The organism is Micromonospora sp. CNZ303, assembly GCF_004345505.1.
Genome location: NZ_SLVT01000001.1, coordinates 168551 through 280183 on the forward strand (window position 1 = coordinate 168551; position 111633 = coordinate 280183).

The 111633-nt window shown below is 72.3% G+C and carries 120 protein-coding genes, 4 tRNA genes, 3 pseudogenes and 1 riboswitch (2 of these 128 only partly in view); of the genes and pseudogenes, 105 read left to right on the forward strand and 22 right to left on the reverse strand.

The genetic code is table 11. The annotated features are described in order from the left end of the window. From EV374_RS00815 to EV374_RS00845, 7 genes are all read left to right on the forward strand, one after another. Nucleotides 1-35: the final stretch of an NADH-quinone oxidoreductase subunit J gene (locus EV374_RS00815; protein ID WP_132230873.1), read on the forward strand. 577 nt of this gene lie to the left of the window's left edge; the window shows 35 of its 612 coding nt (coding positions 578-612); its start codon lies off the left edge, out of view; its stop codon occupies nt 33-35. Continuing rightward, nucleotides 32-355, forward strand: coding sequence for an NADH-quinone oxidoreductase subunit NuoK (gene nuoK / locus EV374_RS00820; RefSeq protein ID WP_132230874.1), 324 nt, complete (start codon nt 32-34; stop codon nt 353-355). The genes EV374_RS00815 and nuoK overlap by 4 nt, the downstream gene beginning before the upstream one ends. After that, entirely contained in the window at nt 352-2289 is a 1938-nt protein-coding gene (locus EV374_RS00825) for an NADH-quinone oxidoreductase subunit L (RefSeq protein WP_132230875.1), read from the forward strand. The genes nuoK and EV374_RS00825 overlap by 4 nt, the downstream gene beginning before the upstream one ends. Continuing rightward, nucleotides 2286-3791, forward strand: a complete 1506-nt coding sequence (locus EV374_RS00830) for an NADH-quinone oxidoreductase subunit M (RefSeq protein WP_132230876.1) — start codon at nt 2286-2288, stop codon at nt 3789-3791. The genes EV374_RS00825 and EV374_RS00830 overlap by 4 nt, the downstream gene beginning before the upstream one ends. A gap of 67 nt (nt 3792-3858) precedes the next feature. Continuing rightward, nucleotides 3859-5367, forward strand: a complete 1509-nt coding sequence (locus EV374_RS00835) for a proton-conducting transporter transmembrane domain-containing protein (RefSeq protein WP_132230877.1) — start codon at nt 3859-3861, stop codon at nt 5365-5367. Between the two features lie 166 nt (nt 5368-5533). Continuing rightward, entirely contained in the window at nt 5534-6409 is an 876-nt protein-coding gene (gene htpX, locus EV374_RS00840) for a zinc metalloprotease HtpX (RefSeq protein ID WP_132230878.1), read from the forward strand. A gap of 142 nt (nt 6410-6551) precedes the next feature. Then, nucleotides 6552-7811, forward strand: coding sequence for an MFS transporter (locus EV374_RS00845; protein WP_132230879.1), 1260 nt, complete (start codon nt 6552-6554; stop codon nt 7809-7811). A gap of 55 nt (nt 7812-7866) precedes the next feature. Here the strand turns inward: EV374_RS00845 and EV374_RS00850 are convergent, their stop codons facing one another. Further along, nucleotides 7867-8361, reverse strand: a complete 495-nt coding sequence (locus EV374_RS00850; RefSeq protein ID WP_132230880.1) for a YajQ family cyclic di-GMP-binding protein — start codon at nt 8359-8361, stop codon at nt 7867-7869. 148 nt (nt 8362-8509) lie between these two features. Between EV374_RS00850 and EV374_RS00855 the strand changes: the two genes are divergently transcribed. The 6 genes from EV374_RS00855 (at nt 8510) to EV374_RS32855 (ending at nt 11757) form a co-directional block, all read left to right on the forward strand. After that, nucleotides 8510-8593 (forward strand) — tRNA-Tyr (locus tag EV374_RS00855). 394 nt (nt 8594-8987) lie between these two features. Further along, entirely contained in the window at nt 8988-9620 is a 633-nt protein-coding gene (locus EV374_RS00860) for a hypothetical protein (protein WP_132230881.1), read from the forward strand. Then, nucleotides 9580-10380: a replication initiator gene (locus EV374_RS00865; RefSeq protein ID WP_207913778.1), complete on the forward strand. Its 801-nt coding sequence runs from the start codon at nt 9580-9582 to the stop codon at nt 10378-10380. The genes EV374_RS00860 and EV374_RS00865 overlap by 41 nt, the downstream gene beginning before the upstream one ends. Further along, nucleotides 10365-10580: an excisionase family DNA-binding protein gene (locus EV374_RS00870; RefSeq protein WP_132230882.1), complete on the forward strand. Its 216-nt coding sequence runs from the start codon at nt 10365-10367 to the stop codon at nt 10578-10580. Before EV374_RS00865 ends, EV374_RS00870 begins: the two co-directional genes overlap by 16 nt. Continuing rightward, on the forward strand, nt 10580-11047 hold the full coding sequence (locus EV374_RS32850; protein WP_486485519.1) for a tyrosine-type recombinase/integrase: 468 nt from the start codon (nt 10580-10582) through the stop codon (nt 11045-11047). Before EV374_RS00870 ends, EV374_RS32850 begins: the two co-directional genes overlap by 1 nt. A 29-nt stretch (nt 11048-11076) precedes the next feature. Continuing rightward, nucleotides 11077-11757, forward strand: a complete 681-nt coding sequence (locus EV374_RS32855) for a site-specific integrase (RefSeq protein WP_207913782.1) — start codon at nt 11077-11079, stop codon at nt 11755-11757. Nucleotides 11758-11801: 44 nt separating this feature from the next. Here EV374_RS32855 and EV374_RS00880 read toward each other — a convergent pair whose 3' ends face one another. The 3 genes from EV374_RS00880 to EV374_RS32360 all read right to left on the reverse strand — a co-directional run bounded on the left by EV374_RS00880 (nt 11802) and on the right by EV374_RS32360 (nt 13174). Next, nucleotides 11802-12053 (reverse strand): hypothetical protein, encoded by a 252-nt coding sequence (locus tag EV374_RS00880; protein WP_132230883.1) that lies wholly within the window; start codon nt 12051-12053, stop codon nt 11802-11804. A 490-nt stretch (nt 12054-12543) separates the two neighbouring features. Next, nucleotides 12544-13002, reverse strand: coding sequence for an ArsI/CadI family heavy metal resistance metalloenzyme (locus EV374_RS00885; RefSeq protein ID WP_132230884.1), 459 nt, complete (start codon nt 13000-13002; stop codon nt 12544-12546). A 19-nt stretch (nt 13003-13021) separates the two neighbouring features. Continuing rightward, nucleotides 13022-13174 (reverse strand): hypothetical protein, encoded by a 153-nt coding sequence (locus tag EV374_RS32360; RefSeq protein WP_165947695.1) that lies wholly within the window; start codon nt 13172-13174, stop codon nt 13022-13024. Nucleotides 13175-13251: 77 nt separating this feature from the next. Here EV374_RS32360 and EV374_RS00890 point away from each other — a divergent pair, with 77 nt between their 5' ends. The 63 genes and pseudogenes from EV374_RS00890 to EV374_RS01195 all read left to right on the forward strand — a co-directional run bounded on the left by EV374_RS00890 (nt 13252) and on the right by EV374_RS01195 (nt 61465). Then, the gene (locus tag EV374_RS00890) at nt 13252-13623 is read left to right on the forward strand and encodes a metalloregulator ArsR/SmtB family transcription factor (protein ID WP_132230885.1); all 372 of its coding nucleotides are present in this window, start codon (nt 13252-13254) and stop codon (nt 13621-13623) included. Beyond that, nucleotides 13620-14327 (forward strand): annotated as a pseudogene (locus EV374_RS00895) (aquaporin); the annotation flags it as partial. The gene EV374_RS00890 and the pseudogene EV374_RS00895, both read left to right, overlap by 4 nt. Before the next feature lie 20 nt (nt 14328-14347). Further along, nucleotides 14348-14851: a GNAT family N-acetyltransferase gene (locus EV374_RS00900; RefSeq protein ID WP_132230887.1), complete on the forward strand. Its 504-nt coding sequence runs from the start codon at nt 14348-14350 to the stop codon at nt 14849-14851. A gap of 17 nt (nt 14852-14868) precedes the next feature. Then, the gene (locus EV374_RS00905) at nt 14869-15276 is read left to right on the forward strand and encodes an arsenate reductase ArsC (protein ID WP_132230888.1); all 408 of its coding nucleotides are present in this window, start codon (nt 14869-14871) and stop codon (nt 15274-15276) included. Between the two features lie 228 nt (nt 15277-15504). Next, nucleotides 15505-16500, forward strand: coding sequence for a hypothetical protein (locus EV374_RS00910; RefSeq protein ID WP_132230889.1), 996 nt, complete (start codon nt 15505-15507; stop codon nt 16498-16500). A 405-nt stretch (nt 16501-16905) separates the two neighbouring features. Continuing rightward, nucleotides 16906-17049 (forward strand): hypothetical protein, encoded by a 144-nt coding sequence (locus tag EV374_RS32365; protein ID WP_165947696.1) that lies wholly within the window; start codon nt 16906-16908, stop codon nt 17047-17049. Nucleotides 17050-17100: 51 nt separating this feature from the next. Next, entirely contained in the window at nt 17101-19629 is a 2529-nt protein-coding gene (locus EV374_RS00915; RefSeq protein WP_132230890.1) for a bifunctional diguanylate cyclase/phosphodiesterase, read from the forward strand. Nucleotides 19630-19725: 96 nt separating this feature from the next. Then, nucleotides 19726-19798 (forward strand) — tRNA-Thr (locus EV374_RS00920). A 25-nt stretch (nt 19799-19823) separates the two neighbouring features. Further along, nucleotides 19824-19896: transfer RNA gene (locus EV374_RS00925), tRNA-Met, on the forward strand. A gap of 132 nt (nt 19897-20028) precedes the next feature. After that, nucleotides 20029-20196, forward strand: a complete 168-nt coding sequence (rpmG, locus tag EV374_RS00930; RefSeq protein WP_013288652.1) for a 50S ribosomal protein L33 — start codon at nt 20029-20031, stop codon at nt 20194-20196. A gap of 129 nt (nt 20197-20325) precedes the next feature. Continuing rightward, nucleotides 20326-20772: a MaoC family dehydratase N-terminal domain-containing protein gene (locus EV374_RS00935; RefSeq protein ID WP_121399901.1), complete on the forward strand. Its 447-nt coding sequence runs from the start codon at nt 20326-20328 to the stop codon at nt 20770-20772. 1 nt (nt 20773) lies between these two features. Then, on the forward strand, nt 20774-21166 hold the full coding sequence (locus EV374_RS00940) for a MaoC family dehydratase (protein ID WP_132230891.1): 393 nt from the start codon (nt 20774-20776) through the stop codon (nt 21164-21166). Between the two features lie 128 nt (nt 21167-21294). After that, nucleotides 21295-21367, forward strand: a tRNA-Trp gene (locus tag EV374_RS00945). Between the two features lie 213 nt (nt 21368-21580). Further along, the gene (gene secE / locus EV374_RS00950; protein ID WP_088998337.1) at nt 21581-21973 is read left to right on the forward strand and encodes a preprotein translocase subunit SecE; all 393 of its coding nucleotides are present in this window, start codon (nt 21581-21583) and stop codon (nt 21971-21973) included. Between the two features lie 38 nt (nt 21974-22011). After that, complete coding sequence (gene nusG / locus EV374_RS00955) at nt 22012-22734, forward strand: transcription termination/antitermination protein NusG (RefSeq protein WP_088998338.1); 723 nt, start codon at nt 22012-22014, stop codon at nt 22732-22734. A 186-nt stretch (nt 22735-22920) separates the two neighbouring features. After that, the gene (rplK, locus tag EV374_RS00960; RefSeq protein ID WP_132230892.1) at nt 22921-23352 is read left to right on the forward strand and encodes a 50S ribosomal protein L11; all 432 of its coding nucleotides are present in this window, start codon (nt 22921-22923) and stop codon (nt 23350-23352) included. Between the two features lie 81 nt (nt 23353-23433). Continuing rightward, nucleotides 23434-24150, forward strand: coding sequence for a 50S ribosomal protein L1 (gene rplA, locus EV374_RS00965; RefSeq protein ID WP_132230893.1), 717 nt, complete (start codon nt 23434-23436; stop codon nt 24148-24150). 76 nt (nt 24151-24226) lie between these two features. Next, entirely contained in the window at nt 24227-25081 is an 855-nt protein-coding gene (locus tag EV374_RS00970) for an ABC transporter ATP-binding protein (protein WP_132230894.1), read from the forward strand. After that, nucleotides 25078-25767: a hypothetical protein gene (locus tag EV374_RS00975; RefSeq protein ID WP_132230895.1), complete on the forward strand. Its 690-nt coding sequence runs from the start codon at nt 25078-25080 to the stop codon at nt 25765-25767. Before EV374_RS00970 ends, EV374_RS00975 begins: the two co-directional genes overlap by 4 nt. Nucleotides 25768-26101: 334 nt before the next feature. Next, nucleotides 26102-26647, forward strand: coding sequence for a 50S ribosomal protein L10 (rplJ, locus tag EV374_RS00980; protein WP_132230896.1), 546 nt, complete (start codon nt 26102-26104; stop codon nt 26645-26647). A gap of 54 nt (nt 26648-26701) precedes the next feature. Continuing rightward, complete coding sequence (gene rplL, locus EV374_RS00985; RefSeq protein WP_132230897.1) at nt 26702-27085, forward strand: 50S ribosomal protein L7/L12; 384 nt, start codon at nt 26702-26704, stop codon at nt 27083-27085. 572 nt (nt 27086-27657) lie between these two features. After that, nucleotides 27658-31089 (forward strand): DNA-directed RNA polymerase subunit beta, encoded by a 3432-nt coding sequence (gene rpoB / locus EV374_RS00990; RefSeq protein WP_132230898.1) that lies wholly within the window; start codon nt 27658-27660, stop codon nt 31087-31089. Nucleotides 31090-31169: 80 nt separating this feature from the next. Then, nucleotides 31170-35057: a DNA-directed RNA polymerase subunit beta' gene (locus EV374_RS00995; protein ID WP_132230899.1), complete on the forward strand. Its 3888-nt coding sequence runs from the start codon at nt 31170-31172 to the stop codon at nt 35055-35057. Nucleotides 35058-35168: 111 nt separating this feature from the next. Continuing rightward, nucleotides 35169-35540 carry a hypothetical protein gene (locus EV374_RS01000; RefSeq protein WP_132230900.1) on the forward strand — a complete coding sequence of 124 codons (372 nt, stop codon included), beginning with the start codon at nt 35169-35171 and terminating at the stop codon, nt 35538-35540. A gap of 504 nt (nt 35541-36044) precedes the next feature. Further along, nucleotides 36045-36392: a hypothetical protein gene (locus EV374_RS01005; RefSeq protein ID WP_132231317.1), complete on the forward strand. Its 348-nt coding sequence runs from the start codon at nt 36045-36047 to the stop codon at nt 36390-36392. Nucleotides 36393-36885: 493 nt separating this feature from the next. Continuing rightward, on the forward strand, nt 36886-37260 hold the full coding sequence (gene rpsL / locus EV374_RS01010) for a 30S ribosomal protein S12 (RefSeq protein WP_014440718.1): 375 nt from the start codon (nt 36886-36888) through the stop codon (nt 37258-37260). A gap of 1 nt (nt 37261) precedes the next feature. Next, nucleotides 37262-37732: a 30S ribosomal protein S7 gene (gene rpsG / locus EV374_RS01015; RefSeq protein ID WP_077938296.1), complete on the forward strand. Its 471-nt coding sequence runs from the start codon at nt 37262-37264 to the stop codon at nt 37730-37732. 76 nt (nt 37733-37808) lie between these two features. Further along, entirely contained in the window at nt 37809-39905 is a 2097-nt protein-coding gene (gene fusA / locus EV374_RS01020; RefSeq protein WP_132230901.1) for an elongation factor G, read from the forward strand. A 217-nt stretch (nt 39906-40122) separates the two neighbouring features. Beyond that, a complete protein-coding gene (tuf, locus tag EV374_RS01025) occupies nt 40123-41316 on the forward strand; it encodes an elongation factor Tu (RefSeq protein WP_088998349.1) in 1194 nt (397 codons plus the stop codon). A gap of 350 nt (nt 41317-41666) precedes the next feature. Continuing rightward, the gene (rpsJ, locus tag EV374_RS01030) at nt 41667-41975 is read left to right on the forward strand and encodes a 30S ribosomal protein S10 (RefSeq protein ID WP_007073037.1); all 309 of its coding nucleotides are present in this window, start codon (nt 41667-41669) and stop codon (nt 41973-41975) included. An 11-nt stretch (nt 41976-41986) separates the two neighbouring features. Further along, nucleotides 41987-42652 (forward strand): 50S ribosomal protein L3, encoded by a 666-nt coding sequence (rplC, locus tag EV374_RS01035; RefSeq protein ID WP_132230902.1) that lies wholly within the window; start codon nt 41987-41989, stop codon nt 42650-42652. Beyond that, nucleotides 42649-43299, forward strand: a complete 651-nt coding sequence (rplD, locus tag EV374_RS01040) for a 50S ribosomal protein L4 (RefSeq protein WP_101412800.1) — start codon at nt 42649-42651, stop codon at nt 43297-43299. Before rplC ends, rplD begins: the two co-directional genes overlap by 4 nt. After that, nucleotides 43296-43598, forward strand: coding sequence for a 50S ribosomal protein L23 (gene rplW / locus EV374_RS01045; protein WP_088998352.1), 303 nt, complete (start codon nt 43296-43298; stop codon nt 43596-43598). The genes rplD and rplW overlap by 4 nt, the downstream gene beginning before the upstream one ends. Nucleotides 43599-43610: 12 nt before the next feature. Then, nucleotides 43611-44450: a 50S ribosomal protein L2 gene (gene rplB, locus EV374_RS01050; protein ID WP_091627702.1), complete on the forward strand. Its 840-nt coding sequence runs from the start codon at nt 43611-43613 to the stop codon at nt 44448-44450. Nucleotides 44451-44462: 12 nt separating this feature from the next. Further along, nucleotides 44463-44744, forward strand: a complete 282-nt coding sequence (gene rpsS, locus EV374_RS01055) for a 30S ribosomal protein S19 (protein ID WP_088647003.1) — start codon at nt 44463-44465, stop codon at nt 44742-44744. Between the two features lie 40 nt (nt 44745-44784). Then, complete coding sequence (rplV, locus tag EV374_RS01060; protein ID WP_132230903.1) at nt 44785-45243, forward strand: 50S ribosomal protein L22; 459 nt, start codon at nt 44785-44787, stop codon at nt 45241-45243. Continuing rightward, the gene (gene rpsC / locus EV374_RS01065; RefSeq protein WP_088998355.1) at nt 45243-46100 is read left to right on the forward strand and encodes a 30S ribosomal protein S3; all 858 of its coding nucleotides are present in this window, start codon (nt 45243-45245) and stop codon (nt 46098-46100) included. The genes rplV and rpsC overlap by 1 nt, the downstream gene beginning before the upstream one ends. A gap of 3 nt (nt 46101-46103) precedes the next feature. Further along, entirely contained in the window at nt 46104-46529 is a 426-nt protein-coding gene (rplP, locus tag EV374_RS01070; protein ID WP_007465292.1) for a 50S ribosomal protein L16, read from the forward strand. Then, complete coding sequence (rpmC, locus tag EV374_RS01075) at nt 46529-46765, forward strand: 50S ribosomal protein L29 (RefSeq protein WP_007073028.1); 237 nt, start codon at nt 46529-46531, stop codon at nt 46763-46765. The genes rplP and rpmC overlap by 1 nt, the downstream gene beginning before the upstream one ends. Then, complete coding sequence (gene rpsQ, locus EV374_RS01080; RefSeq protein ID WP_132230904.1) at nt 46762-47040, forward strand: 30S ribosomal protein S17; 279 nt, start codon at nt 46762-46764, stop codon at nt 47038-47040. Before rpmC ends, rpsQ begins: the two co-directional genes overlap by 4 nt. 97 nt (nt 47041-47137) lie before the next feature. Continuing rightward, nucleotides 47138-47506 carry a 50S ribosomal protein L14 gene (rplN, locus tag EV374_RS01085; protein ID WP_007465279.1) on the forward strand — a complete coding sequence of 123 codons (369 nt, stop codon included), beginning with the start codon at nt 47138-47140 and terminating at the stop codon, nt 47504-47506. Beyond that, nucleotides 47503-47823, forward strand: a complete 321-nt coding sequence (gene rplX / locus EV374_RS01090) for a 50S ribosomal protein L24 (RefSeq protein WP_007465276.1) — start codon at nt 47503-47505, stop codon at nt 47821-47823. Before rplN ends, rplX begins: the two co-directional genes overlap by 4 nt. Next, nucleotides 47823-48392 carry a 50S ribosomal protein L5 gene (gene rplE / locus EV374_RS01095; RefSeq protein ID WP_132230905.1) on the forward strand — a complete coding sequence of 190 codons (570 nt, stop codon included), beginning with the start codon at nt 47823-47825 and terminating at the stop codon, nt 48390-48392. The genes rplX and rplE overlap by 1 nt, the downstream gene beginning before the upstream one ends. Nucleotide 48393: 1 nt before the next feature. After that, on the forward strand, nt 48394-48579 hold the full coding sequence (locus EV374_RS01100; RefSeq protein ID WP_007465272.1) for a type Z 30S ribosomal protein S14: 186 nt from the start codon (nt 48394-48396) through the stop codon (nt 48577-48579). 118 nt (nt 48580-48697) lie between these two features. Beyond that, complete coding sequence (rpsH, locus tag EV374_RS01105) at nt 48698-49105, forward strand: 30S ribosomal protein S8 (protein WP_073828943.1); 408 nt, start codon at nt 48698-48700, stop codon at nt 49103-49105. Between the two features lie 16 nt (nt 49106-49121). Next, nucleotides 49122-49664, forward strand: coding sequence for a 50S ribosomal protein L6 (rplF, locus tag EV374_RS01110; protein WP_132230906.1), 543 nt, complete (start codon nt 49122-49124; stop codon nt 49662-49664). Next, on the forward strand, nt 49661-50050 hold the full coding sequence (rplR, locus tag EV374_RS01115) for a 50S ribosomal protein L18 (RefSeq protein WP_088998360.1): 390 nt from the start codon (nt 49661-49663) through the stop codon (nt 50048-50050). The genes rplF and rplR overlap by 4 nt, the downstream gene beginning before the upstream one ends. A 33-nt stretch (nt 50051-50083) precedes the next feature. Beyond that, nucleotides 50084-50698 (forward strand): 30S ribosomal protein S5, encoded by a 615-nt coding sequence (gene rpsE / locus EV374_RS01120; RefSeq protein ID WP_132230907.1) that lies wholly within the window; start codon nt 50084-50086, stop codon nt 50696-50698. Beyond that, entirely contained in the window at nt 50698-50880 is a 183-nt protein-coding gene (gene rpmD / locus EV374_RS01125) for a 50S ribosomal protein L30 (protein WP_074314584.1), read from the forward strand. The genes rpsE and rpmD overlap by 1 nt, the downstream gene beginning before the upstream one ends. After that, complete coding sequence (gene rplO / locus EV374_RS01130) at nt 50880-51323, forward strand: 50S ribosomal protein L15 (protein WP_121399885.1); 444 nt, start codon at nt 50880-50882, stop codon at nt 51321-51323. Before rpmD ends, rplO begins: the two co-directional genes overlap by 1 nt. Before the next feature lie 235 nt (nt 51324-51558). Further along, a complete protein-coding gene (secY, locus tag EV374_RS01135; protein WP_132230908.1) occupies nt 51559-52887 on the forward strand; it encodes a preprotein translocase subunit SecY in 1329 nt (442 codons plus the stop codon). After that, the gene (locus EV374_RS01140) at nt 52888-53541 is read left to right on the forward strand and encodes an adenylate kinase (protein ID WP_091627746.1); all 654 of its coding nucleotides are present in this window, start codon (nt 52888-52890) and stop codon (nt 53539-53541) included. It begins immediately after the preceding gene. A 93-nt stretch (nt 53542-53634) separates the two neighbouring features. Then, the gene (gene map, locus EV374_RS01145) at nt 53635-54486 is read left to right on the forward strand and encodes a type I methionyl aminopeptidase (RefSeq protein ID WP_132230909.1); all 852 of its coding nucleotides are present in this window, start codon (nt 53635-53637) and stop codon (nt 54484-54486) included. A 256-nt stretch (nt 54487-54742) separates the two neighbouring features. Further along, on the forward strand, nt 54743-55366 hold the full coding sequence (locus tag EV374_RS01150) for a DUF1707 SHOCT-like domain-containing protein (RefSeq protein ID WP_165947697.1): 624 nt from the start codon (nt 54743-54745) through the stop codon (nt 55364-55366). 228 nt (nt 55367-55594) lie between these two features. Further along, complete coding sequence (gene infA, locus EV374_RS01155) at nt 55595-55816, forward strand: translation initiation factor IF-1 (protein WP_007073013.1); 222 nt, start codon at nt 55595-55597, stop codon at nt 55814-55816. A gap of 93 nt (nt 55817-55909) precedes the next feature. After that, entirely contained in the window at nt 55910-56023 is a 114-nt protein-coding gene (gene rpmJ, locus EV374_RS01160; protein WP_012184307.1) for a 50S ribosomal protein L36, read from the forward strand. Nucleotides 56024-56285: 262 nt separating this feature from the next. After that, a complete protein-coding gene (rpsM, locus tag EV374_RS01165) occupies nt 56286-56666 on the forward strand; it encodes a 30S ribosomal protein S13 (RefSeq protein WP_088998365.1) in 381 nt (126 codons plus the stop codon). 18 nt (nt 56667-56684) lie between these two features. Further along, nucleotides 56685-57092, forward strand: a complete 408-nt coding sequence (gene rpsK, locus EV374_RS01170) for a 30S ribosomal protein S11 (RefSeq protein ID WP_014440747.1) — start codon at nt 56685-56687, stop codon at nt 57090-57092. Nucleotides 57093-57106: 14 nt separating this feature from the next. Next, nucleotides 57107-57733, forward strand: coding sequence for a 30S ribosomal protein S4 (rpsD, locus tag EV374_RS01175; RefSeq protein ID WP_132230910.1), 627 nt, complete (start codon nt 57107-57109; stop codon nt 57731-57733). 98 nt (nt 57734-57831) lie between these two features. Beyond that, the gene (locus tag EV374_RS01180; RefSeq protein ID WP_013735931.1) at nt 57832-58854 is read left to right on the forward strand and encodes a DNA-directed RNA polymerase subunit alpha; all 1023 of its coding nucleotides are present in this window, start codon (nt 57832-57834) and stop codon (nt 58852-58854) included. Between the two features lie 34 nt (nt 58855-58888). Then, on the forward strand, nt 58889-59449 hold the full coding sequence (gene rplQ, locus EV374_RS01185; RefSeq protein WP_132230911.1) for a 50S ribosomal protein L17: 561 nt from the start codon (nt 58889-58891) through the stop codon (nt 59447-59449). 70 nt (nt 59450-59519) lie between these two features. Continuing rightward, on the forward strand, nt 59520-60350 hold the full coding sequence (gene truA, locus EV374_RS01190) for a tRNA pseudouridine(38-40) synthase TruA (RefSeq protein WP_132230912.1): 831 nt from the start codon (nt 59520-59522) through the stop codon (nt 60348-60350). Between the two features lie 62 nt (nt 60351-60412). Then, nucleotides 60413-61465, forward strand: a complete 1053-nt coding sequence (locus tag EV374_RS01195; RefSeq protein WP_207913785.1) for a P1 family peptidase — start codon at nt 60413-60415, stop codon at nt 61463-61465. Between the two features lie 72 nt (nt 61466-61537). Here EV374_RS01195 and EV374_RS01200 read toward each other — a convergent pair whose 3' ends face one another. Beyond that, a complete protein-coding gene (locus tag EV374_RS01200; protein ID WP_207913788.1) occupies nt 61538-62701 on the reverse strand; it encodes a hypothetical protein in 1164 nt (387 codons plus the stop codon). Nucleotides 62702-62887: 186 nt separating this feature from the next. Here EV374_RS01200 and EV374_RS01205 point away from each other — a divergent pair, with 186 nt between their 5' ends. Genes EV374_RS01205 through EV374_RS01220 form a run of 4 tightly spaced genes read left to right on the forward strand, consistent with a single transcriptional unit; the run spans nt 62888 to nt 67004 of the window. Beyond that, entirely contained in the window at nt 62888-63493 is a 606-nt protein-coding gene (locus EV374_RS01205; RefSeq protein ID WP_132230914.1) for a methyltransferase, read from the forward strand. A gap of 40 nt (nt 63494-63533) precedes the next feature. Further along, nucleotides 63534-65213, forward strand: a complete 1680-nt coding sequence (locus tag EV374_RS01210) for an ATP-binding cassette domain-containing protein (protein ID WP_132230915.1) — start codon at nt 63534-63536, stop codon at nt 65211-65213. Beyond that, on the forward strand, nt 65210-66007 hold the full coding sequence (locus EV374_RS01215) for a nucleotidyltransferase domain-containing protein (RefSeq protein WP_132230916.1): 798 nt from the start codon (nt 65210-65212) through the stop codon (nt 66005-66007). Before EV374_RS01210 ends, EV374_RS01215 begins: the two co-directional genes overlap by 4 nt. Before the next feature lie 34 nt (nt 66008-66041). Beyond that, nucleotides 66042-67004, forward strand: coding sequence for an aldo/keto reductase (locus tag EV374_RS01220; protein WP_207913790.1), 963 nt, complete (start codon nt 66042-66044; stop codon nt 67002-67004). 137 nt (nt 67005-67141) lie between these two features. On the opposite strand, the gene EV374_RS32370 is transcribed toward EV374_RS01220, so the two are convergent. Continuing rightward, a complete protein-coding gene (locus tag EV374_RS32370; protein WP_165947694.1) occupies nt 67142-67279 on the reverse strand; it encodes a hypothetical protein in 138 nt (45 codons plus the stop codon). Between the two features lie 122 nt (nt 67280-67401). After that, nucleotides 67402-67510, forward strand: a riboswitch (TPP riboswitch). Here EV374_RS32370 and thiE point away from each other — a divergent pair. From thiE to thiC, 7 genes are all read left to right on the forward strand, one after another. Further along, on the forward strand, nt 67505-68131 hold the full coding sequence (gene thiE / locus EV374_RS01225) for a thiamine phosphate synthase (RefSeq protein ID WP_132230917.1): 627 nt from the start codon (nt 67505-67507) through the stop codon (nt 68129-68131). It overlaps the preceding riboswitch by 6 nt. After that, nucleotides 68125-69288, forward strand: coding sequence for a glycine oxidase ThiO (gene thiO / locus EV374_RS01230; protein WP_132230918.1), 1164 nt, complete (start codon nt 68125-68127; stop codon nt 69286-69288). Before thiE ends, thiO begins: the two co-directional genes overlap by 7 nt. After that, nucleotides 69279-69479 carry a sulfur carrier protein ThiS gene (thiS, locus tag EV374_RS01235; RefSeq protein WP_132230919.1) on the forward strand — a complete coding sequence of 67 codons (201 nt, stop codon included), beginning with the start codon at nt 69279-69281 and terminating at the stop codon, nt 69477-69479. The genes thiO and thiS overlap by 10 nt, the downstream gene beginning before the upstream one ends. A gap of 4 nt (nt 69480-69483) precedes the next feature. Then, a complete protein-coding gene (locus EV374_RS01240; RefSeq protein ID WP_088998377.1) occupies nt 69484-70254 on the forward strand; it encodes a thiazole synthase in 771 nt (256 codons plus the stop codon). A 98-nt stretch (nt 70255-70352) separates the two neighbouring features. Next, a complete protein-coding gene (locus EV374_RS01245; RefSeq protein WP_132231325.1) occupies nt 70353-71039 on the forward strand; it encodes a thiamine phosphate synthase in 687 nt (228 codons plus the stop codon). Continuing rightward, complete coding sequence (gene thiD / locus EV374_RS01250; RefSeq protein ID WP_132230920.1) at nt 71036-71824, forward strand: bifunctional hydroxymethylpyrimidine kinase/phosphomethylpyrimidine kinase; 789 nt, start codon at nt 71036-71038, stop codon at nt 71822-71824. Before EV374_RS01245 ends, thiD begins: the two co-directional genes overlap by 4 nt. A 17-nt stretch (nt 71825-71841) precedes the next feature. Further along, a complete protein-coding gene (thiC, locus tag EV374_RS01255) occupies nt 71842-73434 on the forward strand; it encodes a phosphomethylpyrimidine synthase ThiC (RefSeq protein WP_132230921.1) in 1593 nt (530 codons plus the stop codon). A 108-nt stretch (nt 73435-73542) separates the two neighbouring features. Here thiC and EV374_RS01260 read toward each other — a convergent pair whose 3' ends face one another. From EV374_RS01260 to EV374_RS01275, 4 genes are all read right to left on the reverse strand, one after another. After that, nucleotides 73543-76080 carry a DNA polymerase III subunit gamma/tau domain-containing protein gene (locus EV374_RS01260; RefSeq protein WP_486485520.1) on the reverse strand — a complete coding sequence of 846 codons (2538 nt, stop codon included), beginning with the start codon at nt 76078-76080 and terminating at the stop codon, nt 73543-73545. Between the two features lie 76 nt (nt 76081-76156). After that, the gene (locus tag EV374_RS01265; RefSeq protein ID WP_088998381.1) at nt 76157-76459 is read right to left on the reverse strand and encodes a cupin domain-containing protein; all 303 of its coding nucleotides are present in this window, start codon (nt 76457-76459) and stop codon (nt 76157-76159) included. After that, nucleotides 76456-77406, reverse strand: coding sequence for an LLM class F420-dependent oxidoreductase (locus EV374_RS01270; RefSeq protein WP_132231327.1), 951 nt, complete (start codon nt 77404-77406; stop codon nt 76456-76458). Before EV374_RS01270 ends, EV374_RS01265 begins: the two co-directional genes overlap by 4 nt. A gap of 2 nt (nt 77407-77408) precedes the next feature. After that, nucleotides 77409-78194 (reverse strand): ABC transporter ATP-binding protein, encoded by a 786-nt coding sequence (locus tag EV374_RS01275; protein WP_132230922.1) that lies wholly within the window; start codon nt 78192-78194, stop codon nt 77409-77411. Between the two features lie 267 nt (nt 78195-78461). Between EV374_RS01275 and EV374_RS01280 the strand changes: the two genes are divergently transcribed. Together EV374_RS01280 and EV374_RS01285 are read left to right on the forward strand one after the other, a co-directional pair. Further along, nucleotides 78462-79493: an ABC transporter substrate-binding protein gene (locus EV374_RS01280; RefSeq protein WP_132230923.1), complete on the forward strand. Its 1032-nt coding sequence runs from the start codon at nt 78462-78464 to the stop codon at nt 79491-79493. Between the two features lie 99 nt (nt 79494-79592). Further along, on the forward strand, nt 79593-80438 hold the full coding sequence (locus EV374_RS01285; RefSeq protein ID WP_132230924.1) for an ABC transporter permease: 846 nt from the start codon (nt 79593-79595) through the stop codon (nt 80436-80438). Between the two features lie 109 nt (nt 80439-80547). On the opposite strand, the gene EV374_RS01290 is transcribed toward EV374_RS01285, so the two are convergent. Further along, a complete protein-coding gene (locus EV374_RS01290; protein WP_132230925.1) occupies nt 80548-81729 on the reverse strand; it encodes an ABC transporter substrate-binding protein in 1182 nt (393 codons plus the stop codon). Between the two features lie 445 nt (nt 81730-82174). Between EV374_RS01290 and EV374_RS01295 the strand changes: the two genes are divergently transcribed. The 4 genes from EV374_RS01295 to EV374_RS01310 all read left to right on the forward strand — a co-directional run bounded on the left by EV374_RS01295 (nt 82175) and on the right by EV374_RS01310 (nt 86828). Next, entirely contained in the window at nt 82175-85366 is a 3192-nt protein-coding gene (locus EV374_RS01295; protein WP_132230926.1) for a sensor histidine kinase, read from the forward strand. Beyond that, a complete protein-coding gene (locus EV374_RS01300) occupies nt 85363-85770 on the forward strand; it encodes a roadblock/LC7 domain-containing protein (protein WP_067359650.1) in 408 nt (135 codons plus the stop codon). Before EV374_RS01295 ends, EV374_RS01300 begins: the two co-directional genes overlap by 4 nt. Before the next feature lie 88 nt (nt 85771-85858). Then, nucleotides 85859-86224 (forward strand): DUF742 domain-containing protein, encoded by a 366-nt coding sequence (locus tag EV374_RS01305; protein ID WP_088998388.1) that lies wholly within the window; start codon nt 85859-85861, stop codon nt 86222-86224. After that, nucleotides 86205-86828, forward strand: coding sequence for a GTP-binding protein (locus EV374_RS01310; RefSeq protein WP_088998389.1), 624 nt, complete (start codon nt 86205-86207; stop codon nt 86826-86828). The genes EV374_RS01305 and EV374_RS01310 overlap by 20 nt, the downstream gene beginning before the upstream one ends. 28 nt (nt 86829-86856) lie before the next feature. On the opposite strand, the gene EV374_RS01315 is transcribed toward EV374_RS01310, so the two are convergent. From EV374_RS01315 to EV374_RS01335, 6 genes and pseudogenes are all read right to left on the reverse strand, one after another. Further along, nucleotides 86857-87945 (reverse strand): uroporphyrinogen-III synthase, encoded by a 1089-nt coding sequence (locus EV374_RS01315; protein ID WP_132230927.1) that lies wholly within the window; start codon nt 87943-87945, stop codon nt 86857-86859. Next, nucleotides 87946-88290 carry a nitrite reductase small subunit NirD gene (gene nirD / locus EV374_RS01320; RefSeq protein ID WP_132231329.1) on the reverse strand — a complete coding sequence of 115 codons (345 nt, stop codon included), beginning with the start codon at nt 88288-88290 and terminating at the stop codon, nt 87946-87948. Between the two features lie 46 nt (nt 88291-88336). After that, entirely contained in the window at nt 88337-90862 is a 2526-nt protein-coding gene (gene nirB / locus EV374_RS01325) for a nitrite reductase large subunit NirB (RefSeq protein ID WP_132230928.1), read from the reverse strand. A gap of 76 nt (nt 90863-90938) precedes the next feature. Continuing rightward, a complete protein-coding gene (locus EV374_RS01330; RefSeq protein WP_132230929.1) occupies nt 90939-92378 on the reverse strand; it encodes an FAD-dependent oxidoreductase in 1440 nt (479 codons plus the stop codon). After that, nucleotides 92375-92974: pseudogene (locus EV374_RS33160) on the reverse strand (molybdopterin oxidoreductase family protein); the annotation flags it as partial. The gene EV374_RS01330 and the pseudogene EV374_RS33160, both read right to left, overlap by 4 nt. 83 nt (nt 92975-93057) lie before the next feature. Further along, nucleotides 93058-94555 (reverse strand): annotated as a pseudogene (locus EV374_RS01335) (molybdopterin oxidoreductase family protein); the annotation flags it as partial. A 145-nt stretch (nt 94556-94700) separates the two neighbouring features. On the opposite strand from EV374_RS01335, the gene EV374_RS01340 reads away from it, so the two are divergent. The 7 genes from EV374_RS01340 to glmM all read left to right on the forward strand — a co-directional run bounded on the left by EV374_RS01340 (nt 94701) and on the right by glmM (nt 100155). Continuing rightward, entirely contained in the window at nt 94701-95417 is a 717-nt protein-coding gene (locus EV374_RS01340) for a class I SAM-dependent methyltransferase (protein WP_132230931.1), read from the forward strand. 96 nt (nt 95418-95513) lie between these two features. Further along, nucleotides 95514-95771, forward strand: a complete 258-nt coding sequence (locus tag EV374_RS01345) for a DUF6364 family protein (protein ID WP_132230932.1) — start codon at nt 95514-95516, stop codon at nt 95769-95771. Next, nucleotides 95749-96054 carry a hypothetical protein gene (locus EV374_RS01350; protein WP_207913792.1) on the forward strand — a complete coding sequence of 102 codons (306 nt, stop codon included), beginning with the start codon at nt 95749-95751 and terminating at the stop codon, nt 96052-96054. The genes EV374_RS01345 and EV374_RS01350 overlap by 23 nt, the downstream gene beginning before the upstream one ends. Nucleotides 96055-96179: 125 nt before the next feature. Further along, nucleotides 96180-97565, forward strand: a complete 1386-nt coding sequence (locus EV374_RS01355; RefSeq protein WP_132230934.1) for an MFS transporter — start codon at nt 96180-96182, stop codon at nt 97563-97565. 192 nt (nt 97566-97757) lie between these two features. After that, entirely contained in the window at nt 97758-98201 is a 444-nt protein-coding gene (gene rplM, locus EV374_RS01360) for a 50S ribosomal protein L13 (RefSeq protein WP_088998398.1), read from the forward strand. A gap of 20 nt (nt 98202-98221) precedes the next feature. After that, nucleotides 98222-98689, forward strand: coding sequence for a 30S ribosomal protein S9 (gene rpsI / locus EV374_RS01365; RefSeq protein WP_121399850.1), 468 nt, complete (start codon nt 98222-98224; stop codon nt 98687-98689). Nucleotides 98690-98799: 110 nt separating this feature from the next. Continuing rightward, on the forward strand, nt 98800-100155 hold the full coding sequence (gene glmM, locus EV374_RS01370; RefSeq protein WP_132230935.1) for a phosphoglucosamine mutase: 1356 nt from the start codon (nt 98800-98802) through the stop codon (nt 100153-100155). A gap of 30 nt (nt 100156-100185) precedes the next feature. Here the strand turns inward: glmM and EV374_RS01375 are convergent, their stop codons facing one another. Then, the gene (locus EV374_RS01375) at nt 100186-100932 is read right to left on the reverse strand and encodes an ABC transporter ATP-binding protein (protein WP_132230936.1); all 747 of its coding nucleotides are present in this window, start codon (nt 100930-100932) and stop codon (nt 100186-100188) included. 2 nt (nt 100933-100934) lie between these two features. Next, a complete protein-coding gene (locus tag EV374_RS01380) occupies nt 100935-103766 on the reverse strand; it encodes an FtsX-like permease family protein (protein ID WP_132230937.1) in 2832 nt (943 codons plus the stop codon). A gap of 96 nt (nt 103767-103862) precedes the next feature. On the opposite strand from EV374_RS01380, the gene EV374_RS01385 reads away from it, so the two are divergent. Then, nucleotides 103863-104468: a helix-turn-helix transcriptional regulator gene (locus EV374_RS01385; RefSeq protein WP_132230938.1), complete on the forward strand. Its 606-nt coding sequence runs from the start codon at nt 103863-103865 to the stop codon at nt 104466-104468. A gap of 90 nt (nt 104469-104558) precedes the next feature. Here EV374_RS01385 and EV374_RS01390 read toward each other — a convergent pair whose 3' ends face one another. Continuing rightward, a complete protein-coding gene (locus tag EV374_RS01390) occupies nt 104559-105749 on the reverse strand; it encodes a pyridoxal phosphate-dependent aminotransferase (RefSeq protein WP_132230939.1) in 1191 nt (396 codons plus the stop codon). Between the two features lie 204 nt (nt 105750-105953). Between EV374_RS01390 and glmS the strand changes: the two genes are divergently transcribed. Then, on the forward strand, nt 105954-107867 hold the full coding sequence (gene glmS / locus EV374_RS01395) for a glutamine--fructose-6-phosphate transaminase (isomerizing) (RefSeq protein WP_132230940.1): 1914 nt from the start codon (nt 105954-105956) through the stop codon (nt 107865-107867). 62 nt (nt 107868-107929) lie between these two features. Here glmS and EV374_RS33165 read toward each other — a convergent pair whose 3' ends face one another. Continuing rightward, nucleotides 107930-108967 (reverse strand): alpha/beta hydrolase family protein, encoded by a 1038-nt coding sequence (locus tag EV374_RS33165; protein ID WP_486485521.1) that lies wholly within the window; start codon nt 108965-108967, stop codon nt 107930-107932. Between the two features lie 318 nt (nt 108968-109285). Here EV374_RS33165 and EV374_RS33170 point away from each other — a divergent pair, with 318 nt between their 5' ends. Then, entirely contained in the window at nt 109286-109621 is a 336-nt protein-coding gene (locus tag EV374_RS33170; RefSeq protein ID WP_486485522.1) for a hypothetical protein, read from the forward strand. A 136-nt stretch (nt 109622-109757) separates the two neighbouring features. Here EV374_RS33170 and EV374_RS01405 read toward each other — a convergent pair whose 3' ends face one another. Continuing rightward, nucleotides 109758-110054 carry a type VII secretion target gene (locus EV374_RS01405; RefSeq protein WP_132230941.1) on the reverse strand — a complete coding sequence of 99 codons (297 nt, stop codon included), beginning with the start codon at nt 110052-110054 and terminating at the stop codon, nt 109758-109760. A gap of 176 nt (nt 110055-110230) precedes the next feature. Here EV374_RS01405 and EV374_RS01410 point away from each other — a divergent pair, with 176 nt between their 5' ends. Then, a complete protein-coding gene (locus EV374_RS01410) occupies nt 110231-110599 on the forward strand; it encodes a holo-ACP synthase (RefSeq protein WP_132230942.1) in 369 nt (122 codons plus the stop codon). Nucleotides 110600-110651: 52 nt separating this feature from the next. Then, nucleotides 110652-111633 carry the 5' portion of an NAD(P)H-hydrate dehydratase gene (locus EV374_RS01415; RefSeq protein ID WP_132230943.1) on the forward strand. The gene runs 488 nt beyond the window's last position, so only the first 982 of its 1470 coding nucleotides appear in the window; it begins with the start codon at nt 110652-110654; the stop codon falls past the right edge of the window.

A 111633-nucleotide genomic window follows, 5' to 3' on the forward strand; every position in this document is an offset into this window, starting at 1 on the left:
CGGAGCCGCACGACGACGGCGGGCGGTCGCGGTGAGACCCGTCATCCCGTACGTCACCGCCGCGCTGCTGTTCGGCCTCGGCGTCTACGGCGTGCTGCGCCGGCGCAACGCGGTGCTGGTGCTGATGGCCGTCGAGCTGATGCTCAACGCGGTCAACCTGATCCTGGTCACCGCCGACACCACCGTGCGGGCCCAGCTGCCGCACGGCGGGCAGGTCTTCGCGCTCTTCGTGATCGTGCTGGCCGCCGCCGAGATCGGGGTGGGCCTGGCGATCGTGCTCCAGCTCTACCGGCTGCGGGCCACCGTCGCCGTCGACGAGGTGCCGCTGACCGAGCGCCCGGAGGGGGAACGGTGAGCACGACCACCCTGCTCGGCGCGCTGCTGCCGGCCGTACCGCTGGTCGCGGGTCTGCTCGGTCTGCTGCTGCCACCCGCGCCGCGCGACGCCGGGACCGACGGGGGCCGCGCCCAGCGGGTGGCGATCGCGCTCGGCGTGGCCGGGGCGGCCGGGGCACTGGTGCTCGCCGTCGCCCTGCTGGTCACCCTCGACCGGCCCGCCGAGGCGTCCACCACCTGGGTAGACCTGGGCGGGCTGACCGTGAGCCTCGGGGTGCGGCTGGACTCCGCCGCCGCGCTGGTCGCCGTCGCGGTCGCCGCGGTGGCCCTGGCCGTGCAGGTCTACTCGGTCGGCTACCTGCGCCGGGGTCCGCACGACGACGTCGACACCGACCACCGCTACCCGCCGTACGCGGCGCAGATCAGCCTCTTCACCGCCGCCATGCTGCTGGTGGTGGTCGCCGGCGACCTGATCCTGCTGCTGGTCGGCTGGGAGGTGATGGGCATCTGCTCCTACCTGCTCATCGCCCACGACCGCCGGCTGCCGGAGGCGCCGGCCGCCGCGATGAAGGCGTTCCTGGTGACCCGGGTCGGCGACGTCGGCTTCCTGCTCGGCATCGCGCTGCTCGGTGTCTCGGCCGGCAGCTTCCGGATCGCCGACGTGCTCGCCCACGACCACGCCACCGGTACGCTGACCGCCGCCTGCCTGCTGCTGCTCGCCGGGGTGGCCGGCAAGAGCGCCCAGTTCCCGTTGCACACCTGGCTGCCGGACGCGATGGCCGGCCCGACGCCGATCTCGGCGTTGATCCACGCCGCCACCATGGTCGCCGCCGGCGTGTACGCGGTGACCCGGCTCTACCCGTTGTTCGAGGTGACCCCGGCCGCGCTGGCGGTGCTCGGCGTCATGGCCTCGGTCACCCTGCTGCTCGGCGCGTTCGCCGCCACCGCCCAGGACGACCTCAAGCGGGTGCTGGCCTGGTCGACGGTCTCCCAGATCGGCTACATGACGGGCGCGCTGGCGGTCGGCTCCACCCCGGCCGCACTGTTCCACCTGCTCACCCACGCCGCCTTCAAGGCGCTGCTCTTCCTCGCCGCCGGCGCGGTGATCCACGCCGTCGGCACCACGCTGATGTCCCGCATGGGCGGGCTGCGCCGCGACATGCCGGTCACCTTCTGGTGCACGGTGATCGGGCTCGGGGCGCTGGCCGGGGTGCCCCCGCTGTCGGGCTTCTGGAGCAAGGACGGCGTGCTCACCGTCGCCCAGGACGCCGCGCTGCACGGCACGGGCCCGGCCCCGGCCTGGGTCGGCTGGCTGGTCTGGCTGGCCGGGCTGGTCGGCGTCGCGGTCACCGCCTGGTACGCCACCCGCCTGCTGCTGCGCACCTTCTTCGGCGAGGCGCGGATGCCGCTGGCCCACCCGCACGACCCGCCCGCGGTCATGCGCTGGCCGCTGCTGCTGCTGGCCGTGCCGGCCGCCCTGCTCGGCCTCGCCGGCTTCAACTGGGCCTTCGCCCGCCGGCTGCTGCTCACGCCGACCGTCAGCGCGCCGGCCGGCGAGCATCTGCTGATCCACGTCGGCCCGGAGTTGCTGCTGCCACTGGCGCTGCTGGTCGTCGGGGCCGGGCTCGCCTGGCTGCGCTGGCGGCGGGACCCGGCCGCCGATCCGGCGACCGCGCTGGGTCCGCTGCGGCCGGTCTTCGCCGCCGCGTTCCGGCTCGACGACGTCCAGCGCGCCCTGGTCGTACGCCCGGCGAAGGCGCTGGCCCGCGCCACGCGTACGGCCGACGAGGTGGTGGTCGACGGCGCGGTCGAGGGCAGCGGCCGGGCCGCGCTCGGCCTCGGCGGCGGCCTGGCGTCGCTGCACCGCGCGGCGCTGCCGCGCGCGGCGGCCGGCGTGCTCGCCGGGGCGCTGCTGATCGGCCTGGCGGCCGTCGTGATCGGAGTCTCCGCATGAGGTTGGGGGAGTTCCTGCTGGTGGCGGTGCTGGCGCTGCCGGCGCTCGGCGCGCTCGTGGTGGCGGCGACGCCCCGGGACCGGGCGGCCCGGGTGGTCGGCACGGTCGTCGCCGCGCTGACCCTGGTGGCCGCCGCGCTGCTCTTCCTCGGCGACCGCGGCTGGACCGGCTACGCGGCGGACGCCCCCGCCGTGCGCCCCTGGCACCGGCTCGACCTGCCCTGGGTGCCGGGCCTCGACCTGCGCTTCCACCTCGGCGTGGACGGCATCTCCTGGCCGCTGGTCGTGCTGACCGCCCTGCTCACCCTGCTCTGCTGCGCCTACAACCTGTGGAAGGTGCCCGACGGCGGCAGCGGGCGGGCCCTGGTGGCCCTGCTGCTGGTCGTCGAGGTCGGCATCCTCGGCACCTTCCTCGCTCTCGACCTCGTGCTCTTCTTCGTCTTCTTCGAGGTCGTCCTGCTCCCCATGTACGCGATCATCGCCGGCTGGGGCGGCGCGGACCGGCGGCGGGCGGCCCGCAAGTTCGCCCTCTACACGCTGTTCGGCTCGGTGCTGCTGCTGGTCGGCGTGTTCGTGGTGGTGGCCGCCGCCGGGACGGCCGACGTGGTGGCGCTCACCGGCGGCACGGGCCTGTCCCGGGGCACCCAGCTCGCGGCGTTCACGCTGCTGGCGCTGGCCTTCGCGGTGAAGAGCCCGCTCTGGCCGCTGCACTCCTGGCTGCCCGACGCGCACACGCAGGCGCCCACCGTCGGCAGCGTCGTCCTCGCCGGGGTGCTGCTCAAGATGGGCACGTACGGGCTGGTCCGGATCGCGGTCGGGGTGGCCCCGGAGGGCGCCCGCTGGGCCGCCCCGGTGCTCGGCGTGCTGGCGGTGGCGGCGATCCTCGTCGGGTCGCTGGTCTGCCTCGCGCAGCGGGAACTGAAGCGGCTGATCGCGTACTCGAGCGTCGGGCACATGGGCTTCGTGCTGCTCGGGGTCGCCACGCTCACCGCCACCGGCATCCAGGCGGCCCTGATCGGCAACGTCGCGCACGGGGTGATCACCGGCCTGCTCTTCTTCCTCGCCGGTGCGGTCAAGGACCGTACGCACACCGGGTCGCTGGACGAACTGGCCGGGCTGCGGGAGACCGCCCCCCGACTCGCAGGGCTGCTCGGCTTCGCCGCCGTCGCCTCGCTCGGCCTGCCCGGGCTGGCCGGCTTCTGGGGCGAGGCGTTCGCCGTGGTCGCCGCCGTCGAGGTCGGCGGGGCGCTCTGGACCACCCTGGGCGTGCTGGCGGCGGTCGGCGGGGCGCTCACCGCCGCGTACCTGCTGCGGCTGCTGTGGCGGGTGACGCACGGGCGACCCAGCCCGGCGGTCGGGCGGCTGACCCCCGGCCTGGCCGGCGCGGAACTGCTCGCGTGGACGCCGCTGGTGCTGCTCGCCCTCGCGGTCGGCCTGGCCCCGACCCTGGTGCTCGGCGTCGCCGAGGCCCCCGTCGACGCCCTCGTGGAGGTGCTGCGGTGAGCGAGCGGATCATCGGGCGCAGTGCTTTGGCGGCTCGTGACGGCGCGCAGCGGAGCGGAGTGCCGGCATGAGCGTGGTGCAGAGCGTCGACAACGTGGCGCTGCTCCCGGCGTACCTGGCCGCCGGGACGGCCGTGCTGGTGCTGCTCGCCGACCTGCTGGTGGCCCGCGCCCGGGTCACGCTGGCCACGGCCACCGTCGGCGCGGCGGCCACGGCGCTCGGCGCGGTCCTGGTCGGCGCCGGGGGCGAGCGCCGGACGTTCTGCGTCGGCCCCGACTGCTCGTACGTCTTCGGCGGCCGGGCCGCCCTGGTCGCCGGGGTGGTCGCCCTGCTGACCCTCGGCGTGCTCGCGCTGTCCGGCCCGCTGCTGCGGGCGGGGCAGTCGCCGACGGGCGAGTACTGCTTCCTGCTCGCCTGCTCGATGACGGGCGGCGTGGTGCTCGGCGCCGCCGGCGACCTGATCACCCTGATCGTGGCGCTGGAGACGCTGACCCTCCCGCTCTACGTCCTCGTCGGGCTGCGCCGGGACAGCCTGGCCAGCGCCGAGGCGGCCGTCACCTTCTTCGTGGTCAGCGTGGTCGCCACCACGCTGACGCTGCTCGGGGCGGCGTTGCTCTACGCGGCCACCGGCGGGCTGCACCTGGGCCGGATCGGCGCGATCCTCGCCGACCGCGCGGACCTGCTCGACCTGCCCCTGACGACCGCCGCCGTGGCGCTTGTGGTGTTGGGGCTGGCGTTCAAGGTGGCGGCGGTGCCGTTCCACGCCTGGGCGCCGGCCGCCTACGACGGCGCACCGCTGCCGGTGGCGGCGTACCTGTCCACCGCCTCCAAGCTGGGCGGCGTGGTGGCGCTGCTCGCCGTGGTGCAGCACGCGCTGCCCGCCGACGTGACCGGTCCGGTGCTCGCCCTGCTCGCGGTGCTGACGATGACCGTCGGCAACCTGGTGGCGCTGCGCCAGCGGCGTACGGTCCGGCTGCTCGCCTGGTCCTCGGTCGCCCAGGCCGGCTACATCCTCGCCCCGCTCGGCGCGCTGGCGCTGACCGCCGGGCGCACCGCCGACGCCCGCACCGCCGCGTACGCGGCCGCCGTGGCGTACGCCGTCTTCTTCGTGGTGCTGGAACTGGCGGCCTTCGCGGCCGTGGTGGCGTTGCGCCCGGCGGGCGCGGACGGTGGCACGGTCGACGACCTGCGCGGGGCGGCCCGGCGCCACCCGTGGCGGGCGGCGGCGCTCGGGCTGGCGCTGATCGGGCTCGCCGGCCTGCCGCCGGGCCTGGCCGGCCTCTTCGCGAAGGTGACCGTGGTCCGTTCGCTGCTGGACGGCGGCGCGGGCTGGCTGGCCGTGGTGGTGGCCGTGAACGCGGTGATCGGCCTGGCCTACTACCTGCGTCTCACCGCCGCCCTGTGGGCCGCGCCGGCCGAGGGGCCGGCCGTTCCGGTGGGCGCCGCCGCCGGCGGCATCTCGACCGTGGCCCCCGTGCGGGCCCGGACGGTCGGCGTGGTGCTGGCCGTGGCGACGGCGGCGGCGCTGGTGCTCGGCTTCGCCCCGCAGCTAGTGCTCGACGTCGCCGCCCGCTGACGCGGTTCGCGTCGGACGGTCTTCCCGTCTTCGGGGGCTTCAGTCCCGACGGGCACTTCGGACATCCCAGGCAACTCACAGCCATGAGACGGATGGTTGACGGGTACCGGGTTGTTGGACCGGTCAGCGGATCCCGAGCGATCCGTGCTGCACCGAAGGAGTGATCGTGCACCACAACCGTCTGAAGACCGCCGCGCTGCTCGGCCTGCTCACGTCACTGATCCTGGCGGTGGGCTACTGGTTCGGCGGCAGTGGCGGCCTGGTCATCGCCGTCGTCGTGTCGCTGGTCATGAACGGCGTCACCTACTTCTACTCCGACAAGCTCGCGCTGCGCTCGATGCGGGCGCAACCGGTCAGCGAGGCACAGTTCCCCGAGCTGTACCGGATGGTCCGCGAACTGGCCACCGAGGCCGGGCAGCCGATGCCGCGCCTCTACGTGAGCCCGACGTCGCAGCCCAACGCGTTCGCCACCGGGCGGAACCCGCAGCACGCGGCCGTCTGCGTGACCCAGGGGATCACCGAGATCCTCGACTACCGGGAGCTGCGGGGCGTGATCGGGCACGAGCTGTCGCACGTCTACAACCGGGACATCCTCATCTCCAGCGTGGCGGCCGGTCTGGCCGGCATCATCACCATGCTGGCGAACATCGCCTGGTTCATCCCGCTGGGCGGGGGCGACGACGAGGACTCCCCGAACCCGGCCGTGCTGCTGCTCACCATCATCCTGGGGCCGATCGCGGCCACCGTCATCCAGCTGGCGATCAGCCGCAGCCGGGAGTTCCAGGCGGATGCCTCCGGGGCCAAGCTCACGAAGGACCCGCTGGCCCTGGCCAGCGCCCTGCGGAAGATCCACATGGGGGCCCAGCGTCGGCCGCTGCCGGCCCAGGGGCAGCTCACCAGCACCGCCCACCTGATGATCGCCAACCCGTTCAAGGGCGGCGGCGTGGCGGCGCTCTTCTCCACCCACCCCAAGATGGAGGAGCGGGTCGCCCGGCTGGAGCGGATGGCCGCGAACAGCGGCCCCGTGCAGTTCCAGCGCTGAGGCGCTGATCACCTTTCCGCCCGTGTCCGGTCCGCCGGACACGGGCGGACCTGCGTGTGAGCGCGTTAACCGTTTCTTTCGCCCGCCGCGCGGCGTTAGGGTCGAAAGGTTTCCCGCTCGTTACATCCCCTGGAGGTCGACCGTGGCCGCACTGCGCCAGTACCTGGGCGTCTGGCGGATCCCCGGAGCGCCGATGCTGCTGCTCACGGGCATCGTCGGCCGGCTCGGGATCGGCATGACGCCGCTGGCGCTGCTGCTGGTCGTCGAGCAGGTCACCGGCCGCTACTCGCTGGCGGCCGTCGCCGGGGGCATCTACGCCCTCTCCGGCGCCGCGCTCAGCCCCGTGGCCGGCCGGATCGCCGACCGGATCGGCCCCACCCCGGTGCTCGTCGGCACCGCGATCGCCCACCCGTTCGCCCTGCTCGGCCTGCTCTGGTCCGCCCGCTCCGACGCCGGCAGCCTGACGCTGGTCTTCGTGGCCTCCGGGGTCGCCGGGGCCACCTACCCGCCGCTGACCGCCGCGATCCGGGGTGCCTGGAACGAGCTGACCTCGCCGTCGTCCGGCCGGTGGCACCTGCGCAACACCGCCCTCGCCGCCGAGACCACGCTCTTCGAGATCGTCTTCGTGCTCGGTCCGCTGCTGGTCGCCGGCTTCATCCTGTTCGCCGACGCCGGGGCGGCCCTGGTCGGTTCGGCCGTGGTGACCCTGGTCGGCACCATGGCGGTGGCCCTCGGCCGGGTCATGCGCGGCTGGCGGCCGCATCCGCGCGAACACCAGACCAGAGGGCTCGGCCCGCTGCGCGTGCCCGGCTTCCCGGCACTGCTGCTCTGCGTCGCCAGCCTGGGCATCGCCTTCGGCGCGGCCGGCGTGACCGTGCCGGCGTTCGCCACCGCCTACACCTCCGACGACCCCGACAGCCTCGCCGGGGTGCTGCTGGCCGTCTGGGGCGTCGGCAGCGCCGTGGGCGGTTTCTGGTTCGGCGTCCGCAAGCCGGCCCGGAACATGACCCGGCAGTTCTCCCTGCTGCTCGGCGGCGTGGCCGCCAGCTTCGCCGTCTTCGCGGTGATGCCCACGCCGGTGGCGCTGGGCACCGCCCTGGTGATCGGGGGCGCCATGATCGCGCCCGCGCTCACCCTGGAGAACACCCTGGTCGGCCGGATCTCCCCGACCAGCATGCTGAACGAGGCGTACACCTGGGTGGTGACCATGTCGGTGGGGGCCAGCGCCGCCGGCGGCGCGGTGGCCGGCCTGATCGTCGACCACGCCGGCGGGGTGCCCTGGGCGTTCGTCTTCGCCGGGGCCGCGGTCGCCGTCGGGGCCGGGGTCGCGGCCCTGCCCGCCGGGCCCATCTCCCGCGCGGAGGCCACGGCGGTACGCACCGAAGAGCTGCTGCCGGCCTGACGCCCACGGGTCCTGACCCGGTCGGCCCCACCGGGGCGGGGCCGACCGGACACCGTCAGCGGTAGTTGGTGAACTGGAGGGCGACGCCGAAGTCCTCGCCCTTGAGCAGCGCGATGACGGCCTGGAGGTCGTCCCTCTTCTTGCCGGTGACGCGGAGCTGGTCGCCCTGGATCTGGGCCTGGACGCCCTTCGGGCCCTCGTCGCGGATCTTCTTGCTGATCGCCTTGGCCTTGTCCGAGTCGATGCCCTGGATCACCTTGCAGTCGATCTTGAAGATCTTGCCCGACGCGCGCGGGTCACCGGCGTCCAGCGACTTCAGCGAGATGTTCCGCTTGATCACCTTCTCCTTGAAGACCTCCAGCGCCGCCCGCACCCGCTCCTCGGTCTCCGCCTGGAGGCTGATCGCCTCCTCGCCCGACCAGGAGATCTCGGCGCCGGTGCCCCGGAAGTCGAACCGCGTCGCGAGCTCCTTCTCCGCCTGACGGAGAGCGTTGTCGACCTCCTGGCGGTCGACCTTGCTCACGATGTCGAACGACGGGTTCGCTGCCATGCTCATGCTCCTGCTGTCCGGCGGTCTGTGGTCCTTCGTCCCCCGCTGACCAGCGGTACGACCCCCTGACGGTACCCGGTTGCGCCGAGGCCGGGGTGAGCCGCTATCCTTGCTTCCGCTGCCGCGTTACGACGCGGTGGGGTGCCCTGGCGGGTTGCCCGAGCGGCCAATGGGAGCGGACTGTAAATCCGTCGCGAAAGCTACAGAGGTTCGAATCCTCTACCCGCCACCAGGGAGCAACAGGCCCCCGACCTGCGAAAACGCAAGTCGGGGGCCTTTGTCGTCTCTTGCTTCTGATGCCGTCGTTGTCCGTGATGATCCCTCGGATCGGGCACGTAACGGGCACGGGTGCGGGTGCTAACCCAGGGTGGGGGGAAGAAGTGACTGAGTGGCGCCGCCTGTCCGTTCGACGCGGCCTGGTTGAGGACGATGGCCCGTATGCCGGGGTGCCGGCTCACATGTGGGCTCCGATACATAAGTGGCTGAGTTCGGCGTTCATGACGCGGGTCCGACGGTCCAACCCTCTAAGCAGGGGGAGTGCCTACTACGAGACGGTAGTGGATCGAGACTTCGTTACTCACGTCGCAACGGCTGTTCGCATTCCGATCACGCCTGACCCGAGGTTCTTGTCTGAGCTCATCAGCGACGTTATCGCCGCCTGCCAGCAAGATGCTGATGTAGCGCTTGAGGTGATCGATGCGGTGCTGATGCTGTCTGACGGCAAGGGCAAAGCGGAGTTGCAGAGGATCCTCGACGGTGCCAACTCGATGTGGACCGTCGACGCGGACGGGACCGGAATTCAGGAGCGAGTTGATCCAACAGCTGTGGCCGCCTTCCAGGAGGCGGCAGATCCGGATGACGTGGCTAGCAGTGAGCTGAAGCAGGCGTGGGCGAAGGCATACGGGCGTGATCAGGACCCCTCGGATGCCTGGGATCACGCCATCAAAGCCGTGGAGGCACTGGTTGTGCCTCTCGTAGTGCCGTCGCAAGCCAATCCTCAGTTCGGGCATGCGCTGGGGCAACTCAGGAGCCAGGGCGAGCGTTGGAGGTTCGTGCTTCCTGGTCCTGATGGCGCTCATGATGTCGGCAGCCTGGTCTCTATGCTGCGTCTGCTCTGGCCCAATCCCGACCGGCATGTGTCAGGTGCTCAGCGCCAGCCGGAAGTTGAGGAGGCGCGTGCCGCGGTGCACCTGAGCATCTTGATCGTGCAGTGGCTCCGTGCTGGTGGGCTCGCACGTGTGGAGACGTCGTCTTCGTAGCGAGGTAAGGATCTCCTCGTCGGGCAGTCGCCAGACCTTCCAGCATGAACTGCTTCCGTCGTGGGACGACGCCCTGGACCTGCTCGACGCCGACCCCGACGCCGAACCCGTGCACGTTGTGCGGTTCGGTACGCAGGTCGACGCCAAGGGCGTCCTCGCTGGCACCAAGGACGCGGACCGGTGCGTCGGCTACATCACCAAATACCTGACCAAGCAAGCCGCCGACTGCCACGACGTGACCACCGGCCGGCAGCGGGCGCACCTCGAACGGCTCTGGCAGGAACTGCGGCACACGCCGTGCTCCGAGCGGTGCGCGAACTGGCTGCTGTACTGCGTCCAACCGAAGAAAGCCAAGCAAGGGCTGCGGCCGGGCAACTGCAAGAACAAGGTCCACAAACGCGACACCCTCGGCATCGGCGGCCGGCGCGTCCTCATCAGCCGGCAGTGGTCCGGGAAGACTCTCGCCGACCACCGCGCCGACCGGAAGGACTGGGTCAAGGCCCTCCTCGGGGTCACCACCGACGCCGACACCGCCCCGCCCGGCAGCGAACAACGCCACGCCTGGGAACTCGCCCGACCAACCGACCCGGACGTCGCGCCTCTCGGCCACCGGGTCCTGCGGGCAATCTCCGAACGCATCCAATGGCGCGCCCAGCTCGACGCCGCAAGACGCGCCGCTGCTGCCGTCCCGCCCGATGCTTCGGCAACCACGGCTGATGAGGCGACCAGGAAGGAGGCCACCGAGTGGAGCAACTGCTGACCGTCAAGGAAGCCGCAGCCCGCCTCGGCACCACCGAGCGATTCCCCCGCCGACTCATCGCTGAGCGGCGCATCCGCTACGTCAAACTCGGCGGCCACCACGTCCGCATTCCCGAAACCGCCCTCACCGAGTTCATCACCGCCGGCACCGTCGAGCCGATGCGGGAACTGACCTGGCGCGACGGTTGGGTGGTGGCCTGATGGCGCCCGCGAAGCAGCGTCGCTTCGGAAGGGTTCGGCAACTGCCTTCGGGGCGCTGGCAGGTGAGGTACCGGGGACCGGACGGCAGGGACCACCCTGCCCCGACCACCTTCGAGACCAAGCGGCTCGCTGAACGGTTCCTCGCCTTGGCTGAGGCCGACATCGCCCAGGGCCGGTGGATCGCGCCGCAGGCAAGCCGGACGACGGTGGGGGAGTGGGCCGAGGAGTGGTTCGCCGCTTCCACCCCGACGCTCAAGGCGAAGACCCGGCACACCTACCGGTCGCTGCTGACCCGGATGATCCTCCCGAGTTTCGGCAACGTGGTGATCGCCGCCGTCCTGCCGATGACCGTGGCCCGGTGGGTGGCTGACCTGACCACCCGGGTCGGTGCCTCCCAGGTCCGGCAGGCGTACCGGCTGCTCTCGCAGATCATGTCCTCGGCGGTCGACAACGGGCTAATCCCGTGACTCCGTGCCGGGGAGTCAAGCTGCCCCGGTTGCCTGAGCCGAACCCGACCATCCTTACCGCCGAGCACGTCGACCAGCTCGTGTCTGAGCTGTCTCCGCCGGATGACCTCCTGGTCCTGGTCCTCGCCTACGGCGGGCTGCGGATCGGGGAAGCGCTTTGCCTGCGGCGCCGGCATGTCGACGTGGCAGACGGCCGCATGACCGTCGCTGAGTCGGTCGCCCAGCTCCCCGGCGGGCCGGTGATCGACACTCCGAAGAGTCACCAGCGCCGGGAACTCGCCCTGCCGGCCTTCGTGGTCGACCGGCTCCGACAGCACCTCGCCGAGCTGCCTGAGAACACGAACGCCTTCCTCTTCCCCGGCCGACAGCAGCGGACCGCCGGCCGGCCGCAGAGCTACAACGGCTGGAAGTACCGATTTGACCGGGCCGTCGAGCGGGCCGGCCTGACCGACCTGATCCCGCACGACCTTCGGGCGACGCACGGCAGTTGGGTAGCTGACTCACACGGCGTCCTGGTCGCAGCCCGCCGGCTGGGTCACTCCAACGCCAGCGTCACGACTCGGCACTACGCCCGCGCGGTCGACGGCCGGGATGCCGAGGTGGCGGCCTTCCTCGACCGGGCGCGAAAGGGCGAGGACCCTTCCAGTCTGGCCCGCAACGGCCACAGGGGTAAGACCAAGCCCTCTGGTGAGTCGCCGCAGGGATCCTGACCGGGGCTCGGATTGAGGTGCGGTGCGCCGGAACTAGTCCTGGCCTATTCCTCCTCGCCTTGGCGTCCCTCGCGCCAGAGTTCGTGTTCTCTCAGCACCCATGCCAGCCAGTAGAGGCCGAACGAGATGACAAAGATGGCGAAGAACAGCGCTGCCAGCAGTGTGACGCCGTTCAGGAAGCTCCTGTTCGAGACTCCCTGCGCAGCGCACACGAACACCACGCCGAGGAAGAGGGAGGTCAGCATCAGCGACCGGAACACCGGCTGTTCGACTGGATGCTTGGGCGGGTCCGCCATGGGTGCTCCTTTGCGTGGTCGGCTCATCTTCACAATCTGCGGCGACCCCAGCAAGGGGTTGATCATGCAATCGGGCGCGCCGAGCGGCCGGCACCTCCCAAGGGGCACGCAACGGGCACGCGGGGGAGTCCGCCCGGACAGAGGAGAGCGGCCCTGACCTGGGCGAGCTTTCATCGACAATCTTGAGGACGGGCTAAACTGTAAATCCGTCGCGAAGGCTACCGAGGTTCGAATCCTCTGCCCGCCACCAGGGGCATGGACGGCCCCGGGGAACTGCGGAAACGCACGCCGGGGTCGTTCTCGTTCAGACCAGCGGAGTCCAACCTGATCAGGCTCTCCACAGGAACAGCGGGACCAGGTGTTCTTGGCAGAGGGCTGCGATCGACGGTCTCTTGCCCGTGACCATCGGCCGATGCTGTCCGTAGGGTTACGCCCGCCAAAGAAATCGCGCCCACCCTCTGAATCGAGAGCGGGCGCGGATTCGCAGCGGTCAGCAGCAGTTCCCCTGGACCCCGGCGGTGGCCGTTTCCCTGTCGGTGGCGGGGGTGCAGCACGCGCTCTCGGTGACCTTGTCCAGTTGGTCGGAGTCGGCCTTGACGGTGTAGACCTCCCAGGGCTCGTTGCCGGGGCCGCGTACCCAGACCTTGTCCTGGAGGGCGTAGCAGCATTCGGTGCTGTTCTCCTCCAGGGTGATCAGACCGGAGTCGGTCAGGCGCCTGGTGGCGGCGTTGACCTCGTCGGTGCTGAACACCTCGACGCCCAGGTGGTCCATCACGGTGGGCTGGTCGGCCTCGCCCTCCAAAAGCACGAGCTTCAGCGGCGGGTTCTCGATGGCGAAGTTGGCGTAGCCGGGGCGACGTTTGGCCGGCTCGGTGTCGAACAGCTTCGAGTAGAAGGCGATGGAGCCTTCGAGGTCGGACACACGCAGGGCGAGCTGGACGCGGGACATGGTTCCCCTCCTGGCGGATTCAGCGGATGTGGTGGCTGGTGAGAGTGGTGGTGCGGGTGCGCTCGTAACGGGCGTCGGCGCGGCAGTCCGCGGTGCAGACCTGCCCGCACGGCTCGCAGAGCGTCACGTCTCGAACGTGGGTGTGGCGACGACGGGTGAACAGCTTGAGCATCACTTCGCCCCTGCCTAGATGTTTTTCGAAGCAGGGCCTACGTTGCACCCTGTTTCGAGATCTGTCAACCTAGAGGCATGTCGAAACAAGCGCTGCCGGTGGTGGATCTCCAAGCCGTGGCCTGCTGCTCCCCGATCGCGGTCCGTCCGCTGGAGGCCGAGCAGGCGGCGGTGGTCGCGCCGATGTTCAAGGCGCTGGGCGACCCGATCCGACTGCGGCTGATGTCGATGATCGCCTCCGTGCCGGAGATCTGCGTCTGCGACCTGACCCCGGCGTTCGACCTGTCCGGGCCGACCATCTCCCACCACCTCAAGGTGCTGCGCGAGGCCGGCCTGGTCGACTCCGACCGACGCGGCACCTGGGTGTGGTACCGGGCCCGCCCGGAAGTATTTCGGCAGCTCGGCGCGCTGCTGGACCTCCCCGCCGGGTCCGCGCAGGCCACCGCGTGACCCTCACCCTGGCCCGGCGGGCATCGGCTGAGTTCACGGGTACGGCCCTGCTGGTCGCCGCCGTCGTCGGCTCCGGGATCGCTGCCTCCCGGCTCTCTCCCGACGACGTCGGGCTCCAACTCCTGGAGAACGCGATCGCCACCGCCCTCGCCCTGGGCGCGCTGATCCTCATGTTCGGGCCGGTGTCCGGGGCGCACTTCAACCCGGTCGTCTCCGCCGTCGACTGGTGGCTCGGCCGCCGCGCCGGCACCGGCCTGACCGCCCGGGACCTCGCCGCCTACACCGCCGCCCAGACCGGCGGAGCCATCACCGGGGCGGTGCTGGCCGGCCTGATGTTCGACCTGCCGGCCGTGGCCTGGTCGCGTACCGAGCGGACCGGCGGGAACCTGTGGCTGGCCGAGGTGGTCGCCACCGCGGGCCTCGTCGTCCTGGTCTTCGCCCTCGCCCACACCGGCCGTACGTCCGCCGCCCCCGCCGCCGTGGGCGCCTACATCGGCGCGGCCTACTGGTTCACCTCGTCGACCTCGTTCGCCAACCCCGCTGTCACCATCGGTCGCGCGTTCACCGACACCTTCGCCGGCATCGCCCCGGCGTCGGTGCCCGGCTTCGTCGCCGCCCAGCTCGTCGGCGGCCTGGTCGCCGTCGCGGCCCTCGCCGCCTGGTATCCCCACGCCGCAGACTCCGCCGACGCCGTCGTCGTGCCGCACCTCGCCCGGGAGAACCGATGACCGCCACCGGCATCACCATCGCCGCCATGGGCGATCAGCACGCCGACGCCGTGCTGGACATCTACCGGCTCGGCATCGCCACCGGCAACGCCACCTTCGAGACCGAGCCGCCCACCTGGGAGCAGTTCACCGCCAGCCGGCTGCCCGGTCACCGCTGGGTGGCCATCGATCACAACGGCCGGGTCCTCGGCTGGGTCGCCTGCTCCGCCGTCTCCGACCGGTGCGTCTACGCCGGGGTCGTCGAGCACTCCGTCTACGTCCACCCCGACGCCCGCGGCCAGGGAGTCGGCCGCCTCCTGCTCGACGCCCTGATCGCCTCCACCGAGCAGGCCGGCATCTGGACCATCCAATCCGGCGTCTTTCCCGAGAACACCGCCAGCCTCGCCCTGCACACCGCCTGCGGCTTCCGCATCGTCGGCACCCGCGAACGCGTCGGCCGCCACCACGGAACCTGGCGCGACGTAACCCTCATCGAGCGCCGCAGTCCGATCTTCGTCTGACAGGAAGAACATCACCGATGAGCGACAAGCCCAGCGTCCTGTTCGTCTGCGTCCACAACGCCGGCCGCTCCCAGATGGCCGCCGCCTGGCTGCGCCACCTCGCCGGAGACACCATCGAGGTCCGCTCCGCCGGCAGCGCACCCGCCGACCAGATCAACCCCGTCGCCGTCGACGCCATGCGGGAGGTCGGCATCGACATCGTCGACCAGACCCCGGCCCAGCTCACCTGGGACACGGCCGAAGCCAGCGACGTCATCATCACCATGGGCTGCGGCGACGCCTGCCCCGTCTTCCCCGGCAAGCGCTACGAGGACTGGAAGCTCACCGACCCCGCCGGCCAACCCCTCGACATCGTCCGCCAGGTCCGCGACGACATCAGGACCCGGGTTGTGCAGCTGCTGGTCAGCATCGAGCAACACGGCTGAGCACGCCGGGACCATGGCGGGAGCAGGTGACCCCTGCGGTCCCTGTCGCCCGGCGCCGGTCTGAGGCGTGCAGGCCGCATGCCCCCGATGCGTGGCTGTGGCGGTTCCGCCGCCAAATGCCTTCGTAGCCGATACATTCCGAGTCGTGGACACGCCACCGGTGGAACCGACCTTCTGGGCCCGTACCGCCGCCTGGCCCGTCACCCCGCCTGCCCCGGGAGGACCGGCGTGAGGGACCTGGAACGCCGTTACCGGCAACTGCTGCGGGCGTATCCCGCCGGGTACCGCCAGGCGCGGGGCGGCGAGATCGTCGGCACGTATCTCGACCTGGCCGGACCCGGCCGCCGCTGGCCGTCGATCCTCGACGTGAGGGACGTGCTGGTCGGGGGCGGGCGTGAGCGCCTGCGCGCCGCCGGCGCTGCCGACCTCATACCCGGCGTACGCCTCGCCGCTGTTCTGAGCCACCTCACCGCGACCGCCCTCGCTGGCTTCTGGGCCGCCGCCGAAGTGGTCACCACGCCGGGTCTGTGGGGCTCGCCGGCCTTCGGTCCGTTCGCCACCACGGGCATCGTCGTCTGGGTCTGCTGGCTGCTGGCCGCCGTCGTTCATGTTCTCGGACCGGTCCGGTGGGCCCGCGCCGCGATCGGGCTGGCGCTGGTGTCCACTGTCGCCGTGGTGCCCGTCGCCGCCCTGTTCGGGCTGCCCCGCCCGTACCTGTTCGTTCTGCTTCCTCAGGCGGCCCTGGGCGTGCTGGCACTGGCACTTCCCTCCCACACGGTGCTACGCCACCGCCTCGCACCCTTGCCGGTCGCACTGGGGGCGGCTCTCGTCGCAGTCGGGGTCCTGGCCGGGAAGGGCGCGTGGTTCTACCGGTTCAGCTACGGGGGCGCGTTCCTCCCGGAAACCGGCGCGGTCCTTCTGCTGGCCGCCATGCTCGCCGCGGCCGTGCTGTCCCTGCGCGGCGACGCCCGGGGCATCTGGGCTCTTCTCGTCCTGCTCACCCCCGTCGGGTTGCTCGCCCTGGGGCCCCTGACCGAGAACGTCGCGCCCGTGGTCGGCGCCGGCCATGCAGACTTCCGCGTCGGTGCCGGGACCGCCGTCGCCGTCCTTCTCGCGGGCGTGGCGTCTCTGACCGGGGCGCTCGCAGTCCGGGCGCGTTCCGGCGCGACGGCCGACACTCCGGCGGTACCGGTGCGCGAGCGGTGCCCAGCCTGCCGCAGGTAGCAGCCACGGACTCACCTGCCGCCATCCGATGCTTCCGCCCAGGTTCGTGGCGAAGCTTTGTCGGTCCGTCGTCTCAGCCCTGGCGCGCTGGCGCAGAACGAGTATGGTGGTCGATGTCCGGCCGGGCTTCCCGGGCAGGAGGTCACCCACGGTGAAGGTGGGTACGCCCGGACTCCCGGACCTTCCCCGAATTGCGTGGAAGGTCGCAATCCGCAATGTGCGAAGTGCATGATGCCCACTCAGCCCCCGTGATCAGGGCTCGGTCTGGGCGGCCCGTGGGCCGAACGGCGGAACGTCGCCGACGCTCGGTCCGGCGGTACGCGCACCGCTTTTCTGGGTACCTGCCTTGTGGCACGATCGTGGAACCTCCACCATCCCCGTGACACTTCCCCTGCAGGAGCAACCATGTCTCGTCGAAAGCTCGGCCAGCTGCTTGGCTCGCTTTTCGCGCTCGCCGTTCTCGCGAGCGGCGTCCTGGTCGGTGACCTCCAGGGATTCGGAGATCTCCAGACCGCCGACATCATCTGGAACATGCCCGCGCCTCGTTGAGTGACCACCGCTTGATGACGTGACACCGGCGGGCCGGTAAGGGGGCACGGGATGGCGGGTCGTGGCCCCACCGGCCCCCGCTCGACTGAATACGCGTGGCTGATCACCGGGCCGTTGGCCCTGATCGCCATCGTCTGCACGACGGCGGTCGGCTTGGTCGCGCCGCAGCCGTTCGGCGGGTGGTCGCTGGCGCTGCCACTCCTCGTGGCCATGGTGGCCGCCGGGCTCCCGGTGTTGAACTTCACCGTCCGGCGGCAGTCCCTCGGCGTGACGCTGACCGAGATCCCACTGGTCCTGGCGTTCTATCTCGTCGAACCGCTGACGGTTGTCATGATCTACACGGTCGCGTCGGCCGTGTCGCACCTCAGGCACCGGTTCGGCCCGACGAAGTTCTGGTTCAACGTGGGTCGCGCGGCCGCGGGTTCGTCCCTGGCCGTCCTCGTGCTCCAGGCCCTGCCGCCCGTCGAGGATGTCGGCCCGGCCACCTGGCTCAAGCTGTTCTTCGCGGCCAGCATGGTGAACCTGTTGAGCATGGCCTCGGTCGCCGGCGTGCACACGCTGTTGCAGGGCTGGCAGGCGGGCCGGGGCGCGTTCCGCCAGTCGATGCCGGGGCTCCTGGCAGCGATGATCAATATTGCCATCGGCATCATCGTCCTCATCCTCATCGCAGCCACCTGGTGGTCGTTGCTGCTGTTGGGGGCGCTCCTCGTCGCGCTGGCCTTCGTCTACCGGGCGTACGCGCAGTTCTTCCGGCAGCACCGCACCCTCACCGACATGTACGAGCTGAGCCGCGCGGTCAGCGAGAGCGGTGAGTACGGCACGCTGCCCGACGCCCTCCTCGGCCGCGTACGGGCGCTCATGCAGGCGGAGTACGCGACGCTCTGGCTGCCCGCCCAGGGTCGGCATCCCGAGGTGCTCCTGACCGCGCGCAACGACGCCCCCGGTCTGCTCGACTTCGCCAAGACCCCGGCCGCCCTGCGGGAACGGGCCCGGGACGAGGGCCGCACCGTGGCCGTCGGTCGGGGACTGACGACCGACGGCGACCTGCGCGCTCCCCTCTCGACGCACCGGGTCAAGGACGTGATCGTCCTTCCACTGCGGTCCGGCCAGGCGGTCATCGGGACGCTGGAGGTGGCCAACCGGCTGGGGGACAGCAACTACTTCGTCCGCACCGACGTGCCGCTCTTCGAGACGGTGGCGGCGCACGCGGCGGTGGCGTTGGAGAATTCGCGACTGGTCGACCGGCTCCGGCACGACGCCAGCCACGACACGCTGACCAGGCTGCCGAACCGGCGACGGATCACGGGCGCGCTGGAGGAGGCCGTCAAGATCCGGGCGCCCGGCGAGGTGGTGGCCCTGCTGCTGTTCGACGTCGACCGGCTGCGCCAGGTCAACGAGTCGCTCGGGCACGCCGCCGGCGACAAGGTCCTGGTGGAGGTCGCCAACCGGCTGCGCTCCTGCGTACCCTCGTCGGCCCTCGTCGGGCGGGCCGGCGGGGACGAGTTCCTGGTGACGCTGCGCCTGGAGAGTGCTGAGGCGGCGATGGAGCTGGCCGCGCAGCTGCGTGAGCAGATCCGCGACGAGATGGTCTTCGACGCGCTCACCCTCGACGTGGACACGGCGGTCGGTGTCGCCGTGTACCCCGACCACGGCAGCGACGCCGTCGCCCTGCTGCAACGGGTGGATCTGGCGGCGACGGCGGCCAAGTCCGTGCCGGGCAGCGTGCAGCTGTTCAGTCCGACGCTGGAGTCGCGGTCGCTGCGACGGCTCGGCCTCGCCGGCGATCTGCGGCGCGCGCTGGACGCCGACGAGCTGGAGGTCTACTTCCAGCCCAAGGTGACGCTGCGCGACCGCCGGCTGGTCGGCGTGGAGTGCCTGGCCCGCTGGGAGCACCCGGCACACGGCACGGTCGCCCCGGAGGACTTCGTCGCCGTGGCCGAGCACACCGGCCAGCTCGGCCGGTTCACCGAGTTCGTGCTCCGCGAGGGGCTGCGGCGCAGCCGGGACTGGACGCACGCCGGCCAGCCGCTCGCCGTCGCGGTCAACCTCTCCGCGCGTACGCTCACCGACCAGCACTTCCCGGCCCGCGTCAGGGAGTTGCTCGACGAGTACGGTGTGCCGCCGCAGCTGCTCACGCTGGAGATCAAGGAGGCCGGGGTGCTGGACGGCACCGACCGGCCCATCCCGACCCTGCGGCGACTGCGCGACCTCGGCGTACGGCTGTCGGTGGACGACTTCGGCACGGGCGACTCGTCCCTGGCCCACCTGCGCCGCCTGCCGGTGCACGAGGTGAAGGTCGACCGCTCCTTCGTACAGGGCATGGCGACGGACCCGGGCGACCTGGCGATCGTCAACGCGGTGGTCACGCTCTCCCAGCAGTTCGGCCTGGCCGTGGTCGCCGAGGGCGTGGAGAGCGAGCTGACCCTGGAGCTGCTCCAGGACATCGGCTGCGAGATCGGCCAGGGCTTCCTGTTCAGCCGCCCGTTGCCGTACGAGCGGCTGGAGGCCTGGTTCGGCGCCCAGGTGGACCCGGAGACGATCTCCCCGGGGGAGCTGCCCCGGCTGCGGGCCGTGCCCTGAACTGCGGAGACGCGCCTGTTGGGGATCCGATTTCATCTCCGCCGCACGGCCGTGTAATGTATCCCCTGCGCGTCACCCCCCGGGGAGATCGCGCAGGCCCCCTTAGCTCAGTCGGCAGAGCGTCTCCATGGTAAGGAGAAGGTCTACGGTTCGATTCCGTAAGGGGGCTCAGAGGGTCCGGCTGGACCCGCCACGGCGGTGTAGCTCAGATGGTAGAGCAAGCGGCTCATAATCGCTGTGTCGCCGGTTCAAGTCCGGCCACCGCTACTCTCGTCCACCGGGCCAGCTCCCGGCGGTCGGTGGGATGGGCGCCACTGGCGCCCACTTTGCATGTCCGCGCCGTCAGCGCGTAGGCTGATGCGCCGTAGTTGTTACCCGTAGCGAGGAAGGCACTCCGCCGTGGCGAAGGCGACCGATGTCCGGCCGAAGATCACTTTGGCGTGTGTGGAGTGCAAGGAGCGCAACTACATCACGCGCAAGAACCGTCGTAACGACCCCGACCGCATCGAGCTGAAGAAGTTCTGCCCGCGGGACGGCAAGCACACGGTCCACCGCGAGACCCGCTGACCCACGGCCGGCACCGCCGGCCCGGTCCTCAGGCACTACTTCCCGATCGCCGGTCCGTAGGGACGGCGCGGCTCCGGCCGCCGCCGACCGTACGGATCGGCGATCGGCGTTTGCGTGTAGGTTCGCGGCATGTCCCTGGACCCGTCCTTCGTCGGCCGGACGTATCCGCCGACCGCCCCCTACCAGGTGGGCCGAGAAAAGATCCGCGAGTTCGCCACGGCGATCGGCGCCGCCGATCCGGCCCACCACGACCCGGAGGCCGCCCGCGCGCTCGGCCACCCGGACGTGGTCGCCCCGCCGACCTTCCCCATCGTGCTCACGATGGCGGCCAACCAGCAGATCATCGACGACCCGGCCCTCGGCGTCGACTACAGCCGCGTCGTCCACGGCGACCAGCGCTTCGCCTACACCCGGCCGGTGGTGGCGGGGGACGAGCTGGTCTGCGTCAGCGTCATCGACGACGTCAGCAGCCGTGGCGGGCACGGCTTCCTGACCACCCGCACCGAGGTCGCCACCCCGGCCGGCGAACCGGTCGTGACCGTCTGGTCGAAGCTCGTCGTACGCGGGGAGGGCTGAGATGGAGCTGCCAGCCAGGACGTTCCGGGTGACGCGCGCGGACCTGGTCCGCTACGCCGGCGCCTCGGGGGACTTCAACCCGATCCACTGGAACGACCGGACCGCCACGAAGGTGGGTCTGCCCGGCGTGATCGCCCACGGCATGTTCACCATGGCGCTGGTCGGCCGCGCGGTGGCGGAGTGGGCCGGGGCGCCCGACGCGATCGTCGACTACAACGTCCGCTTCACCCGGCCGGTGGTCGTACCGGACGACGACGAGGGCACCGAGATCGAGGTCACGGCCGTGGTCCGGGAGGTCACCGAGGACGGCCTGACCAGGCTCGACGTGACCGCCGTCTGCCGGGGGGAGAAGGTGCTCTCGCAGGCTCGCGCGACCGTCCGGACGGCCCGCTGACCAGGCTTGCGACGCGCGAGGGGCAGACCGGTTGGGAAAGTGGTGCCGCTACCCGTACACTGGTCCGCCGTGGGGCAAGTAACCCCTGCACGGTCGTGCATGACCGGGCAGGGTGAGCATTGCCGCACAGGGGTGTAGCTCAATTGGCAGAGCAGCGGTCTCCAAAACCGCAGGCTGCAGGTTCAAGTCCTGTCACCCCTGCGCCTCAGGCCTGACCGTTCCCGTGGGTCGCGCCGCCGTATGGCGGCGTCCGGCCCGTGGTGGTGGCATTGGTGGGGTGGCCCCGAGGCATTCGGGCCCGCCCGGCTGATCCGCCGGCCGCGGCCCGTCGCGGGACGGTTGGCCCGGCCGGCGTGACCAAACGCCGCGCACGCCCGACAGCGTGCGACCCGACATCCCGCGACGGAGGGCGAAGTGGCCGACAAGAAGCGGCGCGGCGAGGACGCCGGCGACGACCGTCTGCACGACGAGGTCGTCGACGACGTGGCCGACGACGACGCCACCGACGCCGAGGAGCCGGTATCCCGGGGCGGCACCGCGACGCGCTCGCGGGCGAAGGCGGATTCGGCGGACAGCAAGCCGAAGACCAAGGCGGAAACCGACCGGGTCGGTCTGTTCGGCCGCATCGCCCGATTCATCCGCGAGGTCGTGGCGGAACTGCGTAAGGTCATCTGGCCGACCCGCAAGGAGCTGCTGACCTACACGGCTGTGGTGGTCGCCTTCGTCGCGGTGATGCTGACGATCGTGGCCGGCCTTGACTTCGCCTTCGCGAAGGGCGTGCTGTGGGTCTTCGGCAACCCCAGCTGACCGGCCGACTGAGCCGATAGTGACGGAAGTGAGCGAGCGTGCCTGAGTACGACGAGACCGCCGAGACCACGGACGAGCAGTCCACGGTGGCGACGGCGGCTGGTGACGAGTCGGTCGAGGCCGCCAGCGAGCCGGAGTTCCCCACCACCGAGCCCGCGCCGGACGAGGACTACGACCCGGTAGCCGAGCTGCGGCAGAAGCTGCGCTACGCGCCGGGCGACTGGTACGTGGTGCACTCGTACGCCGGCTACGAGAACAAGGTCAAGACCAACCTCGAGACCCGGATCACGAGCCTCGACATGGAGGACTACATCTACCAGGTCGAGGTGCCGACCCGGGAAGAGGTGGAGGTCAAGAACGGGAAGCGGTCGCAGATCCAGGCCAAGGTCTTCCCGGGCTACATCCTGGTCCGGATGGAGCTGACCGCCGAGTCCTACTCCTGCGTGCGCAACACGCCGGGTGTCACCGGCTTCGTGGGCGCGACGGACCGGGCCGACCGCCCGGCCCCGCTCTCCCTCGACGAGGTGCTGAAGTGGCTGGCACCTGCCGTCGAGACCGAGCAGAAGAAGGCCAAGCCCGAGATCAAGGTCCTCGACTTCGAGGTCGGCGACTCGGTCACCGTCACCGACGGCGCCTTCGCCTCGCTGCCGGCGACGATCAGTGAGATCAACGCCGACCAGCAGAAGCTCAAGGTGCTGGTGTCGATCTTCGGTCGCGAGACGCCGGTGGAGCTGAACTTCAACCAGGTCGCCAAGATCTGACGTCGGGAGCGCCGGCGGTGGGCAGCGGCCCGCCGCCGGCGTACCTGTTCCGCCCCCCTCCGCCCGACCTCGGCGGAGGCGGCGGCGGGACGCTGCGCTACTCTAGAACGTCGCCGCTGTCGCATCGCGCTGACCGTGCGCGCCTGCGGCCGGCACCTTTCCCAGTTCCAAGCCCCAGGAAGAGACATGCCTCCGAAGAAGAAGCTCGTCAAGACTTTCACGCTTCAGCTGAAGGCGGGCCAGGCAACGCCGGCGCCGCCGGTCGGCCCCGCGCTCGGCCAGCACGGCGTGAACATCATGGAGTTCTGCAAGTCCTACAACGCGCAGACCGAGTCCCAGCGGGGCGACATCGTCCCCGCCGAGATCAGCGTCTACGAGGACCGCAGCTTCACCTTCGTCCTGAAGACCCCGCCCGCCGCCCGGCTGCTGCTCAAGGCCGCCGGGGTGGAGAAGGGCTCGGGCGTCCCGCAGAAGGACAAGGTCGGCTCGGTGTCGCAGGCCCAGGTGCGTGAGATCGCCGAGAAGAAGATGGTCGACCTCAACGCCAACGACATTGACCAGGCTGCGAAGATCATCGCCGGCACCGCCCGGTCGATGGGCATCGTCGTCAACGACTGACCTCGGTCACCGCCAGATCCAGTTCGTGGGAGGGCGCGCGGGAAGTCGCGGCCCGCCATAGACCACAGGAGTACGTAGAAAATGCAGCGCAGCAAGAGCTACCGCAAGGCCGCCGAGGTCATCGACCGGTCGAAGCTCTACACCCCCGCCGAGGCCGTGAAGCTGGCCAAGGACACCACCTCCGCCAAGTTCGACGCCACGGTCGAGGTCGCCATGCGCCTCGGCGTCGACCCCCGCAAGGCGGACCAGATGGTCCGTGGCGTGGTCAACCTGCCGCACGGCACCGGTAAGACCGCCCGCGTGATCGTCTTCGCCGCCGGTGCGAAGGCCGAGGAGGCCGTCGCCGCCGGTGCGGACGAGGTGGGCACCGACGAGCTGGTCGCCCGGATCCAGGGCGGTTGGCTCGACTTCGACGCGGCGATCGCCACGCCGGACCAGATGGCCAAGATCGGCCGGATCGCGCGGATCCTGGGCCCGCGCGGTCTCATGCCGAACCCGAAGACCGGCACGGTGACCATGGACGTCACCAAGGCCGTCTCGGACATCAAGGGCGGTAAGATCACCTTCCGGGTGGACAAGCACTCCAACCTGCACCTGATCATCGGCAAGGCCTCGTTCTCCGAGACCCAGCTGATCGACAACTACGCGGCGGTCCTCGACGAGGTCCTGCGGGCCAAGCCGTCCGCCGCGAAGGGCAAGTACCTCAAGAAGGTCACCCTCACCACCACCATGGGCCCGGGCGTCCCGGTCGACCCCAACGTGGTGAAGAACCTGCAGGAGGCTCCGGCCGAGGCCTGAGCATCCGTACCCGTGACGGGGCGTCGCCACCTTGTGGCGGCGCCCCGTTCCGTGTCGGTTGTGGCATGCTCGGCCGGTGCGCCTGGAGAACGTCTGGCTGCGCTACCGGCGGCGGGGCCCGTGGGTGCTGCGGGAAGCCGCGGTGCGGGTCGGCCCCGGTGAGGTCGTGGTCGTCCTCGGCCGCAACGGCGTGGGCAAGTCGACCCTGCTCCAGGTGGCGGCCGGGGTGCTGCGGCCGAGCCGGGGGCGGGTCACCGGTCGACCCCGGCACGTCGGGTGGGTCCCGGAGCGCTTCCCGGCCGACCAACCCTTCACCGTCGAGCACTACCTGACCGCCATGGGCCGTGTCGCCGGCCTCGACCCGGCGGCCGCCGGCCACGCGGTCGACCACTGGACCTCCCGGCTGGGCCTGTCCGGGTTCCGCCGGGTCCGCCTGCCGGAACTGTCCAAGGGCACCGCCCAGAAGGTCGGCCTGGCCCAGGCGATGCTGCGTCCGCCCGGCCTGCTGGTGCTCGACGAGCCGTGGGAGGGCCTCGACGCCGCGACCCGGGACCTCGTACCCGAGGTGATCGACGAGGTGGCGGCGGCGGGCGGTTCGGTGCTGGTCAGCGACCACCGGGGCGAGATCGCCCGGCTGCCGGGTGCCCGCCGGTGGACGGTGGCGGACGGCACGGTCACCGAGGCTGCCCCGTCGGCGGAGGCGGCGCTGGCGGTGGTCGAGGTCGCGGTCCCGGCGGCGCGGGTCGACGGCACCGTCGCCCGGCTGCGCGCCGAGGGGCACCGGATCCTTCGCGTACGCCGGCCCGCCGGAGCCGGCGTGGTCGCCCCGGACGACGCCGAGGGGCCGCTGACGGGGACCGTGGACCCCGCCGCGCCGCCCGCCGCCCGGGCGCCGGAGGCCACGGGCGGGACCACCGGAGGGCCGCCGTGACCGCACTGCTCCGGCTGCGGCTGGCGGGCTTCCTGCGTACGGGACGGGCGCTGGCCCCGCTGCTGGCCGGCCTGGTGGCTCTCGGCGTCCTCTACGGCGGCGGCCGGGCACAGCCGGGGGAGGCGTACGGCGTCTCGGCGGTGGTGCTCTTCCCGGTGCTCGCCTGGCAGACCAAGGTGCTGCTGGACGTCGAGCCGGACGTGCAGCGCCGGCTGGCGCAGGCGCTCGTCGGGGTGCGCCGGGAGCGCCTGGCCGGGCTGCTGGCGGCCGGCGTGGCCGGGCTCGGCATGGTGGCCGTCGCGCTGGTCTTCCCGTGGCTGGTGGGCGGGGTCGCCGGCCCGGAGGGGCCGGGCGACCGGTCGGTGCCGGTGGGGATCGCCGTCGGGCTGTGGGTGCACCTGCTGGCCGTACCCGCAGCGGTGGCGCTCGGGGCGCTGGCCAGCCGCGCCTGCACGGGTAGTGCCGGCTACGGCGTCGCGGTGCTTGCGCTCGGCGGGGTCGGCACGGTCGCCCTCGGCCTGAGTGGCTCGGTGGCGCCGTGGCTGGCGCCGCCGGTGATGGCCACCGCGCGGGCCGCCGCCGACGGCCTGGCCGCGTCCACGGTGGGCCTGCTCACCGCCTGGGCCGTGGCCTGGAGCGCGGTGGCCGCAGCGGCGTACCTGTGGCGGCGGCGCCACCGGCCCTGACCGTCGGCCCCTCGGTGCGGGGGAGTGACCCGGCCCACCGGGGGGCGATTTGGTGGTCACGGGATGCCTCGCGTAACCTTGGCCGCGAAGTTCCACCCAGAGACCGCTGGTCACCGTGCCCCGGCACGGTCGAAGGTCCCGCGACTACGGGCGACCCGCGCAGGGCGGTAAGCGAAAATCGGTGCTGAACATGGTCCGCCGACCGTGTCCGTGCGCCGGCCCTCGCCCCGTGCGCCCTGCGCCGGGGCCTTTCTCGTTGTCGTGGCACCTGCGCCCCCGTCGAAAGCTCCGGCCGACGACGGTGACCGGCCTCGAGTAACGAGAGAGGAGGGACATGGCGGACAAGCCGATCCGGGCCGACAAGGCCACGGCCGTCGCTGAGCTGACCGAGAGCTTCCGCAACGCGGGTGCCACGGTGCTGACCGAGTACCGCGGTCTGACGGTTTCCCAGCTCACCCAGCTGCGGCGCTCGCTCGGCAAGGAGACCAGCTACACCGTCGCGAAGAACACGCTCGCGAAGCGTGCCGCGACCGACGCTGGTATCTCCGGCCTCGACGAGATGTTCTCCGGTCCTACCGCGCTGACTTTCGTTTCGGGCGACGTCGTCGAGGCGGCGAAGGGGCTTCGCGACTTCGCGAAGGCCAACCCGAAGCTCGTCATCAAGGGCGGTGTCTTCGAGGGCAAGGCCATTACCGCGGCCGAGGTCACGAAGCTCGCCGACCTGGAGTCCCGTGAGGTGCTGCTGGCCAAGCTGGCCGGCGCGATGAAGGGCAACCTGAGCAAGGCCGCGGCCCTGTTCCAGGCCCCGCTGTCGAAGACCGCCCGTCTGGCGGCTGCCCTGCAGGACAAGCGCGAGAAGGAGGGCGCCGAGGCGGCCTGAGGCCCCGCGGCGCACCCAGTTCTTACCTAACAGATTCAGGAAAGGACGCCAGACATGGCGAAGCTCAGCACCGACGAGCTGCTCGACGCGTTCAAGGAGATGACGCTGATCGAGCTCTCCGAGTTCGTGAAGCAGTTCGAGGAGACCTTCGAGGTCACCGCGGCCGCTCCGGTCGCCGTCGCCGGCCCGGCCGGCCCGGCCGCCGCCGCTCCGGTCGAGGAGGAGAAGGACGAGTTCGACGTCATCCTCGAGGCTGACGGCGGCAAGAAGATCCAGGTCATCAAGGTCGTGCGCGAGCTGACCGGCCTGGGCCTCAAGGAGGCCAAGGACCTGGTCGAGGCCGCTCCGAAGGCCGTCCTGGAGAAGGCCAACAAGGAGACCGCCGAGAAGGCGAAGACCAAGCTCGAGGGCGAGGGCGCCAAGGTCACCCTCAAGTGACCTGACGTACCACCAGGCGCGTGCCCCGGCTCGGTGAGCCGGGGCACACCGCGTCGCGGCGGGCGGTGATCCGACACTGGATCGCCGCCCGCCTTCGTGGTGGATCCGGCGACAGGTGCGGTGAGCAGGGCGTCGACGCGTCGCGACGGTCGGCGACCGCGGCCCGGGGGTAGCCCGTCGGTGGGAAAGAAGCGGCGACCCGGATGCCGGGCCTTGACGCGGCCCCGGGCTGACAGGCACGCTGACACAGCAAGACCTTCCGCGCTTGCAACGGCCACCACTTGGGTAATGGCAGCGGCGACACCATCGGCCGCGGCACCCGAGCGGCCCGGCAGGAACGTCGCGTTCCGAGCGGCCCGGTTCGACCCCGGTTCAGGGGTCCCGAGGCACGTTCCGCGACGACCTGCGGGTTGGGCTGGACAGCGGTTAGCCTCTCGGCTACACTGCTAGTTTGCGCTGCCTTCCGACTTGACCCCTGCTCGGAAATGTCCGTTTACGGATATTTCTGGTGGGGTCATTGGAGTGCACGCGTACCAGCCGTTCTGCAGCACCGGTCCTCGGAAGGACGCATCTTGGCAGCTTCCCGCCCTGCGAAGACCAGTCGTACGTCGAGCGCATTCGCTCCCCGCCGAGTTTCATTCGGCAGGATCACCGAACACCTCGAGGTCCCCAACCTCCTCGCCATCCAGAACGAGTCCTTCGACTGGCTCGTCGGCAACGAGGCTTGGCAGGGCCGGTCGGCGGACGACCCGCACGCACGCTCGGGTCTCGCGGAGATCCTCGACGAGATCAGTCCCATTGAGGACTTCTCCGGCACCATGTCGCTCTCCTTCTCGGCTCCGCGCTTCGACGAGGTCAAGGCCTCGATCGAGGAGTGCAAGGAGAAGGACCTGACCTACTGCGCCCCGCTCTTCGTGACCGCGGAGTTCACCAACAACACCACCGGCGAGATCAAGAGCCAGACGGTGTTCATGGGTGACTTCCCGATGATGACGCCGAAGGGCACCTTCATCATCAACGGCACCGAGCGCGTCGTGGTCAGCCAGCTCGTCCGGTCCCCGGGCGTCTACTTCGACAAGCAGCCGGACAAGACCTCCGACCGCGACCTCACCAGCGTCAAGGTCATTCCCAGCCGGGGCGCCTGGCTGGAGTTCGACATCGACAAGCGCGACACGGTCGGCGTCCGCATCGACCGCAAGCGCCGGCAGGCCGTCACCGTCCTGCTCAAGGCCGTCGGTTGGTCGGCCGAGCGCATCCGCGAGCGGTTCGGCTGGTCCGAGCTGATGATGACCACGCTCGAGAAGGACCACATCGCCGGCGCGGACGAGGCGTTGCTCGACATCTACCGGAAGCTCCGCCCTGGCGAGCCGCCGACCCGCGAGAACGCCCAGACCCTGCTCGACAACCTCTTCTTCAACCCGAAGCGGTACGACGTCGCCAAGGTCGGTCGTTACAAGTTCAACAAGAAGCTCGAGCTGGAGGTGCCGATCACGACCGGCACCCTGACCGAGGACGACATCGTCGCCACCGTGGAGTACCTCTGCCGGCTGCACGCCGGTGAGGACGGCTACGAGGCCGACGACATCGACCACTTCGGCAACCGGCGCCTGCGTACCGTGGGTGAGCTGATCCAGAACCAGGTCCGGGTCGGTCTGTCCCGGATGGAGCGGGTCGTCCGTGAGCGGATGACCACCCAGGACGTCGAGGCGATCACGCCGCAGACCCTGATCAACATCCGTCCCGTGGTGGCGGCGATCAAGGAGTTCTTCGGCACGTCGCAGCTGTCCCAGTTCATGGACCAGACCAACCCGCTGGCGGGCCTGACCCACCGGCGCCGGCTGAGCGCGCTCGGCCCGGGTGGTCTGTCCCGGGAGCGGGCCGGCTTCGAGGTCCGCGACGTGCACCCGTCCCACTACGGCCGGATGTGCCCGATCGAGACGCCGGAAGGCCCGAACATCGGTCTGATCGGCGCGCTGTCCACCTTCGCCCGGGTCAACCCGTTCGGCTTCATCGAGACGCCGTACCGGAAGGTCGTCGACGGTCGGGTCACCGACCAGATCGACTACCTGACCGCGGACGAGGAGGACCGGTTCGTCAAGGCGCAGGCCAACGCGCCGCTGAAGGCCGACGGCACGTTCGCCGAGGACCGGGTCCTGTGCCGCCGTAAGGGCGGCGAGACCGAGGACGTGGTGCCGAGCGCCGTCGACTACATGGACGTGTCGCCGCGGCAGATGACCTCGGTCGCCACCGCGATGATCCCGTTCCTCGAGCACGACGACGCCAACCGGGCGCTGATGGGCGCGAACATGCAGCGCCAGGCGGTGCCGCTGGTCAAGGCCGAGTCCCCGCTCGTCGGCACCGGCATGGAATACCGTGCCGCGGTCGACGCCGGTGACGTGGTCGTCGCCGAGGTCGGCGGCGTCATCGAGGACCTCTGCGCCGACTACATCACGATCCACCAGGACGACGGCCACCGCCGCACGTACCTGCTGCACAAGTTCCGCCGCTCCAACGCCGGCTCCTGCGTCAACCAGAAGCCGGTCGTCTTCGAGGGCGACCGCGTCGAGGCCGGCCAGGTCATCGCCGACGGTCCGTGCACCGACGAGGGCGAGATGGCGCTCGGGCGCAACCTGCTCGTGGCGTTCATGTGCTGGGAGGGCCACAACTACGAGGACGCGATCATCCTGTCGCAGCGCCTCGTGCAGCAGGACGTGCTCACCTCGATCCACATCGAGGAGCACGAGGTCGACGCCCGGGACACCAAGCTGGGCCCGGAGGAGATCACCCGCGACATCCCGAACGTCAGCGAGGAGATGCTCGCCGACCTCGACGAGCGCGGCATCATCCGGATCGGCGCCGAGGTCGTCCCCGGCGACATCCTGGTCGGCAAGGTCACGCCCAAGGGCGAGACCGAGCTGACCCCGGAGGAGCGGCTGCTCCGCGCGATCTTCGGTGAGAAGGCGCGCGAGGTCCGTGACACCTCGCTGAAGGTGCCGCACGGCGAGACCGGCACGGTCATCGGCGTGCGTACCTTCTCCCGCGAGGACGGCGACGAGCTGCCGCCGGGCGTCAACGAGCTGGTCCGGGTCTACGTCGCCCAGAAGCGGAAGATCCAGGACGGCGACAAGCTCGCCGGCCGGCACGGCAACAAGGGCGTCATCTCCAAGATCCTGCCGATCGAGGACATGCCGTTCCTGGAGGACGGCACGCCCGTCGACATCGTGCTCAACCCGCTGGGTGTGCCGTCCCGGATGAACATCGGCCAGGTGCTGGAGACGCACCTCGGCTGGGTGGCGAAGACGGGCTGGAGCGTCGACGGCGATGACGCCGAGTGGAAGCGCCAGCTGCGCTCCATCGAGGCGCACGAGTCGGAGCCGGACACCAACGTGGCCACGCCGGTCTTCGACGGTGCCCGCGAGGAGGAGATCTCCGGCCTGCTGGCGTCGACCCTGCCCAACCGGGACGGCAAGCAGCTGATCGGTTCCACCGGCAAGGCGCAGCTGTTCGACGGCCGCTCCGGCGAGCCGCTGCCGGACCCGATCGCGGTCGGCTACATCTACATCCTGAAGCTCAACCACCTGGTCGACGACAAGATCCACGCCCGGTCGACGGGTCCGTACTCGATGATCACGCAGCAGCCGCTGGGTGGTAAGGCGCAGTTCGGTGGCCAGCGCTTCGGCGAGATGGAGTGCTGGGCGATGCAGGCGTACGGCGCCGCGTACGCCCTGCAGGAGCTGTTGACGATCAAGTCCGACGACGTCCTCGGCCGGGTCAAGGTCTACGAGGCCATCGTCAAGGGCGAGAACATCCCGGAGCCGGGCATCCCCGAGTCGTTCAAGGTGCTGCTCAAGGAGCTGCAGTCGCTGTGCCTCAACGTCGAGGTGCTGTCCAGCGACGGCGTGGCCCTGGAGATGCGCGAGACCGACGACGAGGTGTTCCGCGCCGCGGAGGAGCTGGGCATCGACCTGTCCCGGCGCGAGCCGAGCTCGGTCGAAGAGGTCTGAGGTGAGCGGTCGGGGGCCGGCTCGCCGGCTCCCGACCCCACCCACTAGCTAGCAGTACAGACGACGACATAGGGGACATAGTGCTCGACGTCAACTTCTTCGACGAGCTGCGCATCGGCCTCGCCACCGCCGACGACATCCGTCAGTGGTCGCACGGTGAGGTCAAGAAGCCTGAGACGATCAACTACCGCACCCTGAAGCCGGAAAAGGACGGGCTCTTCTGCGAGAAGATCTTCGGTCCGCAGCGGGACTGGGAGTGCTACTGCGGTAAGTACAAGCGGGTCCGGTTCAAGGGCATCATCTGCGAGCGCTGCGGCGTCGAGGTGACGCGGTCGAAGGTCCGCCGCGAGCGGATGGGCCACATCGAGCTCGCCGCGCCGGTGACCCACATCTGGTACTTCAAGGGCGTGCCGAGCCGGCTGGGCTACCTGCTGGACCTCGCCCCCAAGGACCTCGAAAAGATCATCTACTTCGCCTCGTACGTCGTGACGAGCGTGGACGCCGAGTCGCGTCACCGTGACCTCTCGACGATCGAGAACGAGATCCTGGCCGAGAAGCGGCAGGCCGAGAACAGCCGCGACTCGGAGATCGAGAAGCGGGCCACCAAGCTCGAGGCCGACCTGGCCGAGCTGGAGGCCGAGGGTGCCAAGGCGGACGTCCGGCGCAAGGTCAAGGAGGGCGGAGAGCGCGAGATGCGCCAGATCCGCGACCGGGCCCAGCGCGAGATCGACCGCCTGGACGAGGTGCTGGACACCTTCCGCAAGCTGGAGCCGAAGCAGCTCGTCACCGACGAACTGCTCTACCGCGAGCTGCGGGACCGGTTCGGCGAGTACTTCACCGGCGGCATGGGCGCCGAGGCCATCAAGGCGCTGGTCCAGAACATGGACCTCGACGCCGAGGCCGAGAACCTGCGCGAGACCATCCGCTCCGGCAAGGGCCAGCGGAAGATCCGGGCGCTCAAGCGGCTCAAGGTCGTCGCGGCGTTCCTGAACACCCGCAACTCGCCGCTCGGCATGGTGCTGGACTGCGTGCCGGTCATCCCGCCGGACCTGCGCCCGATGGTGCAGCTCGACGGTGGCCGCTTCGCGACCTCCGACCTGAACGACCTGTACCGCCGCGTGATCAACCGGAACAACCGCCTCAAGCGGCTGATCGACCTCGGCGCGCCCGAGATCATCGTCAACAACGAGAAGCGGATGCTCCAGGAGGCCGTCGACGCGCTGTTCGACAACGGCCGCCGCGGCCGGCCGGTCACCGGGCCGGGCAACCGCCCGCTGAAGTCGCTCTCCGACATGCTCAAGGGCAAGCAGGGCCGGTTCCGGCAGAACCTGCTGGGCAAGCGCGTCGACTACTCCGGCCGTTCGGTCATCGTCGTCGGCCCGAAGCTGAAGCTGCACCAGTGCGGCCTGCCCAAGCAGATGGCGCTGGAGCTGTTCAAGCCGTTCGTGATGAAGCGGCTGGTCGACCTCAACCACGCGCAGAACATCAAGTCCGCCAAGCGGATGGTCGAGCGGCAGCGCCCGGTCGTCTGGGACGTGCTCGAAGAGGTCATCGGCGAGCACCCGGTCCTGCTGAACCGGGCGCCGACCCTGCACCGCCTGGGCATCCAGGCCTTCGAGCCGCAGCTCGTCGAGGGCAAGGCCATCCAGATCCACCCGCTGGTCTGCACCGCGTTCAACGCCGACTTCGACGGTGACCAGATGGCGGTGCACGTGCCGCTGTCCGCCGAGGCCCAGGCCGAGGCGCGGATCCTGATGCTGTCGTCGAACAACATTCTCAAGCCGGCCGACGGCAAGCCCGTCACCATGCCCACCCAGGACATGGTCATCGGCCTCTACCACCTCACCCACCGCACGGCGGGCGAGAAGGGCGAGGGCCGGGCGTTCAGCTCGGACGCCGAGGCGCGGATGGCGTACGACAACGGCGACCTGCACCTGCAGGCCCCGGTGAAGATCCGCCTGCGGGGCGTGGTCGGGGTCGACAACGGTGCCGGCGCCGAGGCGTGGACCGCCCCGGAGGGCTGGGTCGAGGGCGAGCCGCTGACCGTCGAGACGACCCTCGGTCGGGTGCTGTTCAACGAGACGCTGCCGCAGGGCTACCGCTTCGTGAACTACGAGATCCGCAAGGGTCAGCTCTCCGCGATCGTCAACGACCTCGCCGAGCGCTTCCCCAAGGTGGCGCTGGCCGCCACCCTGGACGGGCTCAAGGAGGCCGGCTTCCACTGGGCCACCTGGTCCGGCGTGACGATCGGCATGGAGGACGTCATCGCCCCGCCGCGCAAGCGGGAGATCCTGGAGCGGTACGAGAAGGAAGCCGACCAGATCGACAAGCAGTACCAGCGCGGTCTGATGACCCCGGAGGAGCGTCGCGGCGAGCTCATCCAGATCTGGACCAAGGCGACCAACGAGGTCGCCAAGGAGATGGACACCGCTCTGCCGCAGGAGAACCCGCTGTGGAAGATGATCAATTCGGGTGCTCGCGGTAACCTCCTCCAGCTCCGGCAGATCGCGGCGATCCGTGGTCTGGTAGCCAACCCGAAGGGCGAGATCATCCCGCGGCCGATCAAGGCCAGCTACCGGGAGGGTCTGTCCGTGCTGGAGTACTTCATCTCCACGCACGGTGCCCGTAAGGGTCTCGCGGACACCGCCCTGCGTACCGCCGACTCGGGTTACCTGACCCGTCGTCTGGTGGACGTCTCGCAGGACGTCATCATCCGCGAGGAGGACTGCGGCACCGACCGCGCCATCCCGATGCAGATCGGCGAGCGGATCGACGGCAAGCTGGTCGTGCACGAGCACGCCGAGACCAGCGTGCACGCGCGGACGCTGGCCGACGACATCAAGGGGCCGGACGGCGTCGTCGTCGCCGAGCGGGGTCAGGACATCAACTCGATCCTGGTCGACAAGATCGTCGCCGCCGGGACGGAGACGGTCCGGGTGCGCAGCGTGCTCACCTGCGAGTCGAAGCTGGGCGTCTGCGGTGCGTGCTACGGCCGCTCGCTGCCGACCGGCAAGACCGTGGACGTCGGCGAGGCGGTCGGCATCATCGCCGCCCAGTCGATCGGTGAGCCGGGTACGCAGCTGACGATGCGTACCTTCCACACCGGTGGCGTCGCGGGTGAGGACATCACCCAGGGTCTGCCCCGTGTCCAGGAGATCTTCGAGGCCCGGGTCCCGAAGGGCAAGGCGCCCATCGCCGACACCCCGGGTCGGATCCGGATCGAGGACGGCGAGCGCTCGCGGAAGATCATCGTGGTGCCGGACGACGGCAGCGACGAGATCGTCTACGACAAGATCTCCAAGCGGGTCCGGCTGCGGACCCACGACGGCGGTCACGTCGCGGTCGGCGAGAAGCTGACCGAGGGCACCATCGACCCGCACGAGCTGCTGCGGATCATGGGTCCGCGGGCGGTCCAGGTCCACCTGACCAGTGAGGTCCAGGAGGTCTACCGCTCGCAGGGTGTGCTCATCCACGACAAGCACATCGAGATCATCATCCGCCAGATGCTCAAGCGGGTGACGGTCATCGACTCCGGCTCGACCGAGTTCCTGCCGGGCGTGCTGGTCGACCGGGCGCTGTTCGAGTCGGAGAACCGCCGGCTCGTCTCCGAGGGCGGCGAGCCCGCCGCCGGCCGTCCGGTGCTGATGGGTATCACCAAGGCCTCGCTGGCCACCGACTCCTGGCTCTCGGCGGCCTCCTTCCAGGAGACCACCCGGGTGCTGACCGACGCGGCGATCAACTCGCGCAGCGACTCGCTCGTCGGCCTCAAGGAGAACGTGATCATCGGTAAGCTCATCCCGGCCGGTACGGGCATCAGCAAGTACCGCAACGTCCGGGTCGAGCCGACCGAGGAGGCGAAGGCCAAGGTCTACTCGATGACCGGCTACCCGGAGACCGACTACGGCTTCGGGCCGGCCAGCGGCCAGGCGGTTCCGCTGGACGACTTCGACTTCGGGTCGTACCGCTAAGCAGCACGATCGACGAGGCCCCCGGCACGCGCCGGGGGCCTCGCCGTGTCCCGGGGCCGGGGTGGCCCGTGCGGGCGCCGCGGCGGAGCGGACCGGGGCATGATGGGGAGCATGACGACCGCACCCGGGCAGGCGCCCGTCGCCCAGCCGGGGCTGCCCCGCCATCCGCTCGACCCGGACCCGGCCCGGGCCACAAAGGCGCGGGCGGTCTTCGCGCTCGGCCTGATCGGCGCGCTGACCGGCCTGTTCATCGGCGGCGTGGTGCCGGCCACGGTGGCGCTCCAGCTGGCCCGCCAGGCGCGCCGGGAGGCGTACGCCTCGGGGGGTTTCCTGACCGGCTCCGCCTGGCTGCGGCGGGGGGAGCGGCTGGCCTGGACGGGCCTGGTGCTCGTCGCCGTCAGCGTGGTGGCCGCGGTGGTGCTCGGGGTGGTCCGGCTCGCCGACACGCCCTACGGGCAGGACTTCGCACCGAACATGGACTGACCGCCCGCCCGAGGGGAACGGGTCTCGCGCCGGACGCGGGCCGTCGGGCCGGCGGCGGTAGCCTGGCCCGGTGTCCGTCGCGCGGCGGTGGACGCCGAGACGTCGACAGGAGGACCCGTGACGGAACCGGCGCGCTACCCGGGCGGCGAGCCCGTGGCGCACCCCGCCGCGAATCCGGACGCCCCGCCCGGCGGGACGCAGTGGGCGCGACCCGACGCGGGCACGCCGTCCGGCGCGCCGGGGTACCCGCCGCCGATGGCGCCCATGAACGTCCCGTCCGGGGGAGGGGACGCGGGCCCGCCGCCGGCGTCGCCCTGGGGCGCCCCGCCCGGGGCGGGGGTCCCGGGCCCGTCGTGGGCGTCCCCGGGGGGCGCCTCGCCCGCGGCAGCGGGCCCGTCGCCGGCGCCGGGCTGGGGTCCGGGCCCGGTCGCCCCGCCCCCGCCGCCGCGCGAGGCCGCCCGGCCGCCGAAGCGGGTCGACCCGGTCGCGGGCACGTCCTTCGGCGTGGTGCACCTCGACGTGCCGCCGGTCACCTCCGGCCTGGCCGTGGGTTCGCTGGTGGCCGGGATCGTCTCGACGCTGGTCGCGCTGCTCGTGATCTGTGTCGGCGCGGTCGGCGGCGTGGGCGGCGCCTGGGCGGCCGGCGCCTTCACGGTGCTGGGCGTCCTGGCCGGCGCGGGCGCCGTCGTGGCCGGCCTGCTGGGGATGCGGCAGATCCGGCGCCCGGCCGCCCCGCCGGCGGTCCGGTTCACCGGGCGGGGCCTGGCGGTGGCCGGCGTCAGCTGTGGCGGGGCGGGGCTGCTGCTCAGCCTGCTCGGCATGGGGCTGGCGTTGCTTTTGACGCTCGGGTGACGCCCGTGCCCGCCCGTGGGGCGTGACGGCGGCCGTGACGGGGTCGACGGGCCGGTCCGCGCGGAAGCCGGTACACTTGGGTCCGTAGGTGCCCACCACGGGCGGGTAGGCGCGACGGGTTCGATCGGCAGGCGGTGGACGCTCCGCAGGCCGCTCCGTTTTGACCTGTGCGGTTGTGGTAGGTACTCTTTCCCCTTGTGCCCGGGCCAGCCCGGGCAACTCGTGCGTGCGCTGGATCCGGTGAGCCGGAGATCGCGTGGGAGCACGACAAAGCCAAAGATCCGGCGCGCGGCCTGCCGTGCGCCGGTGCAAGACCCCGTCGACCACGTGCGAGCGTCGGCGGCGGGGCCGTGAGCTGGGCGACACGCCCGACCGCGGGTGCCGGGACCATCGCGAGGTGGCCCTGGTCGGAATGTAGGAGAGTCGACCATCTGGTCGGCTACGGCAGACGGTGCGGCCGCCACCAGGCGGTCGAAGGGAGCGGAGAAACCCGGTGCCCACGATCCAGCAGCTGGTCCGAAAGGGCCGCCAGGCTAAGACGAGTAAGACCAAGACCCCGGCGCTGAAGGGTTCCCCTCAGCGGCGCGGCGTGTGCACCCGCGTGTACACCACCACCCCGAAGAAGCCGAACTCGGCGCTGCGCAAGGTCGCTCGTGTCAAGCTCAGCAGCCAGATCGAGGTGACCGCCTACATCCCGGGCGTCGGCCACAACCTGCAGGAGCACTCGATCGTGCTCGTCCGCGGCGGCCGGGTGAAGGACCTCCCCGGCGTGCGTTACAAGATCGTCCGCGGCTCGCTGGACACCCAGGGTGTCCGCAACCGCAAGCAGGCGCGCAGCCGTTACGGCGCGAAGAAGGAGAAGAGCTGACATGCCGCGTAAGGGACCCGCTCCGCGGAAGCCGCTGGTCGCTGACCCGGTGTACAACTCGCCGCTGGTCACCCAGTTGGTGAACAAGATCCTCCTGCGCGGTAAGCGTCAGCTCGCCGAGCGCATCGTCTACGCCGCCCTCGAGGGCTGCCGTGAGAAGTCCGGCACCGACCCGGTCGTCACCCTCAAGCGGGCGATGGACAACGTCAAGCCGACCCTCGAGGTGCGTAGCCGCCGCGTCGGTGGCGCCACCTACCAGGTCCCGGTCGAGGTCCGCCCCGCCCGGGCGACCACCCTGGGCCTGCGCTGGCTGGTGACCTACTCCCGCGCCCGTCGCGAGAAGACCATGATCGAGCGGCTGATGAACGAGCTGCTGGACGCGAGCAACGGCCTCGGTGCCGCCGTCAAGCGGCGCGAGGACACGCACAAGATGGCCGAGTCCAACAAGGCCTTCGCGCACTACCGCTGGTAACACCCTGGTTCCGGCGCCCGCGAGGGCGCCGGAACCGCCACCAGTTGTGTCGAGACGACGATAAGTAGGGATTGAAGTGGCCGCCGCAGACGCGCTCGCCAACGTACGCAACATCGGCATCATGGCCCACATCGATGCCGGTAAGACCACCACCACCGAGCGGATCCTGTTCTACACCGGCATCACGTACAAGATCGGTGAGGTCCACGAGGGCGGTGCCGTCATGGACTGGATGGAGCAGGAGCAGGAGCGTGGTATCACCATCACCTCCGCTGCTACCAAGTGTGAGTGGAAGGGCCACACGATCCAGATCATCGACACGCCCGGCCACGTCGACTTCACGGTCGAGGTCGAGCGGTCGCTGCGGGTGCTGGACGGCGCGGTCGCGGTCTACGACGGTGTCGCCGGCGTGGAGCCGCAGACGGAGAACGTCTGGCGGCAGGCGGACAAGTACAACGTCCCCCGGATGTGCTTCGTCAACAAGCTCGACCGGACCGGTGCCGACTTCTTCCGCTGCGTGCAGATGATGATCGACCGGCTCAACGCCACCCCGCTGGTCCTCCAGATCCCGATCGGCGCCGAGTCCGACTTCATCGGCGTGGTCGACCTGGTCGAGATGCGGGCCCTCACCTGGCGCGGCGAGACGCAGAAGGGTGAGGACTACGCGATCGAGGAGATCCCGGCCGACCTCGCCGACTCCGCCGCGGAGTGGCGCGAGAAGCTGGTGGAGACCCTGGCCGACGTCGACGACGCGGTGATGGAGAAGTACCTGGAGGGCGAGGAGATCTCCGTCGAGGAGATGAAGGACGCCATCCGTCGGGCCACCATCGCCGGCAAGGCCAACCCGGTCCTCACCGGCACCGCCTTCAAGAACAAGGGCATCCAGCCGATGCTGGACGCGGTCATCGCGTACCTGCCGTCGCCGCTGGACATCCCGGCGATCGAGGGTACGGCCACCGACGGCGAGACCCCGCTGCTGCGCAAGCCGTCGAAGTCGGAGCCCTTCTCGGGCCTCGCCTTCAAGATCCAGACGGACAAGCACCTCGGCAAGCTCACCTACGTGCGGATCTACTCCGGCACGCTCGAGTCCGGCTCCCAGGTGGTCAACTCCACCAAGGACCGCAAGGAGCGGATTGGCAAGATCTACCAGATGCACGCCAACAAGCGGGAAGAGCGCAGCTCGGCCCAGGCTGGCGACATCATCGCGGTGCAGGGTCTCAAGCAGACCACCACCGGTGACACGCTGTGCGACCCGGCGAACCCGGTCATCCTGGAGTCGATGACCTTCCCGGAGCCGGTCATCGAGGTCGCCATCGAGCCGAAGACCAAGGCCGACCAGGAGAAGCTCAGCACCGCCATCCAGCGGCTGGCCGAGGAGGACCCGACCTTCCGCGTCAAGCTGGACGACCAGACCGGTCAGACGGTCATCTCCGGCATGGGCGAGCTGCACCTGGACATCCTGGTCGACCGGATGCGCCGCGAGTTCAACGTCGAGGCCAACATCGGCAAGCCGCAGGTGGCGTACCGCGAGACCATCCGCCGCAAGGTGGACAAGGTCGAGTACACCCACAAGAAGCAGACCGGTGGTTCCGGCCAGTACGCCCGGGTGATCATCAGCCTGGAGCCGCTGCCGCTGGGCAACGACGCCCCGACCTACGAGTTCGCCAACGCCGTCACCGGTGGCCGCATCCCCCGGGAGTTCATCCCGTCGGTGGACGCGGGCGCGCAGGACGCCATGCAGTACGGCATCCTCGCCGGCTTCCCGCTGGTGGGTGTCAAGCTCACCCTGCTGGACGGCCAGTACCACGAGGTCGACTCGTCGGAAATGGCATTCAAGATCGCCGGCTCGATGGTGATGAAGGAGGCGGCCCGCAAGGCCGACCCCGCGCTCCTCGAGCCGATGATGGCCGTTGAGGTCACCACTCCTGAGGAGAACATGGGTGACGTCATCGGCGACCTCAACTCCCGCCGCGGCATCATCCAGGCGATGGAGGAGCGCAGCGGCGCCCGCGTCGTCAAGGCTCTGGTGCCGTTGTCGGAGATGTTCGGCTACGTCGGCGACCTGCGGTCGAAGACCCAGGGCCGGGCTAGCTACAGCATGCAGTTCGACTCCTACGCCGAGGTTCCGTCCTCGGTCGCGAAGGAGATCATCGCCAAGGCGACGGGTGAGTGACCCTCACCTGACGTGATCGATGATCCGGGGCGGTCGCGGGAGGGTGCTCCCGCCCGCGACCACCTCGGTCGGAACGCGTGAGACCGGGCCTGTAGGCTTCATCGCCGCAGAACCCACCAAAGCTCTCCGGCCGTCAGGCCGGAAAGGCTGTCGACAGAGTCCTAAGCGCCGACCGGCGCGCCGGGCGTACGAACCAAGAAGTCCACAGGAGGACCCAGTGGCGAAGGCGAAGTTCGAGCGGACTAAGCCGCACGTCAACATCGGCACCATTGGTCACATCGACCACGGTAAGACGACGCTGACGGCGGCCATCACCAAGGTCCTGCACGACCAGTACCCGGACCTGAACCCGTACACGCCGTTCGACGAGATCGACAAGGCGCCGGAGGAGAAGGCCCGCGGCATCACGATCTCCATCGCGCACGTCGAGTACCAGACCGAGGCGCGGCACTACGCGCACGTCGACTGCCCCGGTCACGCCGACTACATCAAGAACATGATCACCGGTGCCGCCCAGATGGACGGCGCGATCCTGGTGGTCGCGGCGACCGACGGCCCGATGCCGCAGACCCGCGAGCACGTGCTGCTGGCCCGCCAGGTCGGTGTGCCGTACATCGTCGTGGCGCTCAACAAGAGCGACATGGTCGACGACGAGGAGCTCCTGGAGCTCGTCGAGCTCGAGGTCCGTGAGCTGCTGTCGAACCAGGACTACCCGGGCGACGACCTGCCGGTCGTGCGGGTCTCCGCGCTGAAGGCCCTCGAGGGTGACCCCGAGTGGACCGGCAAGCTGCTGGACCTGATGACCGCGGTCGACACCGCGATCCCGCAGCCGGAGCGCGAGACCGAGAAGCCGTTCCTCATGCCCATCGAGGACGTCTTCACGATCACCGGTCGTGGCACGGTCGTCACCGGCCGCGCCGAGCGTGGCGTGCTCAAGCCGAACGAGGAGGTGGAGATCGTCGGCATCCGCGAGAAGTCGATGAAGACCACCTGCACCGGCATCGAGATGTTCCGCAAGCTGCTCGACGAGGCCCGCGCGGGCGAGAACGTCGGTCTGCTGCTGCGTGGCATCAAGCGCGAGGACGTCGAGCGCGGCATGGTCGTCATCAAGCCGGGCACGACCACCCCGCACACGGAGTTCGAGGCGACGGTCTACATCCTCTCCAAGGAGGAGGGTGGCCGCCACACCCCGTTCTTCCAGAACTACCGTCCGCAGTTCTACTTCCGGACCACGGACGTCACCGGTGTCGTCACCCTCCCCGAGGGCACCGAGATGGTCATGCCGGGTGACAACACCACCATGACGGTGAAGCTGATCCAGCCCATCGCCATGGAGGAGAACCTCAAGTTCGCGATCCGCGAGGGTGGCCGCACCGTCGGCGCCGGGTTCGTCACCAAGATCATCAAGTGAGCTAGGTAACCCCGATTAGACCCGCCGCCGGTCGTGCGGCATACTAGTCAGGTTGCGTAACGACAGTTCGCTGCCTGTGTTCGGCTTTCGCTGAACCTCCGGGTGGCAGAGCAGTCGAGCGTAGGGTGGTTGGCGGCCCGTCCGCCAACCACCCTCGCACGGCGTTCAGGTCGCGGTAGTGCGATCGACGCCTTGACCCACCGCGCGGTCAGAGTCGCTCCGGAGTCCCGGGGCGGAGCCTGGCCCGAGGGCGCGACACGCCCGACCGCGGGGGTCGGCGAAGTGGGCCTGTGCCAGCCGGTACAGGCGCCCGCAACACAGCGGCATCGAGAGAAGGAACAGAAGCCACCATGGCGGGACAGAAGATCCGCATCCGGCTCAAGGCCTATGACCACGAGGTCGTCGACTCCTCGGCTCGGAAGATCGTCGAGACGGTGACGCGTACCGGGGCGCAGGTCGCGGGCCCGGTGCCGCTGCCCACGGAGATCAACCGTTTCTGCGTTATCCGCTCGCCGCACAAGTACAAGGACTCGCGCGAGCACTTCGAGATGCGCACGCACAAGCGGCTGATCGACATCATCGACCCGACCCCGAAGACGGTCGACTCGCTCATGCGCCTCGACCTGCCGGCTGGCGTCGACATCGAGATCAAGCTGTAGGGACCGGACAAATGGACAGGCAAGTCAAGGGGATCCTGGGCGCAAAGCTCGGCATGACCCAGGTCTGGGACAACAACCGTGTTGTCCCGGTGACCGTGGTCGAGGCCGGCCCGTGCGTCATCAGCCAGGTTCGTAGCGCCGACAAGGACGGTTACTCCGCGGTCCAGCTGGCGTACGGCACGATCGACCCGCGCAAGGTCAAGAAGCCGATCAGCGGGCACTACGCGAAGGCCGACGTCGCGCCGCGGCGCCACATCGTCGAGCTGCGCACCAGCGACGCCGCCGACTACTCGCTCGGCCAGGAGATCACGGTCGAGGAGTTCCCGGCCGGCGTCTCCATCGACGTGACCGGCAAGACCAAGGGCAAGGGCTACGCCGGCCCGATGAAGCGGCACGGCTTCCACGGTCTGCGCGCCAGCCACGGTGTCGAGCGCAAGCACCGCTCGCCCGGTTCCATCGGCGCCTGCGCCACCCCGGGTCGTGTCTTCAAGGGCACCCGGATGGCCGGCCGGATGGGTGGCGTGCGCTACACCGTCCAGAACCTGACCGTCCAGGCGGTCGACACCGAGAACAACCTCCTGCTCGTCCGTGGCGCCATTCCCGGCCCCAAGGGCGCGCTGGTCCTGGTCCGTACCGCGGCCAAGACCAAGGCGAAGAAGGGCGGTGCGGCCAAGTGACCACCGTTGACGTCCTCACCGTCGAAGGCTCCAAGAGCGGCTCCGTCGAGCTGCCCGCCGACATCTTCGACGTCCAGGCCAACGTCGCGCTGATGCACCAGGTCGTGGTGGCCCAGCTCGCGGCGGCCCGGCAGGGCACGCACAAGGTCAAGACCCGCGGCGAGGTCGCCGGTGGCGGCAAGAAGCCGTACAAGCAGAAGGGCACCGGTCGCGCCCGGCAGGGCTCGATCCGCGCGCCGCAGTTCGCCGGCGGTGGCGTCGTGCACGGCCCCGTGCCGCGCGACTACAGCCAGCGGACCCCGAAGAAGATGAAGGCCGCCGCCCTGCGTGGCGCCCTCTCCGACCGGGCCCGCGCCGGGCAGGTGCACGTCGTCGAGGCGTTCGTCTCGGGTGAGAAGCCGTCGACCAAGGCCGCCCTGGCCACGCTGGCGAAGCTGACCGAGGCCCGTCGGGTCCTGGTCGTGCTGAGCAGCACCGACGAGCTGAACTGGGTGTCGCTGCGCAACGAGCCGCGGGTGCACCTGATCGAGGCCGGCCAGCTCAACACGTACGACGTGCTGGTGGCCGACGACGTGGTCTTCACCAAGGACGCCCTGGACGAGTTCCTGGGTGTTCCCGCCGAGACCACCGAGGAGGGTGGCAAGTGAGCACGATCGCCGACCCGCGCGACATCATCGTGGCGCCGGTCGTCTCGGAGAAGAGCTACAGCGAGCTGAACCGCAACTGGTACACCTTCCTGGTGCACCCGGACGCGAACAAGACCGAGATCAAGATCGCGATCCAGCAGATCTTCGACGTCCGCGTCCTGACGGTCAACACGCTCAACCGCCAGGGCAAGCGCAAGCGGACCAAGACCGGTTTCGGGCAGCGTAAGGCCACCAAGCGGGCGATCGTGAAGCTGGCTGACGGTGACCGTATCGAGGCCTTCGGCGGCCCGGTCAGCTGAGGGGTGTAGACAATGGCTATCCGTAAGTACAAGCCGACGACGCCGGGCCGGCGTGGCTCCAGCGTCGCCGACTTCGCTGAGATCACCCGGTCGACGCCCGAGAAGTCGCTGCTGGCTCCGCTGCCGAAGAAGGGCGGGCGTAACGCCCACGGCCGGATCACCGCGCGGCACCACGGTGGCGGTCACAAGCGCCAGTACCGTCTGATCGACTTCAAGCGGGTCGACAAGGACGGCGTGCCGGCGAAGGTCGCCCACATCGAGTACGACCCGAACCGCACCGCGCGCATCGCGCTGCTGCACTACGCCGACGGCGAGAAGCGCTACATCCTCGCGCCGAAGGACATGAAGCAGGGCGACCGCGTCGAGTCGGGTCCGGGCGCCGACATCAAGCCGGGTAACAACCTGCCGCTGCGCAACATCCCGGTCGGTACCACGATCCACAACGTGGAGCTGCGTCCGGGCGGCGGCGCCAAGCTGGCCCGCTCGGCCGGCGTCGGCATCCAGCTGCTCGGCCGTGAGGGCGTCTACGCGACCCTGCGCATGCCGTCCGGCGAGATCCGGCGGGTCGACGTCCGCTGCCGCGCCAGCATCGGCGAGATCGGCAACGCCGACCAGTCGAACATCAACTGGGGCAAGGCCGGCCGTATGCGGTGGAAGGGCAAGCGCCCGACCGTCCGTGGTGTCGCCATGAACCCGGTCGACCACCCGCACGGTGGTGGTGAGGGTAAGACCTCCGGTGGTCGCCACCCGGTCAACCCGCAGGGTAAGCCCGAGGGCCGCACCCGTCGTAAGGGCCAGCCGAGTGACCGGCTGATCGTCCGCCGCCGCTACGCCACGCGTAAGCGCGGCTGAGGGAGATAAGACATGCCTCGCAGCCTGAAGAAGGGCCCGTTCATCGACGACCACCTGCTCAAGAAGGTGGAGACGCAGAACGACAAGGGCTCGAAGAACGTCATCAAGACCTGGTCGCGGCGCTCGACGATCATCCCCGAGATGCTGGGCCACACGATCGCCGTGCACGACGGACGCAAGCACGTCCCGGTGTTCGTGACTGAGGCGATGGTCGGGCACAAGCTCGGCGAGTTCGCGCTGACCCGCACGTTCAAGGGTCACGAGAAGGACGACCGGAAGAGCCGTCGGCGCTGACGCCGCGGGCATACGGATAGAGGAACAAGGGGTTACAGCGATGCCAGGAAAGGGCGACGCTCCGGTGCTTCCGGGCGCGCGGGCGGTTGCGCGGCACGTGCGCATCTCGCCGATGAAGGCGCGCCGGGTGGTCAACCTCGTCCGCGGCCTGCCCGCGAAGGAGGCGCTCACGGTGCTGCAGTTCGCGCCGCAGGCTGCGAGCGAGCAGGTGTACAAGGTGCTCGCGAGCGCGATCGCCAACGCGGAGAACAACGAGCGGCTGGACCCCGACGCGCTGCTCGTCAGCGAGGCGTTCGTGGACGAGGGCCCGACCATGAAGCGGTTCCAGCCGCGGGCGCAGGGCCGGGCGTACCGGATCCGCAAGCGCACCTGCCACATCACCGTCGCGGTGGAGGCGGTGGCGCCGGCCGCGCCGAAGAAGGCGGCCGCGAAGAAGGCGGCCCCCGCGAAGCAGGCGGAGCCGGCCGAGACGCAGAGCAAGACGGAGGGCGCCGAGTAATGGGTCAGAAGGTTCACCCGCACGGGTTCCGGCTCGGCATCTCGACCGACTGGAAGTCCCGCTGGTTCGCGGACAAGCTCTACAAGGACTACATCGGCGAGGACGTCAAGATCCGCCGCATGATGTCCAAGGGCCTCGAGCGCGCCGGCATCTCCAAGGTCGACATCGAGCGCACCCGGGACCGGGTCCGCGTCGACATCCACACCGCCCGGCCGGGCATCGTCATCGGCCGTAAGGGTGCGGAGGCCGACCGGATCCGCGGCGAGCTCGAGAAGCTGACCGGCAAGCAGGTCCAGCTGAACATCATCGAGGTGAAGAACCCCGAGTCGGACGCGCAGCTCGTCGCACAGGGTGTGGCCGAGCAGCTCTCCAGCCGGGTCAGCTTCCGTCGGGCGATGCGCAAGGCCATGCAGTCCGCGATGAAGAACCCGGTCTGCAAGGGCATCCGGGTCCAGGTCTCGGGTCGTCTCGGCGGCGCCGAGATGAGCCGGACCGAGTTCTACCGCGAGGGCCGGGTTCCGCTGCACACGCTGCGGGCCAACATCGAGTACGGCTTCTTCGAGGCCCGTACGAGCTTCGGCCGGATCGGCGTGAAGGTCTGGATCTACAAGGGCGACGCGGTGCCGGGTCGGGAGACTCCGGCCGAGGCGCCGTCGCGTCCGCGCCGTGACCGTGGCGACCGCCCCGAGCGGCCGCGCCGTGGCCGGTCCGGCTCGTCGGGCACGACCGCCGGCGGTACCGAGGCCGGCCGGGCCGCCGCCGCGACGACCATCGCGCAGCAGGCCGAGACGCCGAGTGGGGACGCGGTGGATCCCGCCGCCGTCGCCGCCGCGGCAGAAACGCAGCAGGAGGGCTGACAGATGCTGATGCCGCGCAAGCCCCCGAAGGGCTTCCGCAAGCCGCACCACCCGGACCGCAGTGGCGCGTCCAAGGGTGGTAACCGGGTGGTGTTCGGCGAGTTCGGGATCCAGGCTCTCGAGCCGGCGTACGTGACGAACCGCCAGATCGAGTCGGCGCGTATCGCGATGACCCGCCACATCAAGCGTGGTGGCAAGGTCTGGATCACGATCTTCCCGGACCAGGCTCTCACCAAGAAGCCGGCCGAGACCCGGATGGGTTCCGGTAAGGGCTCGCCCGAGTGGTGGGTCGCCAACGTCAAGCCGGGGCGGGTTCTCTTCGAGATGTCCTTCCCCAACGAGCAGATCGCGCGAGAGGCGATGCGTCGCGCGATCCACAAGCTCCCGATGAAGTGCCGCATTGTTACGCGCGAAGTGGGTGAATCCTGATGGCAGCGGGCGTTAAGGCCTCCGAGCTGCGTGAGCTCTCCGAGGAGGAGCTGGTCACGAAGCTGCGCGAGGCCAAGGCGGAGCTGTTCAACCTCCGCGTGCAGGCCGCGACCGGCCAGCTGGACAACAACCGGCGGTTGCAGGTCATCCGTCGGGAGATCGCCCGGATCTACACGATCATGCGTGAGCGCGAGCTGGGTCTCTCGGCCGCGCCGACTGAGGTGACTGCATCATGAGCGAGAACACCACCACCGCCGCCGCGCGGGCCCGCCGCAAGGTGCGTGAGGGCCTCGTGGTCAGCGACAAGATGGAAAAGACCGTCGTCGTCGAGGTCGAGGACCGGGTCAAGCACGCGCTGTACGGCAAGATCATGCGCCGTACCAGCAAGTTGAAGGTGCACGACGAGCAGAACACCGCTGGCATCGGCGACCGGGTCCTGATCATGGAGACCCGGCCGCTGTCCGCCACGAAGCGGTGGCGGCTCGTGGAGATCCTGGAAAAGGCCAAGTAGCGAAGGCTCGAGCTCGCCCGGCGTCAGTCGGGCGCGGGTTCCGCCAGGCTCCGGCCGCCGTGCGCGGCCGGAGAACCGGCAGACATAGGAGATAGACGTGATTCAGCAGGAGTCGCGACTGCGCGTCGCCGACAACACGGGTGCCCGGGAGATCCTGTGCATCCGGGTTCTCGGTGGCTCCGGTCGGCGCTACGCGAGTATCGGCGACGTCATCGTGGCCACCGTCAAGGACGCGATCCCGGGTGCCGGTGTGAAGAAGGGCGACGTCGTCAAGGCCGTCGTCGTTCGCACCGCCAAGGAGAGGCGGCGGCCGGACGGTTCGTACATCCGCTTCGACGAGAACGCCGCCGTCATCATCAAGGACGGCGGGGACCCGCGCGGTACCCGCATCTTCGGCCCGGTGGGCCGGGAGCTGCGGGACAAGCGGTTCATGAAGATCATCTCTCTCGCGCCGGAGGTGTTGTGACCGTGAAGGTCAAGAAGGGCGACACGGTCGTCGTCATCGCCGGCAAGGACAAGGGTGCCAAGGGTAAGGTCATCGCGGCCTACCCGCGGCAGGACAAGGTCCTGGTCGAGGGCGTGAACCGGGTCAAGAAGCACACCCGCATCAGCACCACCCAGCGTGGCGCCAAGACCGGTGGCATCGTCACCCAGGAGGCCCCGATCCACGTCTCGAACGTGCAGGTCCTGGACTCCGACGGCAAGCCGACCCGCGTCGGTTACCGGATCGACGACAACGGCCAGAAGGTCCGCATCGCGCGTAGCACCGGTAAGGACCTGTGATGACCACGGCTACCGAAACCAAGACCATGCCGCGCCTCAAGGAGCGGTACCGCAACGAGATCGTGGCGCAGCTGCAGGAGCAGCACCAGTTCGGCAACCCGATGCAGGTGCCGCGGCTCGTCAAGATCGTCGTCAACATGGGTGTCGGCGAGGCCGCCCGGGACGCCAAGCTGATCGACGGCGCTGTCCGGGACCTGGCCACCATCACCGGCCAGAAGCCGCAGGTGCGGCGGGCGACCAAGTCCATCGCGCAGTTCAAGCTCCGCGAGGGCATGCCGATCGGCGCGAAGGTGACCCTCCGCGGCGACCGGATGTGGGAGTTCCTGGACCGGCTGCTGTCGATCGCGCTGCCGCGTATCCGTGACTTCCGCGGTCTGGACGGACGCAAGCTCGACGGGCACGGCAACTACACGTTCGGTCTGACCGAGCAGTCGGTGTTCCACGAGATCGACCAGGACAAGATCGATCGGCAGCGGGGCATGGACATCACGGTGGTCACGACCGCCACGACCGACGACGAGGGCCGGGCGCTGCTCAAGCTCCTGGGCTTCCCGTTCAAGGAGAACTGAGATGGCCAAGAAGGCGCTGATCATCAAGGCGGCCGCGAAGCCGAAGTTCTCGGTTCGCGCGTACACCCGCTGCCAGCGGTGCGGGCGTCCCAAGGCGGTCTACCGCAAGTTCGGTCTCTGCCGGGTCTGCATCCGGGAGATGGCCCACCGCGGTGAGCTGCCGGGCGTGTCCAAGGCTTCCTGGTAAGGGCGACCGCGTCCCGGCCTTCGGGCCGGGACCCCTTGCACCGATCACGTATTGCTCTTCGCCGTAGGCCCGGCGTGCATCGCCTCGGGAACCCCGGCGAGAAAGGCTGACGAAATCCATGACGATGACCGACCCGATCGCAGACATGCTCACGCGTCTGCGTAACGCCAACCAGGCGTACCACGACCAGGTGACGATGCCCTACTCGAAGATCAAGGCGAACATCGCCGAGGTCCTCAAGGCCGAGGGCTACATCGCCACCTGGTCGGTCGAGGAGCCCGAGGAGGGCGCCGTCGGCAAGCGACTGGTCGTCGAGCTGAAGTACGGCCAGAACCGGGAGCGGAGCCTGGCCGGCATCAAGCGAGTGTCCAAGCCCGGTCTGCGGGTTTACGCCAAGTCGGACGGGCTCCCGCGGGTGCTCGGCGGGCTGGGCGTGGCGATCATTTCGACGTCCCAGGGGCTGCTCACCGACCGGCAGGCCCGCAAGCGGAGCGTTGGCGGGGAAGTCCTCGCCTTCGTCTGGTAACGGGAGACAGGTAGAAATGTCGCGTATTGGACGTAAGTCGATCCCGGTGCCGACCGGCGTCGACATCACGATCGACGGGCAGACCGTCAAGGTCAAGGGCCCGAAGGGCGAGCTCTCGCACACCCTGGCCGAGCCGATCACGATCGACCGGGCCGAGGACGGGCAGCTGAACGTCAACCGCCCGAACGACGAGCGCAAGGCCAAGGAACTGCACGGCCTCAGCCGTACCCTGGTCGCCAACATGATCGTCGGCGTCACCGAGGGCTACCGCAAGAGCCTGGAGATCGCCGGCACCGGTTACCGCGTGACCGCCAAGGGCAAGGACCTGGAGTTCGCGCTCGGGTTCTCGCACCCGGTACACGTGCCGGCGCCGGACGGCATCACCTTCACGGTGGAGAGGCCGACGCTGTTCCACGTGGCCGGCATCGACAAGCAGCTCGTCGGTGAGGTTGCCGCCAACATCCGGAAGATCCGCCCGCCGGAGCCCTACAAGGGCAAGGGCGTGAAGTACCAGGGCGAGGTCATCCGCCGCAAGGCTGGAAAGGCAGGTAAGAAGTGAGCGCCACGCTGCTCAAGCGCCGCCGCGGCGTCGCCGCCAAGCGTGCCGTCGGGCGTGCGCGCCGGCACTTCCGGGTCCGCAAGAACGTCAGCGGCACCGCCGAGCGTCCCCGCCTCGTGGTCACCCGCTCCCTGCGGCACATCGTCGCCCAGATCGTGGACGACACCAAGGGTCACACCCTGGCGTCGGCCTCGACCCTGGACGCCTCGCTGCGCGGCACGGAGGGCGACAAGAGCGCCCTGGCCGGCAAGGTCGGCGCCCTGCTCGCCGAGCGCGCCAAGGCCGCCGGCGTCTCCAAGGTCGTCTTCGACCGCGGTGGCAACCGGTACGCGGGGCGGGTCGCCGCGCTTGCCGACGCCGCCCGCGAAGCCGGGCTCGAGTTCTAGAAACCCCGTCACGAGAGAGAAGGAAGGCTGCTGATGCCAGGTCAACAGCGCCGTGGCGGCGGGTCCGGTGGCAACGAGGGTGGTCGCCGCGACAACCGCCGTGAGGGCGGCCGCGGAAACGCGCCCGTCGAGAAGACCCCGCACCTCGAGCGGGTCGTCGCGATCAACCGCGTCGCCAAGGTCGTGAAGGGCGGTCGTCGCTTCAGCTTCACCGCCCTGGTGATCGTGGGCGACGGCGACGGCACCGTCGGTGTGGGCTACGGAAAGGCCAAGGAGGTGCCCGCGGCGATCGCCAAGGGCGTCGAGGAGGCCAAGAAGCACTTCTTCAAGGTGCCGCGGATCGCCGCGTCGATCCCGCACCCGGTGACGGGTGAGGCCGCGGCCGGTGTGGTGCTGCTCAAGCCGGCGTCCGCCGGTACGGGTGTCATCGCCGGTGGCCCGGTGCGTGCCGTGCTGGAGTGCGCGGGTATCCACGACGTGCTCTCCAAGAGCCTCGGTTCGTCGAACCCGATCAACATCGTGCACGCCACCGTGGCGGCGCTGAAGGGGCTCGAGTCCCCCGAGGCCGTCGCCGCCCGTCGTGGCCTGCCGGTCGAGGACGTCGCGCCGGCCGCCATGCTGGCGTCGCGGGCGGGGGTGGCTTCCTGATGGCTCGCCTGAAGGTCACCCAGGTCCGGTCCGGGATCGGGACCAAGCAGAACCAGCGTGACTCGCTGCGTTCGCTCGGTCTCAAGCGGATCAACGACGTGGTGGTCAAGGAGGACCGTCCGGAGATCCGCGGCATGATCTTCACGGTCAACCACCTCGTGAAGGTCGAGGAGGTCGAGTAATGACGATCAAGGTCCACCACCTGCGCCCGGCGCCCGGTGCCAAGACCGCGAAGACCCGCGTGGGTCGCGGTGAGGGCTCCAAGGGCAAGACCGCCGGTCGCGGTACCAAGGGTTCCAAGGCCCGTAAGAACATCTCGGCGGCGTTCGAGGGTGGGCAGATGCCCATCCACATGCGCCTGCCGAAGATGAAGGGCTTCAAGAACAAGTTCAAGGTGGTCTTCCAGGTGGTCAACCTGGACCGGCTCGCCGAGCTGTTCCCGAACGGCGGCCAGGTCGGCCCGCTCGAGCTGGTCGAAGCCGGCGCGGTCCGCAAGGGCCACCCGGTCAAGGTCCTCGGCACCGGGGACCTGGGCGGGGTCGCTCTCCAGGTGTCGGCGCACGCGTTCAGCGCGTCGGCCAAGGAGAAGATCACCGCCGCCGGTGGCTCCGTCACCGAGCTGTAAGGGCTGCACGATCCATGGCGCCCGCTCAGTTGTCGCAACTGGGCGGGCGTCATGGTCTGCCTGGCACGTGTGCGCCGGGTAACATCGGATTCGGTTTATGTAGCCGGGCACATCTGCCCGGACGGGGATCGGACTGTTAGAGTCCCTTCCCAGCCATGGATATCGGGCACTCGCCCGGCACCCAACCCGCCCCGCCAGGGATCACCGGCGGCCCGCCTCGCGCAGGAGGAAGAAGTTGCTGTCCGCCTTTCTCAGTGCGTTCCGTACGCCTGACCTGCGCAAGAAGCTGCTGTTCACAGTAGGCATCATCGCGGTCTACCGGCTCGGGGCGACGCTGCCCAGCCCGGGCGTCTCGTACGGCAACGTCCAGAAGTGCATCGACGCCATGGAGAACGGCTCCACGGGCGTGATGAACCTGCTCAACCTCTTCTCCGGCGGAGCGCTGCTGCAGCTCTCGGTCTTCGCGCTGGGCATCATGCCGTACATCACAGCGTCGATCATCCTGCAGCTGCTGACGGTGGTGATCCCCCGGCTGGAGCAGCTCCGCAAGGAGGGCCAGTCCGGCCAGGCGAAGATCACCCAGTACACCCGCTACCTGACCCTGGGCCTGGGCGTCCTCCAGGCGTCGGCGTTCGTGGCGCTGGCCCGCTCCGGGCAGCTGTTCAACAACCAGTGCGACCAGTTCCCGATCATCCCCGAGGGGACCGGGATCCCGGACTGGCTGACCCTCAGCCTCCTGGTCATGACGATGACCGCCGGCACCGGCGTGGTGATGTGGCTCGGTGAGCTGATCACCGACCGGGGCGTCGGCAACGGCATGTCCGTCCTGATCTTCACCTCGATCGCCGCCCGGCTTCCCAGCGAGGGCTGGCAGATCAAGCAGACCGGTGGCTGGGGCAAGTTCCTCCTCGTTATCGCGCTGGTCCTGGTGGTCATCACCGCGGTCACCTTCATCGAGCAGGCGCAGCGCCGGATCCCGGTGCAGTACGCCAAGCGCATGATCGGCCGGCGGATGTACGGCGGCACCTCGACCTACATCCCGCTGAAGGTCAACCAGGCGGGTGTCATCCCGGTCATCTTCGGCTCCTCGCTGCTCTACCTGCCCCAGCTGGCGCTGCAGTTCTTCGACCAGAACAACCCGGGCAAGACGCAGGCGTGGATCCAGAACAACCTGGTGGACCCGACGAGCCCGATCTACATCGCGGTCTACTTCCTGCTGATCATCTTCTTCACGTACTTCTACGTCTCGATCACGTTCAACCCGACCGAGGTCGCGGACAACATGAAGAAGTACGGCGGCTTCGTGCCGGGCATCCGCCCGGGCAAGCCGACCGCCGACTACCTCGACTTCATCCTCAGTCGGATCACGCTGCCGGGCGCCCTCTACCTGGGCATCATCTCGATCCTGCCGAACTTCTTCTTCATCTGGCTGGACAAGCAGCAGTACCTGAACTTCCCGTTCGGCGGCACCGCTGTGCTGATCATGGTCGGCGTCGGTCTGGAGACCACGAAGCAGATCGAGAGCCAACTCATGCAGCGGAACTACGAAGGGTTCCTGCGGTAGATGAGACTCGTTCTGGTTGGCCCGCCGGGTGCGGGCAAGGGCACGCAGGCCGAGTTCATCGCCGCGCACCTCTCGGTCCCGAAGATCTCGACCGGCGACATCTTCCGGTCGAACGTCTCGCAGGGCACCCCGCTCGGCGTCGAGGCGAAGCGCTACATGGACGCCGGCGAGCTGGTGCCCGACGAGGTCACCATCAACATGGTGCGGGACCGGCTCGCCGAGCCGGACGCCTCCGAGGGCTTCCTGCTCGACGGCTTCCCGCGCACGACGCCGCAGGCCGCCGCGCTGGACAAGCTCCTCGCCGACCTGGGCACCGCGCTGGACCTGGTGCTGGAGCTGGTCGTCGACGACGACGAGGTGATCCGGCGGCTCTCCGGTCGGCGCACCTGCCGGGGCTGCGGCAAGATCTGGCACGTCGAGTTCGACGCCACCTCGCGTGAGGGCATCTGCGACCGGTGCGGCGCCGAGCTGTTCCAGCGCGACGACGACAAGCCGGAGACCATCGCCACCCGCCTGCGCGAGTACGCGGACAAGACCGCGCCGCTGGTCGACTACTACGGCGCCCAGGGCAAGCTGGTGGGCATCGACGCCACCGGCCCGGTGGAGGACGTCACCGTCCGCGCCATCGACGCCCTGCGCTCGTACGGCGGCTGACGTCCCGCCGGGCTCCGGCGGATAGAGTGCGAAGAGCGGGGTACGCCTGACGTGCCCCGCTCTTCGGCATCTGCAACGAAAGGTAACGGCTCCATGCGTCGTCCCCAGCTGGACATCCAGCTGAAGACCCCTGACCAGATCGAGAAGATGCGGGCCGCCGGGCTGGTGGTCGCCGAGGCACTGCGTCGGATGCGGGAGGCGGTCGCCCCCGGGGTCAGCACCGCCGACCTGGACGCCATCGCCGAGTCGACCATCCGCGAGGCCGGTGCCGTCCCCTCCTTCAAGGGCTACCACGGCTTTCCCGCGTCGATCTGCTCGTCGGTCAACGAGCAGGTCGTGCACGCCATCCCGTCGGCGCAGCAGGTGCTCCGCGACGGCGACCTGATCTCGATCGACTGCGGTGCGGTGCTCGACGGCTGGCACGGCGACGCCGCCATCACCGTCGCGGTGGGCGAGGTCGAACCGGCGCTGCTGAAGATGGCGGCGGTGGCCGAGGACGCCATGTGGGCGGGCATCGCCGCAGCCGCCCGTGGCTCGGCCAGCGGCAAGGGCCGGCTCACCGACATCTCGCACGCCGTCGAGGACGCGGTCCGCAAGGGCGGGCGGTACGGCATCGTCGACGGCTACGGCGGGCACGGCATCGGCACCGAGATGCACCAGGACCCGCACGTGCTCAACCACGGGCGGCCGGGCAAGGGCCCGCGCCTGGTGCCGGGCATGGCGCTGGCCATCGAGCCGATGATCACGATGGGTTCGCCCCGGACGGTCGAACTCTCCGACGGCTGGACCGTGATCACCCGGGACCGGTCGATGGCGGTGCACGTCGAGCACACGATGGCGCTGCTCCCGGACGGCGTCTGGGTGCTGACCGCGCCGGACGGCGGGCGCGCCCGCCTGGGCGAGCTGGTCACCTCCCGGCAGCCCGCGGACTCGCCGGCTCGCTGAGCCACAGCAGCGCTCCGCCGGGCACCGCGTCCCGTCCTTCCGTCCCCTAGGCGCGCACCAGCCGCACCGAGGGGCCGGAGGGCGACGCGCACCGAGGGCCGGAGTCGCGGGGGCTCGGCTGCGCGATGCCGGACCGGCGCGAGTCGGGGCTCCGGCGCACCGCCGCCCCGACCGCCGGCCGGGGCGCCCTCCCGCGCCTCGTGCGCGCAGCGGCGGGAGGGGCAGCGGCTGGTGGAGCGGTGGCATGCTTGCGGGCATGGAGGGACGCGACGGGATGCGGGCCGCTGACGCCGACCGCCAGACGGTGGCGGAGCGGCTGCGGGTGGCCGTCGACGAGGGCCGGCTGGACCTGCACGAGTACGACGAGCGGTTGCAGCGGGCGTACGCCGCACGCACGTACGGCGAGCTGGACGCGCTGGTGGTCGACCTGCCGGCGCCGGCGTCCCCGGCGGCGTCGGAGCTCGCCACGCGGCGGGAGGCCGCCCCGTCGCCGGCGGAGGGTGTCCGGTCGTCGGCGACCTCGTCCGTGACGGCCCGGTGGCTGGCCGAGGTGTGGCTGCCGTACCTGCGGGTCGTCGCGATCACGGTGACCGTCTGGGCGGTGACGTCCGCGCTCTCCACGGATCTGCTCTACTTCTGGCCCGTCTGGGTGGCCGGGCCGTGGGGAGCGGTGCTCGTGGTGCGCACGGTCGCCGGTCTCGTCAGCGGGGAGCCGCGGCGGGAGGCTGAGCAGCGGGAGCGACGGCGCGAGCGCCGCCGGGCGAAGCGGGCGCGCAAGCGCGAGCTGGCCGCCGCCGAGGAGGGGAGCCGGAGCCCGGTGCGGGAGCTGCCGCCGGCCCAGCGGGAAGGCCGCCCGGGCGAGGCCGACGCCGAGGTGTGAATGGCCCGTTCCGTCCGGTTCGACGCACCGATTCCCGGCCGGTTTGGCGACGGCCCGCAGGCGGGCGTACACTTTCTGATCGGCGCACAGCGTCCACTCCGGCATGCCCACCCTGCGCTTCGGTGGGAGCCGGAGCCGCGGCTGGCGCGGGCAATCTGATCTTGATCGGTGGCCCGTGTAAGACGTTGTGGGCCGTCCGGAGTAACCGACGTCAGGACAGCGGAGGACATGCCGAAAAAAGACGGAGCCATCGAGATCGAGGGTCGGGTCATCGAGCCCCTGCCGAACGCCATGTTCCGGGTGGAGCTCGCGAACGGCCACAAGGTGCTGGCTCACATCAGCGGCAAGATGCGGCAGCACTACATCCGCATCCTGCCGGAGGACCGGGTCGTCGTCGAACTCTCGCCGTACGACCTGACCCGCGGGCGCATCGTCTACCGCTACAAGTAAGCCTGACGGCGGCCGGGACGTCCCCGTGTCCGTCTTCGACGTCCGGTGTCGCGCCTCGGCGCGTCGTCGGGCCAGATGGGAAGTAAGGCAACCGTGAAGGTCAAGCCGAGCGTCAAGAGGATCTGCAACAAGTGCCGGGTCATTCGCCGGCACGGCCGGGTCATGGTCATCTGCACCGACCCGCGCCACAAGCAGCGCCAGGGCTGAACCAGTTCCGGCCGGCCGTGTGACAACGGTCGGTCGAAATCGGTCCGGGCCGCAGATCCAGACACCGAATCACATGCTCGTCCCAGCCGCGGGCGGTGCGCGTCGCGTACCTCATCGTGGTTGACCCCCGGTCGGAGGCCGGGGCCCGCTCGGGCAGCGACCGACCTGGTCGCCGGCGCACGACGCCGGTGGCGGAACGGTCGGTAGCGGGGTGGGACGGGTCCACACCTCCGCCAGAACATCACGAGGAGTACGCCCGCACATGGCACGTCTAGTCGGCGTCGACCTCCCCCGCGAGAAGCGGATGGAGATCGCGCTCACCTACATCTTCGGCGTGGGTCGCACCCGGGCCCTGGAGACGCTCTCTGCCACCGGCATCTCGCCGGACAAGCGCGTCCGGGACCTCACGGACGAGGAGCTGGTCCAGCTCCGTAACCACATCGAGGGCAACTACAAGGTTGAAGGCGACCTGCGCCGCGAGGTCGCCGCTGACATCCGCCGCAAGGTCGAGATCGGCTGCTACGCGGGTATCCGGCACCGCCGGGGCCTGCCCGTGCGTGGCCAGCGGACCAAGACCAACGCGCGGACCCGCAAGGGCCCGAAGCGGACCGTGGCCGGCAAGAAGAAGCCCGGCAAGAAGTAACTAGGAGCGCACAGACTTATGCCACCGAAGGCTCGTGCCGGAGCCGCCGTCAAGAAGGTCCGGCGCAAGGAACGCAAGAACGTCGCCCACGGGCAGGCGCACATCAAGAGCACCTTCAACAACACCATCGTGTCCATCACGGACCCGACCGGTGCGGTCATCTCCTGGGCCTCCTCGGGCCAGGTGGGCTTCAAGGGCTCCCGCAAGTCGACCCCGTTCGCCGCGCAGCTGGCCGCCGAGGCCGCCGCGCGTCGGGCGATGGAGCACGGCATGCGCAAGGTCGACGTGTTCGTCAAGGGACCCGGCTCCGGCCGGGAGACCGCCATCCGTTCGCTGCAGGCAGCCGGGCTCGAGGTCGGGCAGATCTCCGACGTCACGCCGCAGCCGCACAACGGGTGCCGTCCGCCGAAGCGTCGCCGGGTCTGAGAGGTTAGAGAGAGATGGCTCGTTACACCGGTGCTGACTGCCGCCGTTGCCGGCGGGAGAAGATGAAGCTGTTCCTCAAGGGCAGCAAGTGCGATGGCCCGAAGTGCCCGTTCGAGTCCCGGCCGTTCCCGCCCGGACAGCACGGCCGCGGCCGCACGAAGGAGACGGAGTACCTGCTCCAGCTCCGTGAGAAGCAGAAGGCCCGCCGCGTGTACGGCGTGCTGGAGAAGCAGTTCCGCGGCTACTACGAAGAGGCCGTGGGCAAGAAGGCCAAGACCGGTGAGGTTCTCCTGCAGATCCTCGAGTCGCGGCTGGACAACGTGGTCTACCGGGCCGGCTACGCCAAGTCCCGGGACATGGCCCGCCAGCTCGTCAAGCACGGTCACTTCACCGTGAACGGCAAGAAGGTCGACATCCCGTCGTTCCGCGTCAAGGAGCACGACATCATCGAGGTCCGGGGCAAGAGCAAGGAGCTCACCCCGTTCATCGTGGCGCAGGCCGAGGCCGGCTCGAAGTCGGTTCCGGCGTGGCTGGAGGCTATCCCCAGCCAGATGAAGGTGCTCGTGCACTCGCTCCCGGCCCGCCAGGTCATCGACACGCAGGTCCAGGAGCAGCTGATCGTCGAGCTCTACTCCAAGTAGTCGGAGCTCGTTGCGGTGGCCCGCCCTTCCGGGGCGGGCCACCGGAACAGTTTGTCGTGGGCGTCATATGGCGGGCGCCCCGGAAGAGAAGAGAAGACATGCTCATCAGCCAGCGACCGACTCTCTCCGAGGAGTCGATCAACGAGACCCGGTCCCGGTTCACCATCGAGCCGCTGGAGCCGGGCTTCGGGTACACCCTGGGCAACTCGCTGCGGCGCACGCTGCTGTCGTCGATCCCGGGTGCGGCGGTCACCTCGATCAAGATCGACGGCGTGCTGCACGAGTTCACCACGATCCCCGGTGTCAAGGAGGACGTGGTCGAGCTCGTCATGAACATCAAGGAGCTCTGCGTCAGCTCCGAGCACGACGAGCCGGTCAGCATGTACCTGCGCAAGCAGGGCCCGGGCGACGTGACGGCGGGCGACATCCAGCCGCCGGCCGGCGTCTCGGTGCACAACCCGGACCTGAAGCTCGCCACCCTCAACGGCAAGGGCCGGCTCGACATGGAGCTGACCGTCGAGCGGGGTCGCGGCTACGTCACCGCGGCGCAGAACAAGCAGGCCGGCGCCGAGATCGGCCGGATCCCGGTCGACTCGATCTACTCGCCGGTGCTGAAGGTGACGTACCGCGTCGAGGCGACCCGTGTCGAGCAGCGGACCGACTTCGACCGGCTGATCATCGACGTCGAGACCAAGCCGTCGATGGGCCCGCGTACCGCGCTGGCCTCCGCCGGCTCGACGCTGGTGGAGCTGTTCGGTCTGGCCCGGGAGCTGGACGAGACCGCCGAGGGCATCGACATCGGGCCGTCCCCGCAGGACGCCCAGCTCGCGGCCGACCTGGCGCTGCCGATCGAGGAGCTGGACCTGACCGTCCGCTCCTACAACTGCCTCAAGCGCGAGGGCATCAACTCCGTTGGTGAGCTCATCGGGCGTACCGAGGCCGACCTCCTCGACATCCGCAACTTCGGTCAGAAGTCGATCGACGAGGTCAAGATGAAGCTCGCCGGGATGGGGCTGGGGCTGAAGGACTCGGCCCCGAACTTCGACCCGGCGCACGTCGTGGACGCCTTCGGCGAGGCCGACTACGACACCGACGACTATCGCGAGACCGAGCAGCTCTAGTCCGCGCTGCCGCCACACCTGAGGAGCACCAAGCATGCCCACGCCCACCAAGGGCCCCCGCCTCGGCGGCAGCCCCGCGCACGAGCGGCTGATGCTGGCCAACCTGGCCACTGCGCTGTTCCAGCACGGCAAGATCAAGACCACCGAGACGAAGGCCCGGCGGCTGCGTCCGCTGGCCGAGCAGCTCATCACCAAGGCCAAGCGCGGCGACCTGGCGTCCCGCCGGCGGGTGCTGGGCGTCGTCAAGGACAAGGACGTGGTCTACGCCCTGTTCGACCAGATCGCCCCCCGGTTCGCCACCCGCAACGGTGGCTACACCCGGATCGTGAAGACCGGTCCGCGCAAGGGTGACAACGCGCCGATGGCGATCATCGAGCTGGTCGAGGAGCTTCAGGTCGCCGAGCCGAAGGCGAACAAGAAGACCGCCGCCCGCAAGGCCGCGCAGCAGGACAAGGTCGAGGCGCTCGCCCCGGCCGAGGAGGCCCCGAAGTCGAACTCGGGCGACCAGGACGCCGAGGCGCCCGTGTCGGCGTCCGGCGACACCGCCGCCGCCCGCGAGGACAGCGACGAGGCCGGCGAGAACGACAAGGCCTGATCCAGGCCACCGTCGGGCCCGGCACCCCCTCGTGGGGTGCCGGGCCCGACCCCGTGAGGCGGAGGTACGAGTGGACGAGCGCATCCGGCTGCGGCTGGACGTCGCGTACGACGGGTCGGGCTTCTCCGGCTGGGCCGCCCAGCCCACCCGGCGCACGGTCGCCGGGGTGCTCGTGGAGACCCTCGACCTGGTCCTCGGCGCGGGTACGGCGACCGGCCTGACCGTGGCAGGTCGCACCGACGCCGGGGTGCACGCCACCGGGCAGGTCTGCCACCTCGACCTGCCGGCAGCCGTGTGGCGGGAGCACGACGGACGGCTGCTGCGCCGACTGGCCCGGCTGCTCCCCACCGACGTCCGGGTACGCGCGATGGCCGAGGTGCCCGCCGACTTCGACGCCCGGTTCTCGGCCACCTTCCGCCGCTACGAGTACCGGGTCACCGACGCCACCTGGGGTGCCGAGCCGCTGCGCCGGCACGAGATCCTGGCCTGGCCGAAGCCGCTCGACCTGGCCGCGCTGAACGCCGCCGCGGCGGGACTGGTGGGGGAGCACGACTTCGCCGCGTACTGCCGGCGCAAGGAGAACGCCACCACGCTGCGCGAGGTGACCCGGCTGGACTGGCGGCGGGACCCGGACGGGATCCTCGTGGCCACCGTGCAGGCCGACGCGTTCTGCCAGGCGATGGTGCGCAGCCTCGTCGGCGCCATGCTGGTCGCCGGTGACGGGCGCCGGCCGGCCGGGTGGCCGGGCAGCCTGCTGGCCCGCCGGGAACGCTCCAGCGAGGTGACCGTGGCGCCGGCGCACGGGCTGACCCTGGTCGCCGTCGGCTACCCCGAGGATCCGGCCGAGTACGCCCGCCGCGCCGAGGCGACCCGGCAGTTGCGCGTACCCGTGGAGGGCTGACCGCCCGGGGCCTGCCTTCCGGCACCCGGCAGAGCATCGTCGAGCGTCAAGGAGTGGAAGCCGTGCAGGAACCTCGCCGTGGACGGGACCTCGGCATCGTCGTCGGGACGCTGCCGACGGGACCGCTGAACGCCGTCACCGACGTGCCCGGCGTGCGGGTGGGCCACACCACGCTGGTCGACGGGGACAGCATCCGCAGCGGGGTGACGGCGATCGTCCCGGACCAGCTGACCGACCGCCGGTCGCTGCCGGCGGGACTGTTCGTGGGCAACGGGCACGGCAAGATGGTCGGCTCGACCCAGGTGGCCGAGCTGGGCGAGATCGAGACGCCGGTGGTGCTGACCGCGACGCTGTCGACGTTCCGGGCCGCGGACGCGCTGGTCACGTACATGCTCGGGCAGCCGGGCCGGGAGACGGTCGAGTCGCTGAACCCGGTGGTGGCGGAGACCAACGACGGGTTCCTGTCCGACATCCGGGCGCGGCCGGTGGGGGAGCAGCACGTCCTCGCGGCGCTGGCGGAGGCCCACGGCGGACTGCCCGGGGAGGGGGCCGTCGGCGCCGGTACGGGCACGGCGGCCCTCGGCTTCAAGGCCGGCATCGGCACGTCCTCGCGGCTCGCCACGACCTCCCGTGGCGCCGTCACCGTCGGCGTGCTGGTGCAGTCCAACTTCTCCGGCCTGCTACAGGTGTGCGGGGTGCCGGTCCGGCCGGAGCAGGTGGGAGTGCCGAGCCTGTCGCTGCCGGGCCGGCCGGAGCAACCGGGGAACTCGTGCGTCATCGTGGTCGCCACGGACGGCCGCCTCGACGCGCGGCAGCTGGGTCGGGTGGCCCGCCGGGCCATCTTCGCCATGGCGCGGGTCGGCTCGGACTTCGCCGGCGGCAGCGGCGACTACGCCCTGGCGTTCTCCACCGCCGACACGCAGGCACCGACGGCGCCGGAGTCCGACCTGGAGCCGATCTTCGCGGCGGTGCTGGAGGCCACGGAGGAGGCACTGCTGAACTCGCTGTTCATGGCGCGCACCACCGTCGGAGTCAAGGGGCGGGTCAAGTACGCGGTCCCGCACGACCGGATGCTCGACCTGCTAAGGGCACACGGGGTCGAGCTCCGGACGTAGGTGGCGGGACGCGGAACGGGCACGCGGCCGTGGCCCACGTACCCGCTGCGCGCGCTCGCCGTCGCGGCCCGGTCAGTCGTCCCCGTCCTGCCTGCCGGTGTCGCTCGCGCCCTCGTCGGTCGGCTGGCCGGCCGTGCCGCCGTCCGCCCGGCGCTCCAGCACGCCCCGGTTGAGGTGCAGCTCGATCATGTCGAAGAGGATCTCCCGGGCCTTCGTGTCACCGGACCCGATCGTCTCGCCGTCGCGGCGGGTGACCACGGCGTACGCGAGGTAGTGGCCGCGCACCTGCCAGCCGACGCGGGCCGGCGCGGTGGCGATCGCCGCGCTCTCCTCGTCGGCCGCCATGCCCCGGAACCGGCCCTCCCGCTCGTCGAGCAGCAGCCGGATCCGGTCCCGGGCGCGTTCGGCGTTGGCCCGGTCGGTCAGGTTGAACAGGCCGGTGGTGACGAGGTGGGCGCCGTCGGGCGTCCGCAGCGTGGCCCGGACCACCTGGGTGCAGCCGAGGCGGACCAGCAGGTCGGCGACCTCACCGGTGGCCGCCACCGCGCAGGCGGCGCTGGACTGGCTCTTCAACACCTTGTAGGCGGGCTCCCCGTCCGCGACGACGAGTTGCTTGCCGGGGAAGAGCTCCTTGGCGGTCAGCGGCGCCTGGTCGGTCTCCCGCGAGTCGAGCGGCTGCGCCCCGACGTCGGCGGACTCGGCCGCCTCCGGTTGGGACGTGGTCGTGTTCTGTGGCGTCCCGTCGCGCTCGGCCAGCAGGGCGGCGGCACCCAGGCCGCAGAGCGCCAGCAGCGCGAGGACGGCCGCGCCGCCGACCACGACCTGCCACCACCTGCCGCCACCCCGCTGCGACCGCTCGGCTGACGGCGGCGGCTCGACCGGCGCGGCCGACTCGACCGGCGGAGAGGGCTCGACCGGCGCGGGCGGCCAGGCCGGCGACTGCCCCTCGGCGGGCGCCCGCACGTGGGCGGGCGGCGGCGGCGACACCTGCGCCGCGGCGCGGATCGGGTCCGGCGCGGCGGCGGGCGGCGGCGACACCTGCGCCGCGGCGCGGACCGGCTCCGGCACGGTGGAGGGCAGCGCGACCCGGTTGGCGCGGGGCAGCGACGGCGTCGGGAAGCGGGACGGGGAGGGGCCGGCGGGGGGAGGCGGACCAGCACCGAGCACCGGCCCGTCGGACCCGGGCTCCGGGTACTCCATGAATGCGTCCTCATCGGACTCGTACCGATACACCATGCCGCCCAGAGTAGGAGGCATTGTCCCTTTAGGTGTGAATAATGGGAAATTGTGGTCGGAGTCGTTTCGGCTCGTGCTGGGTCCCGGCGCCGGGCCTGTGCCGGGCCCGCGCCGATGCGGGCGGGCCGGGCCGGGCCATGCCGGGTCCGCGCTGGCGTGGGCGGCGGCGGTGCGAGAATTGCCGGCGTGACCGGCGAACACTACTTCACCGCTGAACCCACGACCGCCGCCAACCCGCGCGAGGTCGAGTTCTCCGTCGCCGGCCGCGACTACACCCTGGCATCCTCCGCCGGCGTCTTCTCCGCCGCCCGCCTCGACCCCGGCACGGCCGTGCTGCTGCGCAAGGCCGAGCTGCCGGCCACCGACACCACCGGCGCCCTGCTCGACCTCGGCTGCGGCTTCGGCCCGATCGCCTGCGTACTCGCGGAGTCCGCCCCCACGGCGACCGTGTGGGCCGTCGACGTCAACGAACGGGCCCGGGAGCTCACCGCGGCCAACGCCGCGCGGGTCGGCGCGGCCGACCGGGTGCACGTCGCCGCGCCGGACGACGTACCGGCCGAGCTGACCTTCGCCGAGATCTGGTCCAACCCCCCGATCCACGTCGGCAAGGACGAGCTGCACGCGATCCTGCTGCGCTGGCTGTCCCGGCTCGCCCCGGACGGCGTCGCCTGGCTGGTGGTGGCCCGCTACCTGGGCGGGGACTCGTTGCAGCGCTGGCTCGTCGAGCAGGGCTGGCAGGTGGGGCGGCACGCCAGCCAGAAGGGCTACCGCGTGCTGCGGGTCACCCGGTAATTGGTTGGGCCGCCCGGCGGTGCTCGGGCAGGATGCCGGCGTGGGATACGTGGACGTGGCAGCGGTCGGGCACATCCTTCCCGACGGCCGGGAACTCTTCTCCGACGTGTCGTTCCGGGTCGGGGAGGGCGCCAAGGTGGCCCTGGTCGGGCCGAACGGCGCGGGCAAGACGACGTTGCTGCGGATGGTCGCCGGCGACCTGCCGGTGAAGACCGGCGCGATCGCGCGCGCCGGCGGGCTGGGCGTGATGCGCCAGTTCATCGGGATGATCGGCGACGAGTCGACGCTGGCCGACCTGGCTCTGTCGCTGGCGCCGCCCGCGCTGCGCGACGCCGGCCGCCGGCTGGTCGAGACCGAGGGGGCCATGCGCGCCGCCGAGGTCCGCGGCAAGTACAGCACCGCCGCCGGCAAGGCCCAGCTGGCGTACGCGGACGCGCTCGCGGCCTGGGGCGAGGTCGGCGGGTACGACGCCGAGGTGCTCTTCGACACGGTCGCCACCATCGTGCTCGGCCTGCCCTGGGAGAGCGCCCGGGAACGGCCCGTCCGGACCCTCTCCGGCGGCCAGCAGAAGCGCTTCGCCCTCGAACTGCTGCTGCGCGGCCCCGACGAGGTGCTGCTCCTCGACGAGCCGGACAACTTCCTCGACGTGCCCGGCAAACGGTGGCTGGAGGGGCGGCTGCGGGAGTCGACCAAGTCGGTGCTCTACGTCTCGCACGACCGGGAACTGCTCGCCCAGACCGCCGACCGGGTGGTCGCCGTGGAGGGCGGCAGCGCCTGGGTGCACCCGGGCGGCTTCGCGAGCTGGCACTCCGCCCGGCTGGCCCGGCACGCCCGCCTCGACGAGCTGCGCAGGCGGTGGGACGAGGAACACCAGAAGCTGCGCGAGCTGATGCTGATGTACAAGCAGAAGGCCGCGTACAACGACGGGCTGGCGTCGCGCTACCAGGCCGCGCAGACCCGGCTGCGCAAGTTCGAGGAGGCCGGGCCGCCGCCCGTACCGCCGAAGGACCAGGACATCCGGATGCAGCTCACCGGCGGGCGGACCGGCAAGCGCGCGGTGATCTGCGAGCAGCTGGAGCTCGACGGCCTGACCTTCCCGTTCGACCTGGAGATCTGGTACGGCGACCGGGTCGCGGTGCTCGGCGCCAACGGCACGGGCAAGTCGCACTTCCTGCGGCTGCTCGCCCGGGGCGGCACCGACCCCGACCCTGCCAACGGGCCGGTCGACGGCGCCGCCGCGCTCGCGCCGGTGGTGCACGACGGGGTGGCCCGGCTCGGCGCGCGCGTGCGCCCCGGGCACTTCTCGCAGACCCACGACCGGCCGGAACTGATGACGAAGACCCTCGTCGAGATCCTCTGGCGGGGCGACGAGCACCGGACCGGCATGGACCGGCACGCCGCGATGGCGGCACTGAGCCGGTACGAGCTGGCGGGGCAGGGCGACCAGCGCTTCGGCACGCTCTCCGGTGGCCAGCAGGCGCGCTTCCTGGTGCTGCTGCTGGAGTTGTCCGGCGCGACCCTGCTGCTGCTCGACGAGCCCACCGACAACCTCGACCTGGCCTCGGCGGAGGCGCTGGAGGCGGGGCTGACCGCGTTCGAGGGGACCGTGGTGGCGGTGACCCACGACCGCTGGTTCACCCGCACCTTCGACCGGTTCGTGCTCTTCCGGGGCGACAACGAGGTGGTGGAGACACCGGAGCCGGTCTGGGACGTGGCGTGATCCCCGCCGACCTCGCCGACCGCCTCTGCGTCGTCGACGGGGTCGTCGCCGTCGCGCTCGGCGGCAGCCGGGCCCGGGGCGAGCACCGGCCCGACTCCGACTGGGACCTCGGCCTCTACTACCGGGGCGAGCTGGACGTGCCGGGGCTGCGCGCCGTCGCCGCCTCGGTGGCCGACGAGCAGGTCGACCTGACCCCGCCCGGTGGGTGGGGGCCCTGGGTCGACGGCGGCGGATGGCTGCGGATCGGCGGGGCGGCCGTCGACTGGATCTACCGCGACCTCGACCGGGTGCGCCGGATCTGGGCCGACTGCCGGGCCGGCCGCTACGAGGTCGGCGTGCAGGCCGGGCACCCGCTCGGCTTCTACTCGCCCGCGTACGTCGGCGAGGTGGCGTACTGCCGGGTGCTCGGCGACCCGACGGGTGAGCTGACCGCGCTGCGGGAGGAGACGCTCGCGTACCCGCCCGCCCTGGCCGACGCCCTGACCGCCGGCGGCTGGGAGGCCCGGTTCCTGATCGACGGCGCGGCCAAGGCCGCCGTGGCCGGCGACAGCGGGTACGTGGCCGGCTGCCTGTTCCGGGTGGTCGGCGTACTCGCCCAGGTGCTGCACGCCCGGGCCGGGCGGTGGCTGGTCAACGAGAAGGGCATGATCGCCTCCGCCGGGCGGCTGCCGGGCGCGCCGCCCGACTTCGCCGGGCGGGCGCAGGCGCTGCTGGGCGGGGTCGGGCACACGCCGGACGAGCTGGCCGGCACGCTCGCCGCCGCGCGCCGGCTGGTCGCCGACGTGCTCGACTGACGGTTCGCAGCGTGCGCCCGGCAGCCGGCATAGGGTGGATCTCGTGACTGAGATGACCTACCGCCGGTTGGGCGACTCCGGGCTCGTGGTGTCCGTGGTCGGCATCGGCTGCAACAACTTCGGCCGCAAGCTCGACCTCGACGGCACCCGGGCGGTGCTCGACGCCGCGCTCGACGCCGGGATCAACTTCTTCGACACCGCCGACATCTACGGAGAGCCGCAGGGCGGCTCCGAGGAACTGCTGGGCCAGGCGCTCAAGGGCCGGCGCGACGACGTGGTGGTGGCCACCAAGTTCGGCATGGACATGAACGGGATGAACGGCCCCGACTTCGGCGCCCGGGGCGCCCGCCGCTACATCGCCCGGGCGGTGGAGGCGTCGCTGCGCCGGCTCGGCACCGACCACATCGACCTGTACCAGATGCACGAACCGGACCCGGGCACCCCGATCGACGAGACGCTCGCCGCGCTCGACGACCTCGTCCGCGCCGGCAAGGTCCGCTACCTGGGCAACTCCAACTTCGCCGGCTGGCAGATCGCCGACGCCGACTGGGTGGCCTCGTCGAACGGCCGGTCCCGGTTCATCAGCGCACAGAACCACTACAGCCTGCTGGAGCGCGGCGTCGAGGCCGAGGTGGTGCCGGCCTGCGAGCGCTTCGGCCTCGGGCTGCTGCCGTTCTTCCCGCTGGCCAACGGGCTGCTCACCGGCAAGTACAAGCGCAACGAGGCCCCGCCGGCCGGCAGCCGCCTCGCCGGTGGCGGCCGGTACGCCCAGCGACTCGCCGCCGCCGACTGGGACACCATCGAGGCGATCGAGGCGTACGCCGCCGAACGGGGGCTGTCGATGCTCCAGGTGGCGATCGGCGGGCTGGCCGCCCAGCCGGCGGTGACCTCGGTGATCGCCGGCGCCACCACGCCCGAGCAGGTACGCGCCAACGCGGCGGCGGGCACCTGGCAGCCCACCGACGAGGACCTCGAAGCCCTGCGCGCAACCTTCTGAGCCCTCACCCCGCCCGGGCACCGCAGCACTGCGCCACCGGGGCGGTGTGCCACTCGTCACCCGCGCCGACGCTGAGGGCGGTGCGCTACCCGCTACCCGCTACCCGGTGACCGTTGGCTGTGGGGTCTGCGGGTGGCTCAGTGGACGTCGGGCAGGAGGCGCCGCCAGGACGGCCCGCGCAGCATCGTCCAGGTGAGGAGGCCGTCGGCGACGGCGGCGCTGGCCCGGAACGGCAGGAAGGCCAGGCGGGGTGGTACCCGGGCGGCGGAGGGCATCCGGACAGCATCGCGTGACGGGACGGTCACCCGCCGCCCCGCCCATCGGGTTCGGGCGGTCGATGTGAAATCCGCATCCCGACCTTGGCGGATCCGGCGATCCGTCGTACGGTGACACCCGCAAGTGACCCACGGGAGCCCGGTGGACCGGGCTGAGAGGGGGGCTGTCAGCCCCCGACCGTCGAACCTGATCCGGGTAATGCCGGCGCAGGGAGGAGTGTTGCCGTGCCGTCCCTCGGACGACTGCATCTCATCACCGACACCCGCCCCGGGCGGGACCCGCTCGCCGTGCTGCGGGCCGCCCTTGCGGTGGCCCGCGCGGAACTGGTCGTGCAGGTCCGCGTGGAGGACGACGCCACCGACCGGGAAGCGTACGACCTGGCCCGTCGGGTGGTCGCGCTCTGTGCCCCGTACGACGTCGCCTGCCTGGTGAACGACCGGCTGCACGTGGCGCTGGCGGCGGGTGCCGCCGGCGGGCACGTCGGCGCGGACGACCTGCCGGTCGGGGCGGCCCGCCGGGTGCTCGGCGCGACCGCCGTGCTCGGTGCCACCGCCCGTGAGCCGGGGACGGCCGCCGAGGCGGTCGCCGCCGGGGCCAGCTACCTGGGCGTGGGCCCCTGCCACGCCACCGGCACCAAGGCGGGGCTGCCGGCGCCGATCGGCCCGGCCGGGGTACGCGCCGTCGCCGACGCCGTGGACGTGCCGGTCGTCGCGATCGGCGGCGTGACCGCCGCGCGGGTGCCCGCGCTGCTGGCCGCCGGGGCGTACGGGGTGGCGGTGGTGGGGGCGCTCTCCGGGGCGGCGGATCCGGGTCGGGCGACGGCGGAGCTGCTGGGAGCGCTGGGGTGCTGAACCGACCGGACGTCGCCGTGGTGGGGGCGGGACCGGTCGGGCTGGCGATCGCCTGGCGCTGCGCGCAGCGCGGACTGCGGGTCGTCGTCCACGATCCCGCCCCGGGCTCCGGCGCGTCCCACGTCGCCGCCGGGATGCTCGCGCCGGTCGCGGAGGCGTACTTCGGCGAGCACGAGCTGACCGGGCTGCTGACCGCCTCCGCCGCCCGCTGGCCGGCGTTCGCCGCCGAGCTGACCGCCGCCACGGGCGTGGACGTCGGCTACCGGACCGAGGGCACGCTGATGGTCGGGCTCACCGCCGACGACCTGGCCGAGGCGCGCCGGCTGTGGGCGTACCAGCAGGGGATCGGACTGCCGGTGACGCCGCTGCGCCCGTCGGCGCTGCGGGACCGTGAGCCGGCGCTGGCGCCCCGGGTGCGCGGCGGCGCGCTCGCCGAAACCGACCACCAGGTCGACCCGCGCCGGCTCGTGCCCGCGCTGCGCACGGCCGCCGAGCGGGCCGGCGCCACGCTGGTGCCCGCCGCCGTGCGCTCCCTGTCCGACGTGGACGCCGAGGTCACCGTGGTCGCGGCCGGCTGCGGCGCGGCGGCCCTGACGGGGCTGCCCGTGCGGCCGGTGAAGGGGCAGGTGGTCCGGCTCCGCGCGCCCGGCGGCGCGCCGGGCTTCCGGCACGTCATCCGGGGGTACGCCGACGGCGAGCACGTCTACCTCGTGCCCCGCGCCGACGGGGAGGTGGTGGTGGGCGCGACCGTCGAGGAGCGCTTCGACACCGACGTGTCCGCCGGGGCGGTGCTGCGCCTGCTCCGCGCCGCCGTCGACCTGCTGCCCGAGTTGGCCGAGTACGACCTGGTCGAGACCCTCGCCGGCCTGCGCCCCGGCACCCCCGACAACGCCCCGATCCTCGGCCCGCTGCCCGGCCGGCCCGGCGTGGTCGCCGCCACCGGGCACCACCGGCACGGCATCGTGCTCACCCCGGTCACCGCCGACCTGATCGCCGAGCTGGTCGCCACGGGTGCGGCGGACCCGCTGCTCGCCCCCTTCACCCCGGCCCGGTTCGCACCGGCCGCCGCCAGACCGGCGGGACCCGCCGGGCCGGACGTCGCGGTGGCCCGCCGGGCCGGTCCCTTCGTAACCGAGGAGGAGCACACGTGGAACTGACGGTGAACGGGGCCGGGCGCAGCCTGCCCGGCGGCTCGACCGTGGCGGACCTGGTCCGCGCGGTCACCGACCAGCAGCGCGGCCTCGCCGTCGCGGTCAACGGGGAGGTGGTGCCGCGTACGGGCTGGCCGGCGACCGTGCTGCGCGACGGCGACCGCGTCGAGGTGCTCAGCGCCGCACAGGGCGGGTGACGCGGTGAGCTTCGACCTGGGCGGCGTGAGCTTCACGTCCCGGCTGATCCTCGGCACCGGCGGCGCGGCCAACCTGCGCGTGCTGGAGGACGCCATCCGTGCCTCCGGCACCGAACTGGTCACCCTGGCCCTGCGCCGCGTCGACACCGCCCCCGGCACCGCCGGCGGGCTGCTTGACCTGCTGGACCGCTGCGGCGTACGGCTGCTGCCGAACACCGCCGGCTGCTACACGGCGGGCGAGGCGGTCAAGGTGGCGCACCTGGCCCGGGAGGCGTTCGGCACGGACTGGGTGAAGCTGGAGGTGATCGGCGACGAGCGCACGCTGCTGCCCGACGGGGTGGAACTGCTGCGCGCCGCCGAGGAACTCGTCGACGACGGATTCGTCGTGCTGCCGTACACGTCGGACGACCCGATCCTGGCCCGCCGGCTGGCCGACGTCGGCTGCGCGGCGGTGATGCCGGCGGGCGCCCCGATCGGCTCCGGCCTGGGCGTGTCGAACCCGCACCACATCCGGCTGATCCGGCAGGGCGTCGACGTGCCGGTGATCCTGGACGCCGGCATCGGCACCGCCTCCGACGCCGCGCTGGCCATGGAGCTGGGCTGCGACGCCGTGCTGCTCGCCAGCGCGGTCACCCGCGCCGCCGACCCGGTGGCGATGGCCACCGCGATGCGGTACGCGGTCGAGGCGGGCCGGCTCGCGTACGGGGCGGGCCGGATCGCCCGCCGCTTCCATGCGCTCGCCTCCACCCCGGACGAGGGACGGCCGGACCTGTGACCCGCCCCGTCCCCACCCTCGGCCCCGCTTTTGCTCCGCTGGGTCCAGCTTTGGATCTTGGTAGGAAAGTGCCCCTGGAGGGGCCGTTTCCTACCAAGATCTCGGGCGGGCCGGCCGGCGTCGTGCTGCTGACGGATCGACGGCGGGCTCGGCGGCCGTTGGCCGAGGTCGTTGCCGGGGCGGTGGCCGGGGGAGTGCGGTGGGTGGTGCTGCGGGAGAAGGACCTCCCGCGGGCCGAGCGCTCCGCCCTCGCCGCCGAGCTGCGCGCGATCCTCGCCGAGGCGGGCGGCACGCTGATCGTCGCCGGCCCCGACCCGCTCGACGGCGACGCGGTGCACCTGCCCGCCGCGGGGCCGTACCCGCCGCCGAGGCTCGGCCTGGTGGGCCGCTCCTGCCACGACCGGACGGAGCTGGCGCGACTGACCACGGAGGACTACGCCACCCTCTCGCCCGTCTACCCGACCAGCACCAAGCCGGGCTACGGCCCACCCCTGCGCCCGGACGGACTCGGCGCGCTGATCCGGCACAGCCCCGTGCCGGTCCTGGCGCTCGGCGGAGTGCGTAGCCCGGACCAGGTGGCCGCCTGCGTCGAGGCGGGAGCCGTCGGCGTGGCGGTGCTCGGCGCGATCATGCGCGCCGACGACCCCGAGGCGGCAGCCGCCACCCTCACGGCAGCCACCGACGCGGCGAGCCGGACCAGGCACGGTCGGCCGCAGCCCGCAAGCGCGACGACCGTGCAGGCCCGGCGCGAGATCCCGTACGCCATCACGGAAGAGGAACGATGACCCCGACGACCGTGCTCACCATCGCCGGCTCCGACTCCGGCGCGGGCGCCGGAATCCAGGCCGACCTGAAGGTCTTCGCGGCCCTCGGCGCGTACGGCACCAGTGTGCTCACCGCGGTCACCGCGCAGAACACGAGGGGCGTCGACGCCGTGCTGCCCCTGCCGCCCCGCACCGTCACCGAGCAGCTCGACAGCGTGCTCGCCGACTTCACCGTCCGCGCAGTCAAGACGGGGGTGCTCGGCACCCCGGCGGTCGCCGACGCGGTGGCGGACGCCGCCAGGGAGGGCCGGCTGCCGCACCTCGTCGTCGATCCGGTGCTCGTCGCCACCAGCGGGCACCGGCTGGGCGTGGTCGCCGCCGTGGAGCGGCTGTTGCCGTACGCGCAGGTGGCGACGCCGAACTGCGCGGAGGCCGCGGCCATCACCGGACGCCCGGTGACCACGGTCGAGGAGATGGTGGCCGCCGCCGAGGCGCTGGCCGCCGGCGGGCCGGCGCACGTGGTGGTGACCGGCGGCGACGTGGACGCCGACGGTGAGGCGGTCGACGTGCTGCACGGGGGCGGCGTCACCACCCTGCTGCGCGCGCCGCGGGTCGACACCCGGCACAACCACGGCACCGGGTGCTCGTTCTCGGCGGCGATCGCGGTCCGGCTGGCGCGCGGCGACGAGGTGTCGACGGCGGTCGCCGCCGCCAAGGAGTACGTCCTCCGCGCGCTGACCGGCGCGCGGCACTGGGAGCTGGGCGCGGGACGCGGCCCGCTGGACCACTTCGGCTGGTCCGCTTGATCACCAGGGAGGCTGTCATGCAGGCACGTCGCAAGGTGTACGTGGAGGGGCCCCGGCCGGACGTGCGGGTGCCGTTCGCCGAGGTGGAACTGACCGGCGACAACCCGCCGCTGCGGCTCTACGACACCTCGGGTCCCGGCTCCGATCCGGAGGTGGGGCTGCCACCGCTGCGTGCGGGGTGGATCGCCGAGCGCGGCGACGTCGCACCGGTGCGGGGCGCGGGCACCCCGCTCGCGGGCGCGGACGGCCGCCGCCCCACCCAGCTCGCGTACGCGCGGGCGGGCGTGGTGACGCCGGAGATGGAGTTCGTGGCGGTCCGGGAGGGGATGGCGCCGGAGTTCGTCCGGGACGAGATCGCCGCCGGGCGGGCCGTGCTGCCGCTCAACGTCAACCACCCCGAGTGCGAGCCGGCCATCATCGGCAAGGCGTTCCTGGTGAAGGTGAACGCCAACATCGGCACCTCGGCGGTCTCCTCTTCCGTCGCCGAGGAGGTGGAGAAGCTGACCTGGGCCACCCGGTGGGGCGCGGACACCGTCATGGACCTGTCGACGGGGAAGCGGATCCACGAGACCCGCGAGGCGATCGTGCGGAACTCGCCGGTGCCGATCGGCACCGTGCCGATCTACCAGGCGCTGGAGAAGGTCGGCGGCGACCCGGTGAAGCTGAGCTGGGAGGTGTTCCGGGAGACCGTCATCGAGCAGGCCGAGCAGGGCGTCGACTACATGACGGTGCACGCCGGGGTGCTGCTGCCGTACGTGCCGCTGGCGGTGGACCGGGTGACCGGGATCGTGTCGCGGGGTGGCTCGATCATGGCGGCCTGGTGCCTGGCGCACCACGAGGAGAACTTCCTCTACACGAACTTCGCCGAGCTGTGTTCGCTGCTCGCACGGTACGACGTGACGTTCTCACTCGGCGACGGGCTGCGTCCCGGCTCGATCGCCGACGCCAACGACGAGGCGCAGTTCGCCGAGCTGCGCACCCTGGGCGAGCTGACGAAGGTCGCCTGGGAGCACGACGTGCAGGTGATGATCGAGGGCCCCGGCCACGTGCCGATGCACAAGATCAAGGAGAACGTGGACCTCCAGCAGGAGTGGTGCCACGAGGCGCCGTTCTACACCCTCGGCCCGCTGACCACCGACATCGCCCCCGCGTACGACCACATCACGTCGGCGATCGGCGCCGCGATGATCGGCATGTTCGGCACCGCGATGCTCTGCTACGTGACCCCGAAGGAGCACCTGGGGCTGCCGGACCGCGACGACGTGAAGGCCGGCGTGATCGCGTACAAGATCGCTGCGCACGCGGCCGACCTGGCCAAGGGGCACCCGGGCGCGCAGGCGTGGGACGACGCGCTGTCCAGGGCGCGGTTCGAGTTCCGCTGGGAGGACCAGTTCAACCTGTCGCTGGACCCGGAGACCGCGCGCTCGTACCACGACGCGACCCTGCCGGCGGAGCCGGCGAAGACGGCCCACTTCTGCTCGATGTGCGGCCCGAAGTTCTGCTCCATGAAGATCACCCAGGAGCTGAAGGAGTACGCGGCGCGCGGCATGCAGGACAAGTCGGAAGAGTTCCTCTCCTCCGGCGGCCGGGTCTACCTGCCGCTCGCCTGAGCGGCGCGACCGGGCGTCCGGCGGCGACGCCCGTCTCCGCCGACGTTCGAGGGGCGGACGCCGCCCCGGCTCCGGTCACCACGGGCGGGGCGGGCGTCGCCCGGTTGGTCAGTCGCGGTGGTGGCGGCCGGTGGAGCGCAACGACCGCCGGCCGCTCTCCTGCTCGGGTTCGTTGTCCGGGACCGGCTTGCTGAGGCCGGTGACCCAGTCCACGTACTCCTCGTCCTGCGCCGGCAGCGGCTCGGAGTCCCGGTCGGCCGGGGCGTCCTCGGCCCGGGGCCGGTTGCGGCGGAAGAGACCCAGCCGGCCCCGGCCCCGCCCGGTGGGCTGCTCGGCCTCGGCGGGCGCCGGGGAGCTGGGCGCCGGCGCCTCCGCCCGGGCGGTGGGGTTGCCGTTCTCCGGCGCGGCGTCGGCGGGCGCCGGGACGGGACCGCCCCGTCGTGCGGTGGCGAGCGCCTCCCAGTTCGCGGCCCGGGCCAGGTCGGGCATCGGGGCCCGGTGGCGGGGCCGAGGCGTCGGGTCGGGCGCGGGTTCTGTGGCCGGCTGTGCCGCCTCGCCGGTGCCGTCGACCTGGGACCGGGGTGCCACGGGCCAGGCCGGCGCGGGCGGGGGCGCGGTGCCGGCGTCCGGCTCGACGGCCCGGCCGGGAGCCGCCTCGCCGTCCGCCGCGAAGAACGGCACCGCGCGGTGGCCGCTGTCGTCCGGCCCCGGTACGCCGGAACCCGCAACGGCCGTGCTGCCGGGCGCGGCGTCGGACTCGGGGCCGGTCACGCTGCTGGGCTTGACATCGGTCGTGCTGCCGGACCTGGCCCCGGTCGTTTTGCCGGACCCGGACCCGGCTTCGGTCGTGTTGCCGGACCTGGCCCCGGCTTCGGTCGTGTTGCCGGACCTGGCCCCGGTCGTGACGTGGGGCTCGGACCCGGTCGTGTTGTGGGGCGCGGTGCCGGGCGCGGTGGCCCCGGCCTCGGGGGCGCCCGTGGCGACGGGTACCGGGCCCGCACCCTCCGGTGCCGTGGTGGCGGCGGGCTGGCGCGTCGAGCGGGGCTTACGGGTGCGGCGGGGCTTGGGCGCGTTCGGGACACCCCGCTGGTCGGCGACCGCTTCTGCCGGCTGTCCTGCGGGTGCGGGCCCCTCGGCCGGCTGTGTTGGTCCCTCTGCCGGCTGTGCCGCGGGCGTCGCCGCTCCGGCCGGCTGCGCCGCGGTCGTCGCCCCTCCGGCCGACCGTTCGGCGGGCGTCACCTCCCCGGCGGGCTGCGCGTCGGGCGTCGTCTTCCCTGCTTGCGGCACCTCGTCGGCGACCGGGGCGACCGGTGCGGCCGGAACCGTCGGTGCGACCGGTGCGACCGCGAACGGTGGGGCCGGGGCGTCCGGTGCGGACGAGGTGCCCGGGGCGCGCTCGTCGGTGCCGTCCTGGGTGCGGGTGGGCTCCGGTTCGCGCGGTCGGTCGACTGTGGGCGTGTTGCCGGGAGCCGAAGCCGGCGGTTCGGCCGTCCACGCGGGAACCCCGCTCGCCCCGACGTCGGCGGTGGGAGCCGGGACGGTTCCGCCGTCGGCGGGCCAGTCCCAGTGCAGGGGCACGGCCCGGGGCGCCGGGCCGTCGCCGGTGGCGGCGGTGACCACACCGGAGCCCGTACCGCCGCCGGCCTGGTCGGCGACGACCAGGGTGGCGCCGGCCAGGTCGACCGTCTCCGGCTCGTCGCTGTTGGTGGGCGCCGGGGTATGCGGCAGGGCCGGACCGGTGGGCAGCGGCCGGAGGATGTCGGTCGGCTCGATGGCCCCGGTGGGGGCGGTGCGCGTGACGAGCGGCCAGCGCAGCAGCGCGGCCGCGGCCGATCCGAGCGCGCCGAGGGCCACCGCGAGCAGCGCCGCGTAGTACGGCGTGAGTTGGTAGCGGTCGGCGGTGTCGCCCGGACCGGCGGTCAGGTAGGCGAACGCGACCAGCGCCGGTCCCGCCACCCCCGTCGCGCCGCTGACCAGCGGCGGGTGGCCCCGCCACCGGGCCAGCCCGCCGGTCGCCGCGCCGGCCAGCAGCGCCACCAGCGGCAGGACCACCAGGGCCAGCCCCTGCACCGCGCCGGCGTCGAGGGACGACGGCTCCAGCACCCCCAGTCGTACGGTGTCCAGCGGGCCGGTCGAGACCAGCGACGGCGCCACCGAGACCAGGGCCAGCAGCCAGAGCGCGCCCGCGATCGCCGCCACGTTCCATCCCACCGGCGGCTGGAGCAGGACGGCGACGGCGGCGCCCGCGCCCACCAGCGCACCGAGGACCGCGCAGATGCCGACGGCCCAGACCGGGTCCATCGAGACGAGTTCGGCCGCCCGGGCCGGCTGCATGCAGAGCGGCGCGACGACGGTGGCGCCCAGCGCGGCGGCGGCGGCGACGGCGAGCAGGCGCCCGGTGCCGGGCATCCCGCCGTCCCGGCGGGCCAGGCGCTCGGTGAGCACCGCGCCCACCACGGCGGCGTTCGCCGCGAACCAGCCCGCCCAGACGAGCTGGGCCGGCCACTGGTTGGCGGTGGCGCCGGTGAAGGTGCCGGAGAGCCGGACGATGCCGAAGCCGAAGGCGATGCCGAGCTGACCGGCCCCGGCCAGCAGGCTCACCCCGAGCGCGGTGAGCAGCAGTCTGCCCCAGGTCCGAAAGGCCATGTCCGGCACGTTACGCACCTGTTGACCAGGCCGCCACCGGCGCGCCGCGAGCGGGGGGCGACCCGCCGGCCGGCGGTTACTTCAGTTCGACCAGCCGGGCCAGGTACGTCGTGTCGCCCACGTTCGTCAGCATGTGCACGGCGCCCGGATCCCGGTAGACCACCCCGCCGGTCGGCTCGTCGGCGTCGATGAGGGTGCCGTCGATCGTCTGCACGACGTTCTTCGCGCCCTGGATCGCCACCACGAGGTACGGGTGGTCGTGCCGGTGCAGCGGCTGCCGTTCGCCCGGCTCCAGCCGGATGTGCCAGACGCGGACGCGGTCGTTCTCGTACACGATCTCCTGGCCCACGGGGCCGAGTTCGAGGTGTGCGTCGGTCATCGGGTTCCGTCCAGTCTGGGGAGCACCTCGGCGGCGATGAGTTCCAGGTGGCCGAGGTCGGCGAAGTCGATCAGGCGAAGGTGCACCCGGGTGGCGCCGACGGCGGCGAACTCGCCGATCCGGTCGACGAGCTGCGCGGGCGAGCCGACCACCGCGTCCTCCGGCGGCAGCGCGCTCGTGACGTGCAGCGGGGCGGCGCGGCGTTGCGCCTCGGCGTCGGTGCGGCCGATCGCCACCACGATGCCGGCGGAGAGGGTGAGCGGGGCGCGTCCCGACTCGGCCCGGCCGGCCCGGTCGCAGGCCTCCCGCACCCGCTCGTACGCGGCGGCGGTCTCCGCGACGGTCTTGAACGGCATGTTGAACTCGTCGGCGTACCGGGCGGCGAGGTCGGGGGTGCGCTTCGGGCCGCGTCCGCCCACGATGACCGGCGGGCCGGGCACCTGCACGGGCTTCGGCAGGGCGGGTGCGTCCACCAGTCGGTAGTGGTCGCCGGTGAAGCTGTACGTCTCGCCCGGCGGCGTCCGCCACAGCCCGGTGATGATCTCCAACTGCTCGGCCAGCCGGTCGAAGCGCTCGCCGACGCCGGGGAACGGGATGCCGTGGGAGGTGTGCTCGCGTTCGTACCAGCCGGCGCCGATGCCGAGGTCGACCCGGCCGCCGCTCATCTGGTCCACCTGGGCCACCATCACGGCCAGCGGGCCGGGCAGCCGGAAGGTGGCGGAGGTGACCAGGGTGCCGAGCCGGATCCGGCTGGTCTCGCGGGCCAGCGCGGCCAGCGTCAGCCAGGCGTCGGTCGGGCCGGGCGGCGCGGGCTCGTCACCCATCGCCTGGTAGTGGTCGGCGCGGAGGAAGCCCTCGAAGCCACCGTCCTCGGCCAGCCGGGCGAAGCGGAGCTGGTCGTCGTAGCTGGCGCCCCGGTGCGGCTCGGTGAAGACGGTGACCCGCACGCTCATCGTGTTTCCGCGCCGGCTGTCACCGGCAGGTCCCGCTCCATGAGGAGTTCGTGCAGGTCGGCGCTGACCCGGGCGACGTCCGCCAGGTGCGCGTTGCGGCCGAGGGTGCGCGGTCGCGGGATGTGCACGTCGACCACCTTGCGGATCCGGCCGGGGCGAGGGCTGAGTACGACCACGCGGTCGGCCAGCAGCACCGCCTCGTCGATCGAGTGGGTGACGAAGACGACGGTGGCCCCGGACGTCATGTGCACGCGCTGCAACTCGCCGGAGAGTTCCTCGCGGGTGAGCGCGTCGAGCGCGGAGAACGGCTCGTCCATCAGCATCACCCGGGGCTCGCCGATCAGCGACCGGCACAGCGAGACCCGCTGCTGCATGCCGCCGGAGAGTTCGTGCGGCAGCCGCTTCTCGAAGCCGCCCAGCCCGGCGAGTTCCAGCAGTTGCCGGGCCCGGTCGCGGTGCTTGGCCCGCTTCCAGCCGAACATCTCGACCGGGAGCAGGACGTTGTCCAGGACGGTGCGCCAGGGGAGCAGGGCCGGCCGCTGGAAGAGCATCGCGATGTCCCGGCGGGGCTTGGTGATCGGCGTACCGGCCACGGTGATGGTGCCCTCGCTGACCGGGAGCAGGCCGGCGATCAGGCGCAGCATCGTGGACTTGCCGCAACCGGAGCGGCCGAGGACGGCGACGAACTCGCCCGCCGCCACGTCGAGGTCGATGCCGCGCAGCGCCTCGACCCGGCCGCTGCGGCCGTCGAAGGTGCGGGACACCCCGGAAAGCTTGATCATCTCCGGCGGACCTCCTGAGTGGGCGATCAGCGATCGCGGCCCAGGGTAACGGCCCGGTGTGGACGACACGTCGTCCGGGGTGGAAGCGAGGATTTTTCCGTAACGAAACCCATACGCCGGGCATTGTCAGGGCCGGTTTCTCGTACGCTGTGCCAGCTAAGAGTCCCCTCACGACGGTTGGTGCCGGCCCAACCCCTCGGCCGGCCCGCCAGACAACCCCCTCCGGCGGCGGCGCGCCGCTCCGGTCGGAAAGGACATGGTGCACTGATGAGAAGGCTGACCCGTACGGTCGCTGCCGCTGCGCTGGCCACCGCCCTCGCCCTGGTCTCCGGGTGCAGCGGCGACTCGGACTCCGGCGCTGACGCCAAGGGCGGCAACGGCGCGGCGTTGGAGAAGGTGACCTACCTCACCTCGTTCGGCAACTTCGGCCGTGACTCCTACGCCTGGGTCGCTAAGGAGAAGGGCTTCTTCAAGGAGGCCGGGTTCGACGTCGACATCAAGCCCGGTCAGGGCACAGGTGCGGTGATCCAGCAGGTCGTCGGCGGCCAGGCCCAGTTCGGCCCGATCGACCTCACCGGCGGTCTGCTCCAGCTCGGTAGCGGCCAGGCCAAGGACTTCGTCGCGGTCGCGGCGATCCAGCAGCGCACCATGGCCGCCATCGCCACCGTCGAGGGCAAGGGCATCGCGTCGCCGAAGGACCTGGAGGGCAAGAAGCTCGCCGACACCGAGGGCTCCGTCGTGCGCAACCTCTTCCCGACGTACGCCCGGATGGCCGGCGTGGACGCGAGCAAGGTGCAGTGGGTCAACGGTCAGGCGCAGGCCCTGATGGGCATGCTCGGCTCCGGCACGGTGGACGGCATCGGCCAGTTCGTCGTCGGCCAGCCGACCATCGAGACGGTGACCAAGCAGAAGGCCGTCATGCTGCCCTACAGCAACGTGATGCAGGACCTCTACGGCAACGTGCTGATCACCTCCTCCAAGATCGCCAAGGAGAAGCCGGAGATGGTCAAGCGGTTCACCGGGGCCCTGATGAAGGGCCTGGAGTACGCGCTGACCAACCCGCAGGAGGCGGGCGAGCTGCTGAAGAAGAACGTCGACGCCGCCAACCCCGCCGCGGCCGCCGCCGAGCTCCAGCTCATGGCCGGCTACGTGCGCTCCAACAACTCGGGCACTCAGCTCGGCACCCTGGACAGCGGCCGGGTCGCCAAGAGCATCGCGATCCTGCAGGGCGCCGGCGCGCTCAAGCAGAACATCACCCCCGACCAGATCATCGACTTCAGCCTCGCGCCGAAGGCCTGACAGCCGCCCACCGTGGCACGGGGGTGCGGTCGACCGGGGCGACCCGGTGGACCGCACCCCCCGTCGCGTGCCGGCCCGGCCGGCAGGAGAGGAGAATCCGTGACGGAGACGACCGGTACCCGGCCCGTCCGCACCGGGGCGGAGCCCGCGCCCCGGCCCGCGGCCCCGCGCCGCTCCGGCGTACGCCCGGCGGCCGTTGGGCTGCCGCTGCTCGGCGCGGTGATCACGCTGGCCGCCTGGTGGCTGGTCACGTCGGGCCTGCAACTGGTGCACCCGGTGTCGCTGCCTCCGCCGCAGGCGGTGTGGAAGGCGCTGGTCGCGGGCGCCGACGTGCTGGTGCCGGCGCTGGGCGTCACCACCACGATGACGGTGGTCGGCTTCCTGCTGTCGGCGGTGGCCGGGGTGCTGATCGGGATGGCCCTGGCCGGGTCCCGCCGCGTCGAGCGGATGTTCGCGCCGCTGCTGGTGGCGGTCAACGCGGTGCCGAAGATCGCCCTCGGGCCGCTGCTGGTGGTCTCGGTCGGCTGGGGTACGAAGCCGATCCTGACCATGGTGTTCCTGCTCTGCTTCTTCCCGGTCGTGCTCTCCACGACGACCGGTCTCACCACCACCCCGGCCGACCTGGCCGAGCTGGCCCGGTCGCTGAACGCCTCGTGGTGGCAGGCGTTCCGCAAGGTGCGCTTCCCCGCCGCGCTGCCACAGATCTTCGTCGGGCTCAAGGTGGCGATGCCGCTGGCCGCGATCGGCGCGGTGATCGGCGAGTTCTACTCCGACAAGCCGGGGCTGGGCTACCAGATCCTGCAGTACAACGGCGTGGGGGACACCGCGACCGCCTGGGCGGCGATCGTGTTGATCGCGCTGATGAGCATCCTGCTCTACAGCGCACTGTCCCTGGTCGAGCGGCTCGCCCTGCCATGGGTCCGCGCCACCACGTCGGCCCGCTGAGGCGTCGGAGCGGTCGATGGTGTGGCCCGCCGGGGTACGGCGGGCCACACCGACGCGTTGGTCCGACGCGGTCGCGTGCGCCGGATTCCCTCCACCACCGACCGGCCCGTCAGCCCGCGAGGCGCCAGCGCCCGTTGCGCGCGACCAGGGTGGTGAGGGCCTGCGGCATCAGGCCGGAGTGGTTGTCCGGGGTCATCCGGATCGGCCCGGAGAGACCGTCCAGCTGGGTCGTCTCCAGCACGTTCCGGACGCCGTCGCGGTCGACCTCGCCGGGCTCGCCGCCCGAGCGGAGTACGGCGTCGGCGATGAGCTGCACCGCGTCGGCGGCGAACGAGGAGGATCCGTTGTAGCCGCCGAAGCGGGCGGTGTAGTCCTGGAACCACTGGCGGCGGGCCGCCTTGGCCGGGGTGGTGGCGATGACGTCGTCGATCACCATGGTCTGGGTGAAGACCAGCGTGGTGCGTTCGGTCGCCGCGGACGCGGCACCGAGGAAGAGGTCGCCGGCCGCCGACGCGTCGAAGAGGAGCTCGCCCTCGAACTTGGCCTTCTGGGCGGCGGTGGCGGCCAGCGTCGCCTGCTCCGCCGGGGTCCAGACGACCAGCGCGTCCGGCTTCTTGCCGATCAGGCCCTCGACCGGCTTGGCGACGTCGGTGTCGGTGGTGCGCACGGCCTCCTCGCGCAGCAGCTTGACGCCGGCCTTCGCGAACTCGGCGCGCAGCGCGGTCAACCCCTCGCGGCCGTAGGCGTCGTCGCTGTGCAGCACGCCCGCCTTGCGGACACCCTTGCGGCGCATCTCGCCGGCGAGGGCGGCGGCGCTGTCGGCCGCGTTCGGGGAGAGCTTGAACACGTACCGCCGATCGGCGACCGGGGTGGACACGGCGCTGGAGGCGGCGAGCGCAATGGTGGGAATTCGCTTCTCGTTGATGGTGCGGACGGCGCCGACGGCGCATTCGTTGCAGCCGCCCATGATGATGGCGCTGACTTGGGAATCAGCGCTGAAGTCACCGATGTTGCGCAGCGACTCGCTCGCGTCCGACCGGTTGTCCTTCACCCGCAGCTCGACCTTCCGGCCGTTGAGCGCGCCGGAGGCGTTCAGCTGCTCGACCTTCAGTTCCAGCGCCCGCTGGTACGCCTTGCCGACGGGCGCGGCCGCGCCGGAGAGTTCGAGGTCCGCAGCGATGACGATGGGACTCGTGTCCTGCTCGTCCGCCCCGAACTGGCAGCCGGTGAGCGTGGTGGCCAGCACGGCCGATGCGAGCGCCGCGGCGGTCGCGGAGCGGATGGGGCTCAACTCAGTCCTCCAGATGCGGCCCGGGCGGTACCCGGTCACCGCCGGGTTGTCCGTCCTCAGTAGAGGAGCGGGATCGGTCTGCCGTACGGTGTGCGCGAAGCCTGCAAAACCTTGCCAACGCCGGGCCCTGCGGTCAAGCGGAGCCTCGGATGCGTTTCGGGACGCGTATCCCACATGGTGGGGCAACGGGAAGTTTGCAAACGCTTACTAATACGACACGGATGACCACTCTGGAGTTACATGCCCTGTTCACGGGCATGGAGAATTGAAGGTATTAGTTGACCGGATCACGGGATGCGAGCCCTCAGACCGTTTCCTACCCCGTCGCGACTTCCCAAACAGGATCAGTTCTGATGAAATCGCGGCCGTGCCGCGTGTGGCGCAGTCCGCTGCACCGGGCGCGAGTCGGCGGGGCAGGCGTGGAAGAAACGACGGAGGCGATGTCGTGAGCACCGGACCGACGACCCTGCCCGCGAGTGGCGACACCGAACAGCCCAAGCGGCGTCGGCTGCCCAGGCTCCGCGACGTGCGGATCCGCTCCAAGCTCGCCCTGATCCTGGTCGTGCCGGTCGCCGCGGTGCTCGCGTTGGCCACGGTCCGACTCGTCACCATCGGTGAGAACACCTTCGACGCCAACCAGGCCCGGGCGCTGACGGCGCTCTCCATCGACGTCTCCGCGCTGACGCAGGACGTGCACGCCGAGCGGATGGCCGCCGCCGCCTTCCTGTCGACGCCGCAGCAGAAGGCCGACGCCTACAACCTGCGGGTGCGCAGCACCGACGAGCGGGTCGAGGAGTACCGGGCGGAGCGCGGACGGGTCGGCGAGGTGCCGGCCGCCGTACGGGAGCGGCTGGCGACCATCGACGAGCACCTGGAGACGCTCGCCAGCACCCGGCAAAAGGTGCTGGACCGCCAGCAGATGGCGGTCGCCGAGGCGGCGCTGCGCTACGGGATCATCATCACGGACCTGGTCGCGTACGGCGACGGGCTGGCCCAGCTGCCCGGTGACGAGCGGCTCGCGGACGCCCGGCGCGCGGTCGCCGCGTTCGCCCGCGCCAAGGCGGCCGTCGCCGAGGAGCAGTCGGTCGTCTACACCGCCCTGCTCTCGCGCCAGCTCGACGAGGAGCAGTTCTCCTCCTTCGTGGCCACGTTGACCAGCCAGCAGGAGGCGCTGGTCGCCTTCTCCCTGGCCGCCGACCCGACCCAGCGTGCCCTCGTCGACAGCACGGTCTCCGGCGACGCGGTGACCCTCGCCGACCGGGTGGCCGCCGACATCACCCGCTCGGTCGGGCAGGCCGCGCCGGTGACCGCCCAGGACGCCACCGCCGCCATCGGCGCGGTCAACGACCTCATGCGGTGGGCCGAGATCCGGCTCCAGGAGCGGCTGCTCAGCCAGGCCGACCAGGCCCAGTCGGACGTCGTCCGGCAGGCCTTCATCGAGACGGGGCTGGTGCTGCTGACCCTCATCGTCGCGGTGACCCTCGCCGTGGTGCTGGCCCGCTCGCTCAACCACTCGCTGCGCCGGCTGCGGGAGGGCGCCCTCTCGGTGGCGAACCACGACCTGCCGGACGCGGTCAAGCGGCTGCAGAACGTCGGCAACGTCGGCGACGGCGGCGTCGAGGAGATCGTCCGGCAGGTACGCGACCCGATCAAGCTCAACAACCGCGACGAGGTGGGCCAGGTCGCGCTCGCCTTCAACGTCGTGCACCGCGAGGCGGTCCGGGTGGCGGCCGAGCAGGCCGCGCTGCGTACCAGCGTCTCGGCGATGTTCCTCAACCTGGCCCGCCGCAGTCAGACCCTGGTCGACCGCATGATCGGCGAGCTGGACGCGATCGAGCGCGGCGAGGAGGACCCGAAGCGGCTCGCGCAGCTCTTCGAGCTGGACCACCTCGCCACCCGGATGCGCCGCAACGACGAGAACCTGCTCGTCCTGGCCGGCGCCGACTCGGCCGTGCCGCGCCGCGACGACGCCCTTCTGGTGGACGTGCTGCGGGCCGCGCAGTCCGAGGTGGAGCTCTACAACCGGATCGAGTTCGGCACCGTCGACACCGACATCTCGGTGGCGGCGCACGCGGTCAACGACGTGGTGCGGCTCGTCGCCGAGCTGCTCGACAACGCCACCCGCTTCTCGCCGCCCACCACCACCGTGGTCGCCGACGGCCGGCGGATCCGGGACTACGTCCTGATCCAGGTCGAGGACCGGGGCCTCGGCCTGACCGACGACCAGCTCGACTCGCTCAACCGGCGACTGGCCGCCCCGCCGAGCGTCGACGTCGCGGCGTTCCGGCTGATGGGTCTGGCCGTGGTCAGCCGGCTGGCCTCCCGCTACGGCATCCGCGTGGAGCTGCGCCGCAACGTGGAGGGCGGCACCGTCGCCCAGGTGACGCTTCCCGCCGCGACGGTGGTGCTGCCGCCCGTGCACAGCCGGGACCAGCAGATCACCCGGCCCCGGCAGCCGCTCGCGGTCGAGCAGAACCCGCTCACCCCGGCCGGCCTCGGCGAGCCGGCCGGCGCGGGGCGTACCGCCTCGGCCACCCTCACCGACCAGTGGCGGTCCGCCGCCCCGACGCCGTGGCAGGCCCCGGAGCAGGCGCGGGACACCGCGGCCCCGGTGCAGGCCGGCGGCCTGACGTCGCCGCCCCCGGCGGCACCCCCGGCCCGGCCGGCCTTCGCCGGCGGAGGCCCCTCGGTCGGTACGCCGACCGTCGCGTACCCCACGGTCGACGCGCTGCCCAAGCGCGTCCCCGGCGGGGACGCGCAAGCGCCGGGCGCGCCGGCGCTGCCGGTCGGCCCGATCGCCGGCTCGCCGGCCACCGGGCTGTCGGCGGGGTTCGCCGGCTCCGCCCGGGAAACCGGCTTCGGCACCGACCCGGGCGCCGGCCGCGGCCTCGGGGCCGGCCTGGCCGCCACGGCCTCGCCCGCTCCCGCCCCCGCCGCGCCGATCACCCCGCGCGCCGAACTGCCGGCCGAGGCGCCGATCTTCCGGGAGATGGAGGCGGTGTGGTTCCGGTCGCACGGTAACGACGCCACGGCCATCTTCACCCGCCCCGACTTCAGCCAGTCGGCCGCGGCCCAGCAGGCCGCCGGGGCGCCCAGCGCCGCAGCACCCGCCGCACCCGCCGCCGGGACGCCGGCCGCCGCCCAGCCGGCACCGGCGCAGCCGCGCGCGCCCCGACTGCCCACGCGTACGCCGGGCAGCACCGACACCGCTCCGCTGCCCGTGCAGCCGGCACCGCCGGCGTACACCCCGCCGGCCGCGGCGCGACCCGCCACGCCGGACACACCCCCCGCCGCGCCTCCCGCGGCGCCCCCCGCCGCGCCGGTCGCGGACCCGCCCCCGGCGGCGCCCGCGTCCGACACGGACGCCTGGCGCACGGCGGCCGACGAGGGCTGGTCCCGGGCCAGTCGGGCGGCGGCCCCCGCCACCGCCGGCACCACCCGCTCGGGGCTGCCCAAGCGGCAGCCGCAGGCACAGCTCGTGCCCGGCGGGATCGAACCCCGGAGCGGCCGCGACCGCAGCCGGCGTACCCCGGACGAAGTTCGGGGCCTGTTGTCGGCCTACCACCGCGGCGTGCAGCGCGGCCGGGCGGCCGGAACGGACCAGGACAGCACCTCGACCAAGGAGACGAGTCGATGAACAGGCCAGCGGCCATGCAGGACATGAGTTGGTTGCTCACCAACTTCGCCGACAGCGTGGCGGGGATCGCCCACGTGGTGGCGGTGTCCGCCGACGGGCTGCTGCTCGCCTCCTCGCGGGACCTGCCCGCGGACCGGGCGGACCAGCTCGCGGCGATCACCTCGGGCGTGGTCAGCCTGACCGAGGGCGCCGCCCGGATGTTCAGCGCCGGCGGTGTGCTCCAGACGGTCATCGAGATGGACAGCGGCTACCTGTTCCTGATGTCGATCAGCGACGGTTCGTCGATGGCCGTGCTGGCGGCCCGCAGCTGCGACGTCGGTCAGGTGGGTTACGAGATGGCGCTGCTGGTCGAGCGCGTGGGTGCGGCGCTGGTGCCGCTGCCCCGGGACGCGGTGCGGTCCTAGCGGGCGCGACGCGCGGACCGTGCGTCGCCAGGAACGAGAGGATCCGGTGCCCGACCAGGGGCCCGGCCGGGAGAGGAGGTGATCGTCGATGGACCAACGGCGCGTGGACCCACGTGGTGCGCTGGTACGGCCGTACGCGGTCACCCGCGGCCGGACCGAGGCCCGGATGGACATCGCCTTGGAGGCGGTCCTGACGGCCAGCGCGACCCAGGCTGCGGAGGCCCGCTTCGCGGGGCACGACAAGCACCGCATCGCCACCGTTTGTGAGGGCCGGGCGCAGTCGCTGGCCGAGATCTCCGCGTACACCCGGATGCCGCTGGGCGTCACCCGGGTGCTGGTCGCCGACATGGTGGCCGAGAGCCTGCTGACGCTACACACTGCCGCTCCCGCCGAGGGGTTCGAGGAGCGGATGGAAATCCTTGGAAGGGTGCTAAGTGGACTTCGCAGGCTATGACCCCGCCGGGGCCCGCCGAAACCGGGGAATCATCTCCGCGAAGATCGTGGTCGCGGGTGGCTTCGGCGTGGGCAAGACGACCCTGGTCGGCGCGATCTCGGAGATCACCCCGCTGAGAACCGAGGCGGTGATGACCGCGGCCGGTGTCGGCATCGACGACCCGTCCAAGGTGCCGGGGAAGCAGACCACCACGGTCGCCATGGACTTCGGCCGGATCACCATGGCCGAGGACCTGATCCTGTACCTCTTCGGCACGCCCGGCCAGACCCGGTTCTGGTTCATGTGGGACGAGATCATCAAGGGCGCCGTGGGGGCGGCCGTGCTGGTGGACACCCGTCGGATCACCGACGCCTTCGCGCCGCTGGACTACTTCGAGAACCGCCGGCTGCCGTACGTCGTGGCGTTGAACCGCTTCGACGGCGCGCCGCAGTACGAGCTGGAGGAGGTCCGCGAGGCGCTGGCCATCTCGCCGGACGTGCCGCTGGTGCTGACCGACGCCCGGCACCGGGACGCGGTCAAGCAGGTGCTGGTGACCGTCGTGGAGCACGCCATGCTCCGCCTCGAGGCCGAGCACGGCCGGGGCTACCCGGCGCCGGTCGGCTGATCGGGACGGCTCCCGCCTCCGGGCCGCGTCAGTCGACCCGGAGGCGGTAGCCGCGCTTGACGACCGTCTGCACCACCCGGGGCGCGCGCAACCCGGCGCGCAGCCGGGCCACCGCCATCTCCACGGCGTGCTCGTCGGCGCCGCGCGGCAGCGTACGCAGCAGGGCGGTCCGGGACAGCACCCGACCCGGCGAGCCGCACAGCGCCCGCAGCACCGCCATCGGCGCCGGCGCGAGCGGACGCAGTTCGCCGTCGACCACGGCGGCGTGCCCGCGCAGCGTGAGCAGGTGACCGGCCACCTTCAGGGTGACCGTCCGGCGCGGCAGTTCGTCGACGATGGTCCGCACCAGGGCGCCCAGCCGGGCCCGTGCCGGCGCGCTCACCGGCACCCCGCGCCGCAGCAGCGGCTCCGCGGTGACCGCGCCCACGCAACTGGCGAGCACGTCACCCCGGAACGCGGCGAGCACCGCCTCGGAGCGGTCCCCGGCGGCGCGCAGCAGCGCCTCGGCCGCCGGGGCGGAGGTGAAGGTGACCGCGTCGACCAGCCGGCCGGCGACCAGGTCGATCAGCCGGTGCAGCGGGGCCGGGTCGGTCGGCGGCGCCCAGCGGTAGACGGGCACCTCGATGACGGTGGCGCCGGCCGCCTCCAGCGCCAGCGTGCACTCGGGCTGCCGCTCGCCGTGCAGTTGCATGGCGACGACCTGCCCGGCCACGCCGCGCCGGCACAGGTGCTCGATCACCTCGTCGCAGCTCTCCGAGTCGGGTGACCACTGGTCGTGCAGGCCGGCGGCCCGGATGGCCCCGCGCGCCTTGGGTCCCCGGGCCACCACGTACGCGTCGGCCAGCACGGCGCGCAGCGGCTCGGCCAGCCCCCAGCCCTCGGCCGCCTCCAACCAGCCGCGCATGCCGATGCCGGTGTTGGCCATCAGGACGTCCGGCGGCCGGTCCAGGCAGGCCCGGGTGGCCTCCCGCAGGTCGGTGTCGTCGGCCAGCGGCACGATCCGCAGGGCCGGGGCGATCACCACCCGGGCGCCGCGCCGCTGGAGCAGCGCGGCGAGTTCGTCCCGCCGGCGGTCGGCGGTCACCCCGATGGTGAAGCCCGCCAGTTCGTCGCGCATTCACTCCTCCTGTCGCAGCCGCACCTCGACCAGGCCGTCCCGGCAGCGCACGTCGTGCCGGGGCGCGACGACGCCGGGCAGGTCCAGGCAGACCCCGGTGCGCAGGTCGTACACCTGCTTGTGCAGGGGCGAGGCGACCGTCGGCACCCCGCCCCGGCTGCCGACGATCCCCCGCGACAGCACGTACGCCCCGGTGACCGGGTCGCGGTTGTCGAGGGCGAACAGCCCGTCGGCGGTGCGGAAGAGGGCCACCTGCACGCCGTCGACGAGCGCGGCGACGCCCCGGTCGGGCTCCAGCCGGTCGAGCGGGCAGACCGGCGTCCAGGTGCGCGTCGGGTTGGGCATCGTGATCGTCATTGCCGTACCTCCGGCAGTCGGGGCGTCGTGGTGGTCATCGCCGCACCTCCGGCATGCCCAGCGTGACCGGCTGCCGGCCCTCGCCGGCCTGCGCGGGGCCCACCGGGACCGGCTGGCCCCGTTCGCGCGCGAACGTGATGGACGGGTCGGGCACCCCGGGGGCGTTGACGAAGGAGTCGAACCGGCGCAGCCGGACCGGGTCCTCCAGCACGTCGCGCCACTCGTCGGAGTAGGAGTCGACGTGCCGGGCCATCGCGGCGTCGAGTTCGGCGCACAGGCCGAGGGAGTCGTCCACGATCACCGCGCGGAGGTGGTCGAGCCCGCCCTCCATCGCCTCGATCCAGGCGGCGGTGCGTTGCAGCCGGTCGGCGGTGCGGATGTAGTACATCAGGAACCTGTCGATGAGCTGGACCAGTGCCTCCGTCGACAGGTCGGTGGCGAAGAGGTCGGCGTGCCGGGGCCGGAAGCCGCCGTTGCCGCCGACGTAGAGGTTCCAGCCGGTCTCGGTGGCGATGATGCCGAAGTCCTTGCTGCGTGCCTCGGCGCACTCGCGGGCGCAGCCCGACACCGCCGACTTGATCTTGTGAGGACCGCGCAGTCCCCGGTAGCGCAGCTCCAGGGCGACGGCCAGCCCGACCGAGTCCTGCACCCCGTACCGGCACCAGGTCTCGCCGACGCAGGACTTCACCGTGCGCAGCGCCTTGCCGTACGCGTGGCCGGACTCGAAGCCGGCGTCGACCAGCCGGCGCCAGATCTGCGGAAGCTGGTCGACCCGGGCCCCGAACAGGTCGATCCGCTGCCCGCCGGTGATCTTCGTGTAGAGCTGGAAGTCCCGGGCCACCTCGCCGATCACGATGAGCTTCTCCGGGGTGATCTCGCCGCCGGGTATCCGGGGCACCACGGAGTAGCTGCCGTCGCGTTGCAGGTTGGCCAGGAAGTGGTCGTTGGTGTCCTGCAACGACGCCTGCTCCCCGTCCAGCACGTGGCCGGTGCCGAGGGAGGCGAGGATCGAGGCGACCACCGGCTTGCAGATGTCGCAGCCGCGGCCCCGCCCGTGCTCGGCGACGAGCTGCGAGAAGGTGCGGATGCCGCGTACGCGCACGATGTCGAAGAGTTCCTGCCGGCTGGCGTCGAAGTGCTCGCAGAGCGCCGTGGACTGCCGCACCCCGGCCGCGTCGAGGAGCTGCTTGAGCATCGGCACGCAGGAGCCGCAGCTCGTCCCCGCCCGGGTGCACGCCTTCAGCGCCGGCACGTCCGCGCAGCCGCCGGCGATCGCCGTGTCGATGTCGGCGCGGGTCACCGCGTTGCAGGAACAGACCTGCGCGGTGGCGGGCAGCGCGCCGGCGCCCGCGCCCGCCGCGCCCTCGGGGGCGAGCAGCGCCAGCGGCGGCGCGGGCAGCGGGCCGCCGACGCTGGCCCGCAGCGTCGGGTACGCGCTCGCGTCGCCGACCAGCACCCCGCCGAGCAGGGTCTGCGCGTCGTCGGAGAGGACCAGCTTGGCGTAGACCCGGGTGGCCGGGTCGGTGAACGTCACGTCGAGGCAGCCCGGCGTCGTGCCGTGCGCGTCGCCGAACGAGGCCACGTCCACGCCGAGCAGCTTCAGCTTGGTGGCGGTGTCCGCGCCGGGGAAGGTGGCCGCTCCGCCGACCAGCCGGTCGGCGACGACCTCGGCCATGGCGTACCCGGGGGCGACCAGGCCGTGGCAGACGCCGTCGACCGCCGCGCACTCGCCGACCGCCCAGATCCGCTCGTCGGCGGTACGGCAGGCGCCGTCGACCAGCACGCCGCCGCGCGGTCCCAGGGCGAGCCCGGCCGCCCGGGCCAACTCGTCGCGGGGCCGGATGCCCGCCGCGACCACCACCAGGTCGGCGTCGAGCACGGTCCCGTCCGCCAGTTCCAGCCCGGCGACCGTGCCGTCCGGGCCGGGTCGGACGGCGGTGGTGGCCACGCCCAGGCGGGTGGCGACGCCCAGCTCGTCGACGTACCGGCGGAGCATTGCGCCACCGGCCGTGTCCACCTGCACGGGCATCAGCCGGGGCGCGAACTCCACCACGCTGGTGTCCAGCCCGAGCAGCCGCAGCGCGTTCGCCGCCTCCAGTCCGAGCAGCCCGCCGCCGATCACCGCCCCGGTGCGCCGGCCGCGCGCGTGCTCCCGGATCGCCTCCAGGTCGTCCAGCGTCCGGTAGACGAACACCCCGGGCAGGGACGCGCCGGCCACCGGCGGCACGAACGCGGACGAGCCGGTGGCCAGCACCAGCGCGTCGTACGGGTGCTCGCCGGTCGCGGTGCGTACCAGCCGCCGCTCCCGGTCGATCGCCGTCGCCGGCTCGCCCAGGCGCAGCTCCACCCCGTCGTCGGGGGTGTGCAGGTTCAGCTCCTCGGCGCCCACGCCGTCGAAGAACGCCGAGAGCCGCACCCGGTCGTACGCCGGGCGGCTCTCCTCGGCGAGCACGGTGACCCGCCACCGCCCCCCGGGGTCACGGGCGCGCAGCGCGTCGACGAAGCGCTGCCCCACCATGCCGTTGCCGACGACCACCAGCCTGCTGATTCGCTCGCTCATGACGGCACTCCGCTCCGCTGCGTGCCGCCATGAGGCTTCACCGCACTGAGCCTGATGATTCGCTCGCTTTGCTCGCTCATGACCCCACCTCCGCCGAATCCACCTCGGACAGCCAGCCGACGATGCCGGCGACCGCGTCCCGGCAGCCGCCGCACCCGGTGCCGGCCCGGGTCGCGTCGACCACGGCGTCGACGGTCCGGGCCCCGGCACGCCAGCAGCCCACCAGCGCTCCCTTGCTGACGTCGTTGCACTGGCAGACGGTCGCCGCGTCCGGCATCAGCGCCGGCGTCGCGGCCGGCGCCGATGCCGCCGCGCCGAACGCCCGGCCGAGCAGCAGCGAGCGCCGGTCGGCCGGCACCGGCTGGCCCCGGTCGAAGAGCTGGATGACCGTGCCGACCGCCGGGTTGTCGCCGAGCAGGATCGCGGCGGTCAGCCGCTCGTCGTGGATGCGCAGCCGGGCGTACGTGCCCCGGGACGGGTCGGCGAAGGTCAGCTCCTCGCCGGCCCCGCCGTCGCCCGGGTCACCCATGGCGGCGAGGTCGATGCCGGCCGCCTTGAGCCGGGTCACCGCCGGCCGGGGCCGGTAGCGGGCCTGCGGGTCCTCCCCGGTGAGCACCTGCGCCACCACCCGGGCCTGCGCCCACGCCGGGGCGACCAGCCCGGTGAGGTTGCCGTCGTGCTGGGCGCAGTCGCCGACCGCCGAGATCCGCGGGTCGCCGGTGCGCAGCCGGTCGTCGACCAGCACACCCCGCTCCACGGCCAGCCCGGCCGCGCGGGCGAGGGCGGTGTCGGGGCGTACCCCGCAGGAGAGGACCAGCAGGTCGGCGGTGAGCGAGCGGCCGTCGGCCAGGTCGAGGCGTACCCCGTCGGCGTCCGCGACCACCCCGGTGGCCGCGACGGCCAGGTGGGTGGTCACCCCGAGGCCCGCGAGCGTGCCGGCCAGGACGGCCGCGCCGGCCGGGTCGAGCTGCCGCTCCATCAGGTACGGCACCGGGTGCACCACGCCCACGTCGAGGCCCCGGGCGGCGAGCCCGCGGGCCGCCTCCAGCCCGAGCAGCCCGCCGCCGAGCACCAGGGCGCTGCGCGCGCCGCCGGCCACGGCGAGGATCCGCCGGCAGTCGTCCAGCGTGCGGAACGGCACCACCCGCTCCGGCAGCCCGGGCCCGTCCAGCCCGGGCAGCGGCGGCACCACGGCCCGGCTGCCGGTGGCGAGCACCAGATGGTCGTACGCGATGCGGTCGCCGTCGTCGGTGCGGACCGTGCCGGTGGCGCGGTCGATGGCGGTGACCGTCACCCCCGTACGCAGGTCGACGCCCTGCCCGGCGGCCTCGGCCAGCTCCACGTCCGGCTCGCCGATCTTGCCCGCCAGCAGGGTGGAGAGCATGATCCGGTTGTACGCCCGGTGCTGCTCCGCGCCGAGCACGGTGACCTTCCGGCCCCCGCCCCGGGCGTGCAGCTCGCCGGCCAGCCGCGAACCGGCCATCCCGTTCCCGACGATCACCACGCGCTCGCTCATGGTTCGTCCACCCTCTCCAGCCGGACGGCGCAGATCTTGAACTCCGGCATCCCGGAGACCGGGTCGACGGCGTCGTTGGTGACCGAGTTGGCCCGCGCGGCGCCGCCCCAGTGGAACGGCGCGAAGACGGTGTCCGGCCGGATCGCGGTGCTGAACCGGGCGGGCGCGCAGAACTCGCCCCGGCGGGAGACCACCCGCACCGGCTCGCCGTCGTCGACGCCCAGCCGCGCGCCGAGATCGGGGTGCAGCTCGACGAACGCGTCCGGGGCGGCCCGGCGCAGCGCGGCGACCCGGCGGGTCTGCGTGCCCGACTGGTACTGCGCGAGCACCCGGCCGGTGGTGAAGTGCAGCGGGTACTCGGCGCACACCTCCTCGACCGCCGGCCGGTGCTCCACCGCGTGGAACCGGGCCCGCCCGTCGGGGGTGGGGAAGCGGTCGGCGAAGAGCCGGGGGGTGTCCGGGCCGTCCTCGGCCGGGCAGGGCCAGAACACCCCGTCGCGTTCGTCGATCCGCTCCCAGCTCACCCCCGCGTAGTCGGCGATCCCACCGGCCGAGGCCCGCCGCAGCTCCGCGAACACGACCCGCGGGTCGCTGGCGTCCGCCCCACCCCGCCCGGGAGGTGTAAGGAAGGGCACCTTCATATCGGATTCTGTATAGGAAGGTTCCCTTCCTTGCGCCTGGAGGCGGGCGGTGAGGTCGGCGAGGATCTCCAGGTCGGTACGGACGCCGGGCGGCGGCGGGCGCAGTGCGCGGCGGCGTAGCACCCGGCCCTCCAGGTTGGTCATCGTGCCGTCCTCCTCGGCCCACTGGGCGGTGGGCAGCACCACGTCGGCCAGCGCGGCGGTCTCGGAGAGCAGGAAGTCGGCGACCACCAGCAGGTCGAGATCGCGCAGCCGGCCCTCGATCCGGGCGGCCCGGGGCGCGGAGACCACCGGGTTGGAGCCGAAGACCAGCAGCGCCTTCGGCCCGGCGGGCGTGCCCAGCGAGTCCAGCAGCTCGTACGCCGGCACGCCCGGCCCGGGCAGGTCCTCGGCCGGCACCCCCCAGACCCCGGCGACGTGCTCCCGGGCGGCCGGGTCGTCGATTTTGCGGTAGCCGGGGAGCTGGTCGGCCTTCTGTCCGTGCTCCCGCCCGCCCTGCCCGTTGCCCTGCCCGGTGAGGCAGCCGTAGCCGGAGCCGGGGCGGCCGGGCAGCCCGAGGGCGAGCGCCAGGTTGACGAAGGCGGTGACGGTGTCGACGCCCTTGGCGTGCTGCTCGGCGCCCCGCGCGGTCAGGATGATCACGCGTTCGGCGGTGCCGAGGGCCCGGGCGGTCGCCTCCAGGTCGGCCACCGGCACCCCGGAGAGCGCCTCGGCGCGGGCCGGCCACCAGCCGGCCACGCCGCGACGGACCGCCTCGAAGCCGGTGGTACGGGCGGCCACGTACTCCCGGTCGACCCAACCCTCGGTGAGCGCGACGTGCAGCAGCGCGTTGGCCACCGCCAGGTCGGTGCCGGGCAGGGGTTGCAGGTGCAGGTCGGCCTGGCGGGCGGTGGCGGTGACCCGGGGGTCGACCACGATCAGCCGACCACCGCGTTCGCGCTGCGCGGTCAGCCAGCGCACCAGCGGGGGCATGGTCTCCGCGGGGTTCGCGCCGACCAGCAGCAGCGTGTCGGCCCGGCCCAGGTCGGCCAGCGGGAACGGCAGCCCCCGGTCGATGCCGAAGGCGCGCATCCCGGCAGCCGCCGCCGAGGACATGCAGAACCGTCCGTTGTAGTCGATGTGCCTCGTACGCAGTGCCACGCGGGCGAACTTCCCCAGCGCGTACGCCTTCTCGTTGGTTAGCCCGCCGCCGCCGAAGACGGCGACCGCGTCGCGGCCGTGTCCCTGCTGGACGGCGCGCAGGCCGGTGACGACCCGGTCGAGGGCGGCGGCCCAGCTCGCCGGGCGCAGCTCGCCGGCCTGGTCGCGCAGCAGCGGGGTGGTCAGCCGCTCGGGGTGGTCGAGCAGTTCGGCGGCGGTCCAGCCCTTCTGGCAGAGGCCGCCCCGGTTGGTGGGGAACTGCCGGGGCAGCACCGTCGCCCGGCCGGCCTCCTCGCGCAGCGTCATCCCGCACTGGAGAGCGCAGTACGGGCAGTGCGTCGCCACCTCCCGGGGCGCCCGCCCCGGTCCGGTCGCCGCGTGTGCACCGTCTGTCATGTCGGCAAAGCGTGCCGGCGGGCGGTTTCCGGTCCGGGTCCCGTCTGTTTCGGTCCTGTCAAGAGCCGTTCACACCGCACGCGGGCACCGGACCGGCTCGCGTGTTTACAATATGGGAAAACTATCCTGATATTTGGGAGGCGCGATGAGCGTGGCCGAGGCCTTCGACGCGGTGGCGGGCAGCTACGACGAGGCCCGCCGGCGTCTGGTGCCCTGCTTCGACGCCTTCTACGGCACCGCCGTCGAAGTGGCCGCGCCGCCGCTGCGGGCGGCGCTCGCCTCGGGGCGTACCCCGGAGGTGCTGGACCTGGGCGCGGGCACCGGGCTGCTGTCGCTGCTGCTCGCGGCGGCGGTGCCGGGGGTCCGGCTGACCCTGGTCGACGCCGCGCCGGCCATGCTCGCCGTCGCCGCCGACCACCTGCGGTCCCGCGGCGTCGCGCACCGGACGGTCCGGGCCGACCTGGCGGGGGAGTTGCCCGCCGGCCGCTACGACGCCGTGGTCAGCGCGCTGGCCATCCACCACCTCGACGACGCGGGCAAGCGCGCGCTCTACCGGCGGGTGCCGGCGGCGCTGGCCCCCGGCGGCGTCTTCGTCAACGCCGAGCAGGTCGCCGGCCCCACCCCGGCGCTCGACCGGCGGTACCACGAGGTGTGGCTGGGGCAGGTCGCGGCGCTGGGCTCCGACGCCGACGAGATCGCCGCGGCCGAGGGCCGGATGGCGTACGACCGGCCGGCGCCGGTCGCCGCGCAGTGCCGCTGGCTGGCCGAGGCTGGCCTGGTCGACGTCGACTGCTTCTTCAAGCAGTGGCGGTTCGCCGTGTTCGGCGGTCGGCGTGGACCCGACGCCGAGCCTGCCGGCTGACCACCCCGCCCAGCGGGAGGCGGTGGGTATGTCGGGTTGGGCGGTCGGTGGTGAGCGGGATGACTGGCGGTCATACCGCTGGGTAGTCTCCACGGCATGACTGCCAAGGTGACCCTGTCGTTCTCGGACGAGACGATCGAGGAGGCCCGGCGGTTCGCCAAGCGCGAAGGGCTCTCCCTGTCGGCGTGGATGGACCAGGCGGCCCGGGAGAAGGCGCTGCGCGAGGTCTTCACCGCGCACGCCGCCGCCGTCGGCCGGGCCGGGCTCGACCTCGAAGCCGCCGCTCTCGCTGACGCCCGCGAGGTGGGCATGGTCGACGACGCGCTCTTCGGTGGGCGCCCGCGTGCTGCGTAGGGGCGAGGTCTGGCGCATCGACGGCGCCCGGGAACGGCTCGGACTGGTGGTCAGCTCCGACGTCTACAACTCCACCGACGTGCCGATCGTGATCGTCGTCGAGGTGGTCGAGGAGGCGCTGCTGCGCGACTCGCCCCTGGCGGTGCCGATGGGCGCGTACGTGGTGATGCCCGACCGGATCTCCTCGCCGATGAAGAAGTGGTTCACCGAGTGCGTGGACGTCGCCGACACCGGGACCATGCTCAGGGTCGGCCGGGCGCTGCGCATCCTCCAGGAACTCTGACATCTCACCGGCGGCATCCGCCCCCGGTGCGGTCTCCGTTTCCCGCCCGACCCGCGACGGGCACCGTCGGGTAACGCCCGATTCCTAGCGTTCCTCCACGTCGCACCCGACGAGGAGGAGTCGCCGTGAGCACACTGGCCCCCACCACACCCCCGGCCGAGGCCGTTGCGCCGGTCGCCGGCCGCCGGCACCGCATCGACGACTGGCGGCCCGAGGACCCCGAGTTCTGGCGTACGACCGGGGCGCCGGTCGCCCGCCGCAACCTCCGGGTCTCGATCTTCGCCGAGCACGTGGGCTTCTCGGTGTGGAGCCTCTGGTCGGTGACGGTGCTCTTCCTCGGCCCCGAGTACGGCATCGACCCGGCGGGGAAGTTCCTGCTCACCGCCGTGCCGGCTGCCCTCGGGGCGGCGCTGCGGCTGCCCTACACGCTGGCCGTGGCGCGCTTCGGCGGGCGGACCTGGACGATCGTCAGCGCGCTGCTGCTGCTCGTCCCGGCCGTGCCGATGACGGTGCTGCTGGAGCCGGGCGTCTCCTACTCCACCCTGATGGTGCTGGCCTGCCTGACCGGCGTGGGTGGGGGCAACTTCGCCTCCTCGATGGCGAACATCAACCTGTTCTATCCGCAGCGGCTCAAGGGCCGGGCGCTCGGGCTCAACGCCGGCGGCGGCAACCTCGGCGTGCCGGCGGTGCAGCTGGTCGGCCTGGCGGTGCTGGCGACGGCGGGGGCCGCGTACCCCCGGCTGGTGCCGGCGGTCTACCTGCCGCTGATCGTGCTGGCCGCGCTCGCCGCGGCGCGCGGGTTGGACGACATCTCCGGGGCGCGCAACGAGCCCGGCGCGCTGCGTGAGGCGGCCCGCGACCCGCACACCTGGATCATGTCGCTGCTCTACGTCGGCACCTTCGGCTCGTTCATCGGCTTCTGCTTCGCCTTCGGTCAGGTTCTCCAGCTCCAGTTCGCCGAGCGCTTCCCGACCCCGGTCGACGCCGCCTGGCTCACCTTCCTCGGCCCGCTGGTCGGCTCGCTGATCCGGCCGGTCGGCGGGCACCTCGCCGACCGCCTCGGCGGGGCCCGGGTGACCTTCTGGAACTTCGTCGCGATGGCGGCCGGCGCCTCGTTGGTGCTCCACGCCGCCCGGGAGCGGTCGTTCGGGCTCTACCTGCTCGGCTTCCTGTCGCTCTTCGTCTTCTCCGGAATCGGCAACGGCTCGACCTACAAGATGATCCCGGCGATCTTCCGGGCCCGGGCGACGGCGGAGGTGGCCGCCGGTCGGCGGGAGGCGGTCGCGGCGCAGCGTCGGGCCGGGCGGATGACCGGCTCGGTGATCGGCATCGCCGGGGCGGTCGGGGCCTCCGGCGGGGTGCTGGTGAACATCGCCTTCCGGCAGTCGTTCCTGACGGGAGGTAGCGCGGACGCGGCGTACGTCGCCTTCATCGTCGCGTACGCGCTCTGTTTCGGGGTGACCTGGCTGGCCTACCTGCGGCCGGGTCCGCGCCGGCTGACCGGCGTGTGACCGCCGCCATGTATCCTCGGGGGGCCAGGCGGGGGCGGTACCCCGTTTTGACCTGCCGACGGGGCGGCGGGTATCGTTGCCTGCTGTTGTACGACATCCAGAGGCGTGCCGCCTGAGGTACGCTTGGTCGTTCGTGCGCGCCCGGTAACCTCGGCGCGCGACCCCAGACCGACGACGAGACAAGGTATACCTGTGCGTACGTACAGCCCGAAGCCGGGTGAGATCGAGCGTCAGTGGCACGTCATCGACGCCTCTGATGTCGTGCTGGGCCGCCTGGCCACCCACGCCGCCACGCTGCTGCGCGGCAAGCACAAGCCGACTTTCGCGCCGCACGTCGACACGGGCGACTTCGTCGTCATCGTGAACGCGGGCAAGGTCGCGCTGACCGGCAACAAGCGTCACACCAAGGTCGCCTACCGCCACTCCGGCTACCCGGGCGGTCTTAAGCAGGTCGGCTACGACGAGCTGCTGACCAAGCGTCCCGAGCGGGCCATCGAGCTGGCCGTCAAGGGCATGCTCCCGCACAACAAGCTCGGCCGTCAGCTCATCAAGAAGCTGAAGGTCTACGCCGGTGCCGAGCACCCGCACGGCGCGCAGCAGCCGGTGCCGTTCGAGATCAAGCAGATCGCGCAGTGAGCGCGGGCGAAGGAAACAGCATGACCGACATCACCGAGACCGAGGTTGCCCCCGAGGAGGCCACCGAGGCGCCGGCGCCCGTCGCCCGCGCGCCGCGTGGTGACCGCCCGATCCAGACCGTGGGTCGGCGCAAGGAGGCCATCGTCCGGGTGCGCATCGTCCCCGGCAGCGGCAAGATCACGTGCAACGGCCGGGACCTCGAGGCCTACTTCCCGAGCAAGGTGCACCAGCAGCTGATCAAGGACCCGCTGGTCACCGCCGAGAAGCCGGAGGCCTTCGACGTCATCGCCAACCTGCGTGGCGGCGGCACCACCGGTCAGGCCGGCGCGCTGCGCCTGGCCATCGCCCGGGCCCTGATCGTCAGCGAGCCGGACGACCGTCCCGCGCTGAAGAAGGCCGGCTTCCTCACCCGGGACGCCCGGGTCAAGGAAAGCAAGAAGTACGGCCTCAAGAAGGCCCGTAAGGCTCCCCAGTACTCGAAGCGCTGATCATCAGCGGCGCGTTGTACTTCTGACGGACGGCCGGGTTCACCTCCCCTCGACGGGAGGTGGCCCGGCCGTTTGCCTTTCCTGGACCGTTTCATCGGAGGTTGGCGGGTATGGGCCGGTTGTTCGGCACGGACGGCGTACGCGGGCGGGCGAACGCGGATCTCACGCCTGAGTTGGCGCTGGCGGTGGCGGTCGCCGCCGCCCACACGCTCGCCGAGTCGGACCGGAGCCATCCCCCGCTGGCCGTGGTCGGGCGGGACACCCGGGCCAGCGGCGAGATGCTGGAGGCGGCCGTGGTCGCCGGGCTCACCAGCGCCGGCGCCAACGTGGTCCGGGTGGGCGTGCTGCCCACCCCGGCCGTGGCGTTCCTCACCGCCGAGGCCAAGGCCGACCTCGGCGTGATGCTCTCCGCCTCGCACAACCCGATGCCCGACAACGGGATCAAGCTCTTCGCCGCCGGCGGGCACAAGCTGCCGGACGACATCGAGATGCGGATCGAGGCGGCCGTCGAGGCGAACGCCACCACCGCCTGGGAGCGGCCGGTCGGCGCCGGCGTCGGCCGGGTGCACGACCTGCTCGACGGCGCGGACCACTACGTGCAGCACCTGATCGGCACCCTGCCGCACCGCCTCGACGGCCTCAAGGTCGTGGTCGACTGCGCCAACGGCGCGGCGGCCGAGGTGGCGCCTGTGGTGTACCGGGAGGCCGGGGCCGAGGTCGTCGCCATCTACGCCGAGCCGGACGGCCTCAACATCAACGACGAGTGCGGCTCCAACCACCTTGAGGCCCTGCGGGCCGCGGTGGTCGAGCACGGCGCGCACCTCGGCATCGCCCACGACGGCGACGCCGACCGCTGCGTCGCGGTGACCGCCGACGGCGACGAGGTCGACGGCGACCAGGTGATGGCGATCCTCGCGCTCGCCATGCGGGAGGCCGGCACGCTCACCGACGACACCCTGGTCGCCACGGTGATGAGCAACCTCGGCCTGCGGCTGGCCATGTCCGCGCAGGGCATCCGCCTCCTGGAGACCAAGGTCGGCGACCGGTACGTGCTGGAGGAGCTGCGCGCGTCCGGCCTCGCGCTGGGCGGCGAGCAGAGCGGGCACATCGTGATGCCCGCGTACGCCACCACGGGCGACGGCGTGCTGACCGGGCTGCACCTGATGTCCCGGCTGGCCGCCACCGGCAAGTCCCTCGCGGAGCTGGCCGCCGTGGTGACCAGGCTGCCGCAGGTGCTGATCAACGTCCCCGTCGGCGACCGTACGGTCGGCGCGGCCGCGCCCGCCGTCCGGGCCGAGGTCGAGCGGGCCGAGGCGGAGCTGGGCGAGACCGGCCGGGTGCTGCTGCGCCCGTCCGGCACCGAGCCGCTGGTCCGCGTCATGGTCGAGGCGGCCACCGAGCAGGTCGCCCGCAGCGTCGCCGAGCGCATCGCCGAGCAGGTCCGCACCGCCAGCCCGACCGCCTGACCTCTCGCATCGGCCCGGGCCCCGGCGGGTCTACAGGCGCAGGCCGGCGGCCCGCCGGAAGGTGGCTGCCGGGTCCTCGCCGTCGGTGAGGTTCACGTCCTCGACGATCCGCCCGTCGCCGAGGCGGATCAGCCGGTCGCACCGGGCGGCCACCGCCCGCTCGTGGGTGGCGAGCAGGACGGTCATGCCGTGCCGGTCGCGCAGGTCCAGCAGCAGGTCGAGGATCTGCCCGCCGGTGGTCGAGTCGAGGTTGCCGGTCGGCTCGTCGGCGAGCAGCAGCCCGGGGGAGCCCATCAGCGCCCGGGCGATCGCGACCCGCTGCTGCTGGCCGCCGGAGAGCTGGGCCGGCAGGGCCCGCTCCCGCCCGGCGAGGCCGACCGCGTCGAGCAGCTCCCGGGCCCGGGCGGCATGGTCGGCCCGCCCCCGGCGGGGCAGCACCGGCACGACCACGTTGTCCAGCACGGTGAGCGCGGGCAGCAGGTGGTAGCGCTGGAAGACGAAGCCGACCCGCTGCCGGTACCGGGTCAGGGCCGAGCGGCCGAGCGCGGTGATCTCCTGCTCGTCCACGGTGATCGTGCCGGCGTCCACCTGCTCGATCGCGCCGATCATGTGCAGCAGCGTCGACTTCCCGGAGCCGCTGGGCCCGGTCAGCGCCACCACCGCCCCGGCCGGGATCTCCAGGGACACGTCGTCGACCGCCGTCACCTGCTGCGGGCCGGCCCCGAAGCGCCGGACCAGCCCGGCGATGCGGACCGTGCTGCCCGTCGTCGTCTCCATCGTCACTCCTCCGCGAGCAGTCGGGCGGTCGGCAGCCGGCGCAGCAGCGCGGCCGGGACCAGGGCGGCCACCGAGGTGACCAGGACACCGGCCGCCGCCACCGACGCGGCGACCGCGACCAAGGTGCCGGGCAGGGCGCCGACCAGCCAGGCCGCCCCGGCCAACCCGAGGCCGGCGCCGGTGACCGCGCCGAGCAGACCCAGGGCCAGCCCCTCGTAGGCGATGAGGCGGCCCAGTGCGGCGTCGCTCCAGCCGACCGCGCGCAGGGTGGCCAGCTCGGCGGCCCGGTCCCGGATGTTCAGGTAGAGCACGTCGGCGACGGCGGCGGCGCCGAGCAGCACCGTCGCGACGGCCGCCATGGTGTCCGCGCCCCGCACGCTCAGCGACACCGTGTCACCGAGCAGGCTGCCGACGATGGCGCCGCGGAACGCGTATCCGGCGGCGGCGACCAGGGTCAGCGCGGCCACCCCGATGGCCAGCGCGCCGGCCCCGAGCAGGGTGCGGCCGGGCGTACGCGCCAGGTTGGCGAGGGCCAGGCCGATTAGGGTGCGCGGCCGGCGTACCCACCGGGCCGTCGCCACCGCCGGGCGCAGCGCGGCGGCCGGGTGGGCGCGCGCTGCCCGCAGGGCCGGCGTCAGGCCCGCGACCAGCGCCAGCAACAGCGCCACCGGTACGGCCAGCAGCGCCCGCCGCCACCCCACGTCGATGCCGAGCGCGGCGCCGAGCGGGACGGCCAGCGCCAGCGCGAGCAGACCGGCGGCCAGCCCGAGGGCGGCGACCTCGCCGAGGATCAGCGCGCCGATCCGCCGGGCGGGCCAGCCCAGGCAGGCGAGCACCGCCAGCTCGGACCGGCGGTCCCGGACGGCGGCGGCGACCGCGTTGCCGAGGAAGAGCGCGCAGACCACCAGCACCAGTACGAACAGCGCGACGCTCTTGCGGTCCACCGCCTTCGTGATCACCGAGGCGACCCCGAGCGCCGACCACTCCTCGGTCAGCAGCAGCGCCGGCCGGCCGAACGACCCGGCGGGCAGCTCCACGGCCTGCGGGGCGGGCGACGAGCCGAGGGTGATGTCGACGTCGAGCCCGGTGACCAGGGCGATCCGCTCGGCGACCAGCCGGACCTGCTCGGCGGCGCGGTCGCTGTAGCCGCCCACGTCGGCGACCCGGACCCGGATCGCGCTGATCGGGGCGGCGAGCTGCGGACTGCCGCCGCCCGCCAGCAGCTTCGGCACGCTGGCGAGGCTGGTCAGCAGCAGCGGCGGGGCGGAGAGGTGACCGGCCGGGTTGCCGCCCGGCTCCAGCGCACGGCCGCCCAGGGCGTCCCGGCTGGCGGCGTCCGCGCCCTGCGCCGTCGGCGGCTCGTACGTCTCCAGCGGCACCCGCCCGAGGTCGCTGAAGCCGGTCAGCTTCGCCGGGTCGAAGACCCCCACGGCCCGCCAGCTCCGGTACAGCAGGTTACGTGGATTCCCCTTCTTCAGCGGGAGCTTGCGCAGCGACCGTGCTCCGGTGTCGTCGGCCAGCCACGGACGCGGGAACGGGTTGAACGCGGTCTGGTCGCCGTACACCTCCGGATCGGTCGCCGGGAGCGCGCCGACCCGCAGCGTGCCGTCGGGCAGCCGGTCGTACCGCGTCGGGCCGGCCTGGACCATCGCCTGGAGCTGGCCGAAGCAGCAGCCGGTCGGGGAGACGCCTGCGGCGAGCCGGGCGCGCCAGCCGGAGGCGACGTCGTGGCGAGCTTCGCCGGCGGGGAGCTCGGGGCCGCGCCGCAGGGCCCGCTCCAGCTCGGCGAGTTCGACACCGGCGGGGCGGGCCGCGGGCAGCCGGGTGAAGCTGGCGCGCAGCTCCTCGTCGACGAAGGGGCGACTGGTCGCGAGCACCGGCACGGTGTGCAACTCATCCGAGTCGATGTGCTTGATGGTCGTCGTGTCGTCCGGGCCGAGCGCCCGCCCGTCGACCACCGCTCGGCCTAGGCCCACGAGGCGGTCCTCGGCGGCCGGGTCCACGGCGGCGAGCAGGAGCGGCACCGTCAGGCTGACCGCGATCCGCAGCCGGTCCGAGGTGGACGAGGGGTCCGACCCCGCGTCGGGGAAGACGCCCCCGCCGGCCTCGAAGCGGCCGTCGGGGAGCAGCCGTACGGCCACCAGCGACCACTCCTCCCGTTCGGAGTACGCGCCCGGGCTGCCCAGGACGGCCCGGGGATCGCAGACGGCCCGGGTGCTGCCGTCGGGCAGCACCTCGCGGGGCTCGGCCCACCCGCACGGGGCCCACGGATAGCTGCGCCCGTCGGTGTACTGCGTGGCGTCGCTGGCCTGGGGCACGTCGGTGCGGGGGTAGATCAGCGGGTGGGTGGTGACGTACACGAAACGGGGCCGGCCCGGCGCGCCGGAGAGGCCGCGCTCGGCGACGAACCGGGGATCGACGCGGATGACCTGCCGGTCGAGCGAGCGGTCGACGGCGTCGGTCAGGTCCAGCGGGGTCGGCACGGGTGCGGTGGAGTATCCGAGCATCGCGATGGGGGCGGCGACGTCCACCCCGGTGACCGCCTTCACCTGGTCGTACTGCGCGGTGGTGATGCCGCCGAAGAGCCCGGAGAGGTAGTTGGGCTGGACCAGCCGGCGTTCGGCCTCCAGCGGGGTTCGCGTGCCCTTCGGGCGGACCAGGATGTCGTAGGCGGCGTCGGTGTTCCGCTCGACGGAGCCCGTGACGTCGAGGCGGGAGGTGGTGGTGGCGCCGGTCAGCACGACGAACCCGGTGGTCGCCACCAGTACGCCGAGCAGCAGCGCCACCGACCGTCCCGCACGGCCGCGAAGCTGTCTCCAGATGATGTCGAACATGTCGCGCCTCCCCGTGTGCTGAGCACACTGTGCGCGATACATTGTGACAATGCAAGGCCCGGCGGCGGTGAGCCCCGGGTCGGATCGGAGTAGACGGTGGCGATACAGCACGCGGTCCTGGCCCTGCTCGTCGGCGGGCCCAGCTACGGATACGAGCTGAAGGGCGCCTTCGAGGAGGCGGTCGGCCCGCAGTGGGGGCCGCTCAACATCGGGCACCTCTACCAGATCCTCGACCGGCTCTCCCGCGACGGCCTGGTGGTGGCCGAGCGGCAGCCCCAGCCGGTCAAGCCCGACCGGGTGGTCTACGAGATCACCCCGGAGGGCCGGGCCGAGCTGGCGCGCTGGCTCGGCGAGCCCAGCCCGCGCAGCGGCGGGTTCCGGGACGACTTCTTCCTCAAGGTGACCGCCGCGGCCCGCTCCGGCGAGCCGGCCACCGTACGCGCGGTGCTCGGCAACCAGCGCGGTCACCTGATGCGGGAGCTGCGCAACCTCGACGGGCTGCGCCGCCAGGCCGACGACCCCGTGGTCGGCCTGCTGCTCTCGGCGGCGAGTCGACACGTCGAGGCCGACCTGGCCTTCGTCGACGACGCCGAGCAGGTGCTGCTCGCCGACGGCGGCGCGGCGCTCGCCCGGCTCCGGGTGCCCCGCTCGGAGGCGGCGTCGCAGGAGCGGGGGACCGGCCCGACCCGGGCGGCTGGCTGACGCTCAGGCGTACGCGTCGACCCGCCCGACCCGACCCGACTCGGCGCGGCCCGACCCGGCGTGGACGGCGCGCGGCCGGCCGCGGGAGGCTCAGGTCGCGGACAGCCGGCGCAGCCGGGTGACGGCCTCGGTCAGCACGTCGGGGCGCTTGCAGAAGGCGAAGCGGATCAGGTGCCGACCGGCCTCGGCGTCGTCGTAGAAGACCTGCGTCGGCACGGCGACCACCCCGCACCGCCCGGGCAGGGACCGGCAGAACTCCACCCCGTCCCGCCCGCCCAGCGCGCCGACGTCGGCGGTCACGAAATAGGTGCCCTCCGGCGCGAGCACCTCGAACCCGGCGTCGGTGAGCCCGCCGACGAGCTGGTCGCGGCGGGCCTGCATGCCGTCGCGGAAGTCGGCGAAGTAGTCGTCCGGCAGGGCCAGCGCCACCGCGACCGCCGGCTGGAGCGGCGCGGCGTTGACGAAGGTCAGGAACTGCTTCACCCGCAGCACCGCCGAGACCAGCGCCGCCGGCCCGCTCACCCAGCCGACCTTCCAGCCCGTGCAGGAGAACGTCTTGCCGGCCGACGAGATGCGCAGCGTCCGCTCCCGCATGCCGGGCAGCGTGGCCAGCGGGACGTGCGGGGTGGACGCGTCGGTGAAGACCAGGTGCTCGTACACCTCGTCGGTCACCGCGTACGCGCCGTGCTCCCGGCACAGCTCGGCGACCAGGGCCAGCTCGTCGGGGGTGAAGACCTTGCCGGTCGGGTTGTGCGGCGAGTTGAGCAGCACCAGCCGGGTGCGCGGGCCGAACGCGGCGCGCAGGGCGGCCGGGTCGAAGGCGTACCGGCCGTCGGCGGCGGGACGCAGCGTGACCGGGCGCCGGACCGCGCCGGCCAGCGCGATCGAGGCGGCGTACGAGTCGTAGTAGGGCTCGAAGCAGACGACCTCGTCGCCCGGCTCGCAGAGCCCGAGGATCGCCGCCGCGATCGCCTCGGTGGCGCCCGCCGTCACCACGATCTCGCCGTCCGGGTCGTACTCCAGCCCCCAGAACCGGCGCTGGTGCGCCGCCACCGCCGCGCGCAACGCCGGGACGCCCGGGCCCGGCGGGTACTGGTTCTGCCCGGTGCGCAGCGCCTCCGCGGCGGCGGCCAGCATCTCCGGCGGCCCGTCGGTGTCGGGGAAGCCCTGGCCGAGGTTGACCGCGCCGGTGCGCACGGCGAGGGCGGACATCTCGGCGAAGACGGTCGTCCCGAACGGGCGCATCCGGGCCACCAGCGGATCCACGTCGGCGGTCGTCACGCCCGCCAGCCTACGGACTCCCGGCGCGGCTTCAACCCCTGCCGAGCGCGGCCCCGACCGCCCGGGATCGTCGCCGGCAGCACCGTCGCCCGGCGGAGCTATGTCACGGAGAGTGCCGCTTCCCCTCCGATCGCTCAAGTTGGGTGATCGTTTACCCGGCTTTCGCGCACGCGCGATGAGTGAAACTAGGTTAGGCTGCGGGACATGTGTGGAATCGTTGGTTACGCCGGCGCGCGCCCGGCGCTCGGCATCGTGCTCGACGGACTGCGGCGGCTGGAATACCGCGGCTACGACTCGGCCGGCGTCGCCATCGTCTGCGACGGCGCGCTGCTGACCGAGAAGAAGGCCGGCAAGCTGGCCAACCTGGAGAAGGTGCTCTCCGAGCGGGCCGCCGAGGATCCCACCTCCTGCGCGGCCAGCCCGATCGGCATCGGCGACGGCACCACCGGCATCGGGCACACCCGCTGGGCAACCCACGGCGGTCCGACCGACCGCAACGCCCACCCGCACCTGGCCCCCGACGGCCGCGTCGCCGTGATCCACAACGGCATCATCGAGAACTTCGCGAAGCTGCGCGCCGAGCTGGAGGCCGACGGCGTCCAGTTCACCAGCGACACCGACACCGAGTGCGCCGCGCACCTGCTCTCCGCCGCGCTGGCCGACCTGCGCGCCGCCGGCCATCCCGACGGGCCGCAGCTGCTCGCCGCCGGCATGCGGGTGGTCTGCCAGCGGCTGGAGGGCGCGTTCACGCTGCTCGCCGTCGACGCCGCGGTGCCCGGCGCGGTGGTCGGCGCCCGGCGCAACTCGCCGCTCGTCGTCGGGCGGGGCGACGGGGAGAACTACCTGGCCAGCGACGTGGCCGCGTTCATCGAGCACACCCGGGAGGCGGTGGAGCTCGGCCAGGACCAGATCGTCCTGATCACCGGCGACACCATCGAGATCACCGACTTCGCCGGCCAGCCCGCCAGCGGCAAGGACTTCCACATCGACTGGGACTCCTCCGCCGCCGAGAAGGGCGGCTACGACTGGTTCATGCTCAAGGAGATCGAGGAGCAGCCGCAGGCCATCGCGGACACGCTGCTCGGCCGGCTCACCGACTCCGGCGAGATCATGCTCGACGAGGTCCGCCTCAGCGACCAGGACCTGCGCGACGTCGACAAGATCTTCATCGTCGCCTGCGGCACCGCGTACCACTCCGGTCTGGTCGCCAAGTACGCCATCGAGCACTGGACCCGGATCCCCTGCGAGGTGGAGCTGGCCAGCGAGTTCCGCTACCGCGACCCGGTCCTCGACCGGTCCACGCTGATCGTGGTGATCTCGCAGTCCGGCGAGACGATGGACACCCTGATGGCGCTGCGGCACGCCAAGGAGCAGAAGGCGCGCGTCCTGGCCATCTGCAACACCAACGGCTCGACCATCCCCCGGGAGTCCGACGCGGTCCTCTACACCCACGGCGGGCCGGAGATCGCCGTCGCGTCCACCAAGGCGTTCCTCACCCAGCTCGTCGCCTGCTACCTGATCGGCCTGCACCTGGCGCAGGTGCGCGGCATCAAGTTCGCCGACGAGGTGGCCGCCGTGGTCGCCCAGCTCCAGGAGATGCCGGGCAAGCTGCGCGAGCTGCTGGACCGGATCGAGCCCGTCCGCGAGCTGGCCCGCGACCTTAAGGCCGAGCCGACCGTGCTCTTCATCGGCCGGCACGTGGGCTACCCGGTGGCCCTGGAGGGCGCGCTCAAGCTCAAGGAGCTGGCGTACATGCACGCCGAGGGCTTCGCCGCCGGCGAGCTGAAGCACGGCCCGATCGCGCTGATCGACAAGGGCACCCCGGTGATCTGCATCGTGCCGTCCCCGGTCGGCCGGGGCATGCTGCACGACAAGGTGGTCTCCAACATCCAGGAGGTACGCGCGCGCGGCGCCCGGACGATCGTGATCGCGGAGGAGGGCGACGAGGCGGTCGTCCGCTACGCCGACCACCTGATCCGCGTGCCGCGTACGCCGACGCTGCTCGCGCCGCTGGTCACCACCGTGCCGTTGCAGGTCCTGGCGGCCGAGATCGCCGCCGCCCGGGGGCACGACGTGGACCAGCCCCGCAACCTGGCGAAGTCGGTCACGGTCGAGTAGGCCGCCCGACGACGGGCCCCGTCCACCCCCGTCGGTGGGCGGGGCCCGCCGCGTTGCGCGGGTCAGCGGCCGAGCACCACCCGGGCCATCCCGTCGAGGGCCGGGTTGTCGGGCGCCCAGTAGCCCGTGTGGCCGTGCCGGCCGCTGGGGAACGTACGCCCGCCGAAGCCCGGGTGGGACGGGTCCTGCCCGAACCACAGCTCCCGCTCCGGCGCGCCGAGCAGCGCCCCGATCGCCGGGCCGACCGGCGACGCGCCCAGCAGGGACCGGCGGGCCAGCTCGTCCGGCGACCGGGCCCACCGGATCACGTCGTCCGGCGCGGTGCTCGCCCAGACCTGCCCGGGCGGCACGCCCAGCTCGCCGGCGTGCGCGACCCCCACCCCGGGCGAGCCGACGAAGACCAGCGCGTCGGCGGCCAGCCCGTGGTCGCGGGCGGCCGTGCCGACCACCAGCGAGCCGTAGCTGTGCCCGAGCACGGTCTGCCGGCCCGGCGGCCCGTCGTGGGTCTCCCGCAGCCCCTCCTGGAACCGGTGCAGCGCCGGGCCGGCGTTCTGGGCCTGACCCGGCCACGCCGCCTCGTGCAGGAAGTCGGGGGCGTCGTAGTCCAGCCAGAGCACCGCGGCGGCCTCCTCCTCGGGGGCGAGGGCGGCGCAGCGGGCCAGCACCCGCGCCGCGCGGCCCAACTCGCCGGGCACGTCGTGCAGGCCGGCGGTCATCCCCGGCACGTAGGTCAGCACCCGGGCCGACCGGTCGGGGTTGCCCAGCGCCACCACCGCCCGTCCCTCACCGCCCGTGCCCAGCCCCAGCAGGTACGCCCGGGGCTGCTCGTCGCCCCCCAGGCGGGCGGCCAGCGCGTCCAGCCCGGCCAGGGACTTCCCGATCCGCGACAGCCCGGCCAGCTCGACCGGCCCGCGCGGCACCCGCTCCAGCAGCCGTCGCCGCGCGCCCAGCAGTTCCTCCCGCCGCGCCCCGAGCAGCAGCCGGTTGGCCTGGTCGCGGGCGGCCACCGGCACCCCGTCGAGGCGGCCGAGGAGCCCCGGCTCGTGCGCGACGAGCCATCGGCGCTGCGCGGGGGTGAGCCCGGCCCACCAGGCCCGCACCGAGGCCGGGTCGGCGCCGGCCTTCGGGCGGCCGGGCGGCGGCCGCTCGGCCCACCCCGCGCGGCCAGCGCGTCCAGCCGGCCCGCGGCCTCCCGGTCGGCCGCGCCGGCCAGCTCCAGCGCCGCCCGGATCGCCGCACCCACCTCGCCCACCCCGGCTCCGCCCGCGCCGGCCCCGGGCGCTCCGGCCCCGGGTGCGCCAGCCCTGGACGCGCCGGCCCCGGCCGTCCCGGCCCCGGGCGCGCGGACCACGGGTGCGCCGGCTCCGGCCGCGCCCGTCCCGGGGCGTGCGGTCGCCGGTGCGCGGGCGGGGTCGGCGGTGACCCGGCCCTGCCGGTCGACCAGCAGTCCGGCCGCGTCGGCGCGGGCCACCGCGGCGGCGAGCCGGGCCTTGGCGGCGGCCAGCCGGCCGGCGAACTCGGACAGCACCTGGTCGGCCTCGATCAGGGCGGGGGAGACGGCGGTCAGCTCGGTGCGCAGGGCCGCGAGCCGGGCGTCGGCGGCGACGCCGGCCCCGCCCGACCAGCCGGACCGCAGCACCGCCGCGCCGGCGGTCAGCTCGTCGGCCCGCCGCGCCACCGGGCCGGTCAGCCCCCGCCAGGCCACCCCGGCCGCCCGCCACGCGTCGGGATCGGCCGCCCACAGCTGCCGGTAGCCGACGTCCGTCGCGCGGCCGGCGGGGTGCGCCGGGCGCGGCGGAGGCGTCGGGCGTGCCGGGGGCGCCGGCGGGACCGGGCGCGCCGCGTGCCCGGCCGGGGCCGGACGGCCCGGCGCCGGGGGTGCCGGCACGTTCACCGGGGCAGCGCGGTGAGGCGGCCGGCCGCCCGGTCGTCCACCGCCTCGTACGCCTCGGCGGCGCGACGGACCGCCCCGGCCGTGTGGGCCACCCGGGCGCCGAGCCCGCCGAACCAGGTGTGCACGGCCGACTCCAGCCCGGCCGACGCCGCGCCGGTCGACCACTCCGGGGCCGGCACCACCAGCCCGGGCGCCCCAACCAGCCCGTGTGCCAGCCGGTACGCGTCGTCGTCGAGCCCGCGCGCGGCCCGGCGCAGCGCGTCCGGTCGTACGGTCAACGGCTGCTCGGTCATCCTCGGCCCCCCCGCCTCGCGAAAACATCGACGGCCGCGACGCTAGGCGTCGTTTACGCCCCCGCGCGTGGCCTGTGGACGACGGCCCGCCCGCGTACGGCCGCGTCGTCCACAGGCGTTGCCGCGCGCGGTGCCGAGGGCTAATCTGCGGCGGCCCGCGCCGGTAGGGTGAGCGGGTGATCGTCGCTGTCGGCATCGACGTCGTCCTCGTCGAGCGGTTCGCCAAGGCCCTGGCACGGACACCGCTGCTCGCCGACCGGCTCTTCACGGAGGCCGAGCGGTGCACCCGCTCCGGCAACCCGCGCTCGCCCGAGTCGCTGGCCGCCCGCTTCGCGGCCAAGGAGGCGGTCGCCAAGGCGCTCGGCGCCCCGGCCGGCCTGAGCTGGCACGACTGCGAGGTCGTGCCGGACCCGGACGGCCGGCCCTGGCTGACCGTCTCCGGCACCGTCGCGGCGGCGGCCACCGAGCGCGGGGTCAACCGCTGGCATCTCTCGTTGTCGCACGACGGTGGGATCGCCTCGGCGATGGTGGTCGCGGAGCGGTGATCGGGAGCGTGCCGGATCGCGGCGCGCCGGGAGTCGGACGGGACGGGGTGGCATGAGATCGGTGTGGCGGGTCGCGGACGTACGCGCTGCGGAGGCGGGCCTGATGGCCACGCTGCCGCCCGGGACGCTCATGAAGCGCGCGGCGGCCGGGCTGGCCCGCCGCTGCGCGCTGCTGCTTGCCGACCGGGGCGGCGTCTACGCCGCGCGGGTGCTGCTGCTGGTCGGCTCCGGCGACAACGGCGGCGACACGCTCCTCGCCGGCGCCCACCTGGCCCGGCGGGGCGCCGCCGTGTCGGCGCTGCTGCTGGCCCCCGGCCGGGCGCACGCGGAAGGGCTGGCCGCGCTGCGGGCCGCAGGCGGGCGGACTGTCGACCGGCCGCCGGGCACCGTCGACCTGGTGCTGGACGGCATCGTGGGGATCGGCGGGCGCGGCGGGCTGCGGGACACCGCCGACCAGCTCGCCGCCAGCCTCGTGGGGCACCGGGGGCGCGACGGCGCACCGGCCACCGTGGTCGCCGTGGACGTGCCCAGCGGGGTCGCGGTCGACACCGGGGGAGTGCCGTTGACCGCGTCGGGCCGCCCCAGCGCGGTACGGGCCGACGTGACGGTGGCGTTCGGCGCGCTGAAGCCCGCGCTGGTGGTGGGCCCGGCCGCCGCGCTCGCCGGTGAGGTGGAGCTGGTCGACATCGGGCTGGAGCCGTGGCTGCGGGGCAGCCCGGCGTTGGGCGTGACCGAGTGGTCGGACGTCGTCGACTGGTGGCCCCGGCTGGGCCCGGCCTCGGAGAAGTACAGCCGGGGCGTGGTGGGCGTCGCGACCGGCTCGGCGACCTACCCCGGCGCGGCCGTGCTCTCCGTCGCCGGGGCGCTGGCCGGCCCGACCGGCCTGGTCCGCTACGCCGGCTCGGCCCGGGCCGACGTGCTGCGCCGGCACCCGTCGGTGATCGCGACCGGCCGGGTCGCCGACGCCGGGCGGGTGCAGGCGTGGGTCTGCGGTTCCGGCCTGGGCACCGGCGAGGAGGCAGCCGGGGAGCTGC

What these genes read in the sequence shown, in the direction of transcription:
- EV374_RS00830 (WP_132230876.1), top strand. Translation starts at nt 2,286, where the DNA reads ATGAGGTTGGGGGAGTTCCTGCTGGTGGCGGTGCTGGCGCTGCCGGCG.
- EV374_RS00835 (WP_132230877.1), top strand. Translation starts at nt 3,859, where the DNA reads ATGAGCGTGGTGCAGAGCGTCGACAACGTGGCGCTGCTCCCGGCGTAC.
- EV374_RS00850 (WP_132230880.1), bottom strand. Translation starts at nt 8,361, where the DNA reads ATGGCAGCGAACCCGTCGTTCGACATCGTGAGCAAGGTCGACCGCCAG.
- EV374_RS32850 (WP_486485519.1), top strand. Translation starts at nt 10,580, where the DNA reads ATGGCGCCCGCGAAGCAGCGTCGCTTCGGAAGGGTTCGGCAACTGCCT.
- EV374_RS00880 (WP_132230883.1), bottom strand. Translation starts at nt 12,053, where the DNA reads ATGGCGGACCCGCCCAAGCATCCAGTCGAACAGCCGGTGTTCCGGTCG.
- EV374_RS00885 (WP_132230884.1), bottom strand. Translation starts at nt 13,002, where the DNA reads ATGTCCCGCGTCCAGCTCGCCCTGCGTGTGTCCGACCTCGAAGGCTCC.
- EV374_RS32360 (WP_165947695.1), bottom strand. Translation starts at nt 13,174, where the DNA reads ATGCTCAAGCTGTTCACCCGTCGTCGCCACACCCACGTTCGAGACGTG.
- EV374_RS00890 (WP_132230885.1), top strand. Translation starts at nt 13,252, where the DNA reads ATGTCGAAACAAGCGCTGCCGGTGGTGGATCTCCAAGCCGTGGCCTGC.
- EV374_RS00900 (WP_132230887.1), top strand. Translation starts at nt 14,348, where the DNA reads ATGACCGCCACCGGCATCACCATCGCCGCCATGGGCGATCAGCACGCC.
- EV374_RS00905 (WP_132230888.1), top strand. Translation starts at nt 14,869, where the DNA reads ATGAGCGACAAGCCCAGCGTCCTGTTCGTCTGCGTCCACAACGCCGGC.
- EV374_RS32365 (WP_165947696.1), top strand. Translation starts at nt 16,906, where the DNA reads ATGTCTCGTCGAAAGCTCGGCCAGCTGCTTGGCTCGCTTTTCGCGCTC.
- EV374_RS00915 (WP_132230890.1), top strand. Translation starts at nt 17,101, where the DNA reads ATGGCGGGTCGTGGCCCCACCGGCCCCCGCTCGACTGAATACGCGTGG.
- EV374_RS00935 (WP_121399901.1), top strand. Translation starts at nt 20,326, where the DNA reads ATGTCCCTGGACCCGTCCTTCGTCGGCCGGACGTATCCGCCGACCGCC.
- EV374_RS00940 (WP_132230891.1), top strand. Translation starts at nt 20,774, where the DNA reads ATGGAGCTGCCAGCCAGGACGTTCCGGGTGACGCGCGCGGACCTGGTC.
- rplK (WP_132230892.1), top strand. Translation starts at nt 22,921, where the DNA reads ATGCCTCCGAAGAAGAAGCTCGTCAAGACTTTCACGCTTCAGCTGAAG.
- rplA (WP_132230893.1), top strand. Translation starts at nt 23,434, where the DNA reads ATGCAGCGCAGCAAGAGCTACCGCAAGGCCGCCGAGGTCATCGACCGG.
- rplJ (WP_132230896.1), top strand. Translation starts at nt 26,102, where the DNA reads ATGGCGGACAAGCCGATCCGGGCCGACAAGGCCACGGCCGTCGCTGAG.
- rplL (WP_132230897.1), top strand. Translation starts at nt 26,702, where the DNA reads ATGGCGAAGCTCAGCACCGACGAGCTGCTCGACGCGTTCAAGGAGATG.
- EV374_RS01000 (WP_132230900.1), top strand. Translation starts at nt 35,169, where the DNA reads ATGACGACCGCACCCGGGCAGGCGCCCGTCGCCCAGCCGGGGCTGCCC.
- rpsG (WP_077938296.1), top strand. Translation starts at nt 37,262, where the DNA reads ATGCCGCGTAAGGGACCCGCTCCGCGGAAGCCGCTGGTCGCTGACCCG.
- rpsJ (WP_007073037.1), top strand. Translation starts at nt 41,667, where the DNA reads ATGGCGGGACAGAAGATCCGCATCCGGCTCAAGGCCTATGACCACGAG.
- rplC (WP_132230902.1), top strand. Translation starts at nt 41,987, where the DNA reads ATGGACAGGCAAGTCAAGGGGATCCTGGGCGCAAAGCTCGGCATGACC.
- rplB (WP_091627702.1), top strand. Translation starts at nt 43,611, where the DNA reads ATGGCTATCCGTAAGTACAAGCCGACGACGCCGGGCCGGCGTGGCTCC.
- rpsS (WP_088647003.1), top strand. Translation starts at nt 44,463, where the DNA reads ATGCCTCGCAGCCTGAAGAAGGGCCCGTTCATCGACGACCACCTGCTC.
- rplV (WP_132230903.1), top strand. Translation starts at nt 44,785, where the DNA reads ATGCCAGGAAAGGGCGACGCTCCGGTGCTTCCGGGCGCGCGGGCGGTT.
- rpsC (WP_088998355.1), top strand. Translation starts at nt 45,243, where the DNA reads ATGGGTCAGAAGGTTCACCCGCACGGGTTCCGGCTCGGCATCTCGACC.
- rplP (WP_007465292.1), top strand. Translation starts at nt 46,104, where the DNA reads ATGCTGATGCCGCGCAAGCCCCCGAAGGGCTTCCGCAAGCCGCACCAC.
- rpmC (WP_007073028.1), top strand. Translation starts at nt 46,529, where the DNA reads ATGGCAGCGGGCGTTAAGGCCTCCGAGCTGCGTGAGCTCTCCGAGGAG.
- rpsQ (WP_132230904.1), top strand. Translation starts at nt 46,762, where the DNA reads ATGAGCGAGAACACCACCACCGCCGCCGCGCGGGCCCGCCGCAAGGTG.
- rplE (WP_132230905.1), top strand. Translation starts at nt 47,823, where the DNA reads ATGACCACGGCTACCGAAACCAAGACCATGCCGCGCCTCAAGGAGCGG.
- EV374_RS01100 (WP_007465272.1), top strand. Translation starts at nt 48,394, where the DNA reads ATGGCCAAGAAGGCGCTGATCATCAAGGCGGCCGCGAAGCCGAAGTTC.
- rpsH (WP_073828943.1), top strand. Translation starts at nt 48,698, where the DNA reads ATGACGATGACCGACCCGATCGCAGACATGCTCACGCGTCTGCGTAAC.
- rplF (WP_132230906.1), top strand. Translation starts at nt 49,122, where the DNA reads ATGTCGCGTATTGGACGTAAGTCGATCCCGGTGCCGACCGGCGTCGAC.
- rpsE (WP_132230907.1), top strand. Translation starts at nt 50,084, where the DNA reads ATGCCAGGTCAACAGCGCCGTGGCGGCGGGTCCGGTGGCAACGAGGGT.
- rpmD (WP_074314584.1), top strand. Translation starts at nt 50,698, where the DNA reads ATGGCTCGCCTGAAGGTCACCCAGGTCCGGTCCGGGATCGGGACCAAG.
- rplO (WP_121399885.1), top strand. Translation starts at nt 50,880, where the DNA reads ATGACGATCAAGGTCCACCACCTGCGCCCGGCGCCCGGTGCCAAGACC.
- EV374_RS01140 (WP_091627746.1), top strand. Translation starts at nt 52,888, where the DNA reads ATGAGACTCGTTCTGGTTGGCCCGCCGGGTGCGGGCAAGGGCACGCAG.
- map (WP_132230909.1), top strand. Translation starts at nt 53,635, where the DNA reads ATGCGTCGTCCCCAGCTGGACATCCAGCTGAAGACCCCTGACCAGATC.
- EV374_RS01150 (WP_165947697.1), top strand. Translation starts at nt 54,743, where the DNA reads ATGGAGGGACGCGACGGGATGCGGGCCGCTGACGCCGACCGCCAGACG.
- infA (WP_007073013.1), top strand. Translation starts at nt 55,595, where the DNA reads ATGCCGAAAAAAGACGGAGCCATCGAGATCGAGGGTCGGGTCATCGAG.
- rpsM (WP_088998365.1), top strand. Translation starts at nt 56,286, where the DNA reads ATGGCACGTCTAGTCGGCGTCGACCTCCCCCGCGAGAAGCGGATGGAG.
- rpsK (WP_014440747.1), top strand. Translation starts at nt 56,685, where the DNA reads ATGCCACCGAAGGCTCGTGCCGGAGCCGCCGTCAAGAAGGTCCGGCGC.
- rpsD (WP_132230910.1), top strand. Translation starts at nt 57,107, where the DNA reads ATGGCTCGTTACACCGGTGCTGACTGCCGCCGTTGCCGGCGGGAGAAG.
- EV374_RS01180 (WP_013735931.1), top strand. Translation starts at nt 57,832, where the DNA reads ATGCTCATCAGCCAGCGACCGACTCTCTCCGAGGAGTCGATCAACGAG.
- rplQ (WP_132230911.1), top strand. Translation starts at nt 58,889, where the DNA reads ATGCCCACGCCCACCAAGGGCCCCCGCCTCGGCGGCAGCCCCGCGCAC.
- EV374_RS01200 (WP_207913788.1), bottom strand. Translation starts at nt 62,701, where the DNA reads ATGGTGTATCGGTACGAGTCCGATGAGGACGCATTCATGGAGTACCCG.
- EV374_RS32370 (WP_165947694.1), bottom strand. Translation starts at nt 67,279, where the DNA reads ATGCCCTCCGCCGCCCGGGTACCACCCCGCCTGGCCTTCCTGCCGTTC.
- thiD (WP_132230920.1), top strand. Translation starts at nt 71,036, where the DNA reads ATGACCCCGACGACCGTGCTCACCATCGCCGGCTCCGACTCCGGCGCG.
- thiC (WP_132230921.1), top strand. Translation starts at nt 71,842, where the DNA reads ATGCAGGCACGTCGCAAGGTGTACGTGGAGGGGCCCCGGCCGGACGTG.
- EV374_RS01260 (WP_486485520.1), bottom strand. Translation starts at nt 76,080, where the DNA reads ATGGCCTTTCGGACCTGGGGCAGACTGCTGCTCACCGCGCTCGGGGTG.
- EV374_RS01265 (WP_088998381.1), bottom strand. Translation starts at nt 76,459, where the DNA reads ATGACCGACGCACACCTCGAACTCGGCCCCGTGGGCCAGGAGATCGTG.
- EV374_RS01275 (WP_132230922.1), bottom strand. Translation starts at nt 78,194, where the DNA reads ATGATCAAGCTTTCCGGGGTGTCCCGCACCTTCGACGGCCGCAGCGGC.
- EV374_RS01280 (WP_132230923.1), top strand. Translation starts at nt 78,462, where the DNA reads ATGAGAAGGCTGACCCGTACGGTCGCTGCCGCTGCGCTGGCCACCGCC.
- EV374_RS01300 (WP_067359650.1), top strand. Translation starts at nt 85,363, where the DNA reads ATGAACAGGCCAGCGGCCATGCAGGACATGAGTTGGTTGCTCACCAAC.
- EV374_RS01305 (WP_088998388.1), top strand. Translation starts at nt 85,859, where the DNA reads ATGGACCAACGGCGCGTGGACCCACGTGGTGCGCTGGTACGGCCGTAC.
- EV374_RS01315 (WP_132230927.1), bottom strand. Translation starts at nt 87,945, where the DNA reads ATGCGCGACGAACTGGCGGGCTTCACCATCGGGGTGACCGCCGACCGC.
- nirD (WP_132231329.1), bottom strand. Translation starts at nt 88,290, where the DNA reads ATGCCCAACCCGACGCGCACCTGGACGCCGGTCTGCCCGCTCGACCGG.
- nirB (WP_132230928.1), bottom strand. Translation starts at nt 90,862, where the DNA reads ATGAGCGAGCGAATCAGCAGGCTGGTGGTCGTCGGCAACGGCATGGTG.
- EV374_RS01330 (WP_132230929.1), bottom strand. Translation starts at nt 92,378, where the DNA reads ATGAGCGAGCGCGTGGTGATCGTCGGGAACGGGATGGCCGGTTCGCGG.
- EV374_RS01340 (WP_132230931.1), top strand. Translation starts at nt 94,701, where the DNA reads ATGAGCGTGGCCGAGGCCTTCGACGCGGTGGCGGGCAGCTACGACGAG.
- EV374_RS01345 (WP_132230932.1), top strand. Translation starts at nt 95,514, where the DNA reads ATGACTGCCAAGGTGACCCTGTCGTTCTCGGACGAGACGATCGAGGAG.
- rpsI (WP_121399850.1), top strand. Translation starts at nt 98,222, where the DNA reads ATGACCGACATCACCGAGACCGAGGTTGCCCCCGAGGAGGCCACCGAG.
- glmM (WP_132230935.1), top strand. Translation starts at nt 98,800, where the DNA reads ATGGGCCGGTTGTTCGGCACGGACGGCGTACGCGGGCGGGCGAACGCG.
- EV374_RS01375 (WP_132230936.1), bottom strand. Translation starts at nt 100,932, where the DNA reads ATGGAGACGACGACGGGCAGCACGGTCCGCATCGCCGGGCTGGTCCGG.
- EV374_RS01380 (WP_132230937.1), bottom strand. Translation starts at nt 103,766, where the DNA reads ATGTTCGACATCATCTGGAGACAGCTTCGCGGCCGTGCGGGACGGTCG.
- glmS (WP_132230940.1), top strand. Translation starts at nt 105,954, where the DNA reads ATGTGTGGAATCGTTGGTTACGCCGGCGCGCGCCCGGCGCTCGGCATC.
- EV374_RS01405 (WP_132230941.1), bottom strand. Translation starts at nt 110,054, where the DNA reads ATGACCGAGCAGCCGTTGACCGTACGACCGGACGCGCTGCGCCGGGCC.